Here is a 115,343-nt window from a genome sequence, read left to right on the forward strand (position 1 = left end):
ATACCGGGTAAGCCGGCAAAAATATCGGCTTCTATAGTAATACGATGAGGTTTTGCGCCATAGTGTGTGATAGCGTGTGTTCGTGCTAGCATAGCTTGTGTACCTGATTAATTACGAACACTATACCGAACAAAAAATATATAAACAAGCTTGAGCGTTATACTTAACTTATCGATACCATTCAGCGGATGCTTCGGGTGGAATAGTATTAATTATGACGCCCGTCGAGACCTCTAGGCCACCCCAGGGTGAAACAACATTACGACCCTTAAATTTGAGAGTTATCCTCTGGTGGGCTACCAATCCCTCTTCTATTGAGAGGTTATAGTTAATGTTATTAGAGTTCAGTTTATAGGTAATTTGTTTCACTAGTGGTGCTAGGGTTGCGATTTCATGGCCTTCTAGGTCGCTGAGGTGGATTTTTTGGTACTTTGGCATAATCCAGGCCTCCATTTGCCACTGCGGTGCATAGGGAGAAAAAGCTAGCCAGTCATTATTTTCGGCGATAATACGAAGGTTCTCACGTTTTTCAAAGTGAATAATATCATCATATGGGTCACGACTATTGTCTAGTACGAATTTTTGGATGGTGTGGGCTTCTTCGCGCAGTCGAGGCGGCTCAAATGGTAGTGCAAAAATCTGAGAATGGGCATGCGCCAGTGAAGCACCTGCTTCATAGCCATCATTTCGAAAGATACTGACGTATTTAATGTGCGGCATGTCATGGAGAGCTTGAGAACGAGCTTGGTAGGTGAGGAGTATTTTTTCAATTTGCCCAACTGGTAATTCACCAAGTGCGGTATTACGTAGAGGGGTATCAATTACAATTTCTTGTGAGCCGTAGGCGTCAGGATTATCTATGGTGAGAGCAGGGAACTTATTGGCTACAACTTTTACAGCCCAGCCATCACCCCGTTCATTTGGGAGGGTATAGATTTCCTCTTGCAGGTCAAGACGAGGTGAACTGGAGGTCTCCACTAGGGGATGGTCGCTACTGACGGCATCATAGGGGCGCCCGGCACGTTTGGGTGCAATGAGAACATAATAATCGTGTATATAATCACGCCGAACCTCTGTTTTCATACCTTCTGTTTTTAAGTCTAATTGGTTATGCGATGAAGATGTGCTATTGGTGGACGATCCTTGCAGTGAGGATTCTTCAGGAGTATTGAATGGCTGTATTGGGGTTGGTGTAAAGTTGTTCATTACACTTATGATACCCGAAGCAGAGATAAAACGTAAGTACTATGAGTCTTGCGTAAGCCTTGCCGCAAGAAAGTGGAGGATAGTATAAGCTGCTTCAGGATGGCTAATCTCCGTCAGACGAGCAACATAGGCTTGGTAGTCTTTTTGAATCTCGCTAATAGCCGTGATAATTTCACTGCTTTTGCGAGCAATATGGCCAATTTTATAGCGTTCAACAAGCTCAGCGTTGCCTTCTTCTTGACCAGGGATAACTTTATTGATGATAAGTGGTTTTTTAGCAGCTATACATTCCATAACTGTCGAACCACCAGCTTTAGTAATGACGATGTCGCTTGCTTTAATGAGCTGTGGCATATTATTTGTCCAGCCAATTAGGTGTCTATTGGGGGTTTCCCAGAAATTATATTCTTTAATTTGACGATGTAATTCTTTATCTCGTCCAGTAACAACGACGAGAGTCATTTCAGGATAATGAGTGTCGATAGCTCGTATCACACGCAGTACATAAGGGGCGCGTAGGGCAGATGCACTGAACAATATTATTTTCCTATCTATTGATATGTGTTTTTTACTTAGTATTGATGTAATATCCTCATCATTATTCATAAAACTTTCATGCACAGGGTAGCCAAGAGAGAATATTTTATTATTACTTACACCAAGCTGATGGAGGCTAGAGGCTGTTGGTTCGTTAGCCACCAGATAAAAATCGCTATCAGGAATTGTCCAGGATGAATGAACTGAGATAGAGTCTGTAATGAGTGTAGCAAATTCTAGATTAGGAAATGACTTCTTTGAAATTTGCAAAGCCAGGTATTGCCAGACCGGATAGTTTGAAATTATAAGATCTGGATTATATGAAGATAGGAGGTTTTTAAGATGATTTTGCCTTAACGGGTAGCTCAGTAAGTTAGCAAGCCGAATTGGTGTATGGGTGATGTCGGTCGAAACATACATCCATTTATAAAGGGCGGGAAGGTGTTTTGTATTGATTTCGTATAGTTTCTTCGATGTTTTATTAAATAGTTTGCCAATTTCTTCAGAAAAATCGATAATTTTTACATCAATCAATAGCTCAGGGTGGTTGATAGCGACATTTTTTAAGGCCTTAGCTGTTGCGAGATGCCCCTGGCCAAATGATGATGATAGAATGAGTATTGTTTTTTTTACATCTTTACTCATGTTCTAGACAACCCTCTGATATATTTTTTCTAGCTTAGTAGCCTGATGGTCAATTGTGAATTTGGATGCTTTTTTATGTGCGGCATCACCCATCTTTTTGCGTAGCGTGGGGTTATGGGCGAGCTTTAAGATGGCTTGAGCAAAAGGTTCTGGTTTAGGTGGAGTTAGGATGCCGGATACATCGGCCTCTGCAACAAGCGAGATGTCGGGGTCTGAATAGATGAGTGGTATATGTGCATAAGCAGCTTCATTTAGTACAAGGGCTTGAGTGTCGGTCATGGATGGGAAGGCAAAGATGTCAGCGTAGGAATATCTATCCAGGGCTTCTTCTCTAGGCAATCCACCAGTTGTAACGGCAGCTCGTGCTAGGCCTAGCTCTCGGATACGAGCTCGCATACGCGGCAGATAGGGTCCAGGCCCTACCACGCATAATCTCAAGCTGGGATCTTTCTTATAGGCTATGGCAAAGGCCTTAAGAAGGACATTCATATTCTTTTCTTGCGCAACACGCCCAACATAAAGAACCGTTGTAGTTTTATCATCTTTATTCTTAGGGGCTTTTTTACGAGATGAAAATTCTTCTGGATTCATACCGGTTGGTAAGATTGTAATAGGGTGGGTCACACCATAACTCAGAAGTTTTTCTTTCATTTTTGCGGAAGGGACTATAGCTTCATCAAAGGCATCTACTGAGGTGCGAATAAGATTTTGCACCATTGATTGATTCCACTTATCAAATGATCGCTTAGGCTTCACTCCTTGTAGTGTTTCTGGCCAAGATTTTGGCTGATTAACTACTAGTGGACCAATTAATGATGCTGTGAGAATACCAGCCCACATACCACGATAGACTTTGGCATATTCTTCATAGTCGGTGTGGTAGCTAAAAACTGAAGGCATTTTATTCTCGGACATCAGGCGCATTCCAGCAAGGCCAGTTTGACCATTGGTGTGGAAGTGGTACAGATCAACATCTAGTTCTTTTATGATTCGGCCGTATTTTGGTGTTAGGATGCCGTCGCGCAAGCCCTTATGCCAAACACTTGGGATAGATGGAAGGCGAATGACATCAGGATGGTCATTGACTGGCTGATCACTGGCTGGAGCTACAATATAAATACGGTGGCCACGTTTGCGTAGAGCGTCAGCAAAAAGATCGATGGCAGCCGTTACACCATTTAGTGATGGTGTATAAAAGTCGGTAAAAAATACAATCTTCATGAGTAGTCACCAATCAAGCTTTTGTATAGAGTCTTATAGCGATGTACTAGTGTTTCAGATGCATAGCGTAGAGCTAGCTCTTCTGATAATTTTTGTTGTTTTTTATACAACTTATTGTCTGTGATGAGTTTTTTTATGATCGCAGTAAATTCTTTATTCGTTTTGGCGTGCTGGTAAGTGCCGGAAAAGATATCTTTATATACCGGAATATCGCGCAATATAACGGGGAGTCCGCAGGCTGCAGCTTCTACTACCACGAGGCCAAATGTTTCTTGGTAAGATGGTAGCCAAAATACATCTGCTAGGTGATATAGTTTACGCGCTGTTTCAAGCTCAACAACGCCAGTAAAGGTTACGTTATTAGGTGCCGAGGCCATCATTTGCTCCATATCGGAAGTTTTATCGGCGAACTTACCAAAAGGAATTCCGCCAATCCATAAAAAATGATAGTCAGTTAGTTGTTCTGCCACTAAGCGCCAATCGGCAACTCCTTTGCGAGGTTGAACCTGGCCACTACAGACAATAACCGGCTTATCGGCCGGTACGTTAAAATGCCGGCGTAGAGAGGATAATTCATGTTCGGCTGGTCGATTAAAATTTGATAATTCAATCATATTTGGGATAACACTCATCGGTTTTCGAATACCGAGCTCTCGTAACTCCATTTCTGTATTAGGGCTGACGCAGATAATATGGTCGGCTTGGCTATAAACAAATTTAAGATATTTTTTTGCTAGAGGTGCCCAAAGCTTTGCGCCCTTTAGGCTGCCTATGAATGAACCTGGAGTAACATGGGCATTGATGATACGGCCTTGTTTAGCCAGCTTGAACTTCCGCCAACCATAGGGCCCGACTGTGTGTACGTGTACAATGTCTGACGGACGCTTGGAGTTAATCTTGACGCTGTATGGGGTGTATTTTTTAAGGGCGCTAACGTGTTCCTCGAAGGCAGTATGGACGCCATGCCCCCGCACCGTAAAGACGCTTTCGCTCACAACATTTACGCTAATTGGTTTCATACCTAAAATCCTACCATATTACAGCTAAGAAAGCTTATGCCTTTACGAAATATTTAATAAATGGCATAATAGATGGTCTTGGGGCTGACATTAGCTTCGACAGAGTGATCATTGACAGGCATATCTCGCAAGCCGGGTTGAGATGAACGTTATCCGTCTCATATCAATAAGTGTAAACTCACTTGTTAGCAAGGTACGCAGTGCTTTTGTAGCACCCGCTCTTGCACCAGCTTTCGCTTAATTCGTGGAAGCCATCCTGTAAGCTCATACTAGCTAGAGCTTCAATGGGTGTCATATCTTTGCTAGTTGCTTCAAGGCGTGTTCTGTGTCCGCGTTTTGACTAAGACTTTAGATATCGGGAAAGGCGTGAGGATTGGTTCGTTTTTGTCTCGCTGTCTTTCTAAAACAAGTTAAGCGAACTAAGCTTGTAGTGAGTATGCGTGGCACACACTGGACGAGGGTGCGATTCCCTCCAGCTCCACCAAAAGGGACTTTCGAGCATTTCGGAGGTCTTTTTTGTTTATTAAATTTAATGATTGTGCTGGCTTGAGCCTTAGGCTGCTTGAGCTTCTGTAATAATTTTTTAAATGCCATAATTAATTATTCATCAATACATACTATGTTATGATGACATACTTTACTTATATATTATATCAGTAGTTATTAGGATTGCTGCATGGTGAGTGATGGTAATTTGTGTAGGTTTGTAATTAAATTTAGTATATTGTTGTAAAAAATATCACACTATATTATTCTATACTATACTATAGATGTACCTTGTAGAGAAAGGAAGATGGCATGACGATGCCGGTCGATCTGGTTTTGGTCCGACATGGACAATCCGAACAGAACTTAGCTGTGCAAGCGGCTAAAAATGGCGATATAAGCCTCATTACAGACGAATATCGGCAAACTCCAGATTCGCAGTTTCGACTTTCGGCCAAAGGTCGTGATCAAGCTCGGGAAACGGGTGAGTGGTTACGGCATAATGGGCTTGGCTATTTTGAGCGTCGCTATGTTTCAGACTATGTTCGAGCTAAGGAAACAGCCGGCTATTTGCAGCTGATGGGTCCAGATTGGTACGTAGATCCTTCCTTGCGTGAGCGTGAATGGGGTTCTCTGGAAGGTTTGAGCTGGGAGGACTTAGAAGACAAGATAAGGCATGATGCGCAAGTGCGACACAAGGACCCGTTTTACTGGGTACCCCCGAATGGTGAATCGATCGCGCAATTGACAGTGCGCTTGCGTATACTGCTCGATACATTGCATCGTGAGTGTAGCGATATGCGTGTTGTTGTGGTGTGTCACGGTGAGGTGATGTGGGCCCTGCGTTTTATGCTTGAACGCATGTCGGTTACTACCTGGGAAGCACTAGAGTCCTCTCAAGAACCTGGTGTGGCAATCTATAATTGCCAGATTTTGCATTACACGAGGCGGGATCCGGAGTCGGGGGCATTGGCGCCACATTTGGATTGGATGCGCTCACTCTGTCCTTGTCAGCCACCCAACAATGGTCCTGGTTGGCAGAGGATTGTACGCGAAACTTTCTCAAATGATGAGCTTTTGGATCAGGCAAGCAAATCTCCTCATCTTTTTAGAGTGAATTACTAGAGCCTGTGGGCGACTTTTAAAGGGTCGCCTTTTTATATTAATAACCTGGTGTTAATTAGTAATTGTTATGATCTTTTCTCGAGCCATACTTTGAATGCCGGTAGTTGTAGTGAGGTAGTTTTGAATAATCCAAGTACCTGGTATTAGGTTTGCACTATATATGTCTTGCTGAAGGTTTCGTGTACCAACTGGATTAAAGTTTGGTGTAATAGTGACTATTTGGTTTGTCTGCTGGTTAATAGCTCGTGTTGTACACAATACATCGTTAGTGTAAGAGGTACAGGTAGAGTTGAATTTATCATATTCATATCCATCTAAGACTTTATCCAGTTGAGAGAGTGATATGAGTGATGTTGATATGGGTGATCCATATAATGATGTAGCTGATACATCATTAAGTGCTGATAAGGTATTAAGCAGGCCATACCCATAGTATTTCGTGAAATTTGCTCCACCCATTGGTGTGAGTTTTGTGGCGGTGCTTATTAAGGCATTATTTACTTGAGCTGGCGTAAGGGTTGGATTTTGAGACAATAGTAGGGCCACGGCACCAGCCACCAATGGACTTGAAAATGATGTGCCATTAAGTCCACAAGTGTTGAGTCCGGTAGTAGCTGTGTTGGTCCAAATCACCGAACACAAGTTTACGCCAGGTGCTACTATATCTAGATTGGTTCCGTAGCTAGAAAAACCAGCAAGGCCATTGGCTGCATTGGTTGCACCAACAGCGATAACGCTTGGATAGCGTGCAGGGTAAGAGACGCAGTCACAACCATCATTACCAGATGCAGCAATCACAATAACTCCATTTTGGGTTGCGTAATCAATTTGCTCAGAAACTAAAGGGTCGTCAGAGTTAGTACCAAGGCTCATGTTGATAATATTCACTCCTTGATCTACTGCGTAGCGTATACCCAGGGCAACACTTATTGTGTCACCATCGCCACTATCATCTAGGACTTGGACCGGTAGCACTTTGGACCCCCAGCTCATACCAGATCCCCCAATACTATTATTGGCTCGCCCAGCGATTAGGCTGGAGACAGCTGTACCGTGGTAGGCAGCGCTAGAATTTGGAGTAAACTGACCGGCAGCCACATTATTACTATCACTAACAAAATTCCAACCCCTATAGTTATCGATGTAGCCGTCATTATCATCGTCGATATTATTACATCGTTTATCTAGAGTTAAGGAGCGACTAGTGCAGTTAGGGGTAGGGCCTTCACTGGCTGTAATACCTAATTCATTACTGTTTTCGGCCCACTTACCTGTAAGGTCGGTGACATTCAGACCAAAGCCAGTATCAATAACAGCTGTAGTGATATTTGCATTACCAGTTTGATGGTTCCAGGCTGGTAGGGTATTGGTACTACTGAAGTGCCACTGGTTGGCTTGCAGAGGGTCTGTCGGTGTAAGTAGTGCCTTATATGGTTGGTTTACAAAGCTATCCATACCAGAATGCGCAATCAGGTTGGCCGCGCGTACGCTGTAGGCGTTAAGTTCTGGAAGTGGCGTGAGCTCCGATGCGGAAAGGTTGTTTTGGGCAAGAAAAGTTTGCTTAACTCGGTCATTTTGGAAACGCACAACATGTGTGGTTACTTTTGTGGCCATGGATGGGGCGACAACAGGTGGTATGGCGCTGGTAGTTGGGTAAGGTGTTGGTGTGTTTGATTGCTTCGCTTCAGAGTTTTGAGACAGCGGTGCGTGAGCCGGCGGTGCAAGCGATCGAGGCACCGTCTGTATGATACTGAGACTTATTACGAGAGACAGAACAACAACTCTAGATAGCCATCTCCATATGAGTAGGTTGGTATTTTTGTTTGGGTTTATGGGTTTGTTGCCAGGATTTTTGTATGGTTTGAGCATATGTATATTCATTGCGTGCTTTTATATGGAGGATTGTTTTAGTATTATCCTCACTTTATACCTCTATTGCTTTTGAAGCAACACTACTTATGCTTTTTATATGATTATTTGAGATAAATAAGTATTCAATTTGTGGTATAGTAAATAGTGATCTAGCATAAGCATTTATTTAATCATGGCCAACAAGAAAAAGAATAATCAGCACGAGTATGTCAATTCAGTCGACGGTTTGCGTCGGGCTGAGCCTGTCTTACGGGTGGAAAGCTCGAGTGTGGTTGAGGTAGATGAAGTCACGCGGTTGGAGTTAATCGGGAAATGGCTACGAAAGACTGTACCATCTATAATCCTCCAACTAAAATCTATAGCTCTCCAGCTAAAAAGCATTGTGAGTACTGTAAGGCTACATATCTTGGAAATTTTTACTAGGATTACTGCTCGTATCCCTAGAGTTAGACTGCCAAGATTTGCTGTGAGTAACAGAGTGAGAAGTGTTGTAGCGAGTACATCATTAGTATTTATGGTGTTATTGATGTTCTTTAATCTGGGTATTGGAAATATTGCTCAAGCCTTTGACACTTTTAGTCAGTCAGATTGGAGTGGAGGAGTTGGGGCGAGTCCAGTTAATCAATACAGTGAAAAAGATAATGTTGTAACTACTACACCAAATAGAATAGACATAGATAGTCAGCAGAATACTAATTGGTGCGCGACAGCAAATTGCAATAACCAGTGGCAATATAGAAAGAAGGTTATATTATCCGACTACAGCGGTAATATAGTGGCTCAGAGCAGTCTGCAGTATGAGGTTACTCTAGACTACACGGCAAATATGAAATCTGATTTTAGTGATATTAGGTTCGTAAATGAGCTGGGTGGAGCCGATATACCGTTTACTTTAATCTATAAAACAGACAGTCAATCGGCTAAATACATTGTAAAAATATCAGTAAGTGGCGGGGTGGCAGACAAAGAGTTGTATGTTTACTATGGAAACTCTTCGGCGGTAGGCTTCGATAACCGTACCGGCACTATGGACTGGGCGGATGACTTTAGGAGTGGCACATGTGCTAAGATCCTGAATTGTAGCCAGGTGGGTCTGGTAGTTGGCAATGGAGAGCTGTCGTCTATACAGGATCATCAGTCGATCGAAGCAGCCCTATCTGGTAAGACGTTTGACAGGGCGATAAACAGGGTCTTTGAATATGATTTTCAATATGATTTTTCTAGCCTGACTGACTGTAGCGATGGTGGTTATAGTATGGCATCTAACTTCGGAGGTAATACTTATGACAAGTATTCGAACTTAGGTACATACATACGTAGAGGTAGCTGTGACCGTGATGTTTTCGGTAGTTTTAATTATGTCTCAATGAGAGATGATTCTATTGGTTACGAAAATGGTGGCTGGCTTGAAAATTGGGATAATCCGAGTCCAAAAGCTAGTTTTAATAGCCTTGAGTGGGCACGACTTCGGATGGTGAGCTATCCAGGGAGTGGAATGGATTTTTTTCTTAGTAAAGATAATGGTAAGACATTTAATAAGATAAATATAGCTCCGTATAGTTCGAGTAATTTAACTTTTGATATACACAGGTTTGAATTGTATACATCTAGCAATGCAAGTAGTCTATCCCTAAAGATAAGAAATATGCAGGCGTATTCGATACCTTCTCTGGCCGCACCGCCAGTTTATCTGGGCGTGGAAGAAAAACTCGGTGGCTACACGGGGGTGATCGCGTCAGCCGAGATAGACCTTAGTGCCTCGGGGGCTTACTTTGGAGCGATTACGGCCAGCACGGTTGGTAGTGGTAAAGTTAGCTTCCTAATCTCTGGATCTGCAACGGCTGGTGGTACAAAAACATTTGCCGAAGCTGGTAGTTGTGGCTGGATAAATAATGGCGCGCTAGCTAGTGCTAGCAAATGTCTAGAGCCAAATACAAGGTACGTAAAATATTTTGCGGTATTGCAAGATGATGATGGTGTGCGTGACTTATCTGTGACTAATATCGGCCTAGAATACGGCATGGATAATACCGACCCGAATGGGGCGACAAACATTATCGCCAAACGAGATAGCGTGTTGGGGGCACAAATCACAACGGGCTGGATAAATACGATACCATACTTTAGCTGGAGCACGGCTACGGATAATCCTGGTGGTAGTGGTATTGGTGGATATTGTGTGTATTTTGGTACGGATCAGACGGCAGATATGGCTACGACATCCGGGTTGTTGCCTAGCAGTGGTCCGGTGAATACAAATGGTCTATGCCATTATGCGACAGCCGATGCTAGCCTTAGTTTGTCTGATATTAATTTGCAGGGTAGCCTAGACTCTGGGCAAACTTACTACTTTAAGATTCGATCCTTCGACCAGTCTGGCAATATGTCAGGTGAGGAAGTATACCAGCTAGGCTATGATACCGAAGAGCCTGAGTTTAATACCTTGGCAACAGGACCAAATGGCGCTGTGAATTCACCGCTTGCTAATATCAACTGGCTAACGACACCACCGGCAAGTGCGGATGATAGTGGAGGGTCTGGCATCGCGGGTGTCAGATATTGTGTCAATTATTTTGGTAGTGTGCTCCCGGAATGTAATATCGAAACTGGAGGTGGCGAAGATACCCCGGACTGGATATGGTTTGGGGCTTCGGGCAATCCGGGCGGACTATATGATTTATCGGATACCATTCCATTTACAGATGGAGGATTTCAGATATCCACGAACGCACTTTCTCATTTGACGAATGAAGGCATAAATTATGCCTATGTCGTATTGCTTGATAGAGCTGGTAATGTTGGCGGTGGTGGCGTGGGTTATATTAATACCACCCAACAGACTGCTTCACCACCCCGAAATCTAGTAGTATCTCCGCCTATTAGCAGTCAGAACCAGTTCTCTTTTAGCTGGGAGGCGCCTTCCAGCCTGACCGGTCCAGCTAGTGAGGTAGATTACTGCTGGACTGTAAACGCTCCAATATTGCAGGACGCTAGCAATTGTAATTGGACTGGCAAGGGAATTACCCAGCTGGCGAATGGTGCTTATGCGACGCAGCAGGGGGAGAATACGATGTATGTTATGGCGAAAGATCAATCGCAGAACTTCTCGAATATGAATGTGGCAACGGTAAAATTTACAGCATTTACGACAGCACCAGGTGCTCCGCAAAATCTTGAGCTGTCTGATGTGTCTACTCGGGCGACTGCGAGCTGGAAAATTGCCCTAAGCTGGAGCGCGCCACAGCTGCCGGGTTCCGGTGTGACAGGCTATAAGATTTATAGGTCTACCAATAATGTAGATTTTACTGAAGTCGGCACCACGTCAAATACCAATCTTAGCTTTATAGATTCTGGTCTCTCGCAAACTGACTACTATTATTATGTAAAAGCCTGCGATAGCGCTAATAGCTGTGGTGTAGCCAGTAATACTGAGATAGAGTATCCGAGTGGTCGATATACCACACCAGCTCGACTAACCGATGACACCGATCAGCCGAAAATCCGAGATATCGGTACGCGTAAAGCTACAGTTTATTGGTTTACTGACCGAGCAAGTGATTCTAAGATAGCTTATGGTACCGCGCCTGGACAGTATTTCCCTGAAGAGGTCGGTAATTCGGCACAAATTTCTACACATGTTGTAAATCTTACAAATCTTGAGCCTGGTAAAACATATTATTATGTAGCTCGGTGGACAGATGAAGATGGCAATATGGGGGTTTCCACAGAGAGATCTTTCACAACGCTACCAGCGCCAACCGTAAAGGAAGTTTCGGCATCAAATCTGACCATAGGTTCTGCTGTAGTTAATTTTACAACTGATAATGCACATAAGGCTAATGTATATTTTGGAGCCAATGATGCCTTTGGTGGCGTGAAGAGTGTTAATACTTCAACATCATCTTCTAGCTATAGTTTAAGTTTGGATAATCTGCGGGATGGGCAGAAATACTACTTTAAGATCAGTACGGTCGATGCCGATGGCTATGAATATCAGGGAGATATTTATAGCTTTACCACACCAGCTCGTCCACGGATTATAAATTTGCGCTTTGATACGGTCGAAGGTGAGCCAAGTAGCACCCAGAAGATTGTTTGGACGACCAATGTTCCGACTACTAGTGAGGTGGTGTATGGTCTGAGGGATGGTAAGCAGATCGAAGCCGTAGACTCGGTGCTTGTGGTGGAGCATGAGATGGTGGTTCGTGGACTTGAAGACGATGCGGATTATCAGCTAGTTGCCCGCTCGCGCGATGCTGCTGGCAATCTGGCAATATCTGATCGGCAATCTTTCCAGACTGCCGAGGACACGCGTGCTCCAAAGATTAGTAACTTGAAGATTGAGACAGATATTCGTGGATCCGGAGGCGAAGCTCGAGGCCAGGTGATTGTGTCTTGGCGCACCGATGAGCCGGCGACCAGCCAAGTAGCCTTTGCTAAGGGTCGCACCGATGAGCTAAGTAATCGATCACAACAAGATACACGTCTAACGACTGAGCATGTGGTGGTGGTGTCAGATCTGACGACCTCGAGTATTTATCAGGTTCAGGCGGTCTCATCTGATAAGGCTGGTAATGAGTCATCTTCGGATGCTCAAACTGCAATCATTGGTCGTGGTACAGACAGTATTTTTAGCGTTATCTTTAATGCCCTGCAAGCAATCTTCGGCTTTGGGGATTCTAGTATATGAGTCAGGCACTAGTAGAGTTTCAAAAGGTGTCGCGTGATTTTAGGGCGGTTGATGGCACGATAAGTGTTTTAAAAGATATAAACTTTAAGGTGGAGACTGGTAGCTTTACGATTATCTATGGACCTTCTGGTAGTGGCAAGACGACGATTTTAAATATGATCTTGGGGCTTTTACCGCCAACCAAAGGGGATGTTGTGGTAAGCGGAGAGAAGTTATATGGTTTGACACAAGATGGTCGTGCAAAATTCAGGGCAGCCCATTATGGTATTGTGAGTCAGGTTAATAACTGGATATTGAGTATGAATGTACAGGAGAATGTGGCACTTCCGCTGTATCTCTCGGGAACTCCACGGCATAAGGCAATGCGAAAAGCAGCCGATAGTATTGAGCGGGTAGGACTGACGAAATATATGCATTATAACCCAGCGGTGTTGTCGGTTGGTCAACAGCAACGTATTTCGATGGCGCGGGCGACAGTTAAAACGCCACGGCTTTTAATTGCTGATGAGCCTACTGGTAACCTCGATACGACAAATGGCGACATGATAATGCAGCTCATGACTAGCTTTAGAAATCATGAGAATACAACCGTAATACTGGTGACTCATAATTTGAGTTATCTTTCATTGAGTAGTCATCGACTCTTCTTGAAAGACGGCGTTTTATCAGTGGATGAGGGTGGCTTCCAGCTAGAAGAAGAGCGTCGACGTATGTTGATGACAAGCTTTTTGGAGGCTAATAAAACGGACACTGCTCAACAGGGCAAGGCGGCGTCTGTGAAGAAAGGCGGCAAGCGTGGCTGAGCGTAACCATAAAACCAATGAGAAAGCGAATGAATTGAAGGTTATGCCTAGGCTAAAAAAGCACCGATTTAAGAGAGAAGGCGTGGTGGCAACATCCATTCTGGTGCGTATGGCGGCCCAGAATCTTTTCTTTAAGAGGCTACGAACTACGCTGACCATTCTTGGCGTGGTGATTGGTATTGGTGCGGTGATATTTTTGCTCTCGTTTGGGTATGGTTTGCAGAATTTAGTTAGCCGTCAAGTGATTGGGGCAAAATCGGTTAAGAGTATTGATGTCAATAAGCCACGCTCGACAGCCATTAAATTTGATGGTGAAAATATTACTCGGCTCAAAAATATTGGTTCGGTGGAATCGGTGGCTCGCGTTTTTACCGAAGCTGCTAAAGTAAAATCGGGTAGCTCACAGATTGATTCGGTGCTGTTTGGCGTTGATTCAGAATATCTAAACCTAGCCTCCGTACGCGTGGTGACTGGCAAAAGTTTATTGGCGGGCGGCTCGACGGATGAGACCCTAATCAATACTTCACTTGCAAGAGCAGTGGGCTTACCACAAGGCGATGAGGTACTCGGCAAGGTGATTAATATGAGTTTTGATGTTGTGCAGGCTGATGGGGTCAAGAAAACTGTTCAGAAGGACATGAGAATTATCGGCCTTGTTGAAGGGAGTGGGGGTGCTGAAGTTTTTGTGCGTAGTCAGCTATTTATTGATAATGGTGCCCAAGATGCCGGTCAAGTAAAGATACTGGCAACTGATCGGGCGGCTGTACCGCAGATTCGTAAGGAGATTGAAAGTATTGGCTTCGCTACCGCGTCACCACTTGATACTCTAGACCAGATTTCTCAGGTGTTCGGTTTGCTACAGATGGTCTTTATTGGTTTTGGAGGGATTGGTATGGTGATTGCGATACTCGGGATGTTTAACACGCTGACTATTTCTTTATTGGAGAGGACTCGGGAAATTGGGCTCCTGATTGAGTTTGGTGCGCGACGACGAGATATTAAACGGCTATTTATCATTGAGTCTTTAATGTTATCAATATTGGGTGGCCTAATTGGGTTAATTAGTGCCTTCATGCTCGGTAAGATCGCTGATGTGGCAATTAGTAGCTTTGCGCGTAGTCGAGGAGTGCAGGAGTCGGTGTCAGCTTTTATGGTGACACCTCAGTTAGCAATTATGACGTTGGTATTGAGCGCATTGTTTGGGCTGGCGGTTGTTTATTTTCCGGCGCGTCGGGCATCACGAATTGATCCGATTGACGCATTGCGTTACGAATAATTTTTTTGAGACTAGTCGCACAATTAATTTGGGTACGACTTTTTTATTTTGAGCCAAGAACTTTGACTGAGCTCTAGTATTAATTATTTTTGTAGCTTTGATTAATGACGTGTTGGTATGCAGTTTGTAAAATATATTCTGCGCGTGAATAAGTTAAGAAGAGAATAAAAAGTATGCAATAAAAAAACCAGGTTAGGGGGTTGTGGGGACCATCCTAACCTGGAGAATTTTCTTGTGTGTTTGTTTTTGAGTAATATATGTGTGCAGCAGCACTACATCGATAATACGTCTTATACATAAGCTTTGTCAACAAAAAAGCTGTGGAAAACCACAACTTTTTTGTTGGGAGGGGATTTTACAGGTTAGCTATCCTGGGAGGCACTAACAAATTCATCTTTTGGGCTAGACTTAGATGATTGAAGCTGTCCGTGACGAGCTTCGGCGCAAGCCTTAGTGAGGTCATAGTAGGTTTTTTGTGCGGCATCAATATTTTCTGGTTTTCCAGACCATACTTTCATGGCGGGGTCTTGTACGGCGCGCGAGAACGAGAAGGTAATTGGCCAAGGTTGTTTGCCACTAGTGCCGATGGTTTGCAAATTATCGCGGGCTTGCTCCGGAGATTGACCACCGGACAGGAAGACCACACCACCCATAGATGCTGGGACTGCTTGGTTGAGTACAGCTAGTGTTTGTTCGGCAACTTCTTGAGTAGACGAGGTAGTACCAGATTGCTTACCGGCTAGCACCATACTGGTCTTCACAATACAGCCAGTTAGATCGACGCGGTAAGCTTTAAGCATTTGAGCAAGAAGGCTTAGGGTGGCTTCCGTTACGTCATGAGCTTGCTGGAGGCTCTGAGGGCCGTCATAGAGCACTTCTGGCTCAACAATAGGCACTATGTTGGCTGACTGGCATAGGCTTGCGTAGCGTGCCATTGTATGCAAATTAGAGTGCAATGCAGTCTGTGTTGGGGTGGTGTCGGAAATCTGAAAGGCAGAGCGCCATTTTGCAAAGCGAGCTCCAAGATCATAATACTCAGTCAGTCGGCCAGCCAGTCCGTCTAGACCTTCAGTGATTGTCTCTGGCTTAAAATTATCGAGTTCGACCAAGCCCTGATCTACTTTAATGCCAGGAATAATGCCCTTGTCGCTAAGATATTTTGGAAAAGGTATGCCGCTATCAGTTGCTTGTCGAATAGTTTCATCATAGAAAATGACTCCAGATAAGTATTTTTCAATACCGGGTGTCGTGATAAGCATTTGCCGATACTGCCGACGCGTTTCTTCGGTGCAGGGGATAGCTAGGCTATCAAATCGTTTTTGCGCACTTTTACTGCTTTCATCGGCGGCAAGAATTCCCTTAGAATCGGCAAATAATGCTTGTACAGTTTCTTGTAGTTGACCCATATATACTTCCTTATTAGTTGTTATGCTTATTCTACTTAAAGTTAATAGTTTTGGTCAAACTACCCATACAGACTTCGAGAGAAATCTTTAAAATTTACATATATTATGTGCTATAGAATATATGTTATGTATTAAATTTACGCTTTGCTTCAAGCGCAACATCAATTTTCATGGTTTTTTTGCGACTGGCTTCACGCTTGTCATAGTGCTTTTTACCTCGAGCAAGTGCAATATCAATTTTAATACGCCCACGATCCAGACCGATAGCTAAAGGTATGACAGATAGTCCAGCGCCTTTTTTCTCAGCTTCCAAGCGGTCAATTTGCTTGCGGTGGAGTAATAACTTACGTGATCGAGTTGGATCGTATTCTTTAAGGTTTGTAGCATGACTATAGCGTCGAATATGGGCATTGACTAGATAGGCCTCGTGATTATTGAAGTGCACAAAGCTGCCTTTAAGGCTTATTTGACCAGAGCGAATACTTTTCACTTCATGCCCCAAGAGCGATAAGCCTGCCGTAAAGGTTTCTAATATTTCATAGTCGTAGTAGGCTCGACGATTTTTGGCAATAACTTTCATATAGCTATTATACCTGGTTTGGAGCTAATCTATCAGATATAATATAGATGATATGTTTTTACGCAAATATCAGGATATTCTTAAAGATTTACACTCAAGTATTGAGGTGGTGCTAGGCGGGCAAGCTGAATTTGCTGAATTTGCCCAATCGGTATCATTTTGCGACATACGCTTTGGTGACCTCGCAACGAACATTGCCTTGCAGAAATCTAAATTATTAAAGCGTCATCCTCGTGATTTGGCTCAGCAGGTTGTTGATCAGATTAATAAAGATGGTAGGTTTGCAATTAGTGAAGTTGCGGGGCCTGGATTTATTAATATACGACTACATGAGAAGAGCTACATCAAGCTTTTTCAGGCACTTGAGGCAGAATTCTATACTTCACAAATTGGTAATGGGCGGCGTGTAAATCTGGAATTTATCAGTGCTAATCCAACTGGTCCACTTGTTTTGGTGAATGCTTGGGGTGGTTATTATGGTGATATTTTAGCTTCGTGCTATCAAAGCCAAGGTTATGAGGTGCAACGCGAGTACTATCTTAATGATGGTGGAAACCAAATTACTCAACTTGGCAGAGCAGTTCAGCGAGCTGCTGGTGCTAAGTTTAGCTCTGAGCAAGCTAAGGAGTTATATCGGGGTGAATATATAGATAGTCTGGCGGTGGAATTTATAAAAGACTATGGCGATGCTAATAGCTTAATCCAGGCTGACCCGCAAGAAGTTGGAGATAAGGCGCAGGCGCAGATTTTAGAGCAATACATTAAACCTACTCTTAAACGTTTGGGTATTAATCACGATAAAGTTTATCCTGAAACTCAGCTTGATAATCAGACTACCATTGAGAGATTAAGGCAGGCAGGGGCCATTCTAGAGAAAGAAGGGGCTATTTGGTTGAGTGGAGAGAAGGCTGGCCTAGACAAGGATGAGGTACTCGTGCGTTCAACTGATGGCCAAGAAACCTATTTCTTAAAAGATATTACATATCAATTAACTAAATTAGAAGATCGGCGCTTTGACAGAGCAATTACAATTGTTGGGCCTGACCACCATGGACAGGAGCAACGACTATTGGCGGCCCTACGTCTCTTGGGGCATGATGGGTTTGTGCCACTTTGGACACAAACAGTCCGCCTAACTAAAGACGGGCAAGAGTTTAAGATGAGTAAACGTCGAGGAAATTACATCGTTTTGGATGAATTTTTAGATATTGTACCAACTGATACGGCTCGCTTCTTCTTTGCTTTACGTGATACGAATAGTCATTTAGATTTGGATCTAGACTTGCTTGCTACTCAAAATAAGCATAATCCACTATTTTACGTAATGTACTCTTATGTTCGAGCTGGTTCAGTGTTAGACAAGGTTGATGCGGTTGATGAGCCGAGTGAGATCGAGCTAGACGAGACTCAGAAGCAAATTTTACGAAGTTTTATCGAGATTGCTCAATTAATCGGGCAGACAACAGAGACCCAGCAAGTCCACCATGTTCTACATAAAATGATTGAGGTTGCCCGTTATTTTCATGATTGGTATGAAAATAACCCAGTTATTAATGAGGGTGATGGCGATTTGCGCCGTAGTCGAATATATTTCCTGCAAAAGTATCGCATAGCTCTTGCAACCCTATTCGATTTGATTGGCATTGAAGCGCAAGAGAAAATGTAGCTCAACGGGGGGGTTAATACGTGGTGAAAAAGACTACATCAAAATATATGGATGGCCTCAATGCGGAGCAGGAAAAGGCGGTTTCACATATTTCAGGTCCTGCTATGGTGATTGCTGGAGCTGGGACGGGGAAAACTAAAGTTATAACTTCGCGCATAGCCTATCTGATAGAGCAGGGGCATGCATTGCCAGAGGAGATTTTGGCTCTGACTTTTACCGAAAAAGCCACTACCGAAATGGAGGAACGAGTAGATAAACTATTACCCTACGGGTATGTAGATACTCATATCAAGACTTTTCATGCTTTAGGTTATGAAATATTGCAGGAGCATGGCTTTGAAATAGGCTTACCTCCGCAGCTTAAAGTAATATCAAGCTTACAGCAACATATTTTATTGCAGGAAATATTAGAGTCTTTCGATGAGGTTAAATATTTTCGACCATCACATAATCCTCAGCAGTTTAGGTCAGTATTATTACAGCTTTTCTCTAGATTAAAGGATGATGGCTTGCACCCAGAAGAGTATTACAGCGAGCTCCAGATACTCCAGAAGAGTAACCCTAATCTTTTGGATGCTGATGAATGGGATAAATACTATGAAGCATCTAAAATATATGCAATCTATCAAGATAGTATGAGCAGTCGAGGATTTTTAGATTATGGAGATCAGTTATTATATGTTTATAATTTATTGTTAAAAAAACAACATTTACGTCGTAAATATCAAAAGTTGTATAAATATGTGCTAGTTGATGAGTATCAAGACACTAATAAGCTTCAGGCAAAAATTGTTAATCTCATGCTATCCGATAGTAAGAACTTAATGGTGGTAGGAGATGATGATCAGTCAATTTATCAGTTTCGTGGTACAGATCTGGATAATATGCTGAAGTTTGAAGAATCTTATTCGGATGCAAAGTTTTATACTCTAACTGAAAATTATCGTTCAACTCAGCATATTATTGATGTAGCTTACTCACTAATCCAGCATAATAATCCAGCCCGATTAGAGATTCAGACTGGCTTATCGAAAAAACTACATGCCCAGCGCCGTGGGCGTAAACCAGTCGTAATTCAATATGGTAATAATCATGAAGAAATTCATGCAATTGCATCGGCTCTGCAGGAAAGAATAAAGCATGGTGAAGGTCCAAATGGTATTGCAGTTTTGTGTCGCAATAATACGCAAACGGATGAAATGATACATTATTTACAACACTTGGGTATTGCTGTGGCGTCACAGTCTAATTCGAATTTATTGCATGCTCCAGTTGTGCGTCAGTGTATTGATTTTGTCCGAATCTTGCATGATGAAGATGATTCGGCAGCATTATACCGTTATTTAGTCTCGCCTAAGCTAGGTGCTTCGACCGCTAGAGTGATGGAATTGAGCGCTAAGGCTCACAGCAATCGAGTGTCTCTTAGTCAGGTAATATCCGAACATCGAAATGATGCACAGTATGAATTTAATGCGGTAAAAGCTTTAGGTGGCTATCGAGAGATAGCTCATAATCATACTATTGGTGAAATTTTATACCGTTTTATTACAGATGGTGGATATTTAGAGCAGTTAGCAAATACTGCGCTAAATGATAGTGTTGCGGCCCGCGAGGTTCAGCAATTGGCAGCTTTCTTTACAATTGTGAAAGAGTTTGAGGCTGTAGAAAAGCATCGGGATAGCTATCATTTCTGGAGTTACATTCAGGATATGTATAGCTCTGATATTTTAGATGAGGTTGAATTGATGGATGAAGCTAATGGGGTGCATGTCTTAACTGCGCATCGTGCTAAGGGCTTAGAATTTGAAACTGTTTACTTATATGACGTAACAGAAGGCAATTTTCCTGCAACCAGGCGGTCTAACCCGATGAAAACCCCGCATGATTTAATTTCTGAACCACAAGATATTGTGCGTAATCATGAGAATGAAGAGCGTCGGCTGATGTATGTTGCAATGACGCGCGCAAAAAAGAATCTAATCTTAACATTTTCCCCCGATCATGGCGGCAAGCGGACTCGTAAGCCATCTCGGTTCTTATTGGAGGCCTTTGGTGCAAATTTATTCATTGAAAACGAAACAGTATCGGGTGGTATACCGTCAATTCTTACTCGATATGGAACCCATAATAAAAATCAGGAATATGATTTACCGGTATTCCCGATAGATGATGATGGCTATTTAACTTTGACACCTAATCAGATTGCTGATTATTTGGCCGACCCATCACGTTTTTATGTCCGTCATATTCTAAAATTTCCTTCACTACCGTCGCACCAGATGGTTTACGGGGTGTCGATTCATGCTGGATTAGAGTATTTTTATACCGAGAAATTAGCAGGTCGCAAGCCTCAACTCGCCACAATGTTAGAGGTTTTTAGGGGCGCCTGGAGGAGTGAAGGATTTGTTTCATTGCGGCACGAGAATGAGCGTCGAAAGCAGGGAGAGGTTAGCTTGAGTCGTTACTATAAGACTTTTATTGATGTGGCAGATCCAGTTGTAGCTGTTGAGAAAGAGTTTTTATTGCGTGTTCCTGAATATAAAATATATATTAAGGGACGATACGATATTGTTGTAAAAAATACAGATAGTAATGGGGTTACAATCTGTGATTTTAAGACAAGCCATGTTGCAAATGAGAAGACAGCCAAAGATAAGGTACGTGATTCGGTGCAGATGGGTATCTATGCTCTAGCCTGGGATGAGTTAAATGATGAAAAAGTTACATCAATAGCTCTGTATTTTACGGAATCTCAAATATTGGCAGAGCGAACAAAGATTGAGCATGCAAAGACACTGAAAAAAATAGCTGAAGTAGCAGAAGGCATAAGAGCAAATCTCTATCCGAAGCGTGGAAATCTAACTGACTTAGAGACGGAAGGACTATTTAGTTAATAATATGAGCTATCGAGATCAGGAGTGGCTAGAGAATTTATTAGCTGATATATGGTATAAGCATTTTGACGATGTCGAGCAAAACAATGACGTAGTAATTATATGGGCTAAGCGCGCCAAGCGTCGTTTAGGCTCTATTGAAGTAGACGCAAGGGATGGGCATACCTCTATTATTAAAGTAAATCGGTTATTTCAGGATTTAGAGGTTCCGGAATATGTTATTCGGGCCACGATTGTGCATGAGATGACTCATTACGCCCACGGCTTTGGCTCACCACATGAGCAGAAGCAAAAGCATCCGCATAGCGGTGGTGTGGTGCGACGTGAGTTTGCTGAACGTGGGTTAGTTGATTTGTATATTCAGCAGAAGCGCTGGCTAAGAGAAAACTGGCGAGATTTTTTGTTGAAGAAAGGTATGATGTAGGTATTTTGTTCGTGTTTTAGGGTATACTAGTAATGTTATGGAAGTTTTGATTATAGTTTTACTGGTAGGGATCTTTATTGCATTGGCCTTTCTTGTTTTTCGCAATTTAGGTATGGGGTCTGCTAAGTCTAGCGATCTTGATACTAGTGCGGTTCAGCTTTTAAAACAAGATCTTCAGAATATGCAACAGCTCTTAGTCCAGACGCAATCCAATATGCAGGATAGATTAGATAAGAATAATACAAATGTACAGGAAAGTGTGCATCAACAGATGAAGCAGTCATCTGAGATTATTCGTCAAGTAACCGAACGATTAACGCAATTGGATGAAACCAATAGGCGCGTTGTGGATATTACATCGGAATTAAAGACCTTACAGAATGTTCTGCAGAACCCAAAGCAGAGGGGTGTATTGGGGGAGTACTATTTATCGCAAGTTTTAGAGAATGTATTACCTCCAACGCAGTATAAATTACAATATGGCTTTAAGAATGGTGATATTGTAGATGCTGTTATCTTTCTAGATAAAGGTAAGATCTTGCCGGTTGATTCAAAATTTAGTCTGGAGAACTATAATCGAATTATAGAGCGTAAAGATCCTGGTGAGCGTGAAAAATTAATACGGCAGTTCAAGCAGGATCTAAAAAGTAGAATTGATGAAACATCTAAGTATATTAGGCCACATGAGGGTACAATGGATTTTGCTTTTATGTTCATTCCCTCGGAGGCGATATATTATGATTTGCTGGTTAATAAGGTAGGAACAGCCAATACTACTGCGCGCGATCTAATCGAGTATGCTTTCCGAGATAAGCATGTGATTATTGTGTCGCCAACTTCATTTATGGCATACCTACAGACGGTCTTGCAGGGCTTACGGTCGCTACAAATAGAGGAGCAAGCCAGAGACATTCAGGAGAGAGTTGGCTTGCTTGCGCGTCACTTAAAGAGTTACGATACATATATGCAAAAGATGGGGAATTCACTTTCAACGACAGTTGGGCACTATAATACGGCGTATAAAGAGTTCAAGAAGGTAGATAAGGATGTCGTTAAGATTGCTCAAACTGAACAGGTAATTGAACCATTGCTAGTTGATAAGCCAACAACAGATGATTAAAGGGGATTTTTTATGAAGAAGCGAATACTATCAGGTATTAAGCCAACCGGAGATGTGCATCTGGGAGGATATTTAGGGGCAATGCGTGAGTGGCCTAAATTTCAGTCTCCTGATAATGAGGTTTTTTATTTTATTGCTGACTTGCATGCCCTAAATATTCGCCCCAGTGCCGATGAATTGCGCAGTAAGACCTATGATTTGGTGGCTTGGCTTCTTGCACTAGGTATTGATAGTGAGAATAATTCGATATACTTACAGTCTCAGGTTCCAGAGCATAGTGAGTTGTGTTGGTTGCTAAACAATTTTGTAACTATGGGGGAGCTCTCCAGGATGACTCAGTATAAAGATAAGGCCAGTAAGAATGGCTCAGAAGGACAGTTGGTGGCGTTATTTACTTACCCTGTATTGATGGCGGCAGATATCTTGCTCTATGATGCCGATGAAGTGCCAGTTGGTGCAGACCAGACCCAGCATGTGGAGCTGACGCGCGATATTGCCCAGCGCTTTAATGGAATATATGGCAGTGAGTCGCTAAAGTTACCTAAGTTTACGAATCCTAGTCATTCAGCTCGAGTTATGATGCTCGATGATCCGACTAGCAAGATGAGTAAGAGTGAGGGTGGGGATGGTTGTGTGTACCTATCAGACTCGGAAGACGTAATCAGCCGTAAATTTAGCCGTGCTGTAACGGATTCTGAATCTTCTGTGAGATTTGATAAGGAGAATAAGCCAGGGGTAAGTAACTTACTGGAGATATTGGCATCGGTTAATGGAGAAAGTATTGAATTACTTGAAGAAAAGTTTTCTGGATCTGGCTATGGAGAATTAAAGCAGGCAGTTGCACAGGCCGTTTTGACAGAAATATTGCCTCTCCAGAAGGAGTATCGCAAGCTACGTGCGGATGAGGGGCATTTAGATACTATATTGCATAGAGGTAGAGAAAGAGTTGCTCCGCTTGCCCAGTACAAATTGGCTCAACTCAAGTCTATCATTGGACTAGTGTAAAAAATACAATACTCTTTTACAGAGTAGAGATGATAAAAATCATAAAATATATTGACAAAGCATAAGGAGTTTGATAAACTAGAGTCAATCTAGTTCATTTAAAACCAAAAACAAAAACAAAAACCAAGTAACATTTTTCCCATAAAACTTTGTAAGTCGCTTGGTCTCCATAAAGGCGACTTACTTGTTTTGTGAACAGTAGGGTAACTCCGACCTGTAGACATCCCCCTTGTCTCGGGTCGGGCTTCCCCTACTGTTCTAGGGTGCCTCATCGAGAGAGGCGAATCATCCCCGACAGATAAATCCTTGTTAAAGCTAAGATAGGGTAGGTCACCGACTTGTACTATCACCAAAGCTTTATAGATAACCAGCCAAGCCTACAAGGCAAAGTTGGTTAACAGAGACTTGTCTAGACGGATGGTAGGGAAATAGGCTAGACAAACAAAAGTGTACCTTATCTCGAAAAAAGTCAGCCTAAACTTGGATAGCTAGGCTTAAATAAGCTTAGATACCCGTATATCGGGGCAGCACGTGCCAATTGAATCTTTCTCTTTAGGGCAGATGTGACTGCCCCGTAACCAATTACTTATTTTAGAGATCACCCATTTGTTAGGGTGATTTTTTGTTAGGGAATGATTATTCATGAAAAGACTTCGGCTGATTGCGATATTAAGTAGAAACTGTTTGGTATTGAGTGGAAATATCAAACAGTTAAATGACGAGTCGTATAAGAAAGTAGGTCAGTATAATGAATAAAAAAAGTAGTCGATAGAAAATTCCAAATACTGTAAATAAAATTGGTATTCAATATTATATAATTTGTATTCAAATAATCTACTGTGGAAAAACTGTCGAAAAATAGCGATAATAGTAATAGTATGCGTGATGCACCCCACCGACAGCTTGCCCTCTATATTTCGGTAACGATTTTTGCTTTACTGCTCTCGTCTAGCGTAGTGGGCTTCTTGCTGCTTACTACATCACCTAGGGATATTGGTAGCTTAGGGGTGACCATTTGGTTTATTGCACTATTCATACTAGTAGTATCTGGCTTGATTCTGCTGCGCTACGGCTTTTCTTACCGTAAACATCCTGAAGCTCAGGAGAGATTATTAATTTATAAATCTTCGATTAGAAATAGTGTTGTGATGGGGCTATTTATTGTAATTGGTCTGGCAATGCAGAGTTTACGTATGTTGAATCTGGGTGATATACTGCTCTTCTTGCTAACTCTTGCTATAATTGAACTATATTTTCGAACAAAGAAGTCATGAAAAATCCACTAGAAATACTTGATCAGGTTGAATCCGAATATATTACACTAATAGCCTCTGCTTCAAAACAGCAGGATTTACTTGATATTAAATCAAAGTTGATTGGCCGACAGGGGAGATTGCAACAGGTATTGAAGTCACTCGGTTCGCTGAATGTTGAGGAACGGCGCGAGGTTGGCTCTAGAGCTAATATACTCAGACAAAAAATTGAAGAAGCTATAATCTCTCGAGAGAAGACAATTGCACAATCCGAGGATAATGCATTGTCAGCGGTTGACTTATCACTTCCGTTACGCACAGAACAGCTAACTGGACATGGACATCCGACACAGTTAGTGCTTGATGATATTTATGAAGTATTTTTAAGGCTTGGCTTTGCAGTTGTTGATGGGCCGGAGGTGGAGACTGACTGGTATAATTTTGAGGTTCTAAATATGCCACCCGATCATCCGGCACGAGACATGCAGGACACCTTTTATCTAGAGGCAGATACCGGCAGGGTGCCACTTGTGCCACGTACGCATACTTCGGCGGCACAAATTCGCTATTTGGAGAATAATCAACCACCATTTAAGATTATTGTTCCAGGTAAGGTGTATCGTAATGAGGATGAAGATAGGACACACTCCTGGACTTTCTATCAAGTGGAGGGCTTGGTGGTTGGTGAGGATGTGAGTATGGCCGACCTTAAGGGAACACTATTGCATTGTGTACAGTTGTTATTGGGTCAAGACGTAAAGATACGATTTCGACCGAGCTTCTTCCCGTATACTGAGCCTTCGGTTGAGGTGGATGTATGGTATCGAGATGAGTGGCTAGAAGTTGGTGGGGCTGGCATGGTTCATCCGCATGTATTGGCTCGCGGTGGGGTTGATTCGGAGCAGTACAATGGTTTTGCTTTTGGGTTTGGCCCAGATCGCTTGGCTCTGATTCGTTATGGATTGACTGATCTGCGGAAGCTTTGGCGACCTAATTTACTGATGAGCGAAGAATTATGAAAATTGCCGTTGCAACCCTTAATCGATATTTGAAAAACCATCGGACTGTTGATGAGATTGTTGAACTATTGGCTCGAACCGAAATTGAAGTTGAGGAGATTATTCGCTCTAATGCATTGGATCCGGGTATTATTTTAGTGAAAACCATACAGGTTGAGCCTCATCCAAACGCTGATCGCCTACGGCTAGTGACAGTTAGTACTGGCACTAAAAAGATTCGAGTTGTCTGTGGTGCACCAAATGTGACGGTTGGTCAGCGTGTTGGATTGGTTCAGCCGGGTGCTAAGTTGCCAGACGGGACAAAAATTGAAACCTCGAAGATTCGTGGTGAGACTTCGCACGGCATGCTTGCTAGTGCTAAGGAGCTCGGTCTGAGCGATGATCATACAGGAATTCATGTCTTTGAAGAGGATCAGCATAAGCTTGGTACATCATTGTGCGACATTGTATTTTCTGGAGATGTGCTGGACATTAAGACACCTGCAAATAGGTGGGATTTTTTGAGTGGGGTAGGGATAGCGCGGGAAATTGCTGTTTATGACTCAGGGCAGGGGGTGGTGGAGCCAGTTGTGGGTGAGTATGAATATAAAAAAACAGAATTTGTAAATGTCAAGGCTAGGGAAGAGAATCGTCGCTTTATGTCTGCTAAGTTGCGCGTTAAGAATAATGTAAAAAGTCCTACATGGCTTGTGGATAACTTGTCCGCTAACGGCATTGCGACACACAATCCAGTGGTTGATGTTACTAATTTTGTGATGCTTGAAATGGGTCAACCAAGTCATGCTTATGATGCTACAGCACTGACTGGCCCACTCGAGGTCCGTTATGCTAGAAAAAATGAAAAAATTACCACACTTGATGATGAGTTGCGCGATTTAGATAGTCGAGACCTAGTAATTTGTGATGCTAATGGACCGATTGGGCTAGCTGGTGTAATGGGTGGAAAAGCATCGCAGATTCAGCCTGAAACAACTGAGATTATCCTGGAGGCTGCACATTGGGATAAGGCAACTATTCGTAAGTCAGCCACCCGACACGGTTTACGCACAGAAGCGTCGGCTCGGTATGAGCGCTCTCTCCCACTCCCCTTGCCCGAAAAAGCTTTTGCTCGGCTACTCGACCTCTTGCAAGAAATTTGTGATGCCAAGATCATTGATGGTCCGTACGATCAACTTTATGGCTGGCCGTGGCAACAATTTTTAGGTGTTCGAGTTCGTCGAGCTGAGAAATTTTTAGGCATGCAAATTGATGAGGGTCAAGTTATAAAGGGGCTGCGCTCGCTCGGTTTTAAAGTAGATCACTTCTCTATCACAAAAGAACTCAAGAGCCATATCGGTAAGCCCTATCGTTGGGGTGCTAATTATCGAGCTGATGGCGAGACAGCTTTTGATTGCTCATATCTGGTAGACAGGATTTATTCTAAGTTAGGTATCTTTGTTGGCCACACGTCATTAGGGCAATTTCATACTGGCAGGCCGGTTGAGGTAAATCATTTAAAACCTGGTGATGTATTGTTTTATGAGGGCAAGATTGAAAAATCAGTTACCGATCATTATTATCTAATGAACCAGGATGGTGTAAAGACCCGCTATAACCTGGAAGAGCCAGAGAAAGTTGGGCACAATGGTATTTATTTGGGTGGCGGAAAGGTTGTTCAGGCAGCTCAGTATAAGTATAAGCAGGGTGATTGGGTGCTTCGAGATGAAGGCGGTGTGATTGTCTCCCCTGTTGAGGAGTTTATTGAGAATCCTGGCTATTTGGGTGCGCGTCGTTATGTGGAAAGCTTTAATCATATTTTAGCGGTTGAAGTACCATGGTGGCGCACGGATATTCGTCTGGAAGCTGATATGTATGAGGAGATTGCAAAAATAGTTGGCTACGACTCAATGCCAGAAACGCTGCCAAAAATTGCGCCAATGCCAGAGTTGAGTCAGTCTAACTTGGTTGCGATGCGTGAATTGCGCCGTAAGTTAGTGCATATTGGTGGCACAGATGTGGCAACTTATAGCTTTATTTCAGAAGAAGATGCGCTGCGAACCAAGCTTAATCCTCAGAAATTACCGATAGTGGCGAACCCACGTTCTCCTGAGCAAAAGTATTTACGATCCGACCTTCTGGCTAGTCATTTAGTGATGTGGCAGAAAAATAGTGTTTATAAATTGAGTCAAATTACTTTTGAGTTCTCACGGGTTTTTCAAAGTTCAGGTAGAGATGGTGATTTACCGATAGAAAAATGGCAGCTAGCGATTAGTAGCGTTGGGTCAGATAGCCTAATGTATTTGCAGGCTTTTATGCATGGCTTTTTGTCTAGTGTAAAGCTGGAGCCAACATTTGGTGATATTGGGTCTACCGATGATAGATTAGTGCCACAATGTTCGGCACAGATGATGCTGGGTGATACGAAACTCGGTGTGATTGGGCGAGTTAGTACACCGATATGGCGAGAGTTTAATTTGTCGCAACCAGTGAGCTTTGCAGTGTTTGATGTGGATGCCCTACTGCAACCCAGAGATTATGCAAAAGTTAGAAATTTGCCGGAGTATCAGTTAGTACAGCGTGATATGAGCTTGGAAGTTCAGACCAATGTAGCGTGGCAGTCAATTTTAGACGCATTAAAAGACTATGACCAATTAGTAACTATCAATTACTTGGATAGTTATTCCAATCAGGTACTCAGTAAAGCTGGGCGACGGGTGTTAACAATTAGGGTGCGCTTAGATTTGGGTGCACAACCGTCTTTGGAAGTAATCCAGGCTGCTGAATCAGATATTGTAACTAGGCTTCAGCAAGAGTGTCCGCAGGCAGATTTGCGGTTACGATAAATAATCTGCCTAAGGCAAGAATATTGACACCATTAAACACTCTTGCGGGCCGTCCGCTACGTGCTATGATATATCTAGATAAGCGTGAGGGGTATGAGTAGCTACATATAGCTAACATTTTACTTCTAAAATATATCAATGCCTGAGGAAAGAAAGAAACAAGCTATTAGAACAAAGCACTGGTTTTTAGTGCTTTTGCCTCTGTTTATCTTATTACTTTTAAATGCATGGGCTGCAGTTTTTGTTGAGGGTGTGATATATCCTGGCGTTAAAGTTGCGGGACAAGATGTTTCGGGGCTAACACGCCAGCAGGCGATATCTTTTTTGCAGTCCAAGCCACTTGGCAAACAGGTTAAGCTGAATGTTGGTGGACAAGAATTTGTGGCTAGCAACGAGGAAATTGGTGCGCGCTATGATGTACCGGCTACGGTTGAGCTAGCCTATCAAAAGGGTCGTCAGTATAAGTTGCCAATTATAGGTATTATTGACTCGATGCGCACCCATCATGATATTGGTTATGCTTTTGAATTGGATTATCGTAAGCTGAGTGCTTTTACGAACCAGATAGTTGAGAAGGTTGGACAGCCAGCTAAAAATGCCTCACTAGTTATTGAAAATGGTCAAGCTACAATTCAGCCCGATATTAATGGGCTGGGCCTTGATAAGATGCGAGTAACTCAGCTTGTATCTGGTGCTTTGGCTACTGCACAAGATGGTAATTTTACTCTAGATACAGAGCCGGTTGAGGCTTCAATTAGAGCCACTGCGGTAGAGTCGACTAAATCTGAGGCGGAGGTATTGTTACAACGCTCGATTCGATTAACATATAATGATCGAGTTTTTCAGCCCAGTGCTGTTAATATTGGCTATTGGATTGTGACGCAACCAAATGATGAGGTGAACCCCAGTAAATTACAGGTGCAAATTTCGGAGGCGCAAGTTAAGGGCTATGTGCAGTCGGTGGCTAATGAAATTGATAAGGCACCTGTAAATAAAAAAGTAGTGGTTAAAAATGGTGTTTCGTCAGTTGAGCGTGAAGGTCAAGATGGAGTTGCTCTCAATCAGGATATGGTGACAAGCACTATTGTGCAAGCCATGCGTGAAAATCGAGATACTGATATTGTATTACAAACCAGTCCAGTAGCTTTTAAGACCGAAACTATTAGGACGACTAGCTTAGATGCGGCAAAATATATTGAAATTAACTTGTCGCGACAGTATATGTGGGCCTATGAGAATGGTCAGGTGGTTCACTCAGCGCCGATTACAAGTGGTGCTACAGGCGCTGGATTAGGAACGGTGACGGGACTATTTGCAATTTATTCTAAGGGTACTAATACTTACTTAAACGGCGCACAGTATGGGTATAACTATAACGTATTTGTTAACTATTGGATGCCCTTCTTTAAGGGGTATGGCTTGCATGACGCCAGTTGGCGCAATGGTCGGTTTGGTGGTCAGGATTATTATTATAATGGGTCACATGGGTGCGTTAATCTGCCAGCTGGTACGGCGGCCTTTATCTATTCGTGGTCGGATATTGGTACGCCAGTATGGGTGCATAACTAATACCAATAGCTATTTTACAATGCAGAGGTGATAAAAAACCTCTATAATCATAAGCAACATGAAAGATACTCCAAAAACTTCACAGCCAGCTCGAGTAATTAGTAATCCTTTTCCGGAGTCTACGTCGCACAATGTAGATTCTAATTCAGCGACAAAACAGGTACAAACTGAGGCTCTGGTAGAAAATCCAGAAACTACCACTTCCCCATCGGTTGCCGCTGATAATGATTTAATTGAAAAAACTTGGGTGGATGCGGTGAATAAAATAGCTCAAGAATATGCCGATGATCCTTTTGCATTACAACAGAAGCAAGCTGAGCTGACCCGTGATTACTTAAAAAAACGCTGGGGTCGGGAGATTAAGTCGGCATGAGGGCGAGCTAAATGCAGGCCGTAACAGTTCTAGCAGTATTTATTGCCCTAGCTTTTATAGGAGTGGTGATTATTGGTGTGGCGCTATTTGTGCGTCGGTCGCAACGTACTAAGGATATTGAGCGCGGTATAAAGATGGTACCCTTACTCCTCAAGCTACCGCCGGCCGAGACGGATGAAAGCCAGCGCGATGATCGTGAGAAAATTAAGGAGAATATTTCAAAGGCCGAGGGAATCTTTACGTTATTATCTGGCTTAATTACAAAGCGCAAGCTATATTCTCAGAGACATATTGCTTTTGAGATTGTAGCTCGGGGTGAGCAGATTTATTTTTATGTTGGTGTACCGGCGGCATTAACTGGCGCGGTGGAGAAGGCTTTGGTGGCAGCTTACCCAACTATTCAGATAGACCAGGCACTTGAGCATAATATCTTTAGTCAACAAGGTAAGATAGCTGGGGTGTCTGGTGGTGAGCTAAATTTAACCCAGAAAAATATTTATCCCGTCCAGACTTATAAGACATTAGAGTTCGATCCAATGAGCGGTATGATAGCCTCACTTTCCAAGCTAACCCAAGATGAAGGTGCAGCCATTCAGATTATGGTGCGCCCTGCCCCACCGAAATGGTCAAAGGGTGCGCGCGAATATGCTAAAGGGCTACTTAATCCTCAGCGTGCGAAGTCGACCGATCCGATGCATATCGCCACTCAGATTGCGAAAGCACCCTTTTCGACTCCCGATTGGCAGGCCAAAGAACAAATGAATGATCCGACCAAACAGGCCGATACGATTGACCAGAAGCTAGCTCAGGCAATTGAAGAAAAAGCTAGTGAGCCGGCTTTTGAAACGATGATTCGGATTGTAGCCAGTTCGACCGATCAGGCTCGTAGTCAACTGGTGGTGCAGGATATAGTTAATGGCTTTGCCCAGTTTAATCAGCCGGGCAGTAATGGCTTTGTTTTTCAGCCGGCTCATACGCCCAGAGAGCTTGCCCATAGCTTTATTTTTCGGATATTTCCCAGAAATCGTAGGGCGGTTATTTTAAATTCGACAGAGCTAGCAACAATTTTCCATTTGCCAGATGCAGCGGCTGAGATTGGTACGCCACTAGAGCGTAAGGGTCGTCGAGAGGTATCGGCACCGGCCGAGTTGCCAACTGAAGGCGTGGTGATTGGCTCAAACTTCTTTCAGGGCAAGGAAAAAGTGGTGCGACTATCGGATGAGGATCGTAAGCGCCATATGTATATTATTGGGCAAACCGGAACCGGTAAGTCGGTTACCCTGGAAGATCTCATCGTGCAAGATATGGCTCTGGGTAAGGGGCTATGTGTAATTGATCCACACGGTGAGTTAGCAGATGCGGTGCTGGCAAAAGTTCCACGTAGCCGTATTGATGACGTGATTTATTTTAATCCGGCCGATCTGGTGGTCCCATTGGGGCTTAATATTATGGAATTTGACCCTGAGCATCCGGAGCAGAAAGACTTTATTATTCAGGAAGTTATAAATATGCTCTATAAGCTCTACGATCCAGATAAGCAGGGAATTATTGGGCCACGTTTTGAGCATTGGTTCCGGATGGCGTCACTAACTATTATGTCCGATCCAGCTGGTGCGACGTTCTTGGAGGTGCCAAAACCATTTGTAGATGACGAATACTTGAAAGAGAAGTTTAAGTTTGTTAAAGATTCTACCGTGCAGGACTTTTGGATTAATGAGATGGGTCAGACTTCAGATTATCATAAAAGTGAGATGCTGGGTTGGTTTGTGTCAAAGTGGGGTGCCTTCCAGTCTAACGAAGTAATGCGTAATATTATTGGCCAGTATAAGAGTGCCTTTAATTTTACTGACATTATGGATACTAATAAGATTTTGATTGTGAATCTCTCAAAAGGTCAAACTGGTACGGAAAATTCTCGACTTTTGGGTATGATTTTTGTTATCAAATTACTAGCTGCGGCATTAGCTCGTTCGGGGCGTGAAAAAAGTCAGATGCCACAATTTACTCTCTACGTTGATGAGTTTCAAAACTTTTCAACTGATAGCTTTGCTACGATCCTATCGGAAGCTCGTAAGTATAACCTGTGCCTAGTGGTGGCCAACCAATTTATTGGCCAGTTGTCAGAGGAAATTAAAGGCGCTGTATTTGGTAATGTTGGTACACTGTTTACATTTAGGTGTGGGCCAGAAGATGCTGAGTTCTTGGAAAAGCAATTTGAGCCTAGCTTTGATCGAAATGATTTAGTGAATATCCCGAATCTTCAGGGTGCAATAAAGCTCATGGCGAATGGTTTACCGACCGTGCCGTTTACAATCCATCCAGTTTTTCCGCCAGTTGGTAAGCCTAATCCTGAACTTGCCATTCAGCTAAAAGAGCTGACACGTAAACGGTTTGGTCGACCCAAAGCTGAGGTCGAAGAAGAAGTTCGATTACAGTTGCGCACACGTGATAGTGCGGCGACAGAATCAGAAAAGAAGCCAGCCTCTGTGCAGGCGGGCTAGTTGCTAGATGTTGTCAGTCAGGATACAATCAGTACAACATAACAGTTTAGGGATAAAAATAGATGTTATTTCGTGATGTCGTTTCAAATATTGCATTAGGTCGTGAAAATAAAAATGTTCTAGGCTTCTATATCAAAAGAATTGCCGACGAACAATCAACTCGTGTTATTACAGCTGTTTTAGCTATCTTGATGGTGGCTTTTCAGTCGGTAACTTTTATAGCTCCACCGAAAGTTTCCGAAGCGAGTTCAGGTTCTTCGAACGATATTATTTATGGTGGGTATAAGTCCAAGGCGGATTTATTGCATAAGTTTGATACTAACCCAGAAGTTAGGGCTATTTTTGTTCGTGTAGGGATTGGCCGTGATGAAATTGTGCGATCTACGCCAAGCCGAGTAAATTCATCTTGGGATGTTTGGTCGATGGGACGCAAGCGTCATGGTGAGCAAAATATTTTAATGGACATTCCGGGAGCTCATTCAACTGTTTATTTACGGCCACTGCGGGTGTGGGGCAATAATAAATGGTTTTCTGGGCTAGAGGGCAAAACGGGAGTAGGTAAGCAGTTTTGGATACTCTACGATTGTGGTAATCCAGTATTTTCAGCTAATACACCAGGCGAGAAAGTGCCAGCTCCGTCAACTCCTCCTCCTCCTCCTCCTCCACCTCCTCCACCACCACCTCCTCCACCACCACCACCAACTCCAGAGCCAAAGGCAAGCTACTCGTGTCAGAGCTTAGCGGCATATATGGATACTGCAAATAGCAAAATGAATCCACCCTTAAAAGTTACCTTTGTAGGTACGGCGCAGGTTGAGAATACAAATATTAAGAATTATATTTTTGACTTTGGTGATGGAGAGCGGATTTCTACTGCTAAATCGCAGGTGGATCATGTCTATAAAAAATCTGGCACTTATACTGCTCGCTTAAAAGTAGAGACTACGGCCGGAACGACCGACTATACCGTGGCCTGTTCGCAGACTATTCGAGTGGTTGATCCAAAGCTAACATATAACAAGCAGGCGGTTAACTTATCTATTAAAGATAAGAATGGGAATCCAATTCAGGCTAGTGGTACAACAGCTCAGGCCGGCAATGAAATACGCTACAGTATCTCAGCAACTAATACGGGAACTGGCGTAGTTAGTGGGTTTGTTTTTGAAGAAGCGATTGCCGATATTTTAGAGTATGCCGATATTAAAGATTTGGGTGGAGCGCGGTTGGTTGAAAAGCCAATTCCGGGCCAGGAAGATAAACTGATTGAGCGCACTTTAGTCTGGGATAAGGTAGAGATTAAAGGTGGTGAGACAGCCACAAAGCAGTTTGTAGTGAAGGTGAAAAACCCAATTCCCGCCACTCCAATCGGCGCCAGCGATCAGAGCTCTTATGACTTGAAGATGGAAAACCTTTTCTTCAATAATCGAGTTGAAATCCTATTAGAGCAGCCGCCGGTTAAAAAAGTTGAACAAGTCACTCAAACACTACCTCAAACAGGTGCTGGTGTGGCTACCACTACGATGGCACTCTTTACTAGTGGTATGGTATTTATACTGTTGCGTAATCGTTTGATTAAGCGTGAGCTAGAAATATTGGCAGTCTCAGAGACAGGAGGTAGAGATGTCTGAAAAGATTAATCAAAATCCCGAGCGTGAGTCTGGAGCAAAGCATGAAAAGCTGGACTTAAAGGTTGATAAGTCAGCCGAATCTCATAAGCCATTAGAGCAAAAATCAGAAACAGCACACGAGCGCGAGAAGTCAGCCGAGCAAACACGCGAGAAGATTGAAAAATCACTTGATAAAGAAGCTGATAAAGCGCGCGAGAAACAACCTAAAACAACTGAGGTGCGTGAACCGCAGGTAGTTACCAGGGGCGCTCGAGATGCGGCATATCGTTCCACCATGCAGACTGTGCGATCTCAACTTACGCCGGTGCAACGTAATTTTTCTAAATTTATTCACGCTAAACCAGTTGAGGTAACAAGTGAATTGTTGGAAGAAACAATATTTCGCCCTAGCTTTTTGTGGGGTGGCGTGATCGGTGGGATCTTGATGGGTGCGAGCTTGTATATATTCTCCTATATACAAGGCTTTAAGTTGTCGGGTTCAGAATTTATTGTAGGGTTATTGATTGGTGGAGTTTTGGGGGTTTTAGCAGAAAAGCTATTTCGGCATAAGAAAACTACCAAAGGCCCGAACGCAAAGACTACTCACAAGAAATAGTGCAATATTACTGATTGCGTTCCTGAGTAGGTCTTGCTCATACACCTGATTTTCAGATATAATGTAGTTAATGAATACTGAACTATCAGGAGGGGTTAGGTAGCGTATGGCTGCAAAATCACAGCCCCAAGAATATACTGCATCACAAATTCAAGTACTTGAGGGTCTTGAGCCGGTACGCAAACGTCCTGGTATGTACATTGGTGGTACTGGCTCAGAGGGCTTGCACCACTTAGTTTGGGAGTTGGTTAATAACTGTATTGACGAGGCGCTGGCAGGGGTAGCAACTCGAGTTGATGTCGTGTTAGAGAAAGATGGCTGGGTCTGCGTGACTGATAATGGGAGAGGTATTCCAGTTGATAAGGTTAAGGCAACTGGCAAATCGGCACTCGAGACGGTGCTAACGGTATTGCACGCTGGTGGTAAATTTGGCGGTGGTGGATATAAGGTATCTGGTGGTTTGCACGGAGTTGGTGTTTCGGTCGTGAACGCCTTGGCAACTGACTTAATTGCAACTATTAAAAAAGATGGCAAAATCCACGAGCAGGTGTACAAGAACGGTGTACCAACGTCAGACATTAAAGTAATTGGCCAGACTAAAGATACCGGTACAGCAATCCGTTTCAAGCCAGATGAAACGATTTTTGAAACTGTACAGTTTAAATATGAAGTTATCTTAGATTATTTGCGCCATCAGGCTTACCTCACTAAAGGCGTTCAAGTTCAGTTGGTTGATGAAGTAAATGAACGGCAGTTTGGATTTTATTTTGAGGGTGGTATTCGTAGTTATGTGGAGCATCTTAATAAAGGTAAGGATGCCATTAATGAGCCAACTTTTTATGTGGAGCGTGAAAATGGTGATGTGACGGTTGAGGTGGCAATTCAATATGCCGATAGCTATAACGAGCAGGTAAAAAGTTTTGCCAATAACATTCATAACCCAGAAGGTGGTACACATCTGACGGGTTTTCGGACCGCCTTAACTCGTGTAATTAATGATTATGCTCGCAAGAATAGTCTTATCAAGGAAAAAGATGAATCTCTTACCGGAGAAGATGTGCGCGAAGGTCTGACGGCGATAATATCAGTTAAATTACCGGAGCCACAGTTTGAAGGGCAGACAAAAGGTAAATTGGGTAATCCAGAAATTCGAGGTGTAGTTGATCAGGTAGTTTCTGAATATCTAGCTTATTATTTGGAAGAAAATCCAGCTGAAGCAAAGAAGATGATTGGTAAGGCTTCACTCTCGGCTCGGGCTCGTTTGGCGGCTCGGGCAGCTCGCGACACAGTTATTCGCAAAGGCGCATTAGAGGGCATGACATTGCCTGGCAAATTGGCTGATTGTAGCTCCAAAGATGCTACTCGTTCAGAGCTGTTTATTGTAGAGGGTGATTCAGCTGGTGGTACGGCAAAGCAGGGGCGTGATCGTGAATTTCAGGCAATTCTACCGTTGCGCGGTAAAATTTTAAATGTTGAACGTGCCCGACTTGATAAAATGCTATCCAGCAATGAAGTAAAGAATCTAATCATTGCACTTGGAACCGGTATTTCGGATAGTTTTGAATTAGAAAAGCTACGTTATGACCGAATTATTATTGCTACCGATGCTGATGTTGATGGCGCTCATATCCGCACTCTTTTGCTTACATTCTTCTTTCGCCATATGGTTTCGGTGGTTGAAGCGGGGCATATTTATATCGCTCAGCCACCGCTCTATAAAGTAAGCGTGGGGCGCGAAAGACATTATGCCTATAATGACGCTGAGCGTGATACTATCATTAAGGAATTAGCTGAAAAAATAGAAGCTCGGGCAAAATCCAAGAAAACCGTAAAAGAAGAAGTGGTTAGTGAAACTACAGATACTCAGTACGTTACTACGGCTCAGGATTTGGCAGAATTAGCGGTTAATACAGAGCAAGTTGAGAATGAAGCAGCCACAGCCGAAGCGGAAGCTTCAACTGGTGTTAAAATACCGGGTCTTTCAATTCAGCGCTATAAAGGTTTGGGCGAGATGAATGCCGACCAGCTTTGGGAAACCACCATGGATCCTGATAACAGAATTTTGTTACAGGTTTCTATTGAGGACGCCGAGAAAGCGGATGCAATATTTTCTAAGCTTATGGGTGATGAAGTGAGTTTGCGTAAGAACTTTATCCAGACTCATGCAAAATCAGTACAGAACTTGGACGTATAAGAGAGGAAATGTATGGCAGATAATATCCCAGAAGAGACTAATTTAGAAGAACAGCCCACTGAGATTGTGAAGCCAGGCATCGGTACAGTTAAGATGCAGGCAATTGAGTTTGAGATGGAGAAGAGTTATCTCGAATATGCTATGTCGGTGATTGTTTCGCGGGCCCTGCCAGATGTGCGTGATGGTTTAAAGCCGGTGCATCGACGTATATTGTACGCCATGCACACGATTGGTGTACGGGCTAATACTAAATATCGTAAGTCGGCAACGGTAGTAGGTGAAGTAATTGGTAAGTATCACCCGCATGGTGATTCGGCTATTTATGAGTCCATGGTGCGCATGGCTCAAGACTTTAGTTTGCGCTATCCGATGGTTGATGGTCAGGGTAACTTTGGTTCGGTTGATGGTGACTCGGCGGCTGCCATGCGATACACCGAGGCTCGTATGACTAAAATAGCTGAAGAGATGCTGGCTGATATCGATAAAGATACAGTCGACTTTATGCCCAACTATGACGGTTCACAGCGAGAACCCAAGGTTTTACCAGCTAAAATCCCGAATCTTCTTTTAAATGGAGTGCAGGGTATTGCTGTTGGTATGGCTACTAATATTCCAACCCACAACTTGCGTGAAATGGTTGATGCAATTGTGGCAATTATTGATAACCCAGATGTAACGATTGATGAGTTGATGAAAATTGTTAAAGGTCCGGACTTCCCAACTGGAGCTACTATTTTTGATGACGGCGGGATTACTTCGGCCTATGGAACTGGTCGCGGTAGTATTACTATGCGTGCCGTGGCAGAGATTGTGGAGTATAAGAAGGGGCGCCAGGCAATTATTGTAACCGAAATTCCCTACCAGGTAGTGAAATCAAATCTAATTGAGAAAATTGCTGAGCTTCATCAATCGAAAAAAGTTGTCGGCATCTCAGATTTGCGCGATGAAAGCTCGGATCGTGGTGGTATGCGGATTGTGATTGAGCTTAAAAAAGATGCCTACCCGCAGAAGATATTAAATCAGCTCTATAAACACACGCCACTTCAGACGGCTTTCCATGTTAATATGCTAGCCTTAGTAGATGGTATTCAGCCACGCGTGTTGAATTTGGAGATGGTACTACGTTACTATCTCGATCATCGTCGAGTTGTGGTGCGTCGTCGAACTGAGTTTGACTTGCGCAAAGCTGAAGCCCGAGCCCATATCCTCGAAGGTCTTTTGAAGGCACTTGATGAAATAGATGCAGTTATCTCAACTATTCGTGAGAGCGAAACTCAAGATGAGGCACGACAGAATCTGATTAAGCGATTTGATTTAACCGAAATTCAAGCTAATGCTATTTTAGCAATGCAACTGCGCACATTGGCCGGCCTGGAGCGTAAGAAGATTCAAGATGAATATAATGAATTGCAAAATACCATTGCTAAATTAAAGGAAATTCTTTCTAGCGATGCAAATATTCTAAAAGTTATCCGAGAAGAGCTTTTGGAGGTGCGTGAAAAATATGGTGATGATCGTCGTACCCAAATTGAACGTAGGGCGGTTGGTAATTTCTCGGAAGAAGACTTGGTGCCAAATGAGGATGTTATTATTACCGTCACTCATGGCGGCTACATTAAACGAATGCCGGCCGACACTTATAAGAGTCAAGGCCGTGGCGGTAAAGGGATTATGGGCATGGCCACCAAAGAAGAAGATGTGGTGGAGCACGTTATTAAGACCAAAAATCATGACTGGCTACTCTTTTTCACTTCTCAAGGCCGAGCTTTTAGGGTGAAGGTTTATGAAATACCGGCCGCCAGTCGAACCGCTAAGGGTGTGTCGATTGTAAATATCTTAAATCTAGCACCAGAAGAAAAAGTGACGAGTACAGTTTCTCTTACCAAAGAAGAAAAAGAGCAGTATCTATTTATGGCTACGCGTCAGGGAACTATCAAAAAGACTAAGATTACTGATTTTGCTAATATTCGCTCCACGGGTATTATTGCGATAAAACTAGACCGCGAGGATGAGTTAATTTGGGTGAAAAAATGCTCTGATGGTGATGATATTATTTTATCAACCGCTAAGGCTCAGGCTCTACGTTTTGGCCAAGAGGCCGCTCGACCAATGGGGCGGGCAACTCGCGGTGTGCGTGGTGTACGCTTGCGTGCTGATGACCGAGTAGTTGGTGTAGATGTAGTTGGTAAGGAAGAAGGGCTGATGTTGGTGACTTGTGCTAATGGCTATGGCAAGCTAACCAAGACTAATCAATTCACTAAGCACGCTCGTGGCGGAGTTGGTATTAAGGCCGGGGTGGTAACCGCCAAGACTGGAGAAGTGATAGATGCCCGCGTGATAGTCTCGCGCGATGATGAGTTGCTACTTATTTCTAAGCAAGGCCAGGTTATTCGATTGCGACTTAAGGATATATCGGTAATTGGTCGGGCTACGCAGGGGGTGCGGATTATGAAGCTCAAGGATGGTGATAGTGTTGCCTCTCTGGCACTGATGGATGCTTCGGGAGATCCAGAACTAACGGAATAGCTATCCGATTGGCCTATATTAAGGTAGGATATAACCATAAGGATATTGCAGGGTGATTCACAAGACGGTACATAGTTTAAAAAAGTTACCAAGACGAGTTCGTACTCGCCTGAGTCATCATTTAGTTTCGCCAACAGTATTGGTGCGCGACCTAAATATAGATGAGGGTGATGTTGTTTTGGAGCTAGGTAGCCCAGTTGGGTTTTTTGGGTCGGCTTCGGTTAAGGCGGTTGGTGAGCCGGGTAAAGTTATTATTGCCGGTGCGAACACCGATGCGCTAGAACGAGTGGACTATCTTAAGCGGTATCGGCAATTTAAGCCAGTCCTGCTGGCGGATGTCTTGCTCGGAAGAGCCATCCCGCATCAGAGCGTGGACTGGATATTGTTAACTAATGTTCTCTCGTCATCTCTTAATCCAGATCATTTCTGCCTATCTGTAACTCAGTATGCTAAACGTGGTGCGCGGGTTGTGTTATTGGACTGGCAATTGCGTGGCGGTGTGGGCGCCGGCCCACTGGCAAACCGACGCGTCAGCCAGGAGAAGGCAATTAATTTACTGCAAGCTTGCGGGATGGTGTTTGAGCGGACACTGGCTACTCCAGGCTATCAGTATGCGTTGGTATTTCGCATAAAATCCTAGATATAACTATCGGATTGCAAGACAAGCATGCTCTAGATGCGGTACAATATCTCCTGTAAGGAGTTTTTGACGGATGATTTCGGAGTATCTTTATATACCACTTATTACTTGGCTAATTGCCCAGGTAATCAAATTTAGTATTGCCACATTGCAAGGAAAGTATCGGCCAAGCTTACTTTTCTCTTCTGGTGGTATGCCCAGCGTGCATTCAGCTACGGTGGCTTCATTAGCAACTGTAGCATTGATTGAAGGTGGAGCAAACAGCCCGCTGTTTGGTATTACTGGCGTATTTGCGGCAATTGTTATGTATGACAGTCTTGGAGTGCGTCGAGCCGCTGGCGAGCAAGCAAAAGCCTTAAATTTATTAATTGAGGATCTTTCAAGTAGTGGAGCTGTAAAAACTCCTAAAAAATATGGTCACTTAAAAGAGATTCTGGGCCATCGTCCGTTAGAAGTTGCTATTGGCGTAGTTTTAGGTGTGGCAACAGCATCGATACTACTTGGCAGTCGTCTGCTCGAACGGGCTAGTTGGCTACTTACTACACCAGCTAACTTAGCGCGTTGGGCACAAATCGGATTAGCGGTTTTGTTGATCCTAATTAGTGTGGTAGCTTATCTAACTGCACGGTCAAGATCATCCAGAAAATTGGCTCGCTATCGACCATTTTTAAAGCAGTTTTTAATAGCTAATTTAGTAATTGCGACTATATTTTTGGGACTGGTATTCTTACAAACTCAAGCGGTATCTATGTATAATACTTGGCTTTTTGTAGTGCTTGGTGTGTTGTTGTTATTTTTCTGGCACGCAGCGTTGTGGTATATGCTCTTGGTAGATGGAAAGCTGCGGGCTAGCATTGCCGATGTCTCGGTGCAGGCTCGTAAGCAAAAATGGATGAAATCGAAACGTAAAAGTTCACGATCAACTCGTCGAGCAAGTAAGCGCAAGTAGGTTTTTTCAGATAAAAAGGCTAGCTTTTCTATTGACAGTTGGGCTCATTATGCCGTAAACTCTTTAGAGGTAGTTCGCTATAACGACTTTTAAAAAGCAAAACATGGTTCTTCCTAAAAAGAGGACCGTTGTTTTTTTCTAGCGTTTGGAGCTACTGGACTTTGACAAGTTACCTGTGTCAGTTTAACTTTAAATTTTGTATTTAAACTTTTTTATGTTCGTATAACAGGATTAAAAGCTACGCATTTGGTTGTATCGTTCTAATGTGTAGCTAAACTTTAACGATATAATATACTTTTGTATGTTGTGTATGAGAGTTTGATCCTGGCTCAGGATGAACGCTGGCGGCATGCCTAATACATGCAAGTCGTACGCAATCACTTTATTCGCTCGCAGCCGTGGAATTTCCACATTTGCGAGCGGAATACATGAGTGATTGAGTGGCGGACGGGTGAGTAACACGTTGGTACCTGCCCCAAAGTGGGGAATAACTGCCCGAAAGGGTAGCTAATACCCCATAGTCTTATGCTTGTCATAAGTAAAGCTTTTGCGCTTTGGGAGGGGCCTGCGTCTGATTAGCTAGTTGGTTGAGGTAATGGCTCACCAAGGCGACGATCAGTAGCTGGATCGAGAGGTTGACCAGCCACACTGGGACTGAGATACGGCCCAGACTCCTACGGGAGGCAGCAGTAAGGAATCTTCCACAATGGGCGAAAGCCTGATGGAGCAATGCCGCGTGCAGGAAGACGCTTTTCGGAGTGTAAACTGCTTTTCTGAAGGAAGATTATGACGGTACTTCAGGAATAAGGATCGGCTAACTACGTGCCAGCAGCCGCGGTAATACGTAGGATCCAAGCGTTATCCGGAATTACTGGGCGTAAAGCGTGCGCAGACGGTTTGATAGGTCAGTTGCGAAATCCCGTGGCTCAACCATGTGGACTGTAATTGAAACCATCTGACTAGAGGTAGGTAGAGGCAAGTGGAATTTCTGGTGTAGGGGTGACATCCGTAGATATCAGAAGGAACACCAATGGCGAAGGCAGCTTGCTGGGCCTTACCTGACGTTCAGGCACGAAAGCGTGGGGAGCAAACAGGATTAGATACCCTGGTAGTCCACGCCGTAAACGATGATCACTAGTGATATGGGGCTTCGACCCCCTGTGTCACAAAGCTAACGCGTTAAGTGATCCGCCTGGGGAGTACGAACGCAAGTTTAAAACTCAAAGGAATTGACGGGGACCCGCACAAGCGGTGGAGGATGTGGTTTAATCCGAAGCTACGCGCAGAACCTTACCGAGGCTTGACATCCCAGGAAGACCGTCGAAAGACAGTTGTGCCTTTTGGAACCTGGTGACAGATGCTGCATGGCCGTCGTCAGCTCGTGTCGTGAGATGTTGGGTTAAGTCCCGCAACGAGCGCAACCCTTGTCGTATGTTGTCTTTTCATACGAGACTGCCCGGGCCAACCGGGAGGAAGGTGGGGATGACGTCTGGTCGGCATGGCTCTTACGCCTCGGGCTACACACGTCCTACAATGGGTAGTACAATGGGCAGCCAAACCGCAAGGTGGAGCAAATCCCACCAAAACTACCCCCAGTTCGGATAGAGGGCTGAAACTCGCCCTCTTGAAGTCGGAATCGCTAGTAATGGCGCGTCAGCATAGCGCCGTGAATACGTTCCCGGGTCTTGTACACACCGCCCGTCAAATCACGAAAGTTGGGAGTGCCCGACGTATTGTCTTTTAGACAGTCCTAAGGTAAGCCCAGCGATTGGGGTTAAGTCGTAACAAGGTATCCGTACCGGAAGGTGCGGATGGATCACCTCCTTTCTAGGGAGAAAGCTTACTGGCAACAGTACCAGTACTATAAGTACTGGCGTTACGGTATGAAATGTGGTTATCGAGCTGCTTAGTGTCTTTAGATACTAGGAAGTGCTCACCAAAAATCTTCATATCGAATGGCTATCCTAGGTCGACTTTTCACGAATCTTTATTTTTGTGAAAATAGCCTGTTATACACATAGCTAAGAACTTACTTTGTTTAGAGTTCAAACTGGCACAGGTAACTTGTGAAATTAATAAAAAACTCCCTATCCTGGGAGTTTTTTAGTGTGATAATAAGATTATTTATTCAGTTCAGCGCCAGTCAGGCCTTTTACACTATCGGCAATTGGTTGGGTGAGCCAACTCCAAATGCCAAAGATCATACCAAGACCAAAGATTACGAGCACTACCCCAAGAATACGAATAAAAGCTGGTGTACCAGCAGTTACTAAGCGCTCGACAAAATCTATTGCACCGGTAAAGTTATAAATATTACGCCAAAACTTCAGCATTGTAAGACCTACGGTCATTAGAAAAATTCCAAAGAAAATATTAAAAAGCATACAGACAGTATAGCAAAAAAATAACTTCTATGATTTGCTGATGGGTCGTCCAGATTAGATTGATATGAATATTTGGGCCACGCTATAGATAACTTGCCTTAGCGGGTCATGATAGGATAGTTGGTTGAGTGCTAGTACTGTTGGAAGAGATATCGAAAGGGCAATTTGTGTCAGTACTGCGCTTCCTAGTCTTGGCGTGTTTGATAGGCTGTAGTTGTATATATCGTGAGCATATAGCCTTAGCTAGTATTATCACGATCATTGCAATCTACAGAGATTAAAGCAAAGAAGTTATTAGAACCCATTGTTATTTGGTTTAATATGGCATAGCCATATTTTTAGGCCAATACCGACCAATCCAAGTAGAAACAGAACATAAGTCAACGATAAGTATAGTTTAATGTTGTCTCCGGTATCGGCGAGTTGGCCATGAGTGGTGTTTGACACTGGAGGGTCTATAGGGTCTGGGATTGGAGGTATATACTCATAAGCGCCAGAATCATAACCTGAGCCTTGTGGCCTGGCTATACCCCGCTGGTCAGTAGTGAGACTATTAGTCACGCCGGCATCAATAGCTGCAGAGTTTTCTAATAATGCGATCGTTTGGATAGTGCCACCATTGTCTTGTAGTGGACCCAAGCTAGATGATAATCCAACAATCTCAGCCTGATCGGTTGGGTGATTAAGCTCTGATGTAGCTGTTGCGTCAGTTATATTCCCACCCAAAGAGGCTGAGGTGGCTGATTCAGTGCCTCCAGCGTTAGGCTCAAACTCCGCATTAAAAACATCAAGGTTTACACCTAAAATATTTTGGAAATCAATTGATGATGCTGCCGAAGCACCAGGGGTTGCTAAGCTTGCCGACAAGATACCGCTCCCGGTTACGCCGACTTGAGGGTTGCCAATTATAGTTATATTGCGAGCTGTGACATTTACTTCTCCATCACCACCAGACAAAGAATCGGCAATTGCAGAAATATAGCTAATACTATATCCATTTGTAGCTGTCACGTCAGTTATAGTTATATTTTCGGCTAGACCACTAGTATGACCCCCTGCTCGAGAATAGAAGCAAACAAGTAAAACGGAGTCATTTTTTGTCCCTTCTACATTAGTGATAGTTGTACGCCTAACTATATTGCCAGATGTAGTTGCCCCATTGCTAGTTATAAAAATTGCACTACTCTCAAAGATAATATCATGGATATAGATATCTTCTATAGTACTCGAAATACCATTCATCCACGCAGAGACTTCAATCATGGAGCTATCTACAGATTGGGCTACATCAGCATAAACCTCGACGCGCCTAATTGTCATGGAGTAATTAAAGGTATTTATTGCGCCGTAGTCATTAATTAATATACTATTCGGATTTTTAATTGTGACGTCTTGTACGGTAGCTTGTTGAGGGGTAATATTTGGGTTATTGAAACTTAAGCCACCGTTATTACCTTGGGCATCGATGATAGTTTGTCCCATACCGGCACCCTGTACGGTTAGAGGTACGGTAATTACGTTTGTATTTGCATAGTTGAAAGTACCAGCCGATAAGCTGATAGTATCGTTACTTCCGTAAGTGCCAGAAGCTGTACACCCACCTTGATTGCTAGCCGAGTTCATGGATAAAATTGCATTATCTAGAGTGCATCCTGGACTCACGTTAATTGTCGCAGCCGAAGCTTTATTTGGCGCAAAAATAAATGTTATTGATAAGGCTACAATCAATAACAACAAATACTTCATTCTAGGTCGTATTAGAAGAATATGGATTGACATCAATATCTTGTTTTCGGCTTTTCTCACGTTATTTATTTTAACATAAGCAAGTTATTTAGATGAAAGAAGCGTGATATATTTATGCAGCATTCTTGTTTAGCCAAGAATGCTCAAATTAGATTATTGTCGACCCTTTCGGCACTTCTTGGTCGAAAATTTAAGCGGGTTTGATGAGGCGGGGTGGTTTTATCTTTTAAGGTGAATTACAGAATAGTATATTTTATTATTTACTAATTGTGTATCTATACTCTAGTTGGAGCTTATTTTATATATAATCTTGAAATTTTTCATGGTTAGTTTTGCCGAGCTATGTACGGCATGAACAATAAAATAAGCTTCCATCATTTGGTGGAGGTTGATAGTCCAATTTAGGGTTAAAAAGTTTTTCTCTCCTTGCCAAGCTCGCCATTTCAGTGTAAAAATCCAAATCATCGCCCTTCTGGGTGATTTTTTTGTTAAAAATCTCAATCTTGGTGGGCTTGGCAGGACTCAGAGCCGGACCTCGTCATTATTTGGCTGAGGCCAAGTACAGTAATGTTTTTTCTCTCAGCTGGTGGGCTTGGCAGGACTCGAACCTGCGACCTCGTCATTATCAGTGACGCGCTCTAACCAGCTGAGCTACAAGCCCACAGCTGAGAGAAAAAGTTGTATAGATGCCGTGAACAGTGACGCGCTCTAACTAACTTAGGCTACAATTCCGGGATATAATTGTGGTGGAACATATACCTTGTAAAATTTCGACTTATGCTCGGAACGAGTCCCTGCGCGCAAGTCATGTTAGCAGATCCGAACCGAAAGGTTTAAGCCTTCATCGGTTCTGTCTGGCGGAGCATGTACTTCGTGAAACTTCGGTCTATGCTCGAAGCAAGCTTCTGCGCGTAGACCTTGTTTGCGGATAGCGGCTTACGCCTTCTCCTTGTGGTGCTCGACAAGATATACAGTAAGCTGATATCTTGGTCTGCGCTCCTCATGCGCCGAACCTTCGGCTCAATGCAGATTTTAGTCCACCACTCTGTAAGTATATATTGCATATACCCACAGAGTGGTGGAGCATATCGGATTCGAACCGATGACCCCCTGCTTGCAAAGCAGGTGCTCTAGCCAGCTGAGCTAATGCCCCATATTGGGTGTTTTTTATTGATTGTCAATTATCAAAGTACGGAGACTTAATCTACGGGGCTAGAGCACATTCTGTAAGTGCGATTTACGCCACTGATAGCCAGCTTTAGCTAATGCCCTATAAGTATCAATATATTTTACTGTTAATATGTTTTAAATAACTACTATTAGTTGATATTTTCATAAAACATAATAACTGGCCTATTGTACACTTTTACTCAAGAAAAGACAACAGGAGAGGGCGGTCATTTGCGATGGACAAGCACAACTATTTTAGGCACAATAAGATAGTACAAGCATATGCATAATAATCAGCCAATACAGCCTGGATCTTTGGTGCTGCCAAAGTCTGCTTCGAACACAAACGAAGGCGGACAAGGTGGTGCTTTGCCTGTAATTACGCCGACACCTCAACTAGCAGTTATTGCATCTAATACGCCAACTGTGGATGGTCAGTCGATGGTTAAATTGAGGGGGCAAGCTGGTTTGAGTATGGATAGCACAAGTGCAGAGACTGGTGGCTTAGATTTTAGTGACACAAAGGTAGTAGATCCAGCTATACTGGCTCAGCCAGCACCAGCACCAGCACCAGCACCAGCACCAGCACCAGCACCAGCACCAGCACCAGCACCAGCACCAGCACCAGCACCAGCACCAGCACCAGCACCAGCACCAGCACCAGCACCAGCACCAGCACCAGCACCAGCACCAGCACCAGCACCAGCACCAGCACCAGCACCAGCACCAGCACCAGCACCAGCATATAGTTAATCAGCCCAACTTACAACCTACTCAAGCTGAATATCAGTATTACCAAGCACCACCAATGGCTCCGTCGTCTACACCTATTTCACAGTCTCAAGTTAGTGTCGCATCACCACTCTTAGTAGCTTCAGCACCTCCGTTACCGCTCGCACCGGTCCCACAGCCAGCTTTGCAGGTGGTACCACCATCGCCAATCAATTCACCACCAATGGCCATACCACCTACTTCACCGGTAGCCCCATCAGTACCGATACCTCAACCAAATGCTCCTGCTCCAACGACAGCTCCAAACCCTCAGCCAACCCAACCAGTCTCATCGGCGCCGACTAGCCCAGCCCAGCCCAATTCACAAAAAGATTGGCTAGTATATGCAGCTCTCGCAATAGGTATTATCTCGATTTTGGCACAAGTTTTTGTTTCGGGTACTCCAGGATTTGCCATAATTTTGGTCGGCATTTCGTTGGTCGGTATTTTCTTGGGCTTTAAATCACTGAAGGGTGGCAAGAGGAGTATTGCAGTTGCGGTTGTGATAATTAGTGCGCTTGCTCTGGTGTCGGCGGTGGTGCAAGCTGGGATTGCTATAAATATTGCCCGAAAGTGTCAAACCGATCCAAGTTATGCCGCGCAAAGCGCACAGTGTCAGCGCTAAGGCGTGAGAAAATGCTTGTGGTTTGATACAATACTAAATAATGACTAAACAGATAGCTCAAGACTCAATAATGGATGAAAAAACAACTCAGGCACCTCCAGCGATTGGGCCAGCTCTGGTTTATGCCAGCGTGGGGTTTGTTTTATTGCTTTGGGCCTTAGCTTATCCTTTAGATAGTCGCGTGCAAAATGCGGCAGCTACTTTTAAGAGTTTGGCAAATATTGCTGCTTTTTCTGGCACCGTATTATATGCTTGGTCGATATTTTTATCATCACGGTTATTAATTTTTGATGCATGGTTTGGTGGGTTGGATAAGGCTTATAAATGGCATCATTACACTGGTGGAGTAGGGTTTTTCTTACTGACGCTACACCCGTTATTCTTAACTATGCGAGCTCTAACAACTGGCTGGCCAGTTTCTACGTTGTGGGTTTTAGGTAGTAATTGGCAGATAAATTTTGGACTTCTGCCACTGTATGCGTTAGCAATTTTTCTACCCATTAGTATATTTTTCCGGATTAAGTATGGCCTATTTATCTGGCTACACAGAATTCTGGGGGCAGTTTTCTTGCTGGGCTTTTTACATGCCTTTATGGCTAAGGGCAATATGGTGCATTTTATGCCACTCTGGATTTACATGTTTGTGGTTTCGGCTATTGCCATTGGTGCTTTTATTTACCACTCAGTATTGGGGGCAATATTGCCAATTCGCTATCGCTACAGAGTTGGTAGCGTAAAAGATATGGGTGGTGGTGTGACAGACATTGTGCTAGAGCCAGCTAGTCAGCGACTTTTACCGTTTGTGGCGGGTCAATTCGCCTACGTCAGTTTTATGTCGCATCCAGATGGTACGGAGGATCATCCGTTTTCGATGGCACGCCAGCCGAGAGCAAAAGATCTCCGGTTTGTAGTGAAAAATCTTGGTGACTACACCGCATCGATGGGGCAAATTAAGCAAGGTACTACCGCTTGGGTCGAAGGGCCACATGGAGCTTTTAACTTCCGTACAGCACGCAAATATCGTCAGGTGTGGGTGGCTGGAGGCATTGGGGTTACACCTTTTCTAGCAATGGCTGAAGCGTTGCCAAAGCGTAAATATAATGTGGATTTTTATTATTGCGTGGTAACCGCCAAGGAAGCTGCGTTTGAGTCTGAATTTAATGCTATTGCTAGGCGTAACCCAGCTTTTAAGCCGGTGACTTTCTGCCAGGATAAGCAGGGTTTTATCGATGCCGATAAGCTAACTCGAGGAGTTGATGTGCGAGCTACCGAGTTTTATATTTGTGGCCCACCACCAATGATGCATGCTCTGCATAAGGGGCTTTTGGCTAAGGGAGTGCCAAATCGACGCATTCACTTTGAAGATTTCTCGATGCGCTAGTTGCGCGCTATAATATAAACATGGCGCAACTCCAGCCTTATTTATATACTACTGATGGCGAAGTGGTATCTGAAAAAGCATTAATTATTTTGCCAGAAATATATGGTGTGCAAGATTTTACTCGAGAGCTTGCACAAAAAGTCCAATCTGAGCTTAATTGGACAGGCTATGTATTAGATCATTTTTATGCTGTAACAGGTAAAGTACAGACATTTGATTATTCTGATGCATCGGCTGGTATGGCAGTTATGCAACAAATGACTGGAGAGGCTTACTTGAGCCTACTAGACAAGGCGATAGGTGAAGTGATGGCGCGCCAGCCAGATCTGGTACGACTGGCAATCTGGGGCTTTTGCTTTGGTGGTAAACTGGCTTATCTTTCGGGAGTAAATACCAGGGTGACAGATATTATATCTTTTTATGGTGGGGCTAGTTTGGCGCCAGGCTTCTATGAAGGCCAGTCGGCAGTTGAGGCGCTTACACAAAGGCGGATGGGAGATAAGAACCTACGTATCTTAGCGGCTTTTGGTAAAAATGATGAAATGATACCGGCATCGGACGTAGAAAGTATTCGCAGTCAATTAGAGCGAGCCAAGATAACTCGCGAGGTGAATACTTATCCGGCTGGCCATGCCTTTTTTAATGAAGACCGCAAGGATCGCTATGTACAGGCAGCATCAGATCAAGCTTGGCAGGATGTTTGTAGCTTTTTGATATGAAAGTCTATTTGCCAAAACGGCGTTGGCGATGAGAGTATTCAGTTAAGGCAGAGTCTAGATCAGCTTCGGTAAAATCTGGCCATTTTTTATCGATAAACATAAGTTCGGCATAGGCGGATCGCCAAAGCATAAAGCCAGATATGCGTTGCTCACCAGAGCTACGAATGAGTAAATCTAGCTCGGGTACATCGGGTGCATAGAGGTATTGAGCAAAAGCTTCTGGTGTAATCGTATTAGCCGCAATGCCAGACGAGATAAGTTTTTTTGTGGCATCAACTATCTCTTGCTGACCACTATAATTTAAACACAGGGCTAATGTGCCATTGGTATTGTTAGCCGTTTTTTCTTCTGCGTTACGCATAGCGGTGATGATTTTCGGATCAAGCCCTTCATCATTACCCAGAAAAACTACCCGAACACCTTCACTGTGAATATCTTCAAGCTCATGGTCGGCCACCCATAGCAGAAGCTTCATAATATAGCTAACTTCTTCGGCTGATCGTTGCCAATTCTCTTTACTCCACACGTAGGCTGAGACATATTTAACGCCACGATCTAGCGCCGCTAGTCCAATTTTTTTAAAATTCTTATAGCCTTGACGGTGGCCTTCTAGTAGTGGAATACCTTGTTCTTTGGCCCAGCGCCGATGACCATCGAGAATAAAGCCGACGTGTTGCGGGATTTGATTTTGTGAGATATTTGTCATAATTTAAGTATCCATTATAGCTTATTTCAGGTAAGAATAAAGCTAAAGAAAAGATATGGACAAATATATGCAAGGGAGTCTATTATTAAGCATAAGTATTAATTGAGATAATATAGTAATTATGCCAACTAAAAAAAAGAGCACAAAAATGAAAGTAAAACCTAAGTCTACATCTAAAGTAGCCAAAAGTAGAAGCGCCCAAGGTGTTTTGTCGTCTAATAAGTTTAATGTTGTAATCGCCGGTATTGCCCTATTGCTAATTGCTGTGGTGGGTATTTTTGTTTATTTTGCATCGAGGGCCGGGACCTCAACTTATCAATATAATGCAACTACTGGAGTACATACTGGGCGCTTATTTTCTGACGATAGTCCTCTTAACCAGACTATTCCTGGTGATGTTCGCTATGCGGCTGATGGCCAGACTCGTATTCAAACTGCAGGAGTTCCCGCAGCATTCTCCTTGCTGACTTGGTCGATACCGATTTTTCAAGCCGATGCCACTACGCCTAAGGCTAATATTTGGTGTTATCAGACGGATATTCAAGCTCCATGGGATACTTGTCATGGGATAAATACTAGTCCTCAGCCAGTGCCACAGGGTATGTTTGCTCAGAAGGGTGGCGATGGGCATGTGACAGTTATTGATACTTCGACTAGAAAAATATACAGCTACTGGATATGGAAGGATTGCACTCTGCAGTTTAGTCTCAATAATGCTAAATGGTGCCCAGCTACTGGCAATATGGCGTCAATTGACGGTAATGGCGTAGGAGGTGGTACAAATGTAGCTGGGTTAGCTGGCGGAATAATCCGAACACACGAGATTGAACGAGGGAATATTGACCACGCACTGACTTTCTCTACTAGTACGACTTGTAAGCGAGACCCTATCTATCCAGCCCTCTATAGTGATGGCACAAACGCCAATCAGGCAACATGTATGCCGATTGGCGCTCGGTTTCAGCTTGATCCCAGTATTAATGTAGATACTCTGCCAAATATTACCCCAATGGAAAAAACTATTGCTAAAGCACTGCAAAAATATGGAGCCTATGTAGACGATACCGGTGGAATATTTGGCTTTGTCATTGAGCTTGATCGAACAGGTAGGAAAGTTTATCAGAAAGCTGGTGCTCCAGACCATGATTATTTCCCTATGAAAGCCATACCTTGGGATAAGTTTAAGATGCTTGAACCACAGTGGAATAAAGATGGCTCCAAAGCTTATGCCTGGACAGGGCCACAAATTACCACCCCCTCCCCAACTCCACCCACCACCACCGTTACCCCTAGCCCCACACCAACTCCTGGTAATAAAGCACCAGTAGGTCCAGCTAGTCTCTCTGCTTCAGTCATCTCTAGCACACAAATCAATCTGACTTGGCCAGTAGCCACCGACGATAGTACAGGGACCCTCAACTACACCGTGACTCGTAATGACAAACAAATCTACTCTGGCCCTAAGCTATCCTTCTCCGACACCGGCCTAACTCCAGCTACTAAATATAACTATAAAGTTACAGCTAAGGATGTAGGTGGTCTTGTATCCACTGGTGCAACTACCTCTGCTACCACCCAAGCATCCCCCACCACTCCACCCCCGCCAACCACCGACACCACCAAACCTTCAGTACCCGGTAATGTTAAAAGTAAGATAGAGTTCGATGGTCTAAAGTTTGCTTATTACACTAATCTAACTTGGACTGCATCTTACGATAACGTAGGTGTAACAAGCTATGAAGTAAGACGTAATAACACAAGTCTTGGCACTACTACCACTACTAACTTCAAAGACTACAATCTCCAACCCAATATCCTCTACAGCTACGACATCTATGCTAAAGATGCAGCTACTAACTCATCTCTACCAGCTAACACCAAGCTCACTGGTCGTTGCTTCATCATCTGGTGTTGGGGGGAGTAGTAACCGCTAGGTTTACCTTTAACACCCTAAATTCTCGATAGTAAAAGGTATTGACCCATAACGCATGGGCATGATACGCTATTGAGGCACTAAAGCGAGGACAGCCACACGTGAGTAGACAACAAAACCTAGGAGAAACCACCGGTTAATCAGAGTTTGTTGGAATTTCACGCGTGGTTGTCTCCGGTAGATACCACGCTTTTTTGTATCGAACGTTCACAACTTCATACTTACGAGAAAAAAGGGTAACAAATATTGCTTTCTTTCTTAGGGATGATTAGACAAAGCTTGTAAGAGGTGTGTCAATCACTCTCTTATAAAAAAGAGAAGAAAAAGGTTACGAAGAGCACATGAGGAATGCCTTGACGAATTGTGCCGATGAAGGACGTAGGAGGCTGCGATAAGCGCCGGGTAGCTGTCAACCAAGCTATGATCCGGCGATTTCCGAATGGGGAAACCCGACGTGGGTCATGCCACGTCACCCATATCTGAATACATAGGATATGAGGAGGGCACCTGGGGAACTGAAACATCTAAGTACCCAGAGGAAGAGACATCAACCGAGAGTCCCTTAGTAGCGGCGAGCGAAACGGGATGAGCCTAAACTTAGTTTTTTCCTACCTTCGGGTAGGTTTGTACAAGTAATTAAAACAAGGGTTGTAAGCTGGCGGCTCAAACAGACTCGTACTGCACATTTGACTATCAGTACGCATCCATTTCATGGAAGCAACTTGCTGATACTTAAGAGCGCAATGCGAGAAATTGTTTGTTCAGATTTGTACTGCTGAAATAAAGTTACAAAACTATAGATTAGAAGAAGGCGCCTGGAAAGGACCACCAAAGAGCGTGAAAGTCGCGTATTCAAAAATCTTATAGTCTTTATTGCTGCTTGACTTGAGTAGGGCGGGGCACGGGAAACCCTGTCTGAAGCTGGGAGGACCACCTTCCAAGGCTAACTACACAATTCGATCGATAGTGAACAAGTACCGTGAGGGAAAGGTGAAAAGAACCCCGCAAGGGGAGTGAAATAGAATCCTGAAATCATGTGCTTACAATGAGTCGGAGCCGGCTTGTCCGGTGACGGCGTGCTTTTTGTAGAACGATCCAGCGAGTTACTCGTACAGTGCAGGTTAAGTGTCATCGACACGGAGCCATAGTGAAAGCGAGGGTTAACTGCCCGACTTTTTATGTACTGTGCGGTAGACCCGAAACCGGGTGACCTAACCATGGCCAGGCTGAAGCATAGGTAAAACTATGTGGAGGGCCGCACCACCGTCCGTTGCAAAGGGCTTGGATGAGCTGTGGTTAGCGGAGAAATTCCAATCGAACCCGGAGATAGCTGGTTCTCCTCGAAATAGCTTTAGGGCTAGCGTCATAAACTACCTTACGGAGGTAGAGCACTGAATGGGTTGGGGGCCTTTAGGGGTACCCCGCTCAATCAAACTCCGAATGCCGTAAGAGACTATTATGGCAGTTAGAACACGGGAGCTAAGTTCCGTGCTCAAAAGGGAAACAGCCCAGATCGCCAATTAAGGTCCCCAAGTCATAGCTCAGTGGGAAACGAGGTGAGATTGCATAGACAACCAGGATGTTGGCTTAGAAGCAGCCATTCATTTAAAGAGTGCGTAACAGCTCACTGGTCAATTGTGATCTTGCGCGGAAAATATAACGGGGCTCAAGCTATGCACCGAAATTGCGAATCGCGTATTTATACGTGGTGGTAGAGGAGCGTTCCATGGGCGCTGAAGTCAGATCGTGAGGTCTGGTGGAGCGCATGGAAGTGAGAATGCTGGAATAAGTAACCATAAGGCAGGTGAGAATCCTGCCCACCGAAAGAGCAAGGTTTCCTGGGCAACGGTTATCGTCCCAGGGTTAGTCGGGCCTAAGCCGAGGCGAGTAGCGTAGGCGATGGACAACAGGTTGATATTCCTGTACCGGTGTACATGTTCCCTATGTTGACGCAGGATGGAAACGCGAGCGGATTGCTGGCCATATCCGTCTAAGTAGGTAGTCGAGAGTTTACTCTCGGTGAGACACGAGTGAAACTGGTCGTAAGACCGGAATTCGCGCGGGCCAAACTGACAAGAAAAGACATAGGTTAATAGTGTGCGCCGCCCGTACCGCAAACCAACACAGGTGCTCAGGTCGAGTAGACCAAGGTGCTCGGGAGAACCCTCGTTAAGGAACTCGGCAATACAGCGACCGTAACTTCGGGATAAGGTCTGCCCCGCCACAGTGCGCATGCATTGAGGTTGGAGCCTGTAGAAGCGAGCGAATCAACGATAAAGAAAGAAGATATTTCACTTTTAACTCGATTGAAGACAAATGCTCGAGCTAACAGCTCTCGCAAACATATTCACTTTTGCCGATTGGCAAGCGTGCGTAATGTGGCGGGGCCGCAGCGAAAGAGCCCATGCGACTGTTTATCAAAAACACAGGTCCGTGCTAACTCGAAAGAGGATGTATACGGGCTGACTCCTGCCCGGTGCCGGAAGGTTAAAGAGCGGTGTTCACGCACCAAACTGAAGCCCCGGTGAACGGCGGCCCTAACTATAAGGGTCCTAAGGTAGCGAAATTCCTTGTCAGGTAAGTTCTGACCCGCACGAATGGAGTAACGATATGGGCACTGTCTCAACGAGGGACCCGGTGAAATTGCAATAGCGGTAAAGATGCCGTTTACCCGCACCAAGACGGAGAGACCCCGTGCAGCTTTACTACAGCTTGACATTGTGTCTGAGCACGTCATGTGTAGCATAGGTGGGAGACTTTGAAGCGTTGACGCTAGTCAATGTGGAGTCGCAATGTGAAATACCACCCTTGTCGTGTTTTGGCACTCACCTGATCCGTTATCCGGTTCAGGGACCGTGTCTGGTGGGTAGTTTAACTGGGGCGGTTGCCTCCTAAAGAGTAACGGAGGCGTTCAAAGGTTAGCTAACTTCGGATGGAAATCGAAGTGATAGTGTAAGCGCACAAGCTAGCTTGACTGCGAGGCCTACAAGCCAAGCAGGTACGAAAGTAGGAGCTAGTGACCCACTATTTGAAAGTGGAATCGGTAGTGCTCAACGGATAAAAGCTACGCCGGGGATAACAGGCTTATAGCGCCCAATAGTCCACATAGACGGCGCTGTTTGGCACCTCGATGTCGGCTCGTCCTATCCTGGGGCTGAAGCAGGTCCCAAGGGTTTGGCTGTTCGCCAATTAAAAGGGTACGCGAGCTGGGTTCAGAACGTCGTGAGACAGTTCGGTCCCTATCTGGTGTGGGCGTAAGGAAATTTGAGGAGAGTTGCTCCTAGTACGAGAGGACCGGAGTGAACGAACCTCTGGTGTACCGGTTGTCGCGCCAGCGGCATGGCCGGGTAGCTATGTTCGGACGGGATAAGCGCTGAAAGCATCTAAGCGCGAAGCCTCCTCCAAGATTAGATTTCCCTATAGACTCCATGAAGACTACGTGGTTGATAGGCACTAGGTGTACGCACAGTAATGTGTTTAGCCGAGGTGTACTAATAGTCGATTGACTTTTTCTTCGTGGTTTACTTGATCATTTTTTGTGATTAGGTAAACCGATTTTTGACAAGATGAGTGCTTGGCACGCTTTTTACAAGCTAAAAATCTCTAAGAAATCTTTAAAGAAAGCAAAGTGCCTTTAATCGTAAGTATGAATGACTTCCATTGTGAGCGTCGGTCTTTCGGGCTTTAGAGCTTGAGAGACCGGTGCTTATGGCGGAGGGGCCACACCTGTTCCCATACCGAACACAGCAGTTAAGCCCTCCTGCGGCGATGATACTGGTAACCCCGGGAAAGTAGCGCAGTGCCGGATTGGAATTATTAAAAGCCGCCTATTTTTATAAATGGGTGGCTTTTGTTGACACATACAATCATTAGGGTTTATGCTTAATATATACTTAATAAAGAGATGTTCTCATGTCTGTTCAAAAAAAGAAAATAACACCAAAAAATAAACCTAAAACCAGAGTCAAGAAAACCGCTTCCAGCAATTCAATAAAGTATACTTATAAATTTAGCAATCCCATAGTCCTTGGAGTAGTTGCGATATTGATTGTTGTGTCGGCAGTATATCTGTATATTACCTATGCTGGATCGGCACGTTATGAGGCTTTGCAGCCGATTAAGAAAAGTACAACAGCTGGTGCAGTCTTGCCGATTATCTACAATGCAACATCCCTAACTGGTACGGTGCGTTATGCTTCTCCATCCGGTTCTAATACTTCAGCCTGCATAGCTAGTGACCCATGCACGTTGGCACGTGCGGTGAGCCAGGTAAGTACTGCTAATAGTACGATTATCCTAGCTGGCGGTACGTATCGCAATCAAGCCAATATTACTATTAGTGGTAGTGGGCGCAATGGTTTGAAACTTATAGCTGCATCCGGCCAAATACCAGAAATTCGTGGCTCAGTGGAGGTGAATGGTGGCTGGAATACAGAGGCTGGCTACAAATATATTTCATATACCCCTCGAGCGATTGAGGAAGGTATGGGGGTAGCATTTGATGATGAGAAAAATATGATGAACCTCAATAGTAGTGAAGGTCGATATGCCGACCAGGTTTGGATAGGCAATAAGGCACTTAAGCAGATTCTAGATAAGTCGGCTTTGAAGGATGGTCAATTCTATGTTGATAGGGCTAATCGTCGACTCTACCTTACTGCTAATGATGCATCAAAATCATCAATTGAAACCTCACGACCCGGTGATGGAACGACTAATCCACGTGATCGTTTATTCTCAATTTCTTCCACAGGCGTCACCCTAGAAGGGATTCGTATGAATCGCTATTCTGCCAATGGCGATGATTATGGTGTAGTTTTAGTTAATGATGGTGCGCATAATTTTACTATGAAGAACTCAGAACTATCCGACGCACCGTATGAAGGTGTGCATGTTGGTCAGGTGGATAATCCAACTTTTAAGAATGTTACTATACACGATGTAGCTTGGACATCAATAGGGGTTAATCAATCGGATAAGTTGCTATTAGATCAAGTTAAAATAACCAATACAGATCCATTTGATGAGTTTTCTAGCTCACCGGTTAGTGGTGCATTGAAAACGAGTCGAACACGTGATTCTAAAGTTATTCAGAGTTATATTGGTGGCAATAAGTCGCATGGCTTATGGTTTGATCAAAGCAATATTAATGTGGTAGTTGATAAGAACTTTATGAAGGATAATACTGGCGCAAGTGTTTTCTTTGAGATTTCAGATGGACTTACAATGACAAATAATTTTGTAGCCACCACAAATGGTCAGCCCATCAAGATGGCTGGGTCATCTGGTTTGCGTTTGGTTAATAATACATTGGTTGGAGGTCATGACCCAGTTGGAGTATATATGGATAACCGTTCGACACCGGGTTGTGCATCTAATATTAACTTATGTAAATCATCTTCCTACGCCAGCGATCGTCAAGGTCGGTTTGCACCATATATTGGCTCTACGATGGACTGGATGCCTAGAATTGATGTGATGGTGAATAATATTATTGCGTATCCAAGTAGTCTGTCTAGCATGTGCGGCAAAACAGCCACGGTTGGAGTTTGTATTACTACTAGCTGGGGGTCCGGTGCCCAACTTGCTACTACAACGCTTGATGCTATTATTCATAAAGCGGATACCACACGTAATATTCCTCAGACTATCATTAGCGGTAATGTGTATGCTAATGGTACTTCTCGAATTATTCGAGCTGGTTCGCAGGATTATACGAGTGCGTCTACATGGAGCTCAGCACTTGCTGGTCCTCCGGTTAATATTACTGGATTAGATGCAAATGCTAAGGTGGGCAATAGCTGGGTAAATACCGATGGTACGGGAACCGATAGCTTGATCAATGCTAGCGCTCAGGCCTATAAGATACCAGTATTTACTGGCTCAAATGCTATTATTAACACCTACATACCAGCCGGTACGCAGCAGTATGGAGTACTGAGTAGTGCGGTGAATCCATCTACAACTGTATCGCCTACAACTACTCCTCCATCATCTACTCCAACACCGACAACCACTACTACGGTGAAGCCATCACCTACCACGCCGGTAACTCCACCCCCGCCAACCACCGACACCACCAAACCTTCAGTACCCGGTAATGTTAAAAGTAAGATAGAGTTCGATGGTCTAAAGTTTGCTTATTACACTAATCTAACTTGGACTGCATCTTACGATAACGTAGGTGTAACAAGCTATGAAGTAAGACGCAATAACACAAGTATTGGTACTTCTACTACCACTAACTTCAAAGACTACAATCTCCAACCCAATATTCTCTATAGCTATGACATCTACGCTAAAGATGCAGCTACCAACTCATCTCTACCAGCTAACACCAAGCTCACTGGTCGTTGCTTCATCATCTGGTGTTGGGGGGAGTAGAGGATTTGACGAATCTTAATAAAACCCTTAAGCTTAAACTAACTCACAAGTATTAATACAAAAAGGATCATTAAATACCATGTCGGCTACTAAGAAACGAAATCAATCTAAGTCTAGAGGATCTAGCGCTAAGACCGCTAAGACTTCGAGTAGAGTATCTACAGTAAAGAATATTAATCTAGGTATTTTGGCAATTGTGGCGGGTGCGGTAATTTTAATTGGTGGCCTTTATGCACTGCTGGCTTGGGCGGCAACACCTGGTGTTGGTAGTTATCCGGCAATTGCTACTATTCCGCGTCTTGCCCCTTACACTAGTTTTTGGTGGCAGTTGGAAAACGCTCCAAAAGTTGATGCACTAGTTACCGAAGCTAACCCTAAAAAACATTATGATTTTGACTACGAAGATGTAACTAGCGCACAAATCGCAACCATGAAGTCTCAGAATGCATTGGTAACTTGCTACTTTGAAGTTGGGACAGCGGCTCAGTGGCGCCCAGATTATAATAAATTTCCAGCCTCAGCAGTTTCAGCAACTGACCCACAGAACTGGGGTGATGAGCGCTGGATAGATATTATGAATCCAACAGTACGAAGTATTATGGCGGGGCGGATGGATGTTTCAAAAGAGAAAGGCTGTCAAGGGATAGAGCCAGATTGGCTAGACAACTATACCTACAGCCAAGCTGAGTATGATGCTTCTGGAAAAGTGAAAGTACCGACTAAAGCACAACAATTAGATTATATGAAGTTTTTGGCTGATGAAGCTCATAAGCGAGGCATGATGATTGCCTTAAAGAATGTACCGGAGCTAGCTCGTGAGAAATTTGCTGACGGACGAGTGGTAGCGGACGTGTATGACTGGGCATTAATTGAAGAGTGTCTCGTTTCTTATAAGGATACTTGCCCAAACCTGAAGGCCTTTATTGAGCGTGGTAAGAATGTGGCGGTTGCAGAATACAATGATCAGGTAGCACAGGCTAAATTTACTGATACTTTCTGCCCTCAGTTCAATACCTGGAATTTTGATGGATATCTGTTTGATCGCAAGAATGGTGGTAGTCCAACCTTGACCGGAAAATTTCGTGTACCATGTCGTACTGGAGAGGGGCAGCCCATAGGACCCACCCCAACGGTAACTGTATTCCCGGGCACCTCCACCCCCTCCCCAACTCCACCCACCACCACCGTTACCCCTAGCCCCACACCAACTCCTGGTAATAAAGCACCAGTAGGTCCAGCTAGTCTCTCTGCTTCAGTCATCTCTAGCACACAAATCAATCTGACTTGGCCAGTAGCCACCGACGATAGTACAGGGACCCTCAACTACACCGTGACTCGTAATGACAAACAAATCTACTCTGGCCCTAAGCTATCCTTCTCCGACACCGGCCTAACTCCAGCTACTAAATATAACTATAAAGTTACAGCTAAGGATGTAGGTGGTCTTGTATCCACTGGTGCAACTACCTCTGCTACCACCCAAGCATCCCCCACCACTCCACCCCCGCCAACCACCGACACCACCAAACCTTCAGTACCCGGTAATGTTAAAAAGTAAGATAGAGTTCGATGGTCTAAAGTTTGCTTATTACACTAATCTAACTTGGACTGCATCTTACGATAACGTAGGTGTAACAAGCTATGAAGTAAGACGTAATAACACAAGTCTTGGCACTACTACCACTACTAACTTCAAAGACTACAATCTCCAACCCAATATCCTCTACAGCTACGACATCTATGCTAAAGATGCAGCTACTAACTCATCTCTACCAGCTAACACCAAGCTCACTGGTCGTTGCTTCATCATCTGGTGTTGGGGGGAGTAGAGCAGTACTTAGACTTATCTTGATACTCTGAACTCTTGATAGGAAAAAGTATTGACCTATAGTGGTTTATTGTACTTAAAATATTTGAGCATTTTACCCGAGGCACGGTTAAGGGTTACTGGCCGGCTTCAGTTTTGTGGATAAAATTGATTTTTTTTTTGCACCATGAGAAGATAAACACAAGGGTAATTAAAAGGAATACTAAAAATGTCAGAGGTAGGTCGATGGACACCGGAGGATAGTCAGGCACTAAATAGTGAAAGCTACGCCGCAAGAAAACCGGCTCAGGATAAATGGGATGAGTTGAATAAGTCAGCTGTGAGTGAGGGGGTGGCTACTGAGCTGCCATATGTTGTAGATGGAGGTAGGGAAATATCTTATACGGAAGCCTTAAATGAAATTCAACGTCGACAGGACACTGTAAATGAATACACCGAACTAGAACAGGCTAGCTTAGCTCGTGGTGAAGGGGAGTCATCCATATTGCCACACCTAAAATACAAGCTTAAAGCCATTCAAGAGCCTCTGGAGCGAGCACGCAGTTGGGCGTCACGTCTTCAGGAGGCGCGAGCTCGTGGAGTGGAAATTCCGGAAAAATTTTCTACCGCCGAGCAGATTATGTATCATGAATCTAAATTGGAAGAGTATAAGAAGCAGAGAGACAATGTTGCGCTTTGTATACTGGAATTTCGTGGAGCCGACGAAAATCAAGACGCGAGAGCCGTACATAGCGCCCTCGCGCATTTGCCGGAAGTGAATGAGATGGGTGGCATTGACTGGGAAGGACTGAAGCACTGGGTAACCCATCTTCAGAGGCATGGTAGGCCGGAAGGAGATCAAGCACAAGCAGTACTTGATAAGGCTTATCCAGGTGGTGAGCTCTACAATGCCCGCATTGAGTACTATCGTGATTTGGTAGAAATTAATGAGATTTTGCAGCCGGTGCGTGAGAGGATAATCGCACGCTATGAAGAGGAACTACGTGACTTTATTGAAAAAACTAGTGATCTGCCAGATGGAGCTCAGGAAATTACTACATAGGTTGCGTATTGGCACTGAGGTATGTATTGGTCGTCAAAAAGCATTGAGGCCTAGTAATATTAGTCGAGCTATAGTCAGTGTGCCAGCATCTTTTTAAGAATGCGCTTAGATCAGCTTGACTGACCTGCTATTGTTCTACTGTCTGGCGCTATAGAAAGCAAGGGATTTGACGAAAAACTTTGAGTCAAAGCATTGACAGAATAAGCATAAGCTGATAGAATACAGAGCATTACCACTTCGGTAGTCACTTCAAAGTGTTTGAGGGTCTACCGGAGTGGTTTTAGAAAAAGAGTATTAGTGCTGACTGTGGAGGGTCAGCTCGAGCGCTAGCTACTCACTTGAAAGTAATTATCAAGGAGAACGCTATGCCAGGAACAGTTGCTGGTGGCCGTAAGGCTGCTGATACTAACCGCAAGCGCTACGGTAAGACGTTTTACGTCCGTATCGGTGCACTCGGTGGTAAGAAAAGCACAGGTGGTGGTTTTGCCGCTAACCCAGAACTTGCTCGTGAAGCAGGTCGTAAGGGTGGGCAGGCTCGTAAGAAAAAGCAGGCTTAGAGCTTACTAACTTAGGAGTATAACCTCACAACACAATAGTCCCCGTATTTTTTACGGGGACTATTGTGTTAATCGGTGAGTTTTATGTGGCGAATGCGTGGCTCAGTACCTTCTGCGATGTGCCAGCGAGTTTGGCAGACAAAACAGCGATAAGTAGATTTATCTTCTTGGAGAGAAAAATTTGTACAGGCAGGGCAAGTACTGCGCTCTTCCACCCAGTGTCCGTAGCTGGCCAGACAACTCTGAATAAAATGATCAGAACAAGCAATATTATAGTGATGAGCTAAGTTGCGGGTTTTCATCCAAGCCTGAGATTCCATAGCGAATAGTTCAAAGTCGGTACGAAAATCAAAGTGGGCTAGTTCAGCATGAGAAATTTCATGTAATAGGCTGATGATACCTCGATTGGTATCCAGGCAAGTTGAGTCAAAATATATACATTCACTAGCAGAATCAAAATAGAAGTCACTATCTTCTATAAAATGATACGATGAGAAATCCTGCATAATTTGCTGGCTGACCGTATGTAGCTTCACCCCCATAGGCATATCATAGCATTTTTTAGTGTTGGTGGATGGCGTGAGCTAGTAGACCAGCTCCGATGAGGGGAGCGGTTTCAATATGTTTGGCGGGCTTAATTGGTGGAAGTGGGAATTTTGGAGAATAGGCTAATTCTGCGAGATGTTTAGTGAGTGGGGGTAAAAACTTTTTATGATGTTTAGAAACTCCACCACCCAATACGACAATTTCAGGATTTGTGGCAACAATAAGGTTATGTAGGCCTTGGGCTAGTGGTCGGGTGATTTCATGCCAGGCTTTCTTAGATCTAATATCGGCTGCAATTTTGCCATATTCTCGCACAATAGCCTTGCCACTAGCTAGGTACTCAAAACTACCGTAGAGAGGGTTGCGAACGTGATCAACGAGGATCATTTGGCCACCTTGAGGGTTATATGGTCCGGGGAGTGGCTTACCATCTAGGATGAGCGCTGAGCCGATGCCAGTAGAAATGGTCACGTAGAGAATATAGCGATATTTCTGTCCGCTACCTATCATGGCTTCGCAAACACCTCCCAATGTAGCATCATTTTCAAGTATGATTGGGGTATTAAATTCTTGGTGTAATTTGGCTACAATGGGGAGTTTTTTCCAGGTTGGGATGTGGGTACAGGGTCCGATAGTGCCGTGTTTGCGATCAACTTTTGCCGGGGCGGCAATACCAATTGCTAGTGGTTCAGCCGGGCCAGTAAGAGTCTGGATGGTAGAAATTGTCTGTTTTATCATAGCGGTTTCACTGGCAGGAGTAGGAAAATCTATAAACTGAGAAATTTTTCCATAGCCATTAATGCAACCGATGCGTACTTTTGTACCACCAATATCGATTGCGATAACTTCTTTTTTCATGCGTTCCATAACTCCATCATACCGAGTGTAGTTAGTTTGAGCAAAACTGCTTAAGCTTGCACTTCTCAGTTATCAGTTTTAAAATCTATCTTTATAGAAGTATATAAGGGCTTATTGCTCGATGAGGTTATTAAAGGCGTGTTACTCAAAAACTCAGTCGTAAAAATTATTTTAGCTGTAGCGGTGATTATTTTAATTGTCGCGGCTACTTTTGCTTATGGTAATTCACAGAGGCAAGCGCAGGAGCGGGGCAAGACAGAGCAGGAACAGCAGGCCGCCAGCTCCGAATCAACTAGCCCCACCCCTTCAGCTAGCTCGACAACCCCAACTCCTAGCACTACTCCTGCTAGCCCAGCTCCATCGGCTTCAACTAAGCCTGGCAGTCCAGCTCCATCCACAACTGCTCAGGTTGCCCCACCAAACGGCAAAACTCCTGCTACTGGGCCAGGTTATTTACTGGTCTTACCTGCAATAGTCTTAGGAATTCTAGTATACGCTCATCGCCTGAGCTTGCGTAAGCTTACCGATACACTAAAATTTTAGTTAGACTTTACTTTTATCAGGTATAGCGGTATAATCTAACCTGATTTGCGATTGACTTCGTACTTGTTTAGTTGCAGATTTTTAACCCAAATCTAGATGTGGTGTTAAAAAATCTGTTATTTTTTAAGCTTAGCGTAGTCAAATGCGGACATCTCTCCATAAGAAAGGTAGGAATAGTAATAATATGACAAAAACACTCTCAATGGATCAGCTAATGGCTGAAGTAGAGGTTAAGGCCCCAGGTGTTGGGGATATTTTGGAAGGTACAGTACTGAGCGTAGAAAAGCACGAAATATGGCTTGATCTTGGTGCATCGGGGACTGGTGTGGTGTTGGGTCGAGAGACTGAGTCGGCAGTACGAGCGCTCCAGCCTGGCGATACAATTTCAGCCTCTGTTTTGGATCCGGAAACAGATGAAGGTTATGTTGTGCTCAGTTTACGCAAGGTAGCAAAAGAAAAAGGTTGGGAAACTCTAGAAGAGCGCATTAAGAGTGGTGAGACTTTTGGAGTTGTGCCATTTGATGCGAATCGGGGCGGTATGTTGATTGAGGTTGATGGAATCCGCGGATTTTTACCAGTTAGTCAGCTATCGGCAGAAAATTATCCACGAGTTTCTGGTGCTGATAAAGATGAAATTTTACAACGGCTTAATCATTTAGTTGGGCAAACCCTTATGGTGCGCGTCTTAGATCTTGACCGGAAGCAGAATAAGTTGATTGTGTCAGAAAAGGCTGCTCGTCGTGAAATGACTGAAGGTAAACTAGCTGATATTGAAGTGAATAGTGAAGTTGATGGTATTGTAACTGGTATTGTGGATTTTGGCGTTTTTGTAAATGTTGATGGCGTGGAAGGTATGGTGCATATTTCTGAAATTGCCTGGGATCGAGTGGATAACCCAAGCAAATATGTGAAGGTTGGTGAGACTGTAAAGGCAAAGGTGATCGCAATTGATCAAGACAAGCTTTCGCTTTCTATGAAGCAACTCAGTGCCGATCCGTGGATTGAAGAGAGCAGTCGTTTCTCGGTTGGCGAGTCGGTAGATGGTACGATTAATCGCATTACCCCGTTTGGTGCTTTTGTCCAAATTACTCCTGTCATTGAGGCTTTGGTGCATATCTCAGAGCTTTCGGAAGATCATGTTGCTGACCCAAATGACCTAGTGAAGGTTGGCGAAAAGAAAACATTCCGTGTGATTGCAATTGATCCAGCTCAGCATAAGTTATCACTTTCTTTGAAGCCAGCTAAGGCCGACAAAAAGCAGGAGGATTAAGCGACATGGGGCGACCCAAAGGCAACACATTACCCGAGCGAACGTGTCGGATGTGTCGAGGGCGTTTCCCAAAGAATCAATTAGAGCGCTGGGTGTTGCGTGGGTCGGAGCTGGTGCTTGACTTAAAACAGATAGAGTCAGGGCGAGGATGGTATAGTTGTAAGAAGCCAGCTTGTTCGAGAAAAATGCACGAAGTTGGTGCTCGGGTGGCTTTATCACGCCGCCACCGCAAACCCAAACAGGAGAAAACTACATGACAGAAAATCCAGTTGAATTACGCAAGATAAGTATTCCTAAAACTATTGCTGTACATGATTTAGCTTCTCGTCTGGAAGTTCCTGCTACAAAAGTAATTGGTGAGCTGATGCGTAATGGGGTGATGGCTACTATTAATGAGTCAATTGATTTTGACACAGCAAGCATTATATCGGAGGAGTTTGATGTAGCAGTTGAGCTGGAGACTACAGTTGACGAGCGTCCAGTCCGTAGTGATGAGCCTGTCGGCAAGAAGAAGTCTCGTCCGCCGGTGGTGGCAGTTATGGGGCATGTGGATCATGGTAAAACCAGCGTGCTTGATGCAATTCGCGATACTGAAACTGCTACACGGGAAGCTGGCGGTATTACTCAGCATATTGGCGCCTATCAAGTACACCGCAAAGATCGAACACTGACTTTTTTAGATACGCCTGGGCATGAGGCATTTTCAGCCATTCGAGCTCATGGCGTGCGGGCCACCGATGTGGTGGTGATTGTAATTGCTGCCGATGATGGCGTAAAGCCACAGACTCAGGAAGCTGTCAGGTTGGCTCAAGAGGCTGGGGTGGGTATTGTGGTTGCGATTAATAAAGTTGATAAGGCCGATGCTGATGTTGCACGAATTAAGCAACAGCTATCCGAAATACAGTTAATCCCTGATGATTGGGGTGGTGATACACCGTGTGTTGAGGTGTCGGCGAAGGCTAAAACAGGTTTAGAGGCATTACTTGATATGATTTTACTAGTCAGTGATATTCATAAGCCTGAGGCTACATATGATGGGCCAGCCCGCGGAGTTATTATTGAAAGTCATATGGAAACTGGTCGTGGCGCTACGGTAACTCTCCTGATTGAGCAGGGTACACTTAAACCCGGAGACTATGTTGTGGCTGGTAGTACGTATGGTAAGGTGCGGTCGCTTGATAATTATGCAGGTAAGCCGATAAAACAGGCAACTCCATCTACTCCGGTTGTGGTGACTGGCTTCAAGGCTGTGCCTGCCTTTGGTGACTGGTTTGAGGTTGTTGAAAACGAGAAAGTGGCTAAGGATTGGCAGATTAAGCAGGCGCGTAAAAGTAGTATAAAAAGTGTTGCTAAGCCAAAATCGGTCAATGCTTCAGATTTGGCTCGGGCTGTGAGTCGTGGTGCTGTAAAAGAGTTAACTATTATTATAAAAGCCGATGCCCAAGGTTCGTTGGAGTCAATTACTCAGGCTCTGCATTTGATTGGTAATGAAGAAGTGCAGGTGAAGATTGCCGCCAGTGGCGTAGGGGCGATTACCGAAGGTGATATTCATACTGCTACTGCCACAGGGGCAATTATATTAGGTTTTCATACGACGATTTCGGGTGCTGTTAATCAACTAGCTAAGCGATCGGGTGTTACTTTTCAGCTTTATCAGGTTATCTATGACCTGCTGGATGATGTGCGGGAGTGGCTAACGGCGTTACTGGAGCCTGAAATAATAGAGACAGAAGTTGGCCGACTTAAGCTGTTGGCTGTATTTAAAACTACCAAAGACCATGTTATTTGTGGTGGTAAGGTTATTCAGGGTCAGGCTGAGGCTGGCGCATCAATTCAAATCATGCGAGAGGGTGAGCTATTGGGCACTACTAAGCTAGTTGAGCTTCAGAAGCAGATGCAGCCAGCGCAGACCGTTCTTGCCGATGAAGAGTGCGGGATGTCTGTTGAACGAGTTGAAATAGCGCCTGAAGTAGGGGATGAGTTTGTGTTTATTCGTCGCGAAGTACGCGAGCGGAGTCTTTAAGGTGTCGAGACGCGCCGATCAAGTTGGGCGCGAGCTGCATCGACACATGGCACTGACTCTAACAGAGGTATTGCATCAAGGGGCACGAGTCACTATTACTCGCGTGAAAGCCACAGACGACCTTAAAACTTTACGAGTTTGGGTGCAGGGCTGGAAAAATCTTGATGATCGCGCAAAAGCAACGATAGAGCATCGCCTTCGAGGTGCCATTCGTTCTAGCTCACAAACCAAATTTACACCTCGGTTAATTCTTTTAAATGATGATAGTGTTGATTACGCTGAATATATTGATAAGCTCCTAAAAGAAGATAAATAGGTTTGACGACTTGGTGAGGGAGGACTAAGATAGGCATATGAAGCGAGTATTGTTGGTTGAGGATAATGATTTCATCCGTAAGATGTATTTGATGAAGCTAGGCAAGTCTGAATCTATTGAGGTGCTAGAAGCGGCTGATGGGCCAGCAGCACTAGAAGTCTATCAGGCACAGAAGCCAGATCTTATTCTTCTAGATATTATGATGCCAAAAATGAGCGGTATAGAAGTGCTGGAGGAATTACATAAGAGTGGCTCTAAGGTGCCAGTAATTATTCTCTCAAATGTGATGAGCTCTGAAACTAGAGAAGTTGCCACAAAGTATGGCGTGGTAGACTACATCATTAAAAGTGATCTCACTCCGTCGCAGGTGCTAGAGAAGATTGAAAAATATCTTTAAGCTAAGCGAATTTCACCGACATTGCATAGGTCGCGACCAGTAACTACCCTTTTCCCTGGTAGTTGAGCCTGTAGTATTTCGATACGGCCCTCCGAGAATTGCAGTAGTAAGTGTTTATTTTGGCAATACAGCTCTATTTTGCCAGTGGAAGTGTCGTGTATTTTTACCTGATGCAAAGAGAGTGTTTGTGGTTTATTACGTAGTAATATTGGTATGCGAACTCCTGGCCAACCAGAGTAAGCACGAACCAATCTTTCTAGCTGAACGGCAGTCATAGTTTTGGGGGAGATATCACCATCTTGTTTTTTAATAAGTTTGGAGTAGCTAGGTTTTTGGCTCAAGTCTTGTGGGGTGGGGGTGATAGTGTGACTTAAGTATGCGCGTAGGGTTGGCACGAGGAGGTTTCGACTAGCTTTTAGAAGCTTTTCCCAAAGCTCTAATTTTTGGATATTTGCTGGTACGGTAAAGCTATCTTGAGCTAAAATTGGTCCAGCATCCATTTCTGGCGTGATGAGCATAATACTGGTGCCGACGGTTGTGTCGCCGGCAAGGATGGTGCTCTCTAAGGGGGATGGTCCACGGTGCAGGGGCAGGAGCGAGGGGTGAATATTAATAATGCCGTGCGGAAAAGTGTCCAGGGTTTCTAACGGTAGAATTTTACCATAGGCAAATAGTACGCCAACATCAGGCTGGAGTTGTCGAATCTGTTTGGTGATTTCTGTAAGTTTTGTAGGAGTGAAGAAGGGTATTTTAGCTGCTTGAGCGAGCTGGGCCACTGGAGTGGTGCGCTGATGGGTGTGTGCATGCATTTTGCTTGATTGCGATACTACGCCAACTACGGTGATGTCTTTTTTTTGCAGTAAGTCTTGCAAGATAAGGGCGCTCGATTGACCGGAGCCAAAGAATATTATTCGAGTTTTAGTGTTGGTGGTGGTTTTGAGCATCAATAATTTCCTGCGGAATTTCATCTACGCTAATCAGCTGTCCGTCGTCATCGAGCTTTAATAGGGTAGAAGCATCTTTTATGATATCTATAAAGAGCTTGCCGTGCATGTGATCTATCTCGTGTTGAAAGACTCGAGCTGGGAAACCCTCCAGAGTCAGGCGTACCTCTTCACCTTCAAGTGTTAGGGCCTTTACTTTTATTTTATTAGCCCGAGGAATCTTTGCATAGTAGCCAGGCACACTGAGACAGCCTTCAACATCGACGACAAAATCTCGGCTTTTTTGGACAATTTCGGGGTTAATAAAAGTTAGAAAAGTCTGGTCTTTGCCGTCTTCAAAGTTATTACGTACAACTGTTAATTTTATAGTTTCACCAATTTGAATGGCTGCTAGGGCGGCCCCGTATTCGCTGTCATGATCCCAATCTAGTGTTGTATCAATCATGTCCTGAGCTAGTTTCTCAACCTTTGGAGTGACGCGCGTGATACGGAGTGATTTTTGGCGCAATCGCTGGTCGGGAATCGTGACAAGTTTTCTAATCATTATATTATTACATCAGAAAATCGAAATAGGGTCAATATCGTAGGATGTATTTCGAGGCAGGAGATGCGCTATTTGAGTGAGTTTTGTGCGGTGACTAGATTTACAGATAATATGGGCGATATAACCCTGACTGGTACGGGCATGATTTGGGGTGGCTGGCCCGAGGGTAGTAATATTTGGTGGGAGAGAGGCTGTTTTGAGCCAATCTTTGGCTAAAGACTGAGCTATCTCTGGTGATTTACCGAAGAAATTAATCCGTGCTAGATATTGATACGGTGGATAGCCAAAGTTATGTCGTCGCTTTAGTTCTTCGGCTGTAAAGGCACTCCAGTTGTGGGACCGAATATGGTCCCACAGTGGATTATCAGATTGTTTGGTTTGAATGATGACCTCTCCCGAGAGCTCACCCCGCCCCGCCCGTCCAGCAGCTTGCATAATAAGAGCCACACCGCGTTCGCGACTTTGATAATCGTCACCAAACAGCAATTCATCGCCTGCTACAATCCCAACCAGCGTGACGCGTGGAAAATCCAGACCCTTGGCAATCATTTGTGTGCCAATTAGAATATCAATTTTGCCTTGCTCGGCATCTGTTAGGATCTCTTTGAGCGGTACTTGGCTAGATAGATCGCGATCGATGCGTGCAAGTGTAGCTTGAGGGAAATATTTTTTTACTTCCTCTACGAGTTGCTTGGTACCAAAGCCATGAAAGCGTAGGTTGCTGCCCTTACAGGTAGGGCAAATACTGGGTGGGAATTGGTTAAAATTACAGATATGGCAGATGAGTCTGGCTTGGTCGGCATGAAAGACCAGGCTAGTATCGCAACGTGGACAGCTAATTGTGTTACCGCAGTCATCACAGCTAAAGCGACGGGCTGAGCCACGTTTATTGTGTAGTAGGAGGGATTGTTCACCGCGTCGCATGCGTTGTCGAAGGGCTTTGATGAGCGCTGGTGAGAGCGGATCGTAGAGCCCTTTCATGTCGGTAATTTCAATACTAGGTAGTGAACGCCCGGCGTGTCTCTCGGTGAGCTCCACAGCTTTTAGTCGGTCGAGTTGGCTTAAGTGGGTCATCACGATATTGTGTGTGGCGCTACCCAGGACTAACTTAGAATGAGTTAGTCTAGCCAGTTTAGCGGCCACTTCACGAGCTTGGTAGCGTGGTAGGTTTTCCTGCTTATAGCTTGTATCATGAGCTTCATCAATAATAATTAGCCCCAGATTATTAATCGGTAAAAATAGACTAGATCGAGGACCTAGATATAGTTTAGGCTCCAAACTTTTTAGGCAGTCCAGCCAGATATTACGGCGCTGAACTGCTGATAGGCCGGAATGGGTAATAACCATATTGTCTGCAAAAGATTGGGTGAGTCGCTTTTCAAGCTGTTGAGTCAAAAAAATCTCAGGCGAAAGATAGAGGACTGATTTATTTTGACTCAAATAATGATGAATCAGTTGTTCATAGATATGAGTTTTGCCTGACCCAGTCACACCACTGAGGAGGACTGGCTGATTGGCTTGAAGTATTTCATTTAATACGGTGTTTTGCTGCTGTGATAACGATATATGATGCGGCGTTGAGGTGTGTTTGGGCGGGGTATTAAGATTATTTTGCCGACGACGAGCTAAGAGACCGCTTGGTAGAATTGCGCCCCAAACGGCATAGTTGGTGGCGACGTAATAAGTTTTCAACCATTGGGCAATATCTAGTATGTGTTGGGGTAGTATGATGTCATCTAGGACTCCGTCAATTGACTTAATTTTAGGCAGTAAATATTTTGGAGGCTGTGTCTTGGCTAGAATTATGCCTAGGCTCTTTTGTCGACCAAACGATAAATTGACCAGTTGACCTGGCTGAAGTGTTTTGGTCGATTGGTGGGCATAGGTAAAGGTTTTATTGTCGAGCTGCCCGTAGGTCACCACATCAATCTCATAATAGTATGGATGTTCAGTCATATGCTTTCTATAGTACACCCTTATCTTGGTTGCAGTGCTAAAGGTCGCCAGGTATGATAGGTAGAGTTAGCGCATTACACTTTTTGTGTCTGCCTTATCAATGCTGAAAGTTATGGATAAAAAATTACGACGACGATTATATTTGGTGATTATTGCTGTGGTGATAGCGATGATTATTATTTTACCTCGCGAGGATCGAGTTCTGCGTGCTGTGGGTATTAATTTTGGTAATCCTCAAGTCAAGCTAGGTTTAGACCTGCTTGGTGGTACCAGTCTAACTTATGAGGCTCAGCTAAAAGATACACCAGCTGGCGATCGAACCAAGGCAATGGAAGGTGTTATCAATGTTATTACGAAGCGAGTTAATCCAGCTGGTACTAGTGAGGTGGTCGTTCAACAATCTGGTGAAAATCGGGTAGTTGTACAACTACCTGGTGTGACCGATGCCAAGGCGGCGGCCGATCAGATTGGCCGGACGGCTACATTAAGTTTTTATAAAGTCAATCCAGACAGTGAAGTTCCCACGCCGACAGAGCTTTCGGGTAAAGATTTAGAAAGTGCTACTGCGCAAATTGACCCCCAAACCGGTCAGCCGATTATCTCTTTTAGAATGCAAGGTGGAGAAGCGACCGATAAATTTGCTAAATTAACACGTGAGATTAATGAAACAGAGGGAGCTCGTTTGGCTATTGTGCTAGACAATGAGGTACTGTTTAATGGAGGTGTTTCCACTCCAATTCTTGATGGACAAGGACAAATGACAGGGTTTGAAAGTGTTCAAACTGCTCAGCAGACAGCTGTTCTGCTGAATGCCGGAGCGCTACCAGTGCCAGTTGAGTTAGTAAGCCAGCGTACAATTGGTGCAACTTTAGGTACGGAATCAATTTCGCGCTCGATTATAGCTGGTGCTATTGGTATATTGGCGGTAGTAATTTTTATGGTGATGAGCTATCGCTGGGCTGGTGTACTGGCTTCATTAGCCCTGATATTGTACGTAATTTTTAACGTTGCACTATTTAAGATTTCCAGCATTACACCTTGGCCAATTGTCTTAACTCTTGCTGGTATTGCTGGGTTTGTTCTATCTGTAGGAATGGCGGTAGATGCTAATATCTTGATTTTCGAACGTATGAAAGAAGAGTTACGCTCAGGTAAGTCGGTTAAAGCCTCGTTAGATACTGGGTTTGCTCGAGCCTGGAGCTCAATTCGCGACTCCAATACATCCACTTTGATTACCTGTTTTATTCTGTATAGTTTTGGCGCTACAATTATTAAAGGTTTTGCAATTACACTTGCGGTTGGTGTAGTGATTTCGATGCTGACAGCCATTTCAGTTTCGCGGACTTTATTAGGACTATTTGTACGGACTAAGTTTGGTCAAAACCCACAGCGATATAGCGGAGTTAAGCTACCTTTGCCACAGCAGAAATCTGCGGAGATATCGAAATGAATATAGTTGGTCGACGTAAGCTCTGGTTTGCAATTTCGATAATTATCATTTTACCAGGGATTATCGCACTTGCTCTGTGGGGCCTTAAGCCAGGCATTGATTTTGCTGGTGGACAAGTGATGGAAGTTGGCAAAGTTGTTGATGTTGAAAAAGTTAAGCCAATTTTTGAAGCTGCTGGCGCGCGCGATATATCAACCACCACGACTGGCGCAGGGACAATTTTGGTGCGCTACCGTGATGCTGAAGGTAAGTCTTCAGCCGACAGTAATGAGGAGATTAAGCAGGCGCTGATTGGTATCGGTGCCGAACAGGTAAGCTATGAGTCGGTTGGGCCAGCCGTTAGTCGAGATATTACCCGCAATGCAGTTATATCTGTAGCTTTGGCGGCATTGGCGATAGTTGTCTTTTTAGCAATCTCTTTCCGCAATACACCACCGCCTGTTAGTCCCTGGAGTTTTGGCATAACAGCAGTAATTGCACTTTTGCATGACACAATTGCACTGCTTGGTATATTTGCTATTCTCGGGCATTTTTACCAGGTAGAGATTGATTCATTATTTATCACAGCGGTACTAACCACAATTGGTTTTTCGGTGCATGACACGATTGTTGTTTTTGATCGTATTCGTGAAAATCTTAAACGCTACACTCATTCTTTTGAGATTATAGTAAATGACAGTATTGTTGAGACGGTTGCACGGTCACTATCGACGAGTATTACGGTGCTATTCACATTATTGGCGCTACTAATATTTGGCGGTGAAACCATTCGGCTATTTGTTCTAGCCCTTTTACTAGGAGTACTATTGGGAACCTATTCCTCTATTCTAAATGCTGCACCCATGTTAGTAGTTTGGAATAACTATAAGGTAAAGCGCCAGGCCAAGAAGAAGCTAGCACCAGCCAAGCCAAAGCTTAAGAAAGCTTAATTCCTATCATATTTTCATGAAGTTTTAGGGGCTTTTTACTACGTAGAGGCCATTTACGGCATCTGAATCTTGCTTGTTCTCCAGGCTAGCCGTTAGAGTAAACTGTGATCCATCTGAGTTATAGCCGTACTTAATGATTAGATTTGATTCTGGATTACTCAAGGGGTCATTTTTTACTTCACGTAAGTAAGGAGGGTTGGAGCTAGTCAGGATTTTTAATGTTTCAATATCGTTACCAGATGGGTAGCTACCATTATTTTTCTTATAGGCTGCTAGCGCTATGGCCATTGTATTGAGAGTGTCCTTACGCTCGGCATCATGTTTAGCGGATTCTGTTAGGTTGCTGGGTGTCGGGCTAGTGCTTTGAGGGCTCACCGGCTGACTAGATACGCTCGGGCTTTGTGATGTTGGCTTGGGTTTTTGCACCAGACTTAATATGAGGAAAGTGCCTACACCAAGTAGTAGAATAATAGTAACGGTGATAATCAGGTAGTTCGAACGAGAGCTTGAGGTCTGCTTACTTGAAGAAGCGGCTGCCAGCAGGGCGTCAGCTCGATCCATGGCGGTTGTTGAGTCTTGATCTAACTCTTTTGAGGCTGGTTTGTCGTGATATTCTATCTTGGAGTTTGTTTGTTGAGGGTTGTGGAGCGGAGAGTGGTATTCGGGACTACTAGAGTTATTAGGTGACTCAACCTCACTCATATTGAGCATATAAGGACTCGGCTTGTGTGGCTCATCAACCTCGACAAAATTATCTTGATTCTCTGCGGTGACTTGATCTTTTACAGTGGTTTGGTCGATTGGTGCTGGGGATGGGTAATATTGGTAGTCTTCGGAGGTGGGGGCAGTAGACTCGGTTGATACTGGTATATCAGGCTGCTCTAGGCTACTCTCGGGCTCAATAGCTGATTCAAGCTCTGGTGTTTCTAGGGCTTTCCTATAGCGGTCGAGTCGTCGTTTGTATTGCGATGAAGCATGATGATTAATTATACGAGGCGGCTCACTATAGGATGTATCCTCTTCTGAGGTATTGGCAATATCTGAGTCTGTTAGGGTTGGTGTATTAGGTGGATCATCTGGAGAAATCAGGTTATCTAAGCCGCGCGGCGCCTCTAGATTACCGGGCGACAGCGACTCTTCATATTTACCTTGGTCTTCATCGGCTGAAGGAGTGTGGTTATGGTGTCGACGCTGCAAATATCCGCAACTAATACAAAGGTTACCAACCTCGGAGTTGGCTAATTGAGAGAAGCATTGTGGGCAGGTTGAATTCATAATTATTGAAGTTACTTCTTAATGTTTATATTGTACCAAAGAAAGTTATGCTTAAGCTATTGTAAAAAATACTGTTGCAAATTAAACTATAGAAGGATATTCAAATCAATCGAAAAAATAATCTTATAAAAGAAAGATATAACGTTAGAAAAACAATGCTTCAATACTTCATTACATCAAAAACTCGACGTAAAATTATTACTGTTTTCTCTAAATACCCGGATTATCGCGTACATGTTCGTGGGCTCGCAAAGCTGATACGTGAGGATCCGGGTAATGTTGCGCGTGAGCTTGAGCGCCTACATCGTATTAAGTATGTTTCAAGTGCTAAACAGGGAAATACAAAGCTTTACTGGGTTAATCAAGACTTTTCGATTTATAAGGAATTACAGAGTATAGTTCTAAAAACAACCAGGAAGACCAAATAATATGATGAAAAAAAGTCAGCTTACGATCAAAAAAATTATTCGAGATTTACGTCGTTATGAGGCTCAGTCTGGCGCGAATCATAGTGCCGTAATGATTCGTTCAGTGCGTTCATACCGCTCGGAGCGCCCAATTGGCTTTCAGTCTCGTTCTGGCCACTCCTATTTCGTTAGGTAGCAATAAGTTATAATGGCTCCTGATGGAGCAACAAGAGAAATTGCATTGGCATATACCCGATTCTACCCATGTGGAGGTTGCAGAATTGGCAACTACAATTGCGCAGTCACGTGGCGTACAGATACAGGACTATTTTAAACTCGACTATACAGCACTTGGCGATCCTTTTGATTTACCTGATATGAAGCTTGCGATTGATCATTTGATGTTGGTTCATCAGCGTCAGGGTAGGGTGGTGGTGTATGGAGATTATGATATCGATGGACTAACCGCTACAGCTCTATTGAAGGATGCCCTAACTCAATTTGGTTTTGACGTAACGAGTTATATTCCAGATCGATTTGAAGAAGGATATGGTTTGCATGCACAAGCACTAAAAAAGCTCCATGCTCAAGGTGCTGATACGATAGTTACTGTCGATTGTGGTATATCGGCGACGGATACAATTGCTGAAGCAGTTAATGATGGTTTAAATATTATCGTAACCGATCATCATGCCGTACCGGAAGTTGAGCCAAGTGGCGCAGTGGCGCTTATTAATCCTCTGCGTAAACAAAATAAATACAAGGAATGTTCGCTAGCCGGAGTGGGGGTGGCTTTTGCGCTGGTGCGAGCCTTGCAGAGTCGTAATTTGGAAAAAATGCCTTTCGGGCAAGAGAAATGGCTACTCGACTTAGTAGCTTTGGGGACAATTTGTGATGTTGTACCTCTAACTGGAGAGAACCGGGTGCTTGCGAGCTATGGCTTGCAAGTTGCGCGTCGTAGTAGGCGAGCCGGTATTAGGGCTTTAGCTAAGGTTAGCAACACATCGCTAGATAGCTTGTCAGCCAGCGATTTTGGCTTTCGGTTTGGCCCTCGCTTGAATGCTGCAGGACGCCTGGAGCATGCTCGGGTGGCGCTGGAGTTACTGGAGGCTACAGAGTATGATCAAGCCTATCTGGCGGCCGAGCATTTAGACGAGCTTAATCGTGAGCGGCGAAATACGACAGAACAGATACAGGCCGCAGCTTATAAGGAGTCCGAACAATATTCGACTGATCAAATTTTAGTATTGTCTAGTCTGGATTGGACACATGGTGTTGTTGGTTTGGTGGCTAGTCGAGTGGCTGAACGTTTTGGTAAACCAACAATTATCTTGCAGGAAGAAGGAGAGTTTTCCAAGGGGTCGGCGCGTAGTGTGGGGACTTTTTCAATTATCGATGCGATTCGCAAGCAGGCGCCTTTATTGGAACGGTATGGTGGACATCAGGCTGCTGCTGGCATAACCTTGCGAACCGATAAAATTGATGAATTCCGCACGGCTCTTAATAATAATCTTGATGCCGACGATACTAGTAAGATGCAACGGGAAATTATTGCAGATTTGTGGCTAGAATCTGGATTTATATCTCAAGAAGGCCTGGATCAACTCGAGACTTTAGAGCCAACCGGGCAGTCGAACCCCGCACCAATTTTCTATCTTAAGACTAGACTGACCCAAGTTAAACCTGTTGGTCAAACTGGTGATCATGCTCAGTTATTTTTTGATATTGAAGGCCAGAGTCAGCGGGCAATTGCCTTTCAAGCAGCTAGCAAGTGGCCATTTCTTAAGGTTGGTGTAGAGATAGAGCTTTTACTAGCCATTCGCGCCAATGAGTGGCAGGGCGTTAGACGGGCGCAATTAGAAGTTTTGGACGCAAGAGAGTTAGTGGAGTATGACGATGTCGGCTGAGACAGGTAGTTTAGTGGCTATTCGAGATATGAAGCGTTTTACAAAAAAAGAGCGTACATCGATTGAGTCGGCATATCGTTTAGCAAAAAAAGCCCACTCTGGCCAAAAGCGCAAAACTGGAGAGGCTTATATTTCTCATCCGGTAGCGGTGGCACAAATCTTATTTTCTTGGCAGCTGGATGCGCCAACGGTTCAGTCAGGCTTACTGCATGATGTCGTTGAAGACACGGCGGTGACATTACAAGAAATTGAAGGAGAATTTGGCTTAGATGTTGCGCGCATTGTCGATGGCGTTACAAAGATCAGCCAAATGCGTGATCGCCGCGTAGAACTTGATAGTACTCGGTCATTAGAAAATATCCGTAAGCTTCTGGTGGCAATGGCAAAAGATGTTCGAGTTATTCTTGTAAAATTGGCTGATCGATTGCACAATATGAGAACTATCAAAGCGTTACCGCATAATAAGCAGATACGGATAGCTCGAGAAACGCTAGATATCTATGCCCCGATTGCCGATCGACTTGGGATGGGTGATGTGAAAGCCGAGCTGGAGGATTTGGCCTTTGCTGTTCTCGAGCCAGATAAATATCGAGTGCTCAAAAAGGAGGCTGCACTAAAAATTGCGCGAGGTCGTAAGGCGTTAGAGAGGGTGGTACCAAAAATTCAAGAACAATTAGATAGTCAGGATATAGAAGCCAAGATCGAGTTCAGAGTTAAGCACCTCTATAGCCTACACCGCAAGCTTGTGAAGTATGATAATGACTTTACCCGCATTCGTGATCTGATTGCGATGCGCATCATTACTAAAGAAATAGAGGATTGCTATCGGATATTAGGTATTATTCATAGCCTTTATTCTCCGCTACCACATTACATTAAGGATTATATTGCCGTACCAAAGCCCAATGGGTATCAGTCGGTTCATACAACAGTGTTAGGTAATAGGGATATTTTTGAAGTGCAGATTCGTACAGCACTCATGCATGATTATGCCGAACATGGTTTAGCGGCACACTTTCACTATGATGGACAAAAAAATACTCAAGCCTATTTAAGCGGTGGGACACCAGCAATTTCCAAGAAATATAAATGGGTACAAAATTTACTCGATTGGCAAGAACAATTAACAGATAATAGTAAGCTACAGGAGGGATTTAAGCTAGACTTATTTAATGAGCGTATTTTTGTATTCTCACCAAAAGGCGATTTATATGATTTACCTCGTGGTGCTACGCCGGTTGATTTTGCATTTCAAATCCATACTCAGTTGGGTCTATCATGTCGCGGGGCAAAAGTTAATGGGCGAATTGCATCGCTTGAACAGCCATTGGAGAATCGCGATATTGTAGAAATATTTGCTTTTTCGAAAGAACCCAATCCCAGCCGAGACTGGTTAAGCTTTGTAGTTACAGCAAAAGCGCGGACTCAGATAAAAAATTGGTTTTTATTAGCTGATCGTTCCGCAGAAGAGCAGCAGGGCAGAGAGTTACTCGATGAATATTTGACCAGTCAGAAGCACGCAACTTGGGGTGAATACAAGCTAGGACTACGCAAAGAGGTGATTAGGCGTATGAAGTATGATGATGAGGCTCAGCTTTTTACTGCTCTTGGTGAAGGTACATTCCAGCCAAGTGAAGTTTTACGAGAGTTATTATTTAAGTCATCGGTAATTCATCGGCGACCAAAATTTATGAATACTATAATACGTAGGGCACGCACAGCTCGACCCGTACCGTTAATCCCGGGTATTGAACGACAGCATATCTCACGAGCTGGTTGTTGTGCCCCGCGGTACCCCGAAGAAGTTGTTGGGTTTGTGAGTCGACTTGGTGTTTTTCGTATACATCTAAAAACTTGTTCGGAGATATCTAGACAGTTGGATCGCTGTGTGCCAGCTTATTGGTACTATGAATCATCGGATCATATACGTATATTTGGTTTGCCCGAGATGACAGCTGGGATACTACGAGCTATTTCACAGCACTTGCATGCTTTTGATGCGCATGCCAGCTCTATAAAAGAGACAACACAGCAGCAATTGGTGCAATTTGACGTCTCGCTGGCGTTAGTGCGGATGGATAAGTTGCCAGCTCTTTTGAGGGCACTTAAGCGGATACCTGGTGTAACAGCTGTTGAGCATTCTGTGAGTTCTAAGCGTTAACACTTGTACTGCATCTTATAATCTGGTATTATACGGAAGTCTATGTTACAAGTTGAACGCAAAGAAGAAGAATCATTAGAGAGTTTAATTCGTCGCTTTAATAAGAAAGTGACTCAGTCTGGATTGATGACAGTGGCTCGTCGGAAGAAATTCTATGAAAAGCCTCTTACTAAGCGGGCTGAGCGTGAGATTGCAATTCGCAAGCGTATTCGCAAAGAGCAAAAGACTCGAGAAGCTTTTGCTTTTCGGGGCTAATCTACAATGCGCCTGGACCAAACTCTCGAAACTGACCTGCTAGAAGCAATGAAGGCTCGTGATGAAATACGTGTCCAGGTTTTGCGTTTAGTAAAAGCTGCCTTGAAGAACCAGGAGATTGAAGTTAAGGGTGATCTAACCCCGCAGCAAATGCTGGCAGTTCTCCAGAAAGAGGCAAAAAAGCGGCACGACTCAATTACTCAGTATGAAGCGGCTGGTCGCGATGATTTAGTACGGCAAGAACGGGCGGAGTTAGAAATTTTAGATGAATATTTACCAGACCAAGTGTCTACTGAAGAGATGCGGGAGGCTGTACGTCAGGCGATTACTGATGCGGATGATAACTCGGCTACAATGGGGCAGGTTATAGCTCAAGTACGAGAGAAGTTTTCTGGAGCGGTGGATGGTGCGGCTTTAGCAGCAATGGTTCGTGAAGAGCTACAAAAATCTTCATGAGCTCACAATTATTTATACCTGAAAAATTACCGTTAGAAATTCAGCAAAAACAGCTTAAGGCATTGTTTGAAGCCTGGCTTAATCATGTCCAACTCGATTTACTAGGTGGTATATTAGTTCAATTTGTCAGTACAGAAGATATGCTTGAGTTGGTGCGAGTGCATCAGCAAAAAGATGAGTCAACAGATGTCTTATCATTTAACTATAACCCGCCCCTAGTAGGAGAATCTGGCGATAAGATTATTGGCGAGATAGTTATTTGTGAAGATGTAGCGCGAGACAACGCCGACAAACATAAGGTTGAGTTTGGAGTGGAGTGCATGACATTATTTGTGCACGGTTTATTGCATATTGCCGGCAAGGATCACGCTGGTCGGAGGGAAAAAGAGCAATTTGAGGCCGATACTCGTGCTATTATGGAGGTAGGAGGGCTGAAGCCGGTATCATTATGGTCGGATTAGTAAGTTTTCGTCATGCCATACGTGGTTTACGTATGGTGATTTCTAGAGAGAGAAATGCAAAAATACACTTAGCTGCAGCAATATTAGCTCTCATTACTGCTTTGCTCTTGCATATCACGTGGTTAGAGCTTGCATTAGTGATTGCAATGATTGCTTTGGTGTTTTTTGCAGAGGTGGTTAACACGGCTATTGAGAAATCATTAGATACGATGACGACCGAAAACCACCAGGTAGTAAAAGTAGTTAAAGATATGACCGCCGGCGGTGTCTTAGTAACTGCAATTGCGGCTATTTTTGTTGCAGCCTGCATCTATTTGCCAGCCTTAGTGAGGTTAATTAATAAATGATAGTACTATTTGGTAAGCCAGGGGCTGGTAAGGGGACTCAGGCAAAATTATTGGTAGATGAAAAGCAGTTTGTGTTGGTTGGAGCTGGAGAATTACTGCGTCAGGTAGGTCAAGCCAATAAAGATCTGGCAGAAATGTTGAGGGCTGGCAAGTTGGTGGGTGGAGATGTGTTATTTCCGCTTATTGCGACTTATTTAGAGAGGATTGGCCATCAACGTATAATTCTCGATGGTTTTCCGAGAAATAGAGATCAGGCTGACTGGCTGAAGCAACAATTAGAAAAGAATCCACCTGAAAGAATAGACCTAATTATTCTTAATATTAGCGACGAAGAGGTGTATAACCGATTGTCACGACGTGGGCGAGCTGATGACACGCCGACAGCTATCCAAGCTCGACTGAAAATATATCAAGAGGATGTATCACAGGCGATCGATTTATTGGGTGAGTCGGCTCAAGTGCACTATGTGGATGGCGCAGGTTCGATTCAAGATGTGTATGCAAGGGTCTTGAGAGTATTAGGCGAGGAGAAGACATGAGAACACAGGTAAAGACTGCACAAGAGATTTTAGATATGCGTAAAAGTGGCCGGATATTGGCGGTCATTTTAGCTGACCTTATAGATCAAGCAAAGGTTGGCATGACGACTGGAGATATTGATGTGATGGCACGTAAATTACTTAAAAAGCATGATGCTGAAGCGGCCTTTTTGGGGTATCAGGGGTTTTCTGGGGCAATTTGTATTTCTATTAATGATGAAATAGCTCATGGTATACCAGGTAGTCGAGTGATGGAAGCTGGTGATTTGGTGCACTTTGATTTTGGGGTTCGGTATAATGGTATGATTACCGACGCTGGTCGAAGTTTTGTTCTGGGGGCTAAGCCGACGGAAGATCAGGCTCGTCTATTAAAGGGTACGGAAAAGGCTTTAGATGAGGCAATCAAGTTAGTTCAAGATGGCGTGCATATTGGTGATCTGGGGGCTGTAGTGGAAGCTACGTGCGACCGGTATGATTTGAAGGTTGTATATGAGCTTTGTGGGCATGGTGTGGGGCATAATGTACATGAGGAGCCAACTATTCCTAATTATGGTATGAAGGGTGTTGGCGAAAGGTTAAAATCTGGCTGGACTGTAGCATTGGAGCCTAATGTATCACTAGCAGACCATGAAATGTATCTTGCTGATAATGGTTGGACCTGGATGACTCAGACAGGATCAATTGCGGCACAATTTGAACATACGGTACTTGTTACAGATAATGGATACGAAATTTTAACATCACTAGATAGCTAAAAGAATAAAAAAAGTATTCATAATTTAATCGTATACATAATTTGCACTTTATGTTCATACTAGTATACAATTTTTGTATGCAAGAATACTTCATTTATCTACAGGAGGGTATTGATGGCCGGAAAGCATGAAGCGACATATGTTGGGCTTGATGTTGGTACCTCTAAGGTGGCCTGCGTGGTTGGTATTGCTCAGCATGATCGACCTGATATTGCAATTATGGGACTCGGATCATCAACTACTACGGGGGTAAAGCGAGGGGTTGTAGTTGACTTAAATGATACAGTCAGTGCTATTACCACTGCACTTGAAGATGCTGAACGAATGAGCGGAACTGCAATAGAGCGAGTTAGTGTCTCGGTTGGCGGAAGTCATGTTCAAAGTCTGAACTCTCGTGGTGTAATTGCTGTGAGTCGAGCTGACCGACAGATAAGTCGAGAGGATATGGCGCGAGCTGAAGATGCAGCATCGGCAATCTCGCTGGATGCGAATAGGGAAATATTGCGAGTTATTCCACGATCTTATGTAGTGGATGGACAAGGGGGAATTAGCGACCCATACGGAATGACTGGTACGCGCCTAGAAATTGAGACACATGTCATAACTGTTGCTATATCTGCTATGAAAAACCTTGATGATTCGGTACATAGAGCCGGCGTTACCCCTAATGGATATATGATTGATCCATTAGCTTCGGCTCGAGCATGCCTCACCAAGCGACAGAAAGAATTGGGTGTTGTTTTGATAGACATTGGCGCGGAAACAACTGGAATAGCAATTTTTGAGGAAGGCAAGATTACCTATACTAGTATTATTCCTCTGGGTGGTAATCATATTACTAAAGACTTAAGTCACGCATTGCGCATTACGATGGATAATGCAGAAAAAATTAAATGTCAGTTTGGAGTTGCTCAAAAGCCAAAATCAAAAGATACCACTAAGCATGATTTATCAGATGTCGGTATTCGTGGCACAATATTGGCGAGAGAGCTGAATACAATTATTGAAGCTCGATTAGCGGAGTTTTGTGACATCATTAGTAGGGAGCTTAAAAAAGCCGATGGTGGACCAACTATGCTGGCAAGCGGAGTAGTCCTGACTGGTGGAGGATCAAAGCTTAGGGATTTATCTACATATATGGAGCAAAGCTTAAAGATGCCGGTAGCCCCCGGACACGCCCATTCTATTAGTGGAATCATTGATCGCGTTAAAGATCCGGCCTATACGGCAGCTATTGGTATGATGCTTGAAGATTTAGAAAAGCCACAAACTGGGCACAATATTAATGATAGAATTGGCCAAGCGTTTAGTAAGGTTCAGTCTATAATTAAGGGTTTTATACCTAGATCCTAAACTGTAACTATAAAACTAAACACTGTATAGAACAAATATTGTATCCAGAATATAACAGCAGAATTTTATGAATACAATATTTGACTTTATATGAATAATGCATTTATACTGTGGGCAAGTGTGGAGTGTATTCCACAAGTAATATATGGGTGTGGCAAGGATTGGCGATGTGGGTCGTTCAATCAAGCAAATAAGGAAGGGTACTAAATGGCAGAAGTTTTACCAGAGATTGAAGCATTTGCTCGTATAAAAGTGATCGGTATCGGTGGCGGTGGCGGTAACTCACTAAACCGCATGATTCAATCAAAAATCCGCGGTATTGAGTTTATTGCTATTAATACCGATGCTCAGGCTCTGCATTACAGTCAGGCCAATAAGAAGATACATATTGGTAAAGAGACGACTCGAGGGCTTGGTGCTGGTGCTAACCCAGAAATTGGCGCTCAGGCTGCTGAAGAAAATGAAGACGAGATTTATGCTGCATTAAAAAATTCTGAGATGGTCTTTATTACTACTGGTGAAGGTGGTGGTACAGGCTCCGGGGCAGCTCCAGTGATTGCCCAGATAGCCAGAGATATTGGCGCACTTACTGTTGGTATTGTGACTCGGCCTTTTAAATTTGAAGGCGACCGTCGTCGTAAGATAGCCGAAGAAGGAATTCAACGACTCAAAGAAAAGGTAGATACCTTAATTGTTATTCCAAACGATCGTATACTCCAAATTATTGATCGCAAGACATCACTTTTGGATGCTTTTGCGACGGTTGACGATATTCTTCGTCAAGGAGTTCAGGGTATCTCAGATCTGATTACGGTAAATGGTTTAGTTAACCTTGATTTTGCCGATGTTGAGGCGATTATGCGCGATGCCGGATCGGCACTTATGGGGATTGGTGTAGGCAATGGAGATAATCGAGCTGTAGATGCTGTTAAGCAGGCGATTGATAGCCCGCTGTTGGAGGTTTCAATCCAGGGCGCTAAAGGTGTAATGATTAACTTTACTGGTGGTCGAGATATGGGTATGCATGAGATAGAGGAAGCTGCCCAATTGGTGCACAATAATGTTGATACCGACGCCAATATAATTTGGGGAATGGTTATTGATGAGAATATGAATAATGAGATAAAAGTTACTTTGGTTGCGACTGGCTTTGAGGCAGAGCGCGGTGAGCGCGGTGGGGCTTTGTTTGGTGGTGTACCACAGCCAATTGGACAGCGTAGTGTGGGTGATCTAGCAGATGAGCATGAGGCCGAGCAAGAAGAGGCACCTGTTGCGATGGGTACACCCGTACCGCTGGAACCGGTTACTAGCCAGTCAGACTTAGGATTCTCCGGTATTCAGCCGTCTCCACCGGTGGTGTCTGAGCTAACCCCAGAAGAAGATGCGCTATCAACATTGGTGACCAATGGTCCTAGGGTCCGTAATGATGTGTTGGTTAATAGGGAGCCTCTAATATCATCTGAGCCAGAAAATAACCAAAATAGACCGAAGGAAGATTCTGACACCCTCACGTCATCACTTTTTGATGAGCCAATTCGACCATTTGATCAAGAATCAACTGAGCCGCCAACATCTGACTCAATTGCTTCCAAGAGGCCATCTAGCGCGTCCGAACAGGACCCTAAAACTATAGTTGAAACTCTTTCACCCAGTTTTGATGCGGCGGAAGAAGATGACTTTGATAAGCCCGCATATCTTCGCAAGGGGGTAAAGCTGGAGAGTTCCATTATTGAGGTAACGGAGCCGACAGATACTAAGTAGGGCATTCGTTAGGAGTAGCAAATGCGTTGTCCGCAATGTAAATCAAATAATAGTCGGGTGATGGAGTCTCGTGATGTCGAGGATTCTGGGTCGATACGTCGTCGTCGTGAATGCGAGAATTGTAGCCACCGCTTTACTACTTATGAGAGGCTAGAGTTGCCACGCTTGCTCGTGATAAAGAAAAACGGTGAGCGAGAGCTCTACAATCATGATAAATTAGCTACTGGTATTTATCGGGCTTGTGAGAAGCGTCCGGTGGACTCAGAGCGGATTGAGAAGTTAATATCGGAAATTGAGCGAGAACTGTACAGTTTTGGTGAGACCGAAATTACAAGTGGCGGTATTGGTGAGCTGGCGATGCGAGACTTAGCGGAACTAGATGATGTGGCGTATGTGCGATTCGCTAGTGTATACAGAAGATTTACCAGTATTGAGAGCTTTGAGAAAGCCCTACAGCAGATTAAGCGACAACGAAAAAGCCAATAAAGCTAGAAAAAAGTTAAGCTTTATGCGTATTATATAAAGTAATGCAAGTAATATTTTACGGTAAGCCAGATACAGTATTAGAAGGGCGTGAATTTAGCCGATTAATTAGTGATGCTCGTAGTCAATTTGGTGAAGATGCGATAGAGCTACGCGATACAACCAGCCGAGACTCAATTGGTCAGATGGAAGCCTATCAGATTGTGAAGACTCCTGCAGTATTGATTATCCGTGATGATGGTGCACCAGTAGCACTATGGCAACACACTAAGCCATCATTAACTGATATTAGTTATTATTATCAGTCGCGTAGTTAGCTAACTCTTTAGAATTAGTAAGGGGGTATTGCCGAAAACAGGGCGAAAGAGCTACAATAACAGATATGAATAAGTATCATAAATCAGCGCTATCACAAGAAGAAGAGCGCATATTATCTTTTTGGCAGAAAAATGATATTTTTACTCGCTCTGTAGCTCAGCGTGAGGGGCAAGATCGCTTCGTATTTTATGATGGCCCACCGTTTGCTAATGGACTACCACATTTGGGTCATATCCTCACCTCAAGCCTTAAAGACGCTGTAACACGCTACCAAACAATGCGTGGAAAATATGTGCCTCGCCGATTTGGTTGGGATTGCCATGGGCTACCACCAGAGCTTCTGGCCGAGAAGGAGTTAGGTATTTCTGGCAAGAAAGCCATCGCAGAGTATGGTATTGAGAAATTTGTTGGATACTGTCGAGATTCGGTACTGCGCTTTACGGGTGAATGGCACGAATATGTTAGCCGGCTTGGTCGTTGGGTGGATTTTTCTGATGATTATCGAACTATGGATCAAGACTACATGGAGTCGGTGCTTTGGGCTTTTTCCGAACTATATAAAAAGGGCCTGATATATGAGGGCGAGCGAGTGGTGCCGTATAGCTATGGTGCTCAGACTGCAGTTTCAAATTTTGAAACTCGACAGGATGATAGCTATCGAGATCGCGATGACTTAACGGCTACGGTACGATTTAGCTTGGTTGATGGGCGTAATCTATTAGGTTGGACTACAACTCCCTGGACTCTGCCGGCCAATATGCTTTTGGCAGTAAACCAGTCAATTACCTATGTTGAAATGCGTAAAGATGATGATGTGGTAATTTTAGCTGAAGCTGCCCTAGAGCGTTACCAAGAAGAGCTAGCAGGCTATCAGCGAGGTAAGAAGTTTGTGGGGGCGGATTTGGTGGGACTGACATATGCACCACTATTCCCGTATTTTGAAGGTCAGGATAGGGCATTTAGGGTCGTGTCTGCAGAATTTGTTGAGACTGGCGAGGGCACAGGGGTAGTGCATGTAGCACCAGGGCACGGTGAAGATGATTATTGGCTTGGCAAAAAAGAGCAGGTTTTGATAGCTAGCCCAGTTGATGATGATGGTCGTTTTACCGATGAGGTAAAAGATTATGTTGGTCGATTGGTCTTTGACGCCAACGGGGAAATCGTAGCCGATCTCGAGAAGAGTAAAAAGCTTTTTAGTAAAGCCATGATTACGCATAAATATCCACATTGTTGGCGGACTGATGTACCGATTATCTATCGTGCGATGAGCGCTTGGTTTGTTGATGTGCCAAAAATAAAAGACAAGCTATTAAGCGCGAATCAGAAGATAGAATGGCATCCAGAGCACGTTAAAGAGGGTGCATTTGGTAAGTGGTTAGAAAATGCTCGGGAATGGAATATTAGCCGTAAGCGTTATTGGGGCGCGCCAATTCCAGTTTGGAAAACTGAAGATGGAGAGGTGGTTATTATTGGCTCAATTGAAGAATTACGCCGACGAGCAGTTAATCCAGATTTAGTGCAAGACTTACATCGCCCTACAGTTGACGCGATTGAGATTAAGACTGATTCGGGTAAAATAGCACGACGGATCGAGGACGTGTTTGATTGTTGGTTTGAATCTGGATCTATGCCTTTTGCTCAGGTGCATTACCCATTTGAGAATAAGGAGTTGTTCGAGTCTGGTCATCCAGCCGATTTTATTACAGAGTATGTTGGTCAAACACGAGGCTGGTTTTATACATTGCACGTCATGAGCGTGGCATTATTTGACAAGCCGGCTTTTAAGCAGGCCTTAGCACACGGAATTTTACTTGGTAGTGACGGTCGCAAGCTCAGTAAGCGACTTGGCAACTATCCAGAAAATACGGAAACATTTGATCAGTTTGGGTCTGATGCGATGAGGTTTTACCTATTTTCTACACCATTAGTTTCTGGCGAAACTGCCGTGTTTAATCAAAAATCCCTTCTGGAAGCACAACGAAATGTAATTCAGAGATTTAAAAATGTACAAACATTTTATTCAATGTATGCAAAAGTTGATAACTTTAAATCGAATAATAGTTTGACTCGTCCAAGTGTGAGTCATACACTTGATCGGTGGGTTTTAGCCCGACTTAGCGCGACGATTAAAGAAGTTACCAATTTGGCCGATGCGCTCGATGTACAGGCCTTAACTCGGTCTCTGACGATCTTTTTAGATGATTTATCTAACTGGTATGTGCGTCGTAGCCGTCGTCGCTTCTGGAAGAGTGGAGATGATAGCGATAAGATGGAAGCCTACCAAACGCTGTACTGTGTCTTACTGCAAACTGCAAAGCTATTTGCTCCGTGGGCCCCTTTTATTGCAGAAGATGTTTGGCAGGAAGTATCTGACGGTAAGCTTGAGCAGTCGGTACATCTGGCAGAGTGGCCCACTCCAGAATACACAGATCAAGATATTATCAGACATATGGCAATTGTCCGAGAAGCAGTGACGGCCGGCTTAGCCCAGCGCGCATCGGCTGGAATAAAAGTGCGCCAACCCCTTCAGTCGGTTACGGTTACTGTATCAACTAAACTTAGCACGCAGTTAGAGGAAATTATTGCCGAAGAGCTGAATGTGAAGCAGGTGAAAATACTGGCAGGAGATGTTTTAGAGGTAGAAATTAATACAGATATCACCGAAAATCTACGTCAAGAGGGGATTGTGCGAGATATTATCCGTTTAATCCAGGTAGCCCGTAAAAATGCTGGCCTGGAGATTGATGACAGAATTCACCTAGCGCTTGAGGCAGATGACACGATGAACCTGGCTATTACGTCATTTAGGGATATGATACTTACTGAGGTGCTTGGAGTAGATTTGGCGTCTAGCGTTAAGGGGGCGGACTATATTTCAGAAGGTAAACTTGTGGGAGAAAATATCAAAATTGGCATAACCAAGCAGGGCTGACTGTTGTGAGGAGGGGTCTGCGCCAGATAGATTGGGTCATTGCTACATCGGTATTCCTGATTGTCTCACTCGGCCTGTTGGTGTTGTACTCGTCTGGGATAAAGGCTGGTGAAGTAAAAAGCGAGATAGATGCTTCCAGGCAATTTTTATATGCTGGTATTGGACTACTCGCGGGTATTGTTGTGGCGCGGATAGATTATCGATTCTTTAAAAGCTATGCTGTAGTTTTATATGTCTTAATGGTAGTCAGCCTTGCAGCGGTTGATTTCATTGGTTTCTCGGCTCTAGGGGCTCAGCGCTGGATTAGTATCGGTTTCTTTCAGTTTCAGCCATCTGAATTTGCCAAGTTGGCACTGATTCTTGTGTTAGCCGCTTATTATTCAAATGTATATAGTCGCTCGCATCAGATGCGGTATTTTATATATTCAATTATTATTTTAGCTGTTCCAATGATGCTAGTTGTGATTCAGCCCGATTTGGGGACTGGGTTGGTGCTATTTGTAATTTGGCTTAGCATGACTTTGGCGTCACGTGTCAAAAAGCGCTATTTGGTTGCTGGCGCAGCTGCTGGTGCGGTGTCGCTACCGATTGTTTATTCATTATTGGCACCCTATCAACAAAACCGTATTGATGTACTACTTAATCCACAGGCCGATAAACTAGGTACGGGCTACAATGTCACGCAGGCGATCATTGCGGTTGGAAGTGGTGGCTGGACTGGTCGTGGGCTTTCATCGGGTAGTCAAAGTCAACTCAATTTCTTGCCGTCACAGCATACAGATTTTATTTTTGCAGTTTTAGCAGAGAAATTAGGCTTTTTAGGGGCTGCTTTGGCAATTATCTTGTATGGAATATTGATAATTCGAATTTATATTCTTAGTACCGAGTCGATGGATCGCTTTGGTAGCTTTATTTGCATCGGCACAGCTAGCATGTTGCTTTTTCATGTCTTGATTAATATTGGAATGAATATGGGAATAATGCCAGTCACCGGGATACCTCTACCATTAATTTCAGCCGGCGGAACAAGTATGTTAACAAACTTTCTTATTTTAGGGGTTGTACTTTCGGTAGCACGCCATCGGGAAACAAAGCGTCGCCTGAAGGATGAATCGGTATGAGGCGGATTACACGACGGCAATTAGCTAAGCTTGGCTATATTGTTATTACAGTATTGCTTACGGCGGTTATAGTGCAAGCGTTTCCAGAAAAAGATCCAGGGTCGGGTATGACTTCTTCTGATACTTTACCAGTTGTAGAAGTTTTTGATGGTGATACAATCAGTGTTCGGCGCAACGGAGTAATTGAGAAAGTTCGGCTGATAGGCATTGATACACCCGAGACGAAAGACCCGCGTAAGCCAGTTCAGTGTTTTGGGCAAGAGGCCAGCCGTTACACCCATGCGTTATTAGATGGAAGGCGTGTGCGTCTCGAGATAGATCCATCACAGGGTGAGCGTGATCGTTATGATCGGCTACTTGCTTATGTGCGCCGTGATGATGGGCTATTTATAAATCAAGAGCTTGTAATGCAAGGCTATGCCCACGAGTACACCTATCAGAGTAAGCCGTATAAGTATCAGTCTGAGTTTCAGTCGGCTGAAGCTTCGGCTCGTGACCAGGGAAAAGGTTTGTGGTCGCCAAATACTTGCAATGGCGATACGTCATCTTAATGTTTAACTAGCAGAGGGTGGCTTAACTCAAGTATAATAAGCCTATGAGTAAAGTTTATGATGTACTGATTATCGGTAGTGGTCCAGCGGCTTATACGGCGGCGATTTATACTGCACGCGCAGCTTTAAAGACGATAATATTTGCTGGGGATGTAGCTGGCGGACAGCTATTGCTGACGAGCGAGGTTGAAAACTTTCCGGGCTTTCGAGACGGAGTTATGGGGCCTGATTTAATGGAAGAGATGAAGGCTCAGGCTAAGCGATTTGAAGTTGAGATGGTGGATGAGTTTATTGATGCGGTTGAGCCAGGTATCCCACATACTGTGCAGGTACGTAACGGTAAAAAGGTACAGGCTAAAACGATTATTATTGCTACTGGTGCACAGGCTAGATGGTTGGGGCTAGAGAACGAGACGCGCTTGATGGCTAAAGGCATATCGGCTTGCGCTACCTGTGATGGATATTTTTTCCAAGGTAAGCACGTGGTTGTTGTAGGTGGTGGCGATACCGCTATGGAGGAGGCGCTAACATTGACGAAGTTTGCCGATAAAGTAACGGTTGTGCACCGACGAGGAGAGTTGCGGGCCAGTAAAATTATGCAAGAACGGGCTAAATCTCATCCTAAAATTGAGTTTATCTGGCATAGTGCAGTTACCGATGTGTTGGGTGAGAATATGGTGTCTGGAGTAGAAATTACCAATTTGCAGACAGATAAAAAGCAGATTATCGATTGTGCTGGTCTATTTGTAGCCATCGGCCATATTCCAGCAACTAATTTTATAAAAGGTATAATTGAACTTGATAATAAAGGCTATGTTGTGGTGCGCGATAATGTTTTCACCAATATTGATGGCATATTTGCGGCTGGTGATGTAGCGGATAAGCGCTATCGACAAGCCATTACGGCGGCTGGTGATGGCTGTCGAGCAGCGCTGGAAGCCGAGCATTTTTTAGGTAATCAGGGTTAGGTATTGGATATGGCGCAGGCAGAAGACATTAAGGTATATAAAGAGCGAATTGCAGCCTTACAGGCTCAAGTTAGAGAATTGCACCAACGGTTGGTGACCGATGAGTTGACGCAGATCTTTAACCGTCGTGGTCTTATGGAATATCTTGAAGCGATTGCCAGTGAAGTGATGTATCAATATAAGCATCCCGATAAACGTCGATCGGTAATTATAAAATCGTTAACAATTATTTTTCTAGATATTGATCACTTCAAAAAAGTTAATGATACGTACGGCCATGATGCTGGAGATGAAGTCTTACGCCAGACAGCAGATTTAATTCGAGAGCGAGTACGCCAGCTAGATATTGTCGGGCGTTATGGCGGTGAAGAGATTGTAGTGGGGCTACCGGGTGCAAGCATTGAACATGCCCAGCGAATTGCCGATGATTTACGTTCAATTATTGAGAGTCACGAGTTTCAAGCCGGGGATAGTACATTAAGTGTAACAGCCAGTCTTGGTGTGGCTGAGCTGACTCCGGCGCGGAATATACACCAAACACTAAAGGCGGCCGATAATGCACTATATAAAGCAAAAGAAACGGGGCGCAATAAGGTAGTGGTGGGTTAATGCTTGCATCGGCGGTTGCGCCATCGGGTAGTAAGGTGAGCGATGGCTTGCAATTACGGACTATGGGTCTAAAAGATATTCGCGCAATGCACAATATTTTTGTTCATTCTGTTGATGATGCCTTTAGTTATTTTCCAGTTGAGTATCGAGCTAAGTTACGGCATCAACATAATATTCCTCGTCTAGCCAAAGCCTGCATTTCACCGAGGGCTCATTTTTTCTTGCTGGCTAATAATATCCAGGATATTGGGTATTGTTTAGTGCGGTTTCAGCAGGCTCGGGCTTACTTATTTTGGATGTATGTGGTCCCCGACTTTCGAGGTAGTGGAGCTGGCGAAAGTCTTTTGCAGGCGGCAATTCAGATTGCTCGCGACCGTAATAAGGAGACCTTGGAGTTGGTTACTCATGATAAGGAGTCATTTTATGCTAAGTATGGCTTTATTCCACGTCGGCGGGTGGCCGGACTGGTGGGCGGTGTGGATATGGTGATTATGGAGTATAGAATCTAGAATATGAAAAAGCTTTTTCGTAAACGGGCAGTGTATAGTCGAGGTTATGAGGGTGGTGGTCGACAGTCGCCACAAAGTGATCGATCGAGATCTATGCGTGGCCATCGTTGGTTGATCTATGGCTTGCTAGTTATGGCTGGGGGTATGATCTGGCTTTTCTTGCAGGGCAGTGCGGTAGTGCAACGGCAGTCAGTTACAACTAAAAATAAAACAATTCAGAAGTCTACTCAAGCATCATCTGGCAAAGTGGTTGAGCAAGGCGAGGTAGTGAGTTATACGGCCGAGCAGACACTACAACTTATTCGACAGACTAATAAGAGCTACGCCGGCCCAGCCACACCGGTGAAGACGCAAGTATTTCGCTACACCATGCATGATACAAATGGTCAGACGGTTCAGGTATATGCTAGGGTTTTTCTTCCGGCAACAAGTACTACGGCCAGCTTACCAATATTTGCCTTTGCACCTGGTACAACCGGCATTGATGATCAGTGTGCATCATCGGTGGAACAATCTTCTAGGCGAGCATGGGGTAATTATCCCAGCCACATGGCTGCTTATGCGGCACAGGGCTACGCTACGGTTATTACCGACTACGAGGGTATGCGTGACCCTGCGAGAATGCATCATTACATGGTTGGTGCACTGGAGGGTCGAGCGGTGTTGGATTCCGTTCGGGCACTTGGGAATCTTCCGCTCACTAAAGATAGGGCTAACACCGAGGCAGTTATTATGGGTGGCTATTCGCAGGGTGGACATGCTGCTTATTGGGCGGATGAAATTGCCTCAACCTATGCGCCTGAAATTAAGATTAAGGGCGTGATTGGGTTTGGTCCGGTTACAGATGTAAGGCGGACTTTAACCGATACGACGCAGGGGGCTAATATCCTCTGGTTTGGGCCTTATTTACTATATAGCTACAGCGATTGGTATAAGGAAACGTATCCGGTTTCACAAATTTTAATGTCACCATACGCCGAGAATCTAGCCGGTGATATAGCTAGAAATTGTATTGACACCAATATTACCTATTGGGGCAATAAGAGTATTGGTCGGGTTTATACTCCTCAATTTATTGCTGCAATGCAGACTGGTTCGGTGGCAAGTATATCTAAAGAGTTCGATGCACGTATGCAAGAAAATCTTACAGCCGATGTAAAAACCGATAGTAAAAAGGCAATTTTTCATGGCCAGCTCGATAATGTGGTGTTGCCAGGCCAATCACAGGATGCCGTGAGCCGCCTGTGTCGGCTAGGTAGCACCATAACCTTTAAGCGTTATCCTAGTGCAACTCATTACACAACGATGGCACAGAGCTTTAACGATTCGGTCAATTGGATGAGGGCAGTTGGGGCTGGCACTCAGACTCCAAACGACTGCCAATAAAAAACACCCGCTTAGGACGGGGTTTTTATCAGCACGTGCTTATATGTTTTTAGGCGGTAATTGAGTCAATTATTAGCACGGTCTTATGTTGACGGTGTCCGCGCATAGTTTTTTGGCGCTTTTTGGCCTTATACTTTAGGACCATCACTTTATCTGACTGTTTATCAGCGGTGCGTACTGAGGCCACTACTTTTGCACCGGCAACATGTGGTGTGCCAACTTGTACTTTATCACCATCAATAACTAAGAGTGGTTCAAAAGTAATATTTTTCTCTTCGCCCAATAGCTCGGTCTCAATGGTCTGACCCTTTTCGACTAGGTATTGGTGATTTCCGGCTTGAATTACTGCTAACATATTCTTTCTCGTTTAGGACAACAATAAAGTATTCTATCAGGTTTGGGTAAAAATGTAAATACTTGCCTGAATTACTATAAAGAAACTTCAGTTTCTTGGTATACTAGAATAAAGATTAAGAGAGGGTGAAGACAGACTTTCGTGGTTATTATTGCAGTTGCAAATCAAAAAGGTGGTGTTGGTAAAACAACAACCACAGTAAATCTCGGTGCCTATATGGCGCGGGTTGGTAAGCGAGTTCTAATTGTGGATTTAGACCCGCAAGGTAATGCGAGTTCGGGCTTAGGCATTGATAAGCAAAATCTTAATCACTCATTATATGACGTACTGGTTGACGCAGTGCCGTTGGGGAGCGTAACGTACAAGACAAAGTATAAAAACTTGTCGATTATTCCGGCTAGCGCAGTACTAGCAGCGGCTGAGGTGGAATTAACTAAAATAGACCAACGGGAATCACGCTTAAAACAAGCCCTCACTAATGCTCCATACGACATAGTCTTGATTGATTGTCCGCCATCGCTAGGTCTTCTGACCGTAAATGGCTTAGTGGCAGCCAATCGGTTGCTGATTCCGGTGCAGGCTGAATATTATGCACTGGAGGGCTTAGGGCAACTTTTGGCAACTATGCAACGGGTTAAGCAGGCCCTTAACCCTACTTTGGAGTTGGTTGGTGTTGTACTGACGATGCATACTGCTCGAACATCACTATCGCAAGCGGTAGCGCAAGAAGTGGAGCGTCACTTTCCCGATATGGTATGCTCAACAGTGATCCCGCGCAATATTCGACTGGCTGAAGCCCCGAGCCATGCAAAGGCGATAGTGGATTATGACAGATTTAGTAAGGGGGCTAGGGCCTATAAAGCGCTTGCCAAGGAGGTACTCACACGTGTCAGCTAAAGCTTCAAAGCCAAGTCGATTAGGGCGCGGATTAGATGCACTAATCCCAACCGAAGTAGATGAGTTTGCCAGTCGTGAAGTTTCTGAAACTCTACATCTGGAGAGTGAAGATGCCATTCATAAAATATCAGTTGGCTTAGTCGATCCTAACCCATTTCAGCCACGGAAGGAGTTTCGAGAAGAGGATTTGGCTGATTTGGCTGCATCAATTAAAGAACATGGTGTTGTTCAGCCACTAGTTGCAACAAAACAGGGTGATCGTTACCAGTTAATTGCTGGTGAGCGTCGCCTACGTGCTTCAAAGTTAGCTGGCAAGAAAACCGTACCAGTAATTTTGCGTAGTTTTGATGAACAGCAACAGTTAGAAGTGGCAGTGATTGAAAATATCCAGCGAGCCGAGCTATCACCACTGGAGTTAGCTGTAGCTTACCAGAAACTGATCGATCAGTTTAATTTAACGACAGAGGCAATTGCCGGGCGAGTTGGTAAGGCAGCTCCAACTGTGCGTAATATATTGCGACTTCTTAAGCTGCCGTATGAGGCAAAAAAAGCCCTACAGGAAGGGCAGATTGTTGAAGGGCAGGCGCGAGCCATTCTAACTATCGAGGACTCTAAAGATCAGTTGAAGATGTTGGATATGATAACTCATCAAGAAATGACGGTCCGCCAAGCTGAAGAGATTGCTCGCAATTGGAAACAGGATAAGGAGTTAATATCTAAGCGGGTAGAGAAGAAAATATCAGATTATCAGTCGATAATTGATGGGCTGGAAAAGCATCTAGGCACCAAAGTAGAGGTTCTTAATAATGCTCAGGGTGGGCGTGTAGTTATCCGTTTCTACTCTCAAGAAGAGCTGACCAGAATATATGAAGATATTACTGGCGAGACTCTAGTTTAGCTATAGTAGTTACATACTATATTGTGGTGGTGAGAGTTGGCCAAACTCATAAACTGGGAGTAGTCGTAGAGAAGCCGTACCAACCATTCGGTTCATCGGAATTGGGCCAAAATAGCGCGAGTCTTGGCTAGCTTGTGGATTACGGTTATCACCTAAAACAAATACTTCACCTTCACCTACAGTGGTGTCAACTTCACCTTCCAGTGCAATATTGCCAACATAGCTTTCATTTAAAACAACGCCAGTGGGATGATCGTTGTTAAAAATAGTGACAGTGCCATTCTTAATGACGACTCTCTCACCCGGCAGGCCGATAGCTCGCTTGATAAAGTAGATATCGGTGGGAAAATCTGGTGGATTAAAAATAAGTACCTGGCCTCGATGAATGTCGAGTTTGGATGATTGGCCGGTGAGTTTTTTCCAGCTAACATCAAACTTTGAAACAATGAGATAATTACCATTTTGGAAGGTTGGCTCCATCGACTGTCCATCGACGTACCAGGCCTGAAAGATGAAGTTATGAACAATAAAGACCAGCCCAGCTGGAATTAGCACCCAGGAGATTAGAAAACTAACAAGGCGACGCCATAGGGGTTTTTCAGCTTCTTCTTCAGTTTCAGAATTATTATCCGCATCATTATTTACAGGCTCTGGGGCTGGAGGATTAGCTGGAGCTGGAGTTGGAGTGGTGCCTATTGGTGTCTGGTTGGGCGGCGGTATAATGGTAGCTTGTGGCTCACTTTCTACTCTCTGAGATAGTGGTACAGGTTGAGACAATTGGCTAACTGGCACCTGATTTGGCCCCGCCGTTGCTGGGTTAGGGCTGGCTGGAGTCTGCCCATTAATTTGGTTTGGGTCGGTCATACATATCCAGTATAGCTGAATCTTCGTTTCTGTGCATTGGTTTTCGAACTAGTGCATCCTCCTATATACTATACTTATGCTATTGCGAAAACGTGCAGAAGATTCAAACCAACATCCTGTGGCTGAAAATGGTTCGTATACAGCGTTTCGAAAACGAAGATTTTCACGTCGCTCTAAGATTATAGTAGCTGTTTTGGTAGTTTTTCTACTGGCCGTACCAATAGTGTTATTGGCTAAAAGTCTCTATGCCTACAAGTCGATTGTACAGACTCATACTGGCGTATCGAGTGAGGTGCTCACTAAAAAAGACACTGAGTTTGATTCTAAAACTGAAGCTGATGGCAGAGTAAATATCCTCTTGCTTGGCGTTGGAGATGCTGGGCATGCTGGTTCTACTCTTGCTGACACCATGATAGTTGCTAGTATTGATCCTGAGACAAAAGATGTTGCGATGTTGTCTTTGCCTCGCGATTTGTACGTATCAATTCCCAAAAATGGCAAGAACAAGATAAATGCCGCGCATGCCTTTGGTGAACTAAAAAAGGTAGGAGAAGGGCCAAATCTTTCAAAAGAAGTAGTTGGGCAAGTTTTGGATATTCCAATTCATAATTATTTAAGGGTCGATTTTACGGGTTTTAAAAAGGTAGTTGATGTTTTGGGTGGTGTGTCGGTTGATGTCCCTCAAGCTCTGTTGGATCCAGAATATCCTTGCGAAAAAGATGAAAGACGGGCCTGTGGTTTTTCATTGCAGTCTGGTACGCAGGCTATGAATGGATCGCTGGCTTTGCAGTATGCGCGATGTCGTAAGGGGAATTGTGGTGATGATTTTGGTCGTGCCAGCCGACAGCAGCAAGTTTTGATGGCGTTACGGAAAAAGGCCCTACAACTCTCCACGCTAACTAACCCAACTAAATTAGCTAATGTTATTGATACGGCTGGATCGCATATTAGAACCGATTTAACAATGGCTGAGTTGACACGTTTAGCCGATATCTTAAAAGATGTGAAGTCTGAGCAAGTTCGCTCTAAAGTCATTGATTCTGAGAGTGAAAAATTGGTGCAAACCGCTACGATTGCCGGAGCTAGTGTGGTAATTCCGGTGGAAGGTGATGGAAAGTTTGATCATATTCGGAATTTTACCCATAGTTTGTTTTATGATAGACATATTGCCGATGAGAAAGTACCGGTGACAATTATTGATGCTTCGACTAACCCTAAGCTTGTTACGGCTACGGTAGAGCGCCTTAAGGGGTATGGTTATAAGGTTGTTGAAGTGCAGAAAGTTGAACCGAAAACTAATTCAGAACTAATTGACGGTACTGGCGGTAAGGCAAAATATACCAGACGTTATCTTGAGGCTCGATTTGGGCTGACTGCCAGTGAGAGTACGGCTCATGGCGAAGGTGTTACTCTGATTATTGGTAGTAAGAATAATATCAAAAATGGAGATTAACAGTGGTCCGTAGGGGGAATTTCTTAACACCATCACAGCGCATATTGATTACTCACATTCTGTGTTTGGCGGTTGCACTAGGCATAACAATGTTGGGTGGATCGTGGGTTTGGCTGGCGGTTATTGCAACCACCACCATTACTGTTGTTACGGTGTCTCGGCTTTTAGTGCAGCGATCAGGTAGGATAGTTTTTACTCGCTCGCTTGAGCCGGTTATTTTAGTAGTCTTTGGTCAGCTTTATCTCGGCTTATTACAGCTAACGTATGAGCTGCCATTGTGGCAACAGGCTGGTTTTTTGATAATTATTTTTGTTCTGCAGATACGATATTTATTAATGCAGTTTAGGAGTCAGGTTGCCCATACTCAAACCGGCTTTACAGCTCTGTTATTACTACTAGTCAATACAACATGGGTTTTAATGCTCAGTCGCGATGCGGTAGCTGGCTTTATAACTATTATTATTGCCTGGTTGGTAAATTATATTGTGGTGCATTATTGGCTGGAGCGAATAGGTTATCATAATTCGTTTTTAGCGGCTGTTTGGTCGCTTATAGCAGTAGAGATGTTAGTAATAGCAAGTTCTGCATTGGTATTTTATACCATCCCGCTAACTCTCTTGGTGGTCTCACGGACGGCATTATTTCTGGCAGTTATTGCATATACTTGGGGTAGTATGCTCACACTACACTCCCGACGCAAGCTATCAAAAAAGCTGGTGGTTGAGTATGGTATGATTTGTGGGTTTTTACTGATAGTATTGCTGGTAATGACGGGAATGTAGTTTAAGATTTAAGTTAACTCTCAGCTTGGGGTGTCATATATAGAGATGGAGGAATGAATGCAAGAAGAATCAAGTCGATTGAAAAAAGATAAAACGAGTAATGTGAGCAGTGTTTCGTCAGGGCCGCCGATAAATTTAGATGTGGCAAAAAAACCAGTAAATAAGTCGGGTGGTGGACCCGGCTGGGGGCTGACTGTACTTCTAGCATTTGTGGCTGGTGTTCTAGGGGCGGCGCTTTTTATGCGCTTTATGCCGGTCGGTCAAAAAAATGCCGTTGAGCAATCTAAGCAAGTTACTTTACAGGAAAATTCAGCCACGATTGATTTAGTAAAGAAGGTTGGGCCGAGTGTAGTATCGATTAATACTTCCACCACCGTGCAGAGTTTCTTTGGTGCTCAAGAGCAGGAAGGTGCTGGTACGGGCGTAATTGTCAGCTCTGATGGGCTAATTTTAACCAATAAGCATGTAGTGCAGGGAGCCAGTACGGTTACCGTTACCAATACTGATGGCAAGCAATTTCAGGGTAAGATTTTAGCTGTTGATAGTACTAACGATATTGCTTTTGTAAAGGTTGAGGCGACAGGCCTGCCAGCCGCTGAGCTGGGTGATTCTGAAAATGTTGAGGTAGGGCAGAAGGCGATTGCGATTGGTAATGCACTGGGTGAGTATAGCAATACTGTTACTACTGGCGTTATATCTGGTAAGCAACGCCCCGTGCAGGCTTCGGATGGACAGGGGAATACCGAGACTTTAACCAATCTCTTTCAGACTGACGCCGCAATCAATCCGGGTAATTCAGGTGGACCTCTGCTTAATATAGACGGTCAGGTAATTGGCATTAATACGGCGGTAGCAAGCGGCAATAACGCTCAAAATATTGGCTTCGCTATTCCGATTAATCAGGTTAAAGGCGCCTTGGAGTCGGTTCAAACTCGTGGTGTAATAGTCCGACCTTATATTGGTGTACGCTACGTGATGTTGACCGATAGTTTTGCCGAGCGCAATGGCTTGCCCGTCAAACAAGGTGCACTTTTGCGTGGTGATGACCAAACTATTGCAGTGGTAGCTGGTTCGCCAGGTGCTAAGGCTGGTTTGCGTGAGGGTGATATTATCACTAAAATTAACGACAAGGAAGTGACACGTGAGAATCCGCTACAGAGCGTGATTGTAACTTATAGCCCGGGCGATACTGTAAAAGTAACTTATTGGCGCGAAGGTAAGGAGCAGACAGTAGACGTGAAGCTCGAAGAAGCTCCACAAGCAACTGAGTAAAGCAGAAAATAAAAAGAAAGTACCCACCCAAACAAGATGTTCGGGCGGGTGTGGAGAGTTTACGGAGAGCTCGCGGGTCAGGCGTGGAGGTCGTGACCCTTTTTGGAGTTGCGCAGATCGGTGATCCACATGGCGCCGAACCAGGCGAGACCAACCAGCATCATCGCTACATTGATTGCAATGACGTTGCTGGTTTGCTCGAGTGCTCGACGATTCATCCGGTCTTGCCAGGTATCGCCAGTGAAGACGAAACTCAACACACCAGTTGCTACCATGCAGGTCGCGTAGAAGGTGCAGAGCTTCATCCAGAGTGGGAATTCCGGGAAGAGAGGTTGGTTGTGGAAGGCTCGTGCTGTGATTAGGGCAGCAACGAGCAGACCGGTGCTGGACCCCAGAACGGTCAGGACGTACGTGGCGTTGATGATGCTACGCGAATTTGTTTCGCAGGCGAGCTCGAAGATCGCCTGTAGCCCCATTAGGGAGGCGGAGAAGATCATGAGGGCTAGTACGGGCCGGACTTTCTGCTTGTTCGTAGGCATTTTTTTAGAGCCTTTCGCTCGATGGTGCGGTATGTATATTACAATATTTACAGTTAAAAGTCAATACAAGACACAAAAGGAAAAGCACCCATGTAATACCTGCAGGGCAGGATGAACGGGTGCTTGTTGGGGCAGTTGTATCTTGATCTCTTTTTAGGTAGAGATTGTATACTCATCGCCAACTGCCATGGCGCCTCCCTCGCGTCTATTTTTAAAAGACACTTCGACTTCACAGTCGATTTTACCTCCGGGGGAGAGGTGAAAGTCGAGTTAGCGTCGGTTGCGACGCTCACGCTCACGGCGAGCGCCTTCTTCGAGTGCGACCTTGAAGGCCACCAAGAAGAAGAGAAAGCCCACCATGGCGATCGCATAGCCGATCACATCGGCGACACCTTCCCAGGTGTCAATCACCCAGAAAGCGCCGACGGTTATGGCGAAGCTGATCGCCACCGCCACCACCTCGGCCACCTGCTCTTGTCTGTCGCTCATTGCGCCCTCCTTGCATCTTCGGCGCAGTGCCAGGGCTGATGCATCTGCCCTTCCTCGATCTTTTAAAAATCGGGATCCAAACAGTAAGCGTAACTAAACGGGGTGCTTACGGTTGTCTCGAGCCCGATTTCTTTGGGTATCAAGAGGAAGGTAAGGTAGGAAGGTGCTCATCTTTTTATAGAAGATGATGCTAAATATAATAGCATAACTAATATAAAAAGTCAATAGTTTTGGGGTACTATTTATTAAAGCCCAGTATGAAGTAGTCTTGAAAAATCTTCGTGAGGCCAGAGGTTTTGGCGAGCTTGATGAGCTCGTCTTGTTGCCAGGGGTCTGATTCGGTCCAGACTTGGGGTTTGTTATAGATGAAGTCTGGTAGATCGGCAAAGAATTTTCGGTATAAATCTAATCCATCATCTGCGCCACCAAATAATGCCACAGCTGGTTCATTTTGCACTTCGGGCATTAGCTCCATCTTGTGCGTTACATAGGGCAAGTTTGCTACGATGACGTCAAACTTGCCGTCGATGTTATCAAATAGGTCAGACTGTATGAATTCAATTTTGGTATCATTGCCGAGAAGAGTTTTTGCGTTCTCCCGAGCCAGCTCCAGTGCGTTGAGGCTCACCTCACTAGCGATAACGCGCAGGTCTGATCGCAAGTACTTTATTGCAATTGCCATCGCTCCGGAGCCTGTACCAATATCGAGCACTCGCGCTCCTTGTGGCGCGTGTTTAATTACTTCGGCAACAATCGTCTCGGTTTCCACGCGTGGCGTGAGGGCACGTTCGTCTATCTTAAACTCTAGTCCTGCAAACTCTCGCACACCCAAAACGTAGCTCATCGGAATACGACCAGCTCGTTTATTAACATAGCTTTGAGCTAGGTTTAGCTCAGTTTGACTCAAAATCGTATCATGATGAGCTAGTAACCAGGCTCGGTCTCGCTCTAGTGTGTGGGCCAGTATGACTTCAGCGTCAGTTTGTGCGCCCTCAATGTTGGCGGCCTTAAGAGTAGCCCGGGTAGATTCTAAAAAGTCACAAATTTTCATGTTTGCTTGGCGAGAGCTTGATCAATGTCAGCTTGTTTAAGGGCTTCGTGGTGTTCATCTAGTGCACCATCCATAAACCGCGTTAGGCCATGGGTGGTGAAGCTAATGCGGTGATCAGTGATGCGGTCTTGAGGGAAGTTATATGTGCGAATCTTCTCAGAGCGGTCACCGGTACCGATTTGTGAAAGCCTGGCATCACCAAGCTCCTGGCGACGCTTTTCCTCTTCTAGAGCTAGCAGGCGAGAACGCAAAACATTCATAGCTTTAGCTCGGTTTTTAATCTGGCTCTTCTCATCCTGGCAGGTTACCACAATACCGGTTGGCAGGTGGGTAAGACGGACGGCTGAGTCGGTGGTGTTAACACTTTGTCCGCCATGTCCGGAGGAGCGATAAACATCAACTCGAACTTCATTATCGGCAATCTCCAGCTCGGTTTCCTCGGCTTCTGGCAGTACGGCAACAGTTACGGTGGAGGTATGAATGCGGCCCTGACTTTCGGTGGCTGGTACGCGTTGGACTCGATGTACGCCAGATTCGTATTTAAATTGGCCATAAGCTTCTAGGCCGGAAGCCTCGATGATGATTTCTTTATAGCCACCGACTTCATTGGGGCTTTCCGAGAGCATAGTTAGCTTTAGGTTGTGGGTTTCGGCAAATCGGCCATACATGCGCGCGAGCTCGCCGGCAAAGAGTGAGCTTTCATCGCCACCGGCACCGGCCCGGATTTCGATAATAGCAGTTTTATTATCATTGGGGTCGGCAGGCACGAGGGCGGTTCGAACTTTATCTTGGAGGCCTTCCAGCTTTGTTTCAAGCTCAGGAACTTCAGCTCGTGCTAGCTCACCCATTTCCGCATCATTAGCTAGGGCTTTGGCGTCTTTTAGTTCGGCTTCGGTCTTCTGTACATCAAGAAACAGCTCTAGCCGACTCTGTAAATCACGTTGTTCGTGCACCAAACTAGCTGCTTTGGCGCTGGCATAGATTTCGGGGCGCGCAAGCTCGGCCTCGAGCTCGGCGAGACGGATGTTAAGTTTGTCGATGGTGGCTTGGTCAATCATGGTATTTTGATTAATTTCATTTTACAGCAGAAAGACGCCCAGCTGTAGGGCGCCTTTCTAAACTTTAAAAAGATTATTCTCCGTCAGCTTTGGCTTTGGCTGCGGGCTTGGTAGATTTTTTAGTATCTTTTGTTACGGTATCGACGGTGTGATCTTTAAGTTCGGCCTTAATTTCTTTTAGTGAAGTTTTAGCATCTTTGGGCGTCTTAGTGGCCTTTTCTTTCTTGGTAGTTTTTGGCTTGGCAGACTGTTTTAACTCACCACTTTTTTTGCGCAAAGCTTCAAAGCGATCAACTCGACCCGCGGTGTCGACGAGTTTTTGCTTGCCGGTGTAGAACGGATGGCAATTTGAGCAAATTTCTACAGTGATTTCTGGGACAGTAGAGTGGCTCGAAAAAGTAGTGTCGCAACCCAGGCAAGTAACCTTGGTTTCGACCCAATCTGGATGAATATTAGCTTTCATAACCTCAGTATCTTACCAGGTTTGACAGCTTGGGTCAAGGATGAATATAATTAAGCATAACAAACTTAATTAAAAAAGGAAAAAATAATGCCAGAGCCACATAATCCAGAGCATGCCTCAGATAGCCAGCGAGATTTTAAGCCGTCGGTGCCAGATTTGAGGCCAAATCTAGGAGAGTATCAAACAATTGGAACTGGCAATCCGGATCGTGGTTTAGCTACGCACTTTGAGAATAATGAGGTAGGCGAGGAAGCAGACTCCTTGCGTCGTGATCACAGAGGATTTAATACGATGCGCGAAACACACCAAGAAAATGCTCGAGATAGTCGTGAGAGGTTTGGTGATGCACACAATGCAATTTGGGAGCTAAAATTCGCCTTTGACGATACTGATCCGGAGAATTTAATGGACAGAGCAGTGTTATTGGAGGCTCAAAAAATTCTTGAAAAGCGCAGGGATGAATCCGGAGAATGGATACATTCGGAAGAGCGGAAGGCTGATACAGCTGAGCTAGGTTATCATCGAAATGATATAGAGGCTCGCAATCATTATTACACCAACGAAGAGGCTTATAAAAACCAAGCGGTGAATGACTATCGTCGTGCGCAGGCCACCAACCCAGAGCGCTACCCAGAAGATCTAAATTATCCTGGTTATACCGATCAGGCTCCATCGCCAGAGCGGTCTTAAATTTACTCTAGACTTTAAGTAGCTTGTGGTTTTTTAAAGGGGTATTGATTGATGCTTGGTCTGGGGTGTTAATTTTTTAAAGATACTTTCAAATAAGAAAAGAAGAGCCCACATCATGTGATATGGGCTTTTTGGGATAAAAACGACTTGATGAGCTTTCTCTATGAGGTCGTGGCCAGTACAGGGCGCGCGACGACCGATCCGGCTTCGAGCTCGGCCAGCAATTCAATGTCTTTGCGTGAAATCGGGCGACGACGGGTGCGACGCAGGCCACTGCTGGGACGGGTAGGTCGGATAATGTGTGGGGCCTTGTCGGGGATGTTGCTGACAGCAGCAGCCCAGTAGCCCTCGGGGCAATGGCATAGGGCAATCACCACTGTGTAGTCACCGCAAATGACAGTATGGACATACTGACTCGTCCAGCTTACTGGAGTGAAGTGAAGCTCACGCACCAGAGCATCTGCCGCCCAGTCTGGACAGCAGGCTCGATGTACACACTCTTCGGAATTCATGGTTCCCCCTTGTTTTTTAGAAGTCTGTGTGTTGGATTTCGACCGTTTTTATCTATCGAGATGGATACTTCACACCTCGAATATTCGTTTCTGAACCCTCTAAAGTTCAGGATTAAGGTTCGACTTTTTGAAAAGAAAAAGTACTTACTAATATTATACTCCCCACCGTCAATACTTTTCTATGTGGGTGGAGGCTTGAATTCTTTAAAGCTGGAAATAACCATACTTTATTTTAGATAATGCAGAAAAGGGTACTAACCACAACACCCCCTGCTCATACGAACAGGAGGTGTTGATTGTGGCCTATAGGGCCAGGCTTTAATTTACATTAAGCCAAGCTTACGGGCGCACGATGGCCATGGACTCCAACCGCGACGGGCTTGAGTTTCACGAGCCTTGGCGTCTTGAACTTCTGGTGGAGCGAGGTCGGGCCTCGAAAATCCACCGAAGTTGGCCCAAGTGCTAATGCTGTACTGATAGGCACCGAAGTAGCCATTGCCAGTATTTTTGGTGTAGTCACCACCAGCCTCACAGAAGCGGAGCTTCGCAAAAGCGTCAGATCCACCAATTACTAGTGGAGCGGCTTTTTGGATGGCTTTATGAGCTATCTGCCTAGCTTTCTGAGTAGCTTTTCGGCTCGCTCCTTCAGTAGCTTGAGCGGCGCGCAACGGACTTCCGACAGCTTCATCAAAGCTTGGTTTAATCGATGCGATCACCAGGGGCTGGTGAGTGTTGGTGACAAGTTGGATTTTATGGGTGCTTGTGCTACCAGCTTGAGCGATATGCGTTAGCTGGGCGGTGGCTGGGAGTTGCACAGCCTGTGAAGCCACCTGAGCGAATATCATGACGGCAGAGGTCATAATATGTGTGTAGATACGCATAGGTCTCTTGGGAACCCAAGAAGAACTACTCCTATTCTACCCTCCACCTCACACCTGTACGTATGGTGTCGAGCTGTGACAGCAACGTACGCTTTAGGGGTGTTAAGCCTCTTGAAAGCAAAATGACCTTACCAGGGGTAGGGCCGTATTGATTCAAGATCGCGGACTATATTACTAAATCACAAGCACTTTGTCAAGGCCTATTTTGGGACTTTTTTGATATATGGTGGTTGATTATTTTTTATAAAGTTGACTCTTATCTGTAAATCCGGTAAAGTGAGTAGGCTAAGTTATTAATGTTACAGTAGCTTCACGAGTGAGCTAGTAAAGCCACTCATCTTCCTCCCGCTCGGGACGGAGCTACCTACGAAAGAAGGAAGTATGCCAACTAAGAAAACCGCTACCGCTGTAGCAAAATCAGATAAAACTATTGCTGTAAAAGAGCTCTTGCAGGCTGGTGCCCATTTTGGACATCGTACCGAGCGCTGGCACCCAAAGATGTCTCCATATATTCACGGTGCTCGGGGTGGCGTGCATATTATCGATCTCGTCCAAACCGAGGATTTACTCGAGGAAGCTGAGAAATTTGTACGCCAAATTACTGCTCAGGGGAAAGAAGTGCTGTTTGTTGCTACTAAGCGCCAAGCTAAAGTGATTGTCACCGAAGCTGCTAAAAGCGCTGGTATGCCATACGTTACGCATCGTTGGCTCGGTGGAATGATGACCAACTGGGAAACTATCTCGAAGCGAATTCGACACTTGAAAAAGCTCGAGGTTGCTCGAGCTGATGGTAGTCTGGATCGTATGACTAAGAAAGAGCGCCTATTAATTGATAATGAGATTGAGAAACTGACCAAGGTATTTTTAGGTGTAAAAGAGCTTGAGGGTGCTCCAGGTGCAATTTTTGTAGTGGATGTGATGCGCGAAGAGACTGCTATTAAGGAAGCAAAGACGCTTAAAATTCCAGTTATTGCTATGGCCGACACAAATGCTAACCCAGAGTTGGTTGATTATGTTATTCCTGCCAATGATGATGCAATCCGTTCAATTCAGCTAATTACTGGTCGAATCGCACGAGCCGCTTCTGAAGGCAAGGCCGAATATGACGCAAAAACCAAACAAGATGTGGAGGAGAAGTAAAATATGACAATTGCAGTTGCTGACATTCAAAAATTACGTCAAATGACTGGCGCCGGCATGATGAAGGCCAAAGAGGCATTAGAAGAAGCTGGTGGTGACATTGAAAAAGCTCAGGAAATTCTCCGCATAAAAGGTATGGCGAGCGCCGACAAGAAGGCTGATCGTGTGGCTGGTGCTGGTATGATTGGCAGCTATGTGCATGGTGGGCGGATTGGTGTATTGGTAGAAGTTAATTGTGAGACCGATTTTGTAGTGAAGACGGCTGATTTTCAGGAGCTAGTAGAAGAGCTTTCTCTGCATATTGCCGCGATGAATCCACAGTACGTAAAGCGTGATGAAGTGCCAGAGGAAGTGATTGCTAAAGAAAAAGCTTTGTTTGAGGATGAAGTGAAGGAATCTGGTAAGCCCGCCGAGCATGCCACGAAAATTGTTGAAGGTAAGGTGGATAAGTGGATGGCTAGTATTTGCTTATTAGAGCAACCTTATTATAAGGACGATAAGCAAACCATCGAAGATCTCGTGAAGGCTGCCATCGGTAAGCTGGGTGAGAATATTGTGGTGCATCGTTTTGTGCGCTTAGAGCTGGGTGCTTAAGTAGCTCGCATAGGCTACAATATAAGTATGCAAGAAATTACTCGTAATACTGAAGAAGTGATGAAGCGTGGTTTGGAATATTTTCAGACTGAGCTGGATGGCGTGCAGGCTGGACGAGCTAACACTAGCCTGATTGAAGGCGTGAAAGTAGATGCCTATGGTCAGGAGATGACGATGAAGCAAGTGGGGACAATTTCCACGCCAGATGCGCGTACTTTGCAGGTTCAGGTGTGGGATCAGGCTTTAGTGACTGCGGTGGAGAAAGCTATTCGTGACGATTCTTCGCTTGGCCTATCGCCTGCTACCGATGGCAATATGGTACGTATGCAAATTCCGGCCATGACCGAGGAACGACGGCAATTATTAGTAAAAGGGCTTTCAGAAAAGCTTGAAGCGGCTAATGTTACATTGCGCAATGCTCGCCATGACGGACTAAAAAAAGCTAAATCTGCCAAAGAAGATGGCTCGATGCCAGAAGATGAATATTTTAAGACCGAAAAAGCGCTGGATGAACTAACCCGCGAATATCAGAGTAGGGCTCAGCAAATCTTTGAAACTAAAAAGCAAGAAGTCTTAACTGTCTAGCTTGATATTTATATAGCTTCATAATTAATATCGGTTAGTTCGTACTAGTTTAAACTTCTGGCTCTATGTGGTTAGAGCTATCGGTCTACTTACTTTTGGTAGCTATCTAGTCCGTCAGTATGGTATTGGGTGGAAAATTAGGCGTAACTAATAAAGCCTACATCAATATAGTTAACGTATATTAAAATATCATGGCTATCAATAAATCATAGGCTTGCCATCTAAAATAATAGTAGTTATGATTAATGCAATAGTTAGAATAACTATATTTAATAAGCATATGCCAACAAAAACTCCCAGCCTAATCAATAATCAATCTAAGCTTAATTTGCGTTGGAATAGCCTATGGCTTATAACAGCTATATTCACAGTACTCTTGCTAGCGATTGGTTATTTTGCCGTACCGTATGTTCGGGCTGCTGGTGAAATTACGTATAATGGCTGTATTAATTGCCCGCCATCCAATGGTATAGCCGGGCCAACTGATACAGCCATTGATTCACAAGGTAATATATATGTATTAATGAGGGATGTAGAATTTGGAGGGGTTGCTAAGTTTAGTAGTGCAGGTACTTTATTGACGCGTTGGGGAGGGTATGGTTCGGATTTAGGTAATCTTGGATCCGGTCCATATGGGATCGCAGCCGATGCTAGCGATAATATTTATGTGGCAGATACCGGCAATAATCGTATTCAAAAATTTGGTAGCAATGGGCAAAATCCATCATCATTTGGTGCGTATGGAACAGCAGAAGGGCAATTTAATGCTCCGAAAGATATAGTGGTGGATGGGTTAAGCATATATGTAGTAGATCAATTGAACCATCGTATCCAAAAATTTGATAATAACTGGAACTTTGTTATGACGTGGGGCTGGGGTGTAGACGATGGTTCGGCTGCATTTCAAATTTGTACATCGGGTTGTCAGGCTGGTGCTTCGAACTCAGGTGGCTTTAGCGCGCCAGATGCTATAACGGTGGATAGCAATCATGATGTTTATGTTTATGATGATAGTAGAGTACAAAAATTTAGTAGTACAGGAACACTACTAAATAGTGTTGGTAGCTCTGGGTCGGGATCCGGTGAGTTTTCGGGTTCTTATGGTGGTGTTGACGTAGATTCTAGTGATAATTTATATGTTGTTGATGACGGTAATAGTAGGGTACAGAAATTTAATTCAGCCGGCGTGTTTCAAGAGTCTTTTGGTGGATATGGTAATAGTGCCAATGATGAATTTAGTAGCCCACAGGGAATAATGGTAGACACTGCAGATAATGTTTATGTTTCAGATTCCGGTAATAGTCGAGTGCAGAAGTTTTCCAATGCTGTTTACCAACAGACATTTGGCACCAGTTTGCCTGGCTGGTCGCAGGGTCTCTTGGCAAGTGGTGCTGGCATTATGTTTGGTGGTAGATCAGATACAGATAGTCAGGGTAATTTATACATACCGGAGATCATGGGGAATCGGATTAGTAAATATAATAGTAGCGGTACGCGCATTGGTTTATGGGGAGGTTATGGTAGTGGACCTGGTGAGTTTAGCGAGCCTTCTTCAGTGGCGGTAGATACTAGCGATATGGTTTATGTTTCAGATACATCTAACAGACGCATTCAGAAATTTGATAGTTCCGGCAATCAACTACAAGAGTTTGGTGCATATGGATCTGGAGATCAGCAATTAGATACGGGGTATGGTGGAGGTATAGCTCTGGATGGCGCTAATAATGTGTATGTAGCCGATACCGGCAATCATCGCATTCAACGATTCAACTCGGCTGGAGTTTCAGATTTGCGTTGGGGTAGTTATGGCATGGACGCAGGTGGGGAAATGAATAAACCAAATGCAGTAGCTATAGATAGTTCAGGCAATATTTATGTAGCAGATGGTGAGAACCCTCGCATTCAGAAGTTTTCATCTTCTGGTACGTTTATTATGATGTGGGGCTGGGGTGTTGATGATGGTTCGCAGGAGTTGCAAGTCTGTACGAGTGGCTGTCAGGCTGGACTACAGGGTAAGGGTACTGGGCAATTCTATAATTTATCTGACATCTCAATTGATTCGGCAGATAACGTTTATGTGTCGGATGGAATGATAGGTGTTATGAAATTTGATACAAGTGGCAATTATATAGGCAAGTACTCTCAATCACTAACTGACACCCAGTTAGTCTATTCGCAGGGGCTTGCAATTGATAAGAAAACTCCCGGTCTCCTTCATGCCTCATCGTATTTTTGGGCAGTTAAACTCTGCGACACTGATGTCTCCACTAATAACTGCTCTGGCCCTAACGATGGTGGCGGTAATACTGGTGGTGGAGAGGAATCTAGTACCTACTTCTACAACAACTCCTCCAATGACTCCATCACTTACCTAATAGCCCCAGACACTGCCACTAACTTCTCTCTGTCTGGCGTAGACTATGCTAGTTTACAAAAAGATGGATCCAATCTCTTCCCAGCTGGTCTCACAAGCTTTAACTTTGACACCACTCCTAACTCTGCTACAACCATTACCATCTACTACGATCTACCCGGTGCCCCAACAGGCTATACGGCTCGTAAATACAATCCAGCCAACCAAACCTATGCCGATATTCCAGGAGCTATCATCGCCCGGGAAGATTACAGCGGTAAGAGTCGCCTCAAACTAACTTACTCCATCACAGACAATGGACCACTCGATCAAGATCCTACCCCAGGCCACGTAGTAGACCCAGTTGGTCTAGCTACTACCTCTACCTTCCTAGCTAGTACTGGCCTAAATTTCTGGCTCTATGTAGTTGGAGTCATCAGCCTACTTGGTGTTGGTGGCTATCTAGTCCGTCAATATAGTCGACGGTAGAAGGGGTGACTCAGAGCACTGTTGCTTAATAAGCAAACAACACTGTATTTGACGACCAATCTCTTGCATCTATAGCCCTAACCATAAGTACATTAATGTCTTGTATGAGAGAGTAGTTAGGTAGAGCATTAAATCAAGCACCCTCAAAAAACACCCAATCTACCCTCACACCCAATCTGGTTATGCTACAATACTAGAAAGAGTATAAGAGAAGAGTATTAAGAGGGTGTATAAAACAAGTGATATCACGCAATAAATTACATACTGTTAGTTCTAAATTTAATAAAAAGCTACTACTAGCCCTTACATTATCAGTCCTATCTCTAGCAGTAGTCTGGACTACTGCCATTCTAACCGAAACACATATTGCTCAAGCTGCCCCGGGTGATTGGCAATGGCAGAAGCGTAGTAATGGGATTGTGGGAGATGCCCTATATTCATTGTCCATAGCCAGCTCCACTGACGGCACTAAACTAGCTATGGCAAATTTGAACCCAGCAATAAATACTGGCTACATCTACACCTCCACCGACTCTGGTGCCAGTTGGACCGAACAGAATAGCGCTGGCCAACGAACCTGGACATCCATCACCAGCTCAGCAGATGGCACTAAGCTAGCTGCTGTAGAAAATCATTGGGATGATAATCTAGGCCAAACAGTCGGCTCCATCTACACCTCCACCGACTCTGGCGTTAGCTGGAATGAACAAACCGCGGCTGGCTCCAGAGACTGGCAATTCATCACCAGCTCGGCTGATGGCACTAAGCTAGCCGCTGTAGTAAATGATGAGGATAATGGCGGTGGCTACATCTACACCTCCACCGATTCCGGTGCCACCTGGACCGAACGCACTAGCGCTGGCCAACGAGAATGGCAATCCATAACCAGTTCAGCTGATGGCACTAAGCTAGCCGCTGTAGAAAACCATTGGGATAATAACTTAGGTCAACAAGTTGGCTACATCTACACCTCCACCGATTCCGGTGCCACCTGGACCGAACGCACTAGCGCTGGCCAACGAGAATGGCAATCCATAACCAGTTCAGCTGATGGCACTAAGCTAGCCGCTGTAGAAAACCATTGGGATAATAACTTAGGTCAACAAGTTGGCTACATCTACACCTCCACCGACTCTGGTGCCAGTTGGACCGAACAGAATAGCGCTGGCCAACGAACCTGGACATCCATCACCAGCTCAGCAGATGGCACTAAGCTAGCTGCTGTAGAAAATCATTGGGATGATAATCTAGGCCAAACAGTCGGCTCCATCTACACCTCCACCGACTCTGGTGCCAGTTGGACCGAACAGAATAGCGCTGGCCAACGAACCTGGACATCCATCACCAGCTCAGCAGATGGCACTAAGCTAGCTGCTGTGGCTGCCATGGATTCTGTCTATACTTCAACAAATTCCGGCGTTAGCTGGACTGAGCAAACCGTAATGGGTAGTAGAATGTGGTATTCGGTTGCTTCAGATAGTAGTGGTACTAAGCTAGCAGCTGCATCAATCTACGGCTACATCTACACCTCCACCGACTCAGGTGCCACCTGGACCGAGCAAACTAGCTCTGGCCAACGAACCTGGGCATCCATAATCAGCTCGGCCGATGGCACTAAGCTAGCGGCTGTAGATGGTCTAGATAATAACGGCTACATCTACACCTCCACTGACTCTGGCGCCAGCTGGACAGAACAAACTAGTGCTGGTCAACGAAACTGGAACTCCATAACCAGCTCGGCTGATGGCACTAAGCTAGCCGCTGTAGATAATGATAACGGTAATGGCGGCTACATCTACACATCCACCGACTCTGGCGTTAGCTGGAATGAACAAACCGCGGCTGGCTCCAGAGACTGGCAATCCATCACCAGCTCGGCTGATGGCACTAAGCTCGCAGCTGTAGATAATAATAACGGCTACATCTACACCTCCACCGACTCTGGCGCCAGCTGGACCGAGCAAACTAGCTCTGGCCAACGAACCTGGGCATCCATAATCAGCTCGGCTGATGGCACTAAGCTAGCAGCTGTAGCTGGTGGCTTTGGTGATGACGGCTACATCTACACCTCCACCGACTCTGGCGCCAGCTGGACAGAACAAACTAGCGCTGGTCAACGAGGCTGGTACTCTATAGCCAGCTCGGGTGATGGCACTAAGCTAGCCGCTGTAGATAGTAATAACGGCTACATCTACACCTCCACCGATTCTGGCGCAAGCTGGACTGAGCAAACTAGTGCTGGTAGTAGGCTGTGGATTTCGGTTGCTAGCTCTAGCGCTGGAGATAAGCTAGTAGCATTAGCTCATTTTGGCAACATCTACACCGGCACCATAGAACAAAGAAGTAGTTGACCCACCA

97 protein-coding genes, 2 tRNA genes, 3 rRNA genes and 1 other RNA gene (1 of these 103 running past the window's edge) are annotated in these 115,343 nt (G+C 44.4%); 75 read left to right on the forward strand and 28 right to left on the reverse strand.

Going from position 1 to position 115,343, the window contains the following annotated elements:
* The 5 genes from IPM44_00880 to IPM44_00900 form a co-directional block, all read right to left on the reverse strand.
* Positions 1 to 92, reverse strand: the 5' end (the start) of a protein-coding gene (locus tag IPM44_00880; protein QQS27116.1) for a YifB family Mg chelatase-like AAA ATPase. Its footprint begins 1,447 nt before the window's first position; the window shows 92 of its 1,539 coding nt (coding positions 1-92); the start codon lies at positions 90 to 92; its stop codon lies beyond the left edge, outside the window.
* Between the two features lie 76 nt (positions 93 to 168).
* Entirely contained in the window at positions 169 to 1,083 is a 915-nt protein-coding gene (locus IPM44_00885; protein QQS27117.1) for a DUF4921 family protein, read from the reverse strand.
* A gap of 162 nt (positions 1,084 to 1,245) precedes the next feature.
* Positions 1,246 to 2,388, reverse strand: a complete 1,143-nt coding sequence (locus tag IPM44_00890) for a glycosyltransferase (GenBank protein QQS27118.1) — start codon at positions 2,386 to 2,388, stop codon at positions 1,246 to 1,248.
* A 3-nt stretch (positions 2,389 to 2,391) separates the two neighbouring features.
* Positions 2,392 to 3,609, reverse strand: a complete 1,218-nt coding sequence (locus IPM44_00895) for a glycosyltransferase (GenBank protein ID QQS27119.1) — start codon at positions 3,607 to 3,609, stop codon at positions 2,392 to 2,394.
* Positions 3,606 to 4,628: a glycosyltransferase family 4 protein gene (locus tag IPM44_00900; protein ID QQS27120.1), complete on the reverse strand. Its 1,023-nt coding sequence runs from the start codon at positions 4,626 to 4,628 to the stop codon at positions 3,606 to 3,608. The genes IPM44_00895 and IPM44_00900 overlap by 4 nt, the downstream gene beginning before the upstream one ends.
* A gap of 80 nt (positions 4,629 to 4,708) precedes the next feature.
* On the opposite strand from IPM44_00900, the gene ssrA reads away from it, so the two are divergent.
* Positions 4,709 to 5,112, forward strand: a transfer-messenger RNA (tmRNA) gene (gene ssrA / locus IPM44_00905).
* 314 nt (positions 5,113 to 5,426) lie between these two features.
* A complete protein-coding gene (locus IPM44_00910; GenBank protein ID QQS27121.1) occupies positions 5,427 to 6,239 on the forward strand; it encodes a histidine phosphatase family protein in 813 nt (270 codons plus the stop codon).
* A gap of 51 nt (positions 6,240 to 6,290) precedes the next feature.
* Here IPM44_00910 and IPM44_00915 read toward each other — a convergent pair whose 3' ends face one another.
* Positions 6,291 to 7,976, reverse strand: coding sequence for a S8 family serine peptidase (locus IPM44_00915; protein ID QQS27122.1), 1,686 nt, complete (start codon positions 7,974 to 7,976; stop codon positions 6,291 to 6,293).
* Between the two features lie 307 nt (positions 7,977 to 8,283).
* Between IPM44_00915 and IPM44_00920 the strand changes: the two genes are divergently transcribed.
* Genes IPM44_00920 through IPM44_00930 form a run of 3 tightly spaced genes read left to right on the forward strand, consistent with a single transcriptional unit; the run spans position 8,284 to position 14,880 of the window.
* Entirely contained in the window at positions 8,284 to 12,801 is a 4,518-nt protein-coding gene (locus IPM44_00920; protein ID QQS27123.1) for a DUF2341 domain-containing protein, read from the forward strand.
* Positions 12,798 to 13,604 carry an ABC transporter ATP-binding protein gene (locus tag IPM44_00925; protein ID QQS27124.1) on the forward strand — a complete coding sequence of 269 codons (807 nt, stop codon included), beginning with the start codon at positions 12,798 to 12,800 and terminating at the stop codon, positions 13,602 to 13,604. Before IPM44_00920 ends, IPM44_00925 begins: the two co-directional genes overlap by 4 nt.
* A gap of 43 nt (positions 13,605 to 13,647) precedes the next feature.
* Positions 13,648 to 14,880 (forward strand): ABC transporter permease, encoded by a 1,233-nt coding sequence (locus IPM44_00930; protein ID QQS27125.1) that lies wholly within the window; start codon positions 13,648 to 13,650, stop codon positions 14,878 to 14,880.
* Between the two features lie 362 nt (positions 14,881 to 15,242).
* Here the strand turns inward: IPM44_00930 and IPM44_00935 are convergent, their stop codons facing one another.
* Together IPM44_00935 and smpB are read right to left on the reverse strand one after the other, a co-directional pair.
* A complete protein-coding gene (locus IPM44_00935) occupies positions 15,243 to 16,286 on the reverse strand; it encodes a fructose-bisphosphate aldolase class I (GenBank protein QQS27126.1) in 1,044 nt (347 codons plus the stop codon).
* 124 nt (positions 16,287 to 16,410) lie between these two features.
* Positions 16,411 to 16,866, reverse strand: coding sequence for an SsrA-binding protein SmpB (gene smpB / locus IPM44_00940; protein ID QQS27127.1), 456 nt, complete (start codon positions 16,864 to 16,866; stop codon positions 16,411 to 16,413).
* A 52-nt stretch (positions 16,867 to 16,918) separates the two neighbouring features.
* Here smpB and IPM44_00945 point away from each other — a divergent pair, with 52 nt between their 5' ends.
* The 18 genes from IPM44_00945 (at position 16,919) to IPM44_01030 (ending at position 43,871) form a co-directional block, all read left to right on the forward strand.
* The gene (locus IPM44_00945) at positions 16,919 to 18,532 is read left to right on the forward strand and encodes an arginine--tRNA ligase (GenBank protein ID QQS27128.1); all 1,614 of its coding nucleotides are present in this window, start codon (positions 16,919 to 16,921) and stop codon (positions 18,530 to 18,532) included.
* Positions 18,533 to 18,555: 23 nt separating this feature from the next.
* Positions 18,556 to 21,426 (forward strand): ATP-dependent helicase, encoded by a 2,871-nt coding sequence (locus IPM44_00950; GenBank protein ID QQS27129.1) that lies wholly within the window; start codon positions 18,556 to 18,558, stop codon positions 21,424 to 21,426.
* A gap of 4 nt (positions 21,427 to 21,430) precedes the next feature.
* Entirely contained in the window at positions 21,431 to 21,850 is a 420-nt protein-coding gene (locus IPM44_00955; GenBank protein ID QQS27130.1) for a SprT-like domain-containing protein, read from the forward strand.
* A 37-nt stretch (positions 21,851 to 21,887) separates the two neighbouring features.
* Complete coding sequence (locus tag IPM44_00960) at positions 21,888 to 22,970, forward strand: DNA recombination protein RmuC (protein QQS27131.1); 1,083 nt, start codon at positions 21,888 to 21,890, stop codon at positions 22,968 to 22,970.
* 12 nt (positions 22,971 to 22,982) lie between these two features.
* Positions 22,983 to 23,975 (forward strand): tryptophan--tRNA ligase, encoded by a 993-nt coding sequence (trpS, locus tag IPM44_00965; GenBank protein ID QQS27132.1) that lies wholly within the window; start codon positions 22,983 to 22,985, stop codon positions 23,973 to 23,975.
* An 878-nt stretch (positions 23,976 to 24,853) separates the two neighbouring features.
* Positions 24,854 to 25,249, forward strand: coding sequence for a hypothetical protein (locus IPM44_00970; GenBank protein QQS27133.1), 396 nt, complete (start codon positions 24,854 to 24,856; stop codon positions 25,247 to 25,249).
* Complete coding sequence (gene pheS, locus IPM44_00975; GenBank protein ID QQS27134.1) at positions 25,246 to 26,247, forward strand: phenylalanine--tRNA ligase subunit alpha; 1,002 nt, start codon at positions 25,246 to 25,248, stop codon at positions 26,245 to 26,247. The genes IPM44_00970 and pheS overlap by 4 nt, the downstream gene beginning before the upstream one ends.
* Positions 26,244 to 29,069, forward strand: coding sequence for a C40 family peptidase (locus tag IPM44_00980; protein QQS27135.1), 2,826 nt, complete (start codon positions 26,244 to 26,246; stop codon positions 29,067 to 29,069). The genes pheS and IPM44_00980 overlap by 4 nt, the downstream gene beginning before the upstream one ends.
* Before the next feature lie 138 nt (positions 29,070 to 29,207).
* Complete coding sequence (locus IPM44_00985) at positions 29,208 to 30,638, forward strand: peptidoglycan binding domain-containing protein (GenBank protein ID QQS27136.1); 1,431 nt, start codon at positions 29,208 to 29,210, stop codon at positions 30,636 to 30,638.
* A 58-nt stretch (positions 30,639 to 30,696) separates the two neighbouring features.
* Positions 30,697 to 31,011 (forward strand): hypothetical protein, encoded by a 315-nt coding sequence (locus IPM44_00990; GenBank protein ID QQS27137.1) that lies wholly within the window; start codon positions 30,697 to 30,699, stop codon positions 31,009 to 31,011.
* A gap of 11 nt (positions 31,012 to 31,022) precedes the next feature.
* Positions 31,023 to 33,512: a type IV secretion system DNA-binding domain-containing protein gene (locus tag IPM44_00995; protein ID QQS27138.1), complete on the forward strand. Its 2,490-nt coding sequence runs from the start codon at positions 31,023 to 31,025 to the stop codon at positions 33,510 to 33,512.
* Positions 33,513 to 33,574: 62 nt separating this feature from the next.
* Positions 33,575 to 35,140 carry a PKD domain-containing protein gene (locus IPM44_01000; protein QQS27139.1) on the forward strand — a complete coding sequence of 522 codons (1,566 nt, stop codon included), beginning with the start codon at positions 33,575 to 33,577 and terminating at the stop codon, positions 35,138 to 35,140.
* Entirely contained in the window at positions 35,133 to 35,735 is a 603-nt protein-coding gene (locus tag IPM44_01005) for a hypothetical protein (protein ID QQS27140.1), read from the forward strand. Before IPM44_01000 ends, IPM44_01005 begins: the two co-directional genes overlap by 8 nt.
* 106 nt (positions 35,736 to 35,841) lie before the next feature.
* Entirely contained in the window at positions 35,842 to 37,929 is a 2,088-nt protein-coding gene (gene gyrB, locus IPM44_01010; GenBank protein ID QQS27141.1) for a DNA topoisomerase (ATP-hydrolyzing) subunit B, read from the forward strand.
* 12 nt (positions 37,930 to 37,941) lie between these two features.
* On the forward strand, positions 37,942 to 40,455 hold the full coding sequence (gyrA, locus tag IPM44_01015; protein QQS27142.1) for a DNA gyrase subunit A: 2,514 nt from the start codon (positions 37,942 to 37,944) through the stop codon (positions 40,453 to 40,455).
* Positions 40,456 to 40,507: 52 nt separating this feature from the next.
* Complete coding sequence (locus IPM44_01020) at positions 40,508 to 41,095, forward strand: hypothetical protein (protein ID QQS27143.1); 588 nt, start codon at positions 40,508 to 40,510, stop codon at positions 41,093 to 41,095.
* A gap of 76 nt (positions 41,096 to 41,171) precedes the next feature.
* Positions 41,172 to 42,044: a divergent PAP2 family protein gene (locus IPM44_01025; GenBank protein QQS27365.1), complete on the forward strand. Its 873-nt coding sequence runs from the start codon at positions 41,172 to 41,174 to the stop codon at positions 42,042 to 42,044.
* Positions 42,045 to 42,350: 306 nt separating this feature from the next.
* Positions 42,351 to 43,871: ribosomal RNA gene (locus IPM44_01030) — 16S ribosomal RNA — on the forward strand.
* Between the two features lie 293 nt (positions 43,872 to 44,164).
* Here the strand turns inward: IPM44_01030 and IPM44_01035 are convergent.
* From IPM44_01035 to IPM44_01055, 5 genes are all read right to left on the reverse strand, one after another.
* Complete coding sequence (locus IPM44_01035) at positions 44,165 to 44,428, reverse strand: hypothetical protein (protein QQS27144.1); 264 nt, start codon at positions 44,426 to 44,428, stop codon at positions 44,165 to 44,167.
* A 294-nt stretch (positions 44,429 to 44,722) separates the two neighbouring features.
* Positions 44,723 to 46,174: a hypothetical protein gene (locus tag IPM44_01040; GenBank protein ID QQS27145.1), complete on the reverse strand. Its 1,452-nt coding sequence runs from the start codon at positions 46,172 to 46,174 to the stop codon at positions 44,723 to 44,725.
* A gap of 584 nt (positions 46,175 to 46,758) precedes the next feature.
* A tRNA-Ile gene (locus IPM44_01045) sits at positions 46,759 to 46,835 on the reverse strand.
* Between the two features lie 415 nt (positions 46,836 to 47,250).
* A tRNA-Ala gene (locus tag IPM44_01050) sits at positions 47,251 to 47,327 on the reverse strand.
* Between the two features lie 555 nt (positions 47,328 to 47,882).
* Positions 47,883 to 48,089 carry a hypothetical protein gene (locus IPM44_01055; GenBank protein QQS27146.1) on the reverse strand — a complete coding sequence of 69 codons (207 nt, stop codon included), beginning with the start codon at positions 48,087 to 48,089 and terminating at the stop codon, positions 47,883 to 47,885.
* Between the two features lie 210 nt (positions 48,090 to 48,299).
* Between IPM44_01055 and IPM44_01060 the strand changes: the two genes are divergently transcribed.
* From IPM44_01060 to IPM44_01070, 3 genes are read left to right on the forward strand one after another with little or no spacing between them, the layout of a single operon-like run.
* On the forward strand, positions 48,300 to 48,740 hold the full coding sequence (locus IPM44_01060; GenBank protein ID QQS27147.1) for a hypothetical protein: 441 nt from the start codon (positions 48,300 to 48,302) through the stop codon (positions 48,738 to 48,740).
* A 40-nt stretch (positions 48,741 to 48,780) separates the two neighbouring features.
* Positions 48,781 to 50,121: a hypothetical protein gene (locus IPM44_01065; GenBank protein QQS27148.1), complete on the forward strand. Its 1,341-nt coding sequence runs from the start codon at positions 48,781 to 48,783 to the stop codon at positions 50,119 to 50,121.
* 20 nt (positions 50,122 to 50,141) lie between these two features.
* Positions 50,142 to 50,840, forward strand: coding sequence for a dienelactone hydrolase family protein (locus IPM44_01070; protein ID QQS27149.1), 699 nt, complete (start codon positions 50,142 to 50,144; stop codon positions 50,838 to 50,840).
* 4 nt (positions 50,841 to 50,844) lie between these two features.
* Here the strand turns inward: IPM44_01070 and uppS are convergent, their stop codons facing one another.
* Entirely contained in the window at positions 50,845 to 51,546 is a 702-nt protein-coding gene (gene uppS / locus IPM44_01075; GenBank protein QQS27150.1) for a di-trans,poly-cis-decaprenylcistransferase, read from the reverse strand.
* A 121-nt stretch (positions 51,547 to 51,667) separates the two neighbouring features.
* Between uppS and IPM44_01080 the strand changes: the two genes are divergently transcribed.
* The 8 genes from IPM44_01080 (at position 51,668) to IPM44_01115 (ending at position 63,290) form a co-directional block, all read left to right on the forward strand.
* Positions 51,668 to 53,470 (forward strand): fibronectin type III domain-containing protein, encoded by a 1,803-nt coding sequence (locus IPM44_01080; protein ID QQS27151.1) that lies wholly within the window; start codon positions 51,668 to 51,670, stop codon positions 53,468 to 53,470.
* A 329-nt stretch (positions 53,471 to 53,799) separates the two neighbouring features.
* A 23S ribosomal RNA gene (locus tag IPM44_01085) occupies positions 53,800 to 56,994 on the forward strand.
* 183 nt (positions 56,995 to 57,177) lie between these two features.
* Positions 57,178 to 57,287: ribosomal RNA gene (gene rrf, locus IPM44_01090) — 5S ribosomal RNA — on the forward strand.
* Positions 57,288 to 57,391: 104 nt separating this feature from the next.
* Positions 57,392 to 59,863 (forward strand): right-handed parallel beta-helix repeat-containing protein, encoded by a 2,472-nt coding sequence (locus IPM44_01095; GenBank protein QQS27152.1) that lies wholly within the window; start codon positions 57,392 to 57,394, stop codon positions 59,861 to 59,863.
* Positions 59,864 to 59,942: 79 nt separating this feature from the next.
* Positions 59,943 to 61,421, forward strand: a complete 1,479-nt coding sequence (locus IPM44_01100) for an endo alpha-1,4 polygalactosaminidase (protein QQS27153.1) — start codon at positions 59,943 to 59,945, stop codon at positions 61,419 to 61,421.
* The gene (locus IPM44_01105; GenBank protein QQS27154.1) at positions 61,408 to 61,692 is read left to right on the forward strand and encodes a hypothetical protein; all 285 of its coding nucleotides are present in this window, start codon (positions 61,408 to 61,410) and stop codon (positions 61,690 to 61,692) included. Before IPM44_01100 ends, IPM44_01105 begins: the two co-directional genes overlap by 14 nt.
* A 207-nt stretch (positions 61,693 to 61,899) precedes the next feature.
* Positions 61,900 to 62,733 (forward strand): hypothetical protein, encoded by an 834-nt coding sequence (locus tag IPM44_01110; protein QQS27155.1) that lies wholly within the window; start codon positions 61,900 to 61,902, stop codon positions 62,731 to 62,733.
* A gap of 365 nt (positions 62,734 to 63,098) precedes the next feature.
* A complete protein-coding gene (locus IPM44_01115; GenBank protein ID QQS27156.1) occupies positions 63,099 to 63,290 on the forward strand; it encodes a hypothetical protein in 192 nt (63 codons plus the stop codon).
* 68 nt (positions 63,291 to 63,358) lie between these two features.
* On the opposite strand, the gene IPM44_01120 is transcribed toward IPM44_01115, so the two are convergent.
* Together IPM44_01120 and IPM44_01125 are read right to left on the reverse strand one after the other, a co-directional pair.
* Positions 63,359 to 63,832 carry a hypothetical protein gene (locus IPM44_01120; protein QQS27157.1) on the reverse strand — a complete coding sequence of 158 codons (474 nt, stop codon included), beginning with the start codon at positions 63,830 to 63,832 and terminating at the stop codon, positions 63,359 to 63,361.
* A 19-nt stretch (positions 63,833 to 63,851) separates the two neighbouring features.
* The gene (locus IPM44_01125; GenBank protein QQS27158.1) at positions 63,852 to 64,694 is read right to left on the reverse strand and encodes an ROK family protein; all 843 of its coding nucleotides are present in this window, start codon (positions 64,692 to 64,694) and stop codon (positions 63,852 to 63,854) included.
* 114 nt (positions 64,695 to 64,808) lie between these two features.
* Between IPM44_01125 and IPM44_01130 the strand changes: the two genes are divergently transcribed.
* The 6 genes from IPM44_01130 (at position 64,809) to IPM44_01155 (ending at position 69,243) form a co-directional block, all read left to right on the forward strand.
* Entirely contained in the window at positions 64,809 to 65,237 is a 429-nt protein-coding gene (locus tag IPM44_01130) for a hypothetical protein (GenBank protein QQS27159.1), read from the forward strand.
* Between the two features lie 142 nt (positions 65,238 to 65,379).
* The gene (locus IPM44_01135; GenBank protein QQS27160.1) at positions 65,380 to 66,507 is read left to right on the forward strand and encodes a S1 RNA-binding domain-containing protein; all 1,128 of its coding nucleotides are present in this window, start codon (positions 65,380 to 65,382) and stop codon (positions 66,505 to 66,507) included.
* Between the two features lie 5 nt (positions 66,508 to 66,512).
* A complete protein-coding gene (locus tag IPM44_01140; GenBank protein ID QQS27161.1) occupies positions 66,513 to 66,764 on the forward strand; it encodes a DUF448 domain-containing protein in 252 nt (83 codons plus the stop codon).
* Positions 66,761 to 68,530: a translation initiation factor IF-2 gene (locus IPM44_01145; protein QQS27162.1), complete on the forward strand. Its 1,770-nt coding sequence runs from the start codon at positions 66,761 to 66,763 to the stop codon at positions 68,528 to 68,530. Before IPM44_01140 ends, IPM44_01145 begins: the two co-directional genes overlap by 4 nt.
* A gap of 46 nt (positions 68,531 to 68,576) precedes the next feature.
* The gene (locus IPM44_01150) at positions 68,577 to 68,846 is read left to right on the forward strand and encodes a ribosome-binding factor A (GenBank protein ID QQS27163.1); all 270 of its coding nucleotides are present in this window, start codon (positions 68,577 to 68,579) and stop codon (positions 68,844 to 68,846) included.
* 37 nt (positions 68,847 to 68,883) lie between these two features.
* The gene (locus IPM44_01155) at positions 68,884 to 69,243 is read left to right on the forward strand and encodes a response regulator (GenBank protein ID QQS27164.1); all 360 of its coding nucleotides are present in this window, start codon (positions 68,884 to 68,886) and stop codon (positions 69,241 to 69,243) included.
* On the opposite strand, the gene fmt is transcribed toward IPM44_01155, so the two are convergent.
* The 3 genes from fmt to priA are packed head-to-tail and all read right to left on the reverse strand — an operon-like array spanning position 69,240 to position 72,687.
* Complete coding sequence (fmt, locus tag IPM44_01160; protein ID QQS27165.1) at positions 69,240 to 70,187, reverse strand: methionyl-tRNA formyltransferase; 948 nt, start codon at positions 70,185 to 70,187, stop codon at positions 69,240 to 69,242. The two genes, IPM44_01155 and fmt, sit on opposite strands and share 4 nt — an antisense overlap.
* Positions 70,162 to 70,731, reverse strand: coding sequence for a peptide deformylase (def, locus tag IPM44_01165; GenBank protein QQS27166.1), 570 nt, complete (start codon positions 70,729 to 70,731; stop codon positions 70,162 to 70,164). Before def ends, fmt begins: the two co-directional genes overlap by 26 nt.
* Before the next feature lie 12 nt (positions 70,732 to 70,743).
* A complete protein-coding gene (priA, locus tag IPM44_01170) occupies positions 70,744 to 72,687 on the reverse strand; it encodes a primosomal protein N' (GenBank protein QQS27167.1) in 1,944 nt (647 codons plus the stop codon).
* A gap of 112 nt (positions 72,688 to 72,799) precedes the next feature.
* Here priA and secD point away from each other — a divergent pair, with 112 nt between their 5' ends.
* Both secD and secF read left to right on the forward strand, forming a co-directional pair.
* Positions 72,800 to 74,137 carry a protein translocase subunit SecD gene (gene secD / locus IPM44_01175; GenBank protein ID QQS27168.1) on the forward strand — a complete coding sequence of 446 codons (1,338 nt, stop codon included), beginning with the start codon at positions 72,800 to 72,802 and terminating at the stop codon, positions 74,135 to 74,137.
* Complete coding sequence (gene secF, locus IPM44_01180) at positions 74,134 to 75,066, forward strand: protein translocase subunit SecF (GenBank protein QQS27169.1); 933 nt, start codon at positions 74,134 to 74,136, stop codon at positions 75,064 to 75,066. Before secD ends, secF begins: the two co-directional genes overlap by 4 nt.
* Before the next feature lie 24 nt (positions 75,067 to 75,090).
* On the opposite strand, the gene IPM44_01185 is transcribed toward secF, so the two are convergent.
* Positions 75,091 to 76,341: a hypothetical protein gene (locus IPM44_01185; GenBank protein ID QQS27170.1), complete on the reverse strand. Its 1,251-nt coding sequence runs from the start codon at positions 76,339 to 76,341 to the stop codon at positions 75,091 to 75,093.
* Positions 76,342 to 76,496: 155 nt separating this feature from the next.
* Between IPM44_01185 and IPM44_01190 the strand changes: the two genes are divergently transcribed.
* The 21 genes from IPM44_01190 to IPM44_01290 all read left to right on the forward strand — a co-directional run bounded on the left by IPM44_01190 (position 76,497) and on the right by IPM44_01290 (position 95,620).
* Positions 76,497 to 76,769: an ArsR family transcriptional regulator gene (locus tag IPM44_01190; protein ID QQS27171.1), complete on the forward strand. Its 273-nt coding sequence runs from the start codon at positions 76,497 to 76,499 to the stop codon at positions 76,767 to 76,769.
* Position 76,770: 1 nt separating this feature from the next.
* Positions 76,771 to 76,944, forward strand: coding sequence for a hypothetical protein (locus tag IPM44_01195; protein ID QQS27172.1), 174 nt, complete (start codon positions 76,771 to 76,773; stop codon positions 76,942 to 76,944).
* A gap of 22 nt (positions 76,945 to 76,966) precedes the next feature.
* Positions 76,967 to 78,655: a single-stranded-DNA-specific exonuclease RecJ gene (gene recJ, locus IPM44_01200; GenBank protein QQS27173.1), complete on the forward strand. Its 1,689-nt coding sequence runs from the start codon at positions 76,967 to 76,969 to the stop codon at positions 78,653 to 78,655.
* The gene (locus IPM44_01205) at positions 78,639 to 80,816 is read left to right on the forward strand and encodes a bifunctional (p)ppGpp synthetase/guanosine-3',5'-bis(diphosphate) 3'-pyrophosphohydrolase (protein ID QQS27174.1); all 2,178 of its coding nucleotides are present in this window, start codon (positions 78,639 to 78,641) and stop codon (positions 80,814 to 80,816) included. The genes recJ and IPM44_01205 overlap by 17 nt, the downstream gene beginning before the upstream one ends.
* 42 nt (positions 80,817 to 80,858) lie before the next feature.
* Positions 80,859 to 81,071, forward strand: a complete 213-nt coding sequence (gene rpsU, locus IPM44_01210; protein QQS27175.1) for a 30S ribosomal protein S21 — start codon at positions 80,859 to 80,861, stop codon at positions 81,069 to 81,071.
* A gap of 6 nt (positions 81,072 to 81,077) precedes the next feature.
* The gene (locus tag IPM44_01215; GenBank protein QQS27176.1) at positions 81,078 to 81,527 is read left to right on the forward strand and encodes a GatB/YqeY domain-containing protein; all 450 of its coding nucleotides are present in this window, start codon (positions 81,078 to 81,080) and stop codon (positions 81,525 to 81,527) included.
* Entirely contained in the window at positions 81,524 to 81,988 is a 465-nt protein-coding gene (ybeY, locus tag IPM44_01220; GenBank protein QQS27177.1) for an rRNA maturation RNase YbeY, read from the forward strand. Before IPM44_01215 ends, ybeY begins: the two co-directional genes overlap by 4 nt.
* Positions 81,976 to 82,335 carry a diacylglycerol kinase family protein gene (locus IPM44_01225; GenBank protein QQS27178.1) on the forward strand — a complete coding sequence of 120 codons (360 nt, stop codon included), beginning with the start codon at positions 81,976 to 81,978 and terminating at the stop codon, positions 82,333 to 82,335. The genes ybeY and IPM44_01225 overlap by 13 nt, the downstream gene beginning before the upstream one ends.
* Entirely contained in the window at positions 82,332 to 82,874 is a 543-nt protein-coding gene (locus tag IPM44_01230) for a nucleoside monophosphate kinase (GenBank protein ID QQS27179.1), read from the forward strand. The genes IPM44_01225 and IPM44_01230 overlap by 4 nt, the downstream gene beginning before the upstream one ends.
* Positions 82,871 to 83,629: a type I methionyl aminopeptidase gene (gene map, locus IPM44_01235; GenBank protein QQS27180.1), complete on the forward strand. Its 759-nt coding sequence runs from the start codon at positions 82,871 to 82,873 to the stop codon at positions 83,627 to 83,629. The genes IPM44_01230 and map overlap by 4 nt, the downstream gene beginning before the upstream one ends.
* A 114-nt stretch (positions 83,630 to 83,743) precedes the next feature.
* Complete coding sequence (ftsA, locus tag IPM44_01240; protein QQS27181.1) at positions 83,744 to 84,982, forward strand: cell division protein FtsA; 1,239 nt, start codon at positions 83,744 to 83,746, stop codon at positions 84,980 to 84,982.
* A 207-nt stretch (positions 84,983 to 85,189) separates the two neighbouring features.
* Complete coding sequence (ftsZ, locus tag IPM44_01245; GenBank protein ID QQS27182.1) at positions 85,190 to 86,743, forward strand: cell division protein FtsZ; 1,554 nt, start codon at positions 85,190 to 85,192, stop codon at positions 86,741 to 86,743.
* A gap of 21 nt (positions 86,744 to 86,764) precedes the next feature.
* Positions 86,765 to 87,229, forward strand: a complete 465-nt coding sequence (nrdR, locus tag IPM44_01250) for a transcriptional repressor NrdR (protein QQS27183.1) — start codon at positions 86,765 to 86,767, stop codon at positions 87,227 to 87,229.
* Between the two features lie 41 nt (positions 87,230 to 87,270).
* Positions 87,271 to 87,543: a hypothetical protein gene (locus IPM44_01255; GenBank protein QQS27184.1), complete on the forward strand. Its 273-nt coding sequence runs from the start codon at positions 87,271 to 87,273 to the stop codon at positions 87,541 to 87,543.
* Between the two features lie 65 nt (positions 87,544 to 87,608).
* Positions 87,609 to 90,476 carry an isoleucine--tRNA ligase gene (locus tag IPM44_01260; GenBank protein QQS27185.1) on the forward strand — a complete coding sequence of 956 codons (2,868 nt, stop codon included), beginning with the start codon at positions 87,609 to 87,611 and terminating at the stop codon, positions 90,474 to 90,476.
* Between the two features lie 5 nt (positions 90,477 to 90,481).
* On the forward strand, positions 90,482 to 91,597 hold the full coding sequence (gene rodA, locus IPM44_01265) for a rod shape-determining protein RodA (GenBank protein QQS27186.1): 1,116 nt from the start codon (positions 90,482 to 90,484) through the stop codon (positions 91,595 to 91,597).
* Entirely contained in the window at positions 91,594 to 92,148 is a 555-nt protein-coding gene (locus tag IPM44_01270) for a thermonuclease family protein (protein QQS27187.1), read from the forward strand. Before rodA ends, IPM44_01270 begins: the two co-directional genes overlap by 4 nt.
* Before the next feature lie 44 nt (positions 92,149 to 92,192).
* Positions 92,193 to 93,116 carry a thioredoxin-disulfide reductase gene (trxB, locus tag IPM44_01275; protein QQS27188.1) on the forward strand — a complete coding sequence of 308 codons (924 nt, stop codon included), beginning with the start codon at positions 92,193 to 92,195 and terminating at the stop codon, positions 93,114 to 93,116.
* Between the two features lie 9 nt (positions 93,117 to 93,125).
* Complete coding sequence (locus IPM44_01280) at positions 93,126 to 93,725, forward strand: GGDEF domain-containing protein (protein ID QQS27189.1); 600 nt, start codon at positions 93,126 to 93,128, stop codon at positions 93,723 to 93,725.
* Positions 93,725 to 94,234 (forward strand): GNAT family N-acetyltransferase, encoded by a 510-nt coding sequence (locus tag IPM44_01285; GenBank protein ID QQS27190.1) that lies wholly within the window; start codon positions 93,725 to 93,727, stop codon positions 94,232 to 94,234. Before IPM44_01280 ends, IPM44_01285 begins: the two co-directional genes overlap by 1 nt.
* 3 nt (positions 94,235 to 94,237) lie before the next feature.
* Positions 94,238 to 95,620: an alpha/beta fold hydrolase gene (locus tag IPM44_01290; protein QQS27191.1), complete on the forward strand. Its 1,383-nt coding sequence runs from the start codon at positions 94,238 to 94,240 to the stop codon at positions 95,618 to 95,620.
* Between the two features lie 49 nt (positions 95,621 to 95,669).
* Here the strand turns inward: IPM44_01290 and rplU are convergent, their stop codons facing one another.
* On the reverse strand, positions 95,670 to 95,975 hold the full coding sequence (rplU, locus tag IPM44_01295) for a 50S ribosomal protein L21 (GenBank protein QQS27192.1): 306 nt from the start codon (positions 95,973 to 95,975) through the stop codon (positions 95,670 to 95,672).
* Positions 95,976 to 96,116: 141 nt separating this feature from the next.
* Here rplU and IPM44_01300 point away from each other — a divergent pair, with 141 nt between their 5' ends.
* Together IPM44_01300 and IPM44_01305 are read left to right on the forward strand one after the other, a co-directional pair.
* Entirely contained in the window at positions 96,117 to 96,872 is a 756-nt protein-coding gene (locus tag IPM44_01300) for a ParA family protein (GenBank protein QQS27193.1), read from the forward strand.
* The gene (locus IPM44_01305) at positions 96,862 to 97,770 is read left to right on the forward strand and encodes a ParB/RepB/Spo0J family partition protein (protein QQS27194.1); all 909 of its coding nucleotides are present in this window, start codon (positions 96,862 to 96,864) and stop codon (positions 97,768 to 97,770) included. Before IPM44_01300 ends, IPM44_01305 begins: the two co-directional genes overlap by 11 nt.
* Positions 97,771 to 97,779: 9 nt before the next feature.
* On the opposite strand, the gene lepB is transcribed toward IPM44_01305, so the two are convergent.
* Positions 97,780 to 98,634 carry a signal peptidase I gene (gene lepB / locus IPM44_01310; GenBank protein ID QQS27195.1) on the reverse strand — a complete coding sequence of 285 codons (855 nt, stop codon included), beginning with the start codon at positions 98,632 to 98,634 and terminating at the stop codon, positions 97,780 to 97,782.
* Positions 98,635 to 98,710: 76 nt separating this feature from the next.
* Between lepB and IPM44_01315 the strand changes: the two genes are divergently transcribed.
* The 3 genes from IPM44_01315 to IPM44_01325 are packed head-to-tail and all read left to right on the forward strand — an operon-like array spanning position 98,711 to position 102,141.
* Positions 98,711 to 100,087, forward strand: a complete 1,377-nt coding sequence (locus IPM44_01315) for an LCP family protein (GenBank protein ID QQS27196.1) — start codon at positions 98,711 to 98,713, stop codon at positions 100,085 to 100,087.
* Between the two features lie 2 nt (positions 100,088 to 100,089).
* Positions 100,090 to 100,869: a hypothetical protein gene (locus tag IPM44_01320; protein ID QQS27197.1), complete on the forward strand. Its 780-nt coding sequence runs from the start codon at positions 100,090 to 100,092 to the stop codon at positions 100,867 to 100,869.
* A gap of 57 nt (positions 100,870 to 100,926) precedes the next feature.
* Positions 100,927 to 102,141: a trypsin-like peptidase domain-containing protein gene (locus IPM44_01325; GenBank protein QQS27198.1), complete on the forward strand. Its 1,215-nt coding sequence runs from the start codon at positions 100,927 to 100,929 to the stop codon at positions 102,139 to 102,141.
* Positions 102,142 to 102,218: 77 nt separating this feature from the next.
* Here IPM44_01325 and IPM44_01330 read toward each other — a convergent pair whose 3' ends face one another.
* The 5 genes from IPM44_01330 to rpmE form a co-directional block, all read right to left on the reverse strand.
* Entirely contained in the window at positions 102,219 to 102,680 is a 462-nt protein-coding gene (locus IPM44_01330; protein QQS27199.1) for a hypothetical protein, read from the reverse strand.
* A 270-nt stretch (positions 102,681 to 102,950) separates the two neighbouring features.
* Positions 102,951 to 103,169 carry a hypothetical protein gene (locus IPM44_01335; GenBank protein ID QQS27200.1) on the reverse strand — a complete coding sequence of 73 codons (219 nt, stop codon included), beginning with the start codon at positions 103,167 to 103,169 and terminating at the stop codon, positions 102,951 to 102,953.
* Between the two features lie 238 nt (positions 103,170 to 103,407).
* Complete coding sequence (gene prmC, locus IPM44_01340; GenBank protein ID QQS27201.1) at positions 103,408 to 104,220, reverse strand: peptide chain release factor N(5)-glutamine methyltransferase; 813 nt, start codon at positions 104,218 to 104,220, stop codon at positions 103,408 to 103,410.
* Positions 104,217 to 105,278 carry a peptide chain release factor 1 gene (prfA, locus tag IPM44_01345; GenBank protein ID QQS27202.1) on the reverse strand — a complete coding sequence of 354 codons (1,062 nt, stop codon included), beginning with the start codon at positions 105,276 to 105,278 and terminating at the stop codon, positions 104,217 to 104,219. The genes prmC and prfA overlap by 4 nt, the downstream gene beginning before the upstream one ends.
* Positions 105,279 to 105,351: 73 nt before the next feature.
* Entirely contained in the window at positions 105,352 to 105,741 is a 390-nt protein-coding gene (gene rpmE / locus IPM44_01350; GenBank protein QQS27203.1) for a 50S ribosomal protein L31, read from the reverse strand.
* 87 nt (positions 105,742 to 105,828) lie between these two features.
* On the opposite strand from rpmE, the gene IPM44_01355 reads away from it, so the two are divergent.
* Entirely contained in the window at positions 105,829 to 106,431 is a 603-nt protein-coding gene (locus IPM44_01355; protein QQS27204.1) for a hypothetical protein, read from the forward strand.
* 150 nt (positions 106,432 to 106,581) lie between these two features.
* Entirely contained in the window at positions 106,582 to 106,776 is a 195-nt protein-coding gene (locus tag IPM44_01360) for a hypothetical protein (protein QQS27205.1), read from the forward strand.
* Positions 106,777 to 107,266: 490 nt separating this feature from the next.
* Here the strand turns inward: IPM44_01360 and IPM44_01365 are convergent, their stop codons facing one another.
* Positions 107,267 to 107,788, reverse strand: coding sequence for a transglycosylase family protein (locus IPM44_01365; GenBank protein ID QQS27366.1), 522 nt, complete (start codon positions 107,786 to 107,788; stop codon positions 107,267 to 107,269).
* A 417-nt stretch (positions 107,789 to 108,205) separates the two neighbouring features.
* Here IPM44_01365 and rpsB point away from each other — a divergent pair, with 417 nt between their 5' ends.
* From rpsB to IPM44_01390, 5 genes are all read left to right on the forward strand, one after another.
* On the forward strand, positions 108,206 to 108,964 hold the full coding sequence (rpsB, locus tag IPM44_01370) for a 30S ribosomal protein S2 (GenBank protein QQS27206.1): 759 nt from the start codon (positions 108,206 to 108,208) through the stop codon (positions 108,962 to 108,964).
* A gap of 3 nt (positions 108,965 to 108,967) precedes the next feature.
* Positions 108,968 to 109,558: a translation elongation factor Ts gene (tsf, locus tag IPM44_01375; protein ID QQS27207.1), complete on the forward strand. Its 591-nt coding sequence runs from the start codon at positions 108,968 to 108,970 to the stop codon at positions 109,556 to 109,558.
* A gap of 27 nt (positions 109,559 to 109,585) precedes the next feature.
* Entirely contained in the window at positions 109,586 to 110,143 is a 558-nt protein-coding gene (frr, locus tag IPM44_01380; protein ID QQS27208.1) for a ribosome recycling factor, read from the forward strand.
* Between the two features lie 280 nt (positions 110,144 to 110,423).
* Positions 110,424 to 112,985, forward strand: a complete 2,562-nt coding sequence (locus IPM44_01385; protein ID QQS27209.1) for a hypothetical protein — start codon at positions 110,424 to 110,426, stop codon at positions 112,983 to 112,985.
* A 239-nt stretch (positions 112,986 to 113,224) separates the two neighbouring features.
* Positions 113,225 to 115,336 (forward strand): hypothetical protein, encoded by a 2,112-nt coding sequence (locus IPM44_01390; protein QQS27210.1) that lies wholly within the window; start codon positions 113,225 to 113,227, stop codon positions 115,334 to 115,336.
* Positions 115,337 to 115,343 lie beyond the last annotated feature (7 nt).

The sequence above is a fragment of the bacterium genome (genome assembly GCA_016700035.1).
Classification (GTDB): domain Bacteria; phylum Patescibacteriota; class Saccharimonadia; order CAILAD01.

What these genes read in the sequence shown, in the direction of transcription:
- nrdR (QQS27183.1), top strand. Translation starts at nt 86,765, where the DNA reads ATGCGTTGTCCGCAATGTAAATCAAATAATAGTCGGGTGATGGAGTCT.
- IPM44_01360 (QQS27205.1), top strand. Translation starts at nt 106,582, where the DNA reads ATGAGCTTTCTCTATGAGGTCGTGGCCAGTACAGGGCGCGCGACGACC.
- def (QQS27166.1), bottom strand. Translation starts at nt 70,731, where the DNA reads ATGATTAGAAAACTTGTCACGATTCCCGACCAGCGATTGCGCCAAAAA.
- IPM44_01335 (QQS27200.1), bottom strand. Translation starts at nt 103,169, where the DNA reads ATGAGCGACAGACAAGAGCAGGTGGCCGAGGTGGTGGCGGTGGCGATC.
- IPM44_01215 (QQS27176.1), top strand. Translation starts at nt 81,078, where the DNA reads ATGCGCCTGGACCAAACTCTCGAAACTGACCTGCTAGAAGCAATGAAG.
- IPM44_01125 (QQS27158.1), bottom strand. Translation starts at nt 64,694, where the DNA reads ATGAAAAAAGAAGTTATCGCAATCGATATTGGTGGTACAAAAGTACGC.
- smpB (QQS27127.1), bottom strand. Translation starts at nt 16,866, where the DNA reads ATGAAAGTTATTGCCAAAAATCGTCGAGCCTACTACGACTATGAAATA.
- IPM44_01105 (QQS27154.1), top strand. Translation starts at nt 61,408, where the DNA reads ATGTTAAAAAGTAAGATAGAGTTCGATGGTCTAAAGTTTGCTTATTAC.
- IPM44_01055 (QQS27146.1), bottom strand. Translation starts at nt 48,089, where the DNA reads ATGCTGGTGCTGGTGCTGGTGCTGGTGCTGGTGCTGGTGCTGGTGCTG.
- ftsA (QQS27181.1), top strand. Translation starts at nt 83,744, where the DNA reads ATGGCCGGAAAGCATGAAGCGACATATGTTGGGCTTGATGTTGGTACC.
- IPM44_01205 (QQS27174.1), top strand. Translation starts at nt 78,639, where the DNA reads ATGACGATGTCGGCTGAGACAGGTAGTTTAGTGGCTATTCGAGATATG.
- IPM44_01095 (QQS27152.1), top strand. Translation starts at nt 57,392, where the DNA reads ATGTCTGTTCAAAAAAAGAAAATAACACCAAAAAATAAACCTAAAACC.
- IPM44_01070 (QQS27149.1), top strand. Translation starts at nt 50,142, where the DNA reads ATGGCGCAACTCCAGCCTTATTTATATACTACTGATGGCGAAGTGGTA.
- secD (QQS27168.1), top strand. Translation starts at nt 72,800, where the DNA reads ATGGATAAAAAATTACGACGACGATTATATTTGGTGATTATTGCTGTG.
- IPM44_01040 (QQS27145.1), bottom strand. Translation starts at nt 46,174, where the DNA reads ATGAAGTATTTGTTGTTATTGATTGTAGCCTTATCAATAACATTTATT.
- lepB (QQS27195.1), bottom strand. Translation starts at nt 98,634, where the DNA reads ATGACCGACCCAAACCAAATTAATGGGCAGACTCCAGCCAGCCCTAAC.
- rplU (QQS27192.1), bottom strand. Translation starts at nt 95,975, where the DNA reads ATGTTAGCAGTAATTCAAGCCGGAAATCACCAATACCTAGTCGAAAAG.
- IPM44_01145 (QQS27162.1), top strand. Translation starts at nt 66,761, where the DNA reads ATGACAGAAAATCCAGTTGAATTACGCAAGATAAGTATTCCTAAAACT.
- IPM44_01150 (QQS27163.1), top strand. Translation starts at nt 68,577, where the DNA reads ATGGCACTGACTCTAACAGAGGTATTGCATCAAGGGGCACGAGTCACT.
- IPM44_01280 (QQS27189.1), top strand. Translation starts at nt 93,126, where the DNA reads ATGGCGCAGGCAGAAGACATTAAGGTATATAAAGAGCGAATTGCAGCC.
- IPM44_01230 (QQS27179.1), top strand. Translation starts at nt 82,332, where the DNA reads ATGATAGTACTATTTGGTAAGCCAGGGGCTGGTAAGGGGACTCAGGCA.
- IPM44_01185 (QQS27170.1), bottom strand. Translation starts at nt 76,341, where the DNA reads ATGAATTCAACCTGCCCACAATGCTTCTCTCAATTAGCCAACTCCGAG.
- priA (QQS27167.1), bottom strand. Translation starts at nt 72,687, where the DNA reads ATGACTGAACATCCATACTATTATGAGATTGATGTGGTGACCTACGGG.
- prfA (QQS27202.1), bottom strand. Translation starts at nt 105,278, where the DNA reads ATGATTGACCAAGCCACCATCGACAAACTTAACATCCGTCTCGCCGAG.
- IPM44_00925 (QQS27124.1), top strand. Translation starts at nt 12,798, where the DNA reads ATGAGTCAGGCACTAGTAGAGTTTCAAAAGGTGTCGCGTGATTTTAGG.
- IPM44_01330 (QQS27199.1), bottom strand. Translation starts at nt 102,680, where the DNA reads ATGCCTACGAACAAGCAGAAAGTCCGGCCCGTACTAGCCCTCATGATC.
- IPM44_01035 (QQS27144.1), bottom strand. Translation starts at nt 44,428, where the DNA reads ATGCTTTTTAATATTTTCTTTGGAATTTTTCTAATGACCGTAGGTCTT.
- IPM44_01270 (QQS27187.1), top strand. Translation starts at nt 91,594, where the DNA reads ATGAGGCGGATTACACGACGGCAATTAGCTAAGCTTGGCTATATTGTT.
- IPM44_01190 (QQS27171.1), top strand. Translation starts at nt 76,497, where the DNA reads ATGCTTCAATACTTCATTACATCAAAAACTCGACGTAAAATTATTACT.
- IPM44_01365 (QQS27366.1), bottom strand. Translation starts at nt 107,788, where the DNA reads ATGATATTCGCTCAGGTGGCTTCACAGGCTGTGCAACTCCCAGCCACC.
- IPM44_01290 (QQS27191.1), top strand. Translation starts at nt 94,238, where the DNA reads ATGAAAAAGCTTTTTCGTAAACGGGCAGTGTATAGTCGAGGTTATGAG.
- IPM44_00935 (QQS27126.1), bottom strand. Translation starts at nt 16,286, where the DNA reads ATGGGTCAACTACAAGAAACTGTACAAGCATTATTTGCCGATTCTAAG.
- ybeY (QQS27177.1), top strand. Translation starts at nt 81,524, where the DNA reads ATGAGCTCACAATTATTTATACCTGAAAAATTACCGTTAGAAATTCAG.
- IPM44_00980 (QQS27135.1), top strand. Translation starts at nt 26,244, where the DNA reads ATGAAAATTGCCGTTGCAACCCTTAATCGATATTTGAAAAACCATCGG.
- IPM44_01005 (QQS27140.1), top strand. Translation starts at nt 35,133, where the DNA reads ATGTCTGAAAAGATTAATCAAAATCCCGAGCGTGAGTCTGGAGCAAAG.
- rpsU (QQS27175.1), top strand. Translation starts at nt 80,859, where the DNA reads ATGTTACAAGTTGAACGCAAAGAAGAAGAATCATTAGAGAGTTTAATT.
- trpS (QQS27132.1), top strand. Translation starts at nt 22,983, where the DNA reads ATGAAGAAGCGAATACTATCAGGTATTAAGCCAACCGGAGATGTGCAT.
- IPM44_01060 (QQS27147.1), top strand. Translation starts at nt 48,300, where the DNA reads ATGGCCATACCACCTACTTCACCGGTAGCCCCATCAGTACCGATACCT.
- IPM44_01315 (QQS27196.1), top strand. Translation starts at nt 98,711, where the DNA reads ATGCTATTGCGAAAACGTGCAGAAGATTCAAACCAACATCCTGTGGCT.
- IPM44_01135 (QQS27160.1), top strand. Translation starts at nt 65,380, where the DNA reads ATGCGGACATCTCTCCATAAGAAAGGTAGGAATAGTAATAATATGACA.
- uppS (QQS27150.1), bottom strand. Translation starts at nt 51,546, where the DNA reads ATGACAAATATCTCACAAAATCAAATCCCGCAACACGTCGGCTTTATT.
- IPM44_01325 (QQS27198.1), top strand. Translation starts at nt 100,927, where the DNA reads ATGCAAGAAGAATCAAGTCGATTGAAAAAAGATAAAACGAGTAATGTG.
- IPM44_00910 (QQS27121.1), top strand. Translation starts at nt 5,427, where the DNA reads ATGACGATGCCGGTCGATCTGGTTTTGGTCCGACATGGACAATCCGAA.
- IPM44_01140 (QQS27161.1), top strand. Translation starts at nt 66,513, where the DNA reads ATGGGGCGACCCAAAGGCAACACATTACCCGAGCGAACGTGTCGGATG.
- IPM44_00920 (QQS27123.1), top strand. Translation starts at nt 8,284, where the DNA reads ATGGCCAACAAGAAAAAGAATAATCAGCACGAGTATGTCAATTCAGTC.
- IPM44_01255 (QQS27184.1), top strand. Translation starts at nt 87,271, where the DNA reads ATGCAAGTAATATTTTACGGTAAGCCAGATACAGTATTAGAAGGGCGT.
- IPM44_00990 (QQS27137.1), top strand. Translation starts at nt 30,697, where the DNA reads ATGAAAGATACTCCAAAAACTTCACAGCCAGCTCGAGTAATTAGTAAT.
- tsf (QQS27207.1), top strand. Translation starts at nt 108,968, where the DNA reads ATGACAATTGCAGTTGCTGACATTCAAAAATTACGTCAAATGACTGGC.
- secF (QQS27169.1), top strand. Translation starts at nt 74,134, where the DNA reads ATGAATATAGTTGGTCGACGTAAGCTCTGGTTTGCAATTTCGATAATT.
- IPM44_00945 (QQS27128.1), top strand. Translation starts at nt 16,919, where the DNA reads ATGTTTTTACGCAAATATCAGGATATTCTTAAAGATTTACACTCAAGT.
- IPM44_00895 (QQS27119.1), bottom strand. Translation starts at nt 3,609, where the DNA reads ATGAAGATTGTATTTTTTACCGACTTTTATACACCATCACTAAATGGT.
- rpsB (QQS27206.1), top strand. Translation starts at nt 108,206, where the DNA reads ATGCCAACTAAGAAAACCGCTACCGCTGTAGCAAAATCAGATAAAACT.
- frr (QQS27208.1), top strand. Translation starts at nt 109,586, where the DNA reads ATGCAAGAAATTACTCGTAATACTGAAGAAGTGATGAAGCGTGGTTTG.
- IPM44_00930 (QQS27125.1), top strand. Translation starts at nt 13,648, where the DNA reads ATGCCTAGGCTAAAAAAGCACCGATTTAAGAGAGAAGGCGTGGTGGCA.
- rpmE (QQS27203.1), bottom strand. Translation starts at nt 105,741, where the DNA reads ATGAAAGCTAATATTCATCCAGATTGGGTCGAAACCAAGGTTACTTGC.
- ftsZ (QQS27182.1), top strand. Translation starts at nt 85,190, where the DNA reads ATGGCAGAAGTTTTACCAGAGATTGAAGCATTTGCTCGTATAAAAGTG.
- map (QQS27180.1), top strand. Translation starts at nt 82,871, where the DNA reads ATGAGAACACAGGTAAAGACTGCACAAGAGATTTTAGATATGCGTAAA.
- pheS (QQS27134.1), top strand. Translation starts at nt 25,246, where the DNA reads ATGAAAAATCCACTAGAAATACTTGATCAGGTTGAATCCGAATATATT.
- IPM44_01120 (QQS27157.1), bottom strand. Translation starts at nt 63,832, where the DNA reads ATGGGGGTGAAGCTACATACGGTCAGCCAGCAAATTATGCAGGATTTC.
- IPM44_01115 (QQS27156.1), top strand. Translation starts at nt 63,099, where the DNA reads ATGCCAGGAACAGTTGCTGGTGGCCGTAAGGCTGCTGATACTAACCGC.
- IPM44_01195 (QQS27172.1), top strand. Translation starts at nt 76,771, where the DNA reads ATGATGAAAAAAAGTCAGCTTACGATCAAAAAAATTATTCGAGATTTA.
- IPM44_01260 (QQS27185.1), top strand. Translation starts at nt 87,609, where the DNA reads ATGAATAAGTATCATAAATCAGCGCTATCACAAGAAGAAGAGCGCATA.
- IPM44_00890 (QQS27118.1), bottom strand. Translation starts at nt 2,388, where the DNA reads ATGAGTAAAGATGTAAAAAAAACAATACTCATTCTATCATCATCATTT.
- IPM44_00900 (QQS27120.1), bottom strand. Translation starts at nt 4,628, where the DNA reads ATGAAACCAATTAGCGTAAATGTTGTGAGCGAAAGCGTCTTTACGGTG.
- IPM44_00985 (QQS27136.1), top strand. Translation starts at nt 29,208, where the DNA reads ATGCCTGAGGAAAGAAAGAAACAAGCTATTAGAACAAAGCACTGGTTT.
- IPM44_01110 (QQS27155.1), top strand. Translation starts at nt 61,900, where the DNA reads ATGTCAGAGGTAGGTCGATGGACACCGGAGGATAGTCAGGCACTAAAT.
- IPM44_01355 (QQS27204.1), top strand. Translation starts at nt 105,829, where the DNA reads ATGCCAGAGCCACATAATCCAGAGCATGCCTCAGATAGCCAGCGAGAT.
- IPM44_01155 (QQS27164.1), top strand. Translation starts at nt 68,884, where the DNA reads ATGAAGCGAGTATTGTTGGTTGAGGATAATGATTTCATCCGTAAGATG.
- fmt (QQS27165.1), bottom strand. Translation starts at nt 70,187, where the DNA reads ATGCTCAAAACCACCACCAACACTAAAACTCGAATAATATTCTTTGGC.
- IPM44_01000 (QQS27139.1), top strand. Translation starts at nt 33,575, where the DNA reads ATGTTATTTCGTGATGTCGTTTCAAATATTGCATTAGGTCGTGAAAAT.
- IPM44_00885 (QQS27117.1), bottom strand. Translation starts at nt 1,083, where the DNA reads ATGAAAACAGAGGTTCGGCGTGATTATATACACGATTATTATGTTCTC.
- trxB (QQS27188.1), top strand. Translation starts at nt 92,193, where the DNA reads ATGAGTAAAGTTTATGATGTACTGATTATCGGTAGTGGTCCAGCGGCT.
- IPM44_01080 (QQS27151.1), top strand. Translation starts at nt 51,668, where the DNA reads ATGCCAACTAAAAAAAAGAGCACAAAAATGAAAGTAAAACCTAAGTCT.
- IPM44_01100 (QQS27153.1), top strand. Translation starts at nt 59,943, where the DNA reads ATGTCGGCTACTAAGAAACGAAATCAATCTAAGTCTAGAGGATCTAGC.
- recJ (QQS27173.1), top strand. Translation starts at nt 76,967, where the DNA reads ATGGAGCAACAAGAGAAATTGCATTGGCATATACCCGATTCTACCCAT.
- gyrA (QQS27142.1), top strand. Translation starts at nt 37,942, where the DNA reads ATGGCAGATAATATCCCAGAAGAGACTAATTTAGAAGAACAGCCCACT.
- IPM44_01385 (QQS27209.1), top strand. Translation starts at nt 110,424, where the DNA reads ATGCCAACAAAAACTCCCAGCCTAATCAATAATCAATCTAAGCTTAAT.
- IPM44_00970 (QQS27133.1), top strand. Translation starts at nt 24,854, where the DNA reads ATGCGTGATGCACCCCACCGACAGCTTGCCCTCTATATTTCGGTAACG.
- IPM44_01225 (QQS27178.1), top strand. Translation starts at nt 81,976, where the DNA reads ATGGTCGGATTAGTAAGTTTTCGTCATGCCATACGTGGTTTACGTATG.
- prmC (QQS27201.1), bottom strand. Translation starts at nt 104,220, where the DNA reads ATGAAAATTTGTGACTTTTTAGAATCTACCCGGGCTACTCTTAAGGCC.
- IPM44_00955 (QQS27130.1), top strand. Translation starts at nt 21,431, where the DNA reads ATGAGCTATCGAGATCAGGAGTGGCTAGAGAATTTATTAGCTGATATA.
- IPM44_00960 (QQS27131.1), top strand. Translation starts at nt 21,888, where the DNA reads ATGGAAGTTTTGATTATAGTTTTACTGGTAGGGATCTTTATTGCATTG.
- IPM44_00995 (QQS27138.1), top strand. Translation starts at nt 31,023, where the DNA reads ATGCAGGCCGTAACAGTTCTAGCAGTATTTATTGCCCTAGCTTTTATA.
- IPM44_01065 (QQS27148.1), top strand. Translation starts at nt 48,781, where the DNA reads ATGACTAAACAGATAGCTCAAGACTCAATAATGGATGAAAAAACAACT.
- gyrB (QQS27141.1), top strand. Translation starts at nt 35,842, where the DNA reads ATGGCTGCAAAATCACAGCCCCAAGAATATACTGCATCACAAATTCAA.
- IPM44_01285 (QQS27190.1), top strand. Translation starts at nt 93,725, where the DNA reads ATGCTTGCATCGGCGGTTGCGCCATCGGGTAGTAAGGTGAGCGATGGC.